We start from the raw sequence: 115,343 nt of genomic DNA, 5'->3' as shown, positions 1-115,343 counted from the left end.
GGGTCACCGGCTCGATGCCGAGCACGTACCGCGGCCGGGAGTCCCCCACGGCCACGCCGAGCCCCCGCCGCTGCCCGACGGTGAAGCCGTGCGTGCCGGCGTGCTGCCCCACCGTGGCGCCGGTGGCCGCGTCGACGACCGGGCCGGCCTGCTCCCCCAGCCGCCGGGCGAGGAAGCCGCGGGTGTCGCCGTCCGGGATGAAGCAGATGTCGTGCGAGTCGGCCTTGGTCGCGACGGCGAAACCGCGCTCGGCGGCGATCTCCCGGACCCGCTGCTTGGTCATCGACCCGAGCGGGAAGACCGCGCCGGCCAGCTGCTCGGCCGTGAGGACGGCGAGCACGTAGGACTGGTCCTTGCCGGCGTCGACCGACCGCCGCAGCTCACCGCCGGCCAGCCGCGCGTGGTGGCCGGTGACGACGGCGTCGAAGCCCAGCGCCCGCGCCCGGTCGAGCACCGCGGCGAACTTGATCTTCTCGTTGCAGCGCAGGCAGGGGTTGGGCGTGCGCCCGGCGGCGTACTCGGCGACGAAGTCCTCTACGACGTCCTCGGTGAACCGCTCGGCGAGGTCCCAGACGTAGAACGGGATGCCGAGCTCGTCGGCGACCCGCCGGGCGTCGTGCGCGTCCTCGACGCTGCAGCAGCCGCGGGCTCCGCTGCGCAGGGTCTGCCGGTCCGGCGAGAGCGCCAGGTGCACCCCGGTGACGTCGTGCCCGGCGTCCACGGCCAGGGCCGCCGCGACCGCCGAGTCCACGCCGCCGCTCATCGCGGCGAGCAGGCGCACTAGCGGTCCCCTCGCCCCAGGCCGGCCCGGCGCGCCCGCTCCACCACCGGCCCGATCACCTCGAGCACCGCGTCGACGTCGGCGTCGGCCGACGTGTGCCCGAAGGAGAAGCGCAGCGAGCTGCGGGCCCGGTCGGTGTCGGCGCCCACGGCCAGCAGCACGTGGCTGGGCCGCGCGACGCCGGCGCTGCAGGCCGACCCGGTGGAGCACTCCACCCCGCGGGCGTCGAGCAGCATGAGCAGCGCGTCGCCCTCCGCGCCCGGGAAGGACAGGTGGGCGTTGCCCGGCAGCCGGCCCGGGCCGCCCGCGACGGCGTCGTCCAGCGGGGCGCCGTTGAGCTGCACGTCGGGCACCTGCGCCATCACCCCGGCCACGAGCCGGTCGCGCAGCGCCGCCAGCCGCACGGCCCGCTCCGCGCGGGTGCCGACGGCGGTCGTCGTGGCCACCTGCAGCCCGACGATGGCGGCGACGTCGAGGGTCCCCGACCGCACGTCGCGCTCCTGCCCGCCCCCGTGCATCAGCGGGGTGCACTCGGCGTCGCGGCGCAGCAGCAGCACGCCGGCGCCCATCGGGCCGCCCAGCTTGTGCCCGGTCATGGTCAGCGCGTCGACGCCGCTGGCCCCGAAGTCGACCGGCACCTGCCCGACGGCCTGCACGGCGTCGGTGTGCAGCGGGACGCCGACGGCGTGCGCGACCTCGGCCAGCGCGGCCAGGTCGCTCACCGTGCCGATCTCGTTGTTGGCCCACATGACGCTGGCCACCGCGACGTCCTCGCCGTCGCCAAGCGCTGCGGCCAGCGCCTCCGGGGACACCCGGCCGGTGGACTCGACGGGCAGCCAGGTGACGTCGGCGCCGTCGTGCTTGGCCAGCCACTCGACGCTGTCGAGGACGGCGTGGTGCTCGGCGGGGCTGACCACGATCCGGCGGCGGCGGGAGTCGGCGTCGCGACGGGCCCAGAACAGCCCCTTGACCGCGAGGTTGTCGCTCTCGGTGCCGCCGCCGGTGAAGAGCACCTCCGACGGCCGGGCGCCCAGGGCCTCGGCCAGCCGCTCACGGGACTGCTCGGCGGCGCGCCGCGCGGCGCGGCCGCTGGCGTGCAGCGAGGAGGCGTTGCCCACGCGGCCCAGCTGCTCGGTCATCGCAGCGAGCACCTCGGGCAGCACCGGCGTGGTCGCCGCGTGGTCGAGGTAGGTCATGACGCAGCAAGAGTAGTCGCGGGCGAGCCGGCGGCCTCCCCGGCCGGGGCGGCCGCCCGCGGGGCCACGACCGCGCCGACGACGGCCAGCCCGGTGAGGGCCGCCGCGGCGACGCCCACCGCGCCCGGCAGCGGCAGCAGCGCCGCGGTGGCCGCGGCGACGAGCACCCCGACCAGCCCGACGCACAGGGCCGACCCGGTGACGTCGGCGATCTGGAACGCCGCCGAGTCCGCGCCCCGCCGGTGCTCCGGCGACTGCGCGAGCAGCAGCACGCCGACGCTGGGCATGCCCAGCCCCATGCCGAACCCGGCGACCGCCCAGGTCAGGTAGGCCGGCCACCCGCCGACCCCCGGGACGGCGACCAGCGCGCTGGCGCCGACGCCCACGGCCAGCAGCGCGAAGCCGGCGCGCAGCAGCCGGCCCCGGGACACCGCGGGGTGGCGGCCCTGCAGCTGCGACGCGGTCGCCCAGCCGACCGCACCGGCGGTCAGCGGCAGGCCGGCGGCGGTGGGGCTGAAGCCGTGCAGCTGGGTGAGGGCGAGCGGCAGCAGCACGTCCATCCCGAAGAACGCCCCGGCCAGCAGGCCGCGGGCGCCGACGACGGCCGGCAGCCCGGCCCGCGCGCGGACGACGCCGGCGGGCAGCAGCCGCCGCAGCCCGAGGGCGAGCGCGACCAGCCCTCCGACGGCCGGCGCCACGGCGGCCAGGTCCAGCCGCTGGCCGGCGACCTGGAGGGCGCCGATCCCGACCCCGGCCAGCGCCGCCCAGGCCGTGCGGGCCCGCCCGCCCGGGGCGCCCGACGCCGCCGGCGCGGCCACGTCCCCCGGCGCGGCTACGTCCCCCGGCGCGGTGAGGTCCCGCAGCGCCGGCAGCACCAGCAGCAGGCTCACCGCGACCAGCGGCAGCAGGCCGAGGAACACCCAGCGCCAGCTGGCGTGCGTGGTGACCAGCCCGGCGACCAGCGGACCGACCAGCGCCGGGAGCACCCAGGCCGCGGAGATGGCGCCGAACAGCCGGGGCCGCAGTGCGGCCTCGTAGGCCTGCCCCGCGACGACGTAGAGCGAGACCGCGATCAGCCCGCCGCCGAGACCCTGCACGACGCGGGCGGCCACCAGCAGCGCCATGGTCCCGGCCAGGCCAGCGGCGAGCAGCCCGGCGCCGAACACGGCGACGCCGGCGACCAGCGCCGTCCGGGGGCCGCGCCGGTCGCCGAGCTCGCCGCCCACCACCATCCCGACGACCGAGGCCACCAGGTAGGCGGTGAACGGCCAGCCGTACCAGGCCAGCCCGTCGAGCTCGGCGACCACCGTCGGCATCGCCGTCCCGACGGCCATGGCCTCGAACGCGACGAGGGTGACCAGCAGGAGCAGCCCGGCCGTCGGCAACCGGTGCCGACGGTCGAACAGCCCCGCTCCGCTCTCCGCCACGTCCACCTCTCCGCCAACCGTCACCCGCGGCCACGGCTTCCCGGACCCCGGACACACGTCGGGCGCCGCCCCCGGTGAGGGAGCGGCGCCCGATCGCGGCCTGCGACCGCTCAGCCGCGGCGCGCGGTGATCAGCTCGGTGGCCTGCGGGACGACGGTGTTGAGGTCGCCGACGACGCCGAAGTCGGCCAGCTCGAAGATCGGGGCCTCGGGGTCCTTGTTGACCGCGACGATCGTCTTCGAGGTCTGCATGCCGGCCCGGTGCTGGATCGCGCCGGAGATGCCGACGGCGATGTAGAGCTGTGGCGAGACGGTCTTGCCGGTCTGCCCGACCTGGAAGGTGTGCGGGTAGAAGCCGGAGTCCACCGCCGCGCGGGAGGCGCCGACGGCCGCGCCGAGGGAGTCGGCGAGCGCCTCGATGATGGAGAAGTTCTCCGCCGAGGCCACGCCGCGGCCGCCGGAGACGACGATCGAGGCCTCGGTCAGCTCCGGCCGTGAGGACTTCTGCTCGACCACGCGGTCGACCACCCGGGTGGCCTTCGCCGCGTCGGAGAGCTGCACGGTCACCTGCTCCTCGGCCGCGGCGGCCGGGGCGGGCTCGGGGGTGACCGAGTTGCCGCGGACGGTGTAGATCGGCGTCCCGGTGGTGACGCGCGAGTGCACGATCGTCGCGCCGGCGAAGGCGACCTGGGTCGCGGTGCCGTCGGCGGCGATCTCGGTGACGTCGGTGAGGAAGCCGCTGCCGGTCTTGACCGCGACCCGGGCGGCGACCTCCTTGCCCTCCTGCGAGGAGGGGACGACCACCGCGGCCGGGGACGTCGAGGTCACCAGCTGCGCGAGCACCTCGGCCTTGGGCGCGACGAGGAACTCGTCGACCTCCGGCGACTCGGCGACGTAGACCTTCGCCGCGCCGTACTCGGCCAGCTGCGCCTTCGCGGCGGAGGCGGAGCCGGGCGCGCCGACGACGACCGCGGAGGGCTCACCCAGTGCGCGGGCGGCGGTCAGCGCCTCCAGCGTGGTCTTGCGGACGCCGTCACCGGTGGGGTTGAGCTCGACGAGGACCAGGACCTCAGCCATGGGGATTGCCTCTCTCCTTCGAATCGGTCCGGGTCAGACGATCTTCTGGCCGGCGAGGAAGTCGACCAGCTGCTGCGCGCCGTCGCCCTCGTCGGTGACCTTCACCCCGGCGCCCTTCGGCGGCCGGCCGGCGAAGTCGAGCACCTGGCTGGTCGCGGTGGCCAGGCCGACGGTGCCGGGGTCGACCCCCAGGTCGGCCAGCGTCTTCTTCTCCACCGGCTTCTTCTTCGCGGCCATGATCCCCTTGAAGGAGGGGTAGCGCGGCTCGTTGATGGTGTCCCAGGTGGACACGATGGCCGGCAGCGGCGCCTCCAGCGCCCAGTAGCCGCCGTCGGTCTGCCGCTCGACCTTCGCCACCCCGCCGTCGACGGTGAGAGCGCGGGCGCCCGACAGCTGCGGGATGCCCAGCCGCTCGGACAGCAGCGCCGGCATCACCGACATCTGGCCGTCGGTCGACTCCGCGCCGCACAGCACGATGTCGTAGGACAGCTGGGACAGCGCCGCGGCCAGCACCGCCGACGTCTGCACCGCGCACGAGCCGTGGATGGCCTCGTCGGAGACGTGCACGGCCTTGTCCGCGCCCATCGACAGCGCCTTGCGGATCGCGTCGGCGGCCGAGTCCGGCCCGACGGTCAGGACCGTGACCTCACCGCCGTGGGCCTCCTTGAGCTGCAGGGCCTCCTCGAGGGCGTACTCGTCGATCTCGTTGACGACGTTGTCCGCGCTCCCCCGGGCGACGGTGTTGTCCGCCGCGTCCAGGGTGCGCTCGCTCCCGGAGTCGGGGACCTGCTTGACCAGAACGACGATGTCCATCGTCAGACGTACCTCCGCGCTGGGGTCGGCGTCGCGGGTCGGCGCCCGCCTGCTCGATAGTGGAGGTTACCGCCGGGTAACGGAGCGGCCCGGCCGGGTCCGGGTGACCCCGGTCACGTCGGTCAGGGGGCCTCGTGTGCGGGCTCCGCGGGCACGACCAGGACCGGCCGCTCCGCGGGGGTGACGGTCACCGCGGCGCCGGGCAGCAGGTCGGCGCTGTCGGCGCTGGCGACGTCCACGGCCACCTCGACGTCGCCGGGCAGCGCGACCGCCAGCCGGGTGACCGCACCCGAGAAGGTCCGGGTGACCACCCGGCCGACGCCGTCGGGGTCGGCGGTGACCGCGAGCGACTCGGGCCGCACGAGGGCGACCACCGGACCGGCCGGGGGCAGCGACCCGGCGACCGGACGACGGACGCCGAGCAGCGCCACCTCGCGCCCGGCCGGCTCCGCGGGCAGCCGGTTCATGGTGCCGACGAACTCGGCGACGAAGGCGGTCGCCGGGCGCTCGTAGAGCTCGTCGGGCGAGGCGACCTGCTCCAGCCGGCCCCGGCGCAGCACGCCGACCCGGTCGGCCACCGACAGCGCCTCGGCCTGGTCGTGCGTGACGAAGACGGTCGTGATCCCCAGCTCGAGCTGGATCCGGCGGATCTCCTCGCGCAGCTGCACGCGGACCTGGGCGTCCAGCGCCGACAGCGGCTCGTCGAGGAGCAGCACCTGGGGGGCGACGGCGAGCGCCCGGGCCAGCGCGACCCGCTGCTGCTGGCCCCCGGAGAGCTGGTGCGGGTAGTGGCCGCTGCGGTCGGCCAGCCCGACCAGCTCGAGCAGCTCCGCGGCGCGCCGGCGCTGCTCGGCCCTCCCCCGCCGGCGGACGCGCAGCCCGAACGCCACGTTGTCGGCCACGGTCAGGTTCGGGAACAGGCTGTAGGCCTGGAACACCATCCCCATGTCCCGCTTGCTCGCCGGCACGTCGGTGACGTCCCGCCCGTCGAGCAGCACCCGCCCGGCGTCGGGGCGCTCGAACCCGGCGATGGCCCGCAGCGCCGTCGTCTTGCCGCAGCCGGACGGCCCGAGCAGCGCCAGCAGCTCGCCCCCGGCGATGTCGAGGTCGAGCCCGTCGAGGGCCACGACCGAGCCGTAGCGGCGGGTCACGCCCGCCAGGCGCACGGCCACCCCGGGGCGCTCGCGCAGGTCGGCCGGGGCCGCGGCGACCCGGGCCGCCGGCAACCGAGTGGTGGTCATGCGGACTCCTTCCCCGTCCGCCGGCGGTCCAGCGCGGAGATCAGCAGCAGCAGCACCCAGGTGATCGCCAGCGACAGCACCGAGACGGCGACCGACAGCTGCGGCCGCGACCCGGAGATCTCCAGGATCCACGTGGGGAAGGTCCGGAAGCCGAGGATCTGGGCGATGGTGAACTCCCCCAGCACCAGGGCCAGGGTCAGGAACGACGCGTTGAGCACCGAGGTCCGCAGCACCGGCAGCACCACCGAGACCAGGACCCGGGGCCAGGAGGCGCCGAGGTTGCGCGCGGCCTCGGTCAGGGTGCGCAGGTCGGTGCCGCGCAGGCCGGCGTCCAGCGCCCGGTAGACGAACGGCAGCGCCAGGACGACGTAGACGAGGACGAGGATCCACGGCAGCGCGGGGCGCTGCAGGGCGAAGAACGCCTCGGCCAGCGGGGTGCCGAAGAAGTGGTCGGGCGCCCAGGCCAGCACGCTGCGCACCCCGACGACCAGCGCGATCGGCGGCAGCACCAGCGGCAGCAGGGTGAGCAGCTCCACCGTCGTCCGCAGTCTCGGCAGCCTCAGCTCGACGAGGACGACCGTCGGCACCATCAGCAGCAGCGACAGCAGCACGGTGAGGACGGCGATGGCCAGCGAGCGCCCGAAGGTCTCGCCGAACCCCTCCGCCGTCGGGATGCTCGTGTAGTTCTCCGCCGTCAGGCCGCCCGCGCCGCGGTCGCGGATCGTGAACCAGACCGACGCCGCGATCGGCACCAGGAAGTAGAGGGCGGCGAGCGCGAGCACGGCCCAGCGCCACGCCCCCGTCCCGCGCCGGCCGGCCCGGACCGGCGCGTCGGGCGCGACCCCGCCGGCCCCGGCGACGCCGGCCGTCGTCAGCGACGTCACGACAGCCACCGCTGGGTGCGCCGCTGCACCCAGGCGTAGAAGGCCATGACCAGGCCGATGAGCACGACCATGCCCAGGGCCAGGGCCTTGCCGAGGTTCTCCGAGCCGACGACGACGTTGCTCGACAGCGCGTCGGCGATCTGCAGGGTGACCAGCGGGATGCTGCTGCCCACGAGCGCGCGGGCGGTGGCGTAGGCGGCGAACGCCGAGGCGAACAGCAGCATCGTCGCCCCGATCACCGGCGGGGCGAGCACCGGGCCGCCGACGTAGCGCCAGTACTGCCAGCCGCTGGCGCCGAGGTTGTCGGCCGCCTCCCGCCACTGCGGGCGCAGCGCCTCCAGCGCCGGGGTGATCGTCAGGACCATGAGCGGCACCAGGAAGTACAGGTAGACCAGCGCCAGCCCGGCCATCGAGTACAGCGAGAAGCCCGACCAGCCGAGGGTGTCGGTGAGCAGCGCTGTGACCACGCCGGCGTTGCCGACGGTGGCGATGAAGGCGAAGGCCAGCGGGATGCCGCCGAAGTTGGCCAGCACGCCCGAGGCGGTGAGCACCAGCCGGCGCAGCAGCCGGCCCCGACGGGCGCGCAGCACCGCGACGGCCAGCGCCAGGCCGAGGACGGCGCCCAGGACGGCGGTGACCCCCGACAGCTCCAGGCTGCCGACGTAGGCCCGCCGGTAGGCGCCCTCGGTGATCGCGCCGAGGTTCGCCGCCGACCAGCTCTCCTCGAAGGTGACCGGGTCGGTCACCCGGAACGCCTCCACCGCGAGGACGCCGATCGGCAGCACGAGGAAGACCGCGACGTAGACGAAGAAGGGCACCGCGCCGAGCCAGGTCAGCAGCCGGGCCCGTCCGCCGCCCCGCACGCGCGCGCGGTCCGGGGCGGCGACCGCGGGGTCGCCGTCCCGGACCGGGGTGCTCGTCGTGGTGCTCAGCCGGAGATCTCCGCGTTCCACCGCTCGGCGACCACCTGCTGAGCAGCGGTCTCCTGCTCCCGGGTCGGGAAGTCCGCGGTGCCCTCGACCGGCGGCAGGGCCGCCAGCGCGTCGGCGTCGGCCGTGCCCGCCTCCTGCATGGTGGGCAGCCGCACCGGCCGGGCGCCGCCGTTCAGCCAGAGGTTCTGCCCCTGGTCGCTGTAGAGGAACTCCTGCCACAGCCGCGCGGCGGCCGGGTGCGGGGCGAACTTGCTGATCGCCTGGCTGTAGTAGCCGCCGAACAGACCGTCGCTGGGGACGGCGACCTGCCACTCGGCGCCCTGGTCGGCGAGGTCGTCGGTCAGCGCGGCGTTGTTGTAGTCCCAGTCGATGGACAGCGGGGTCTCGCCGCTGAGGATCGTCGCCGGGGTGATCTCCACCGGGTTGAAGTTCCCGGCGTCCTTCACCTGCCGGAAGAAGTCGATGCCCGGGCCGATGTCGTCGAGGCTGCCGCCGTTGGCCAGGGACGCCGCCCAGACCCCGGCGAAGGCCGCCGCCGCCTGGGTCGGGTTGCCGTTGAGCGCGACCTGGCCGGCGTACCGCGGATCGAGCAGCTCGGCGAAGCTGGTCGGGCACTGGTCGATGACCGAGGCGTTGCAGCCGATGGAGACGTAGCCGCCGTAGTCGTTGTACCAGTGGCCCTCGGGGTCCTTCTGGTCCTCGGGGATCTCGTCCCAGGTCTGCACCTGGTAGGGCGCGAGCAGGTCCTGCGCCTGGGCCTGGCGGGCGAAGGCGGTCCCCAGGTCGAGGACGTCGGGGGCGCGGTCCTGCCCCCGCTGGCTGGTCACCGCGTTGAGCTCATCCTGGCTCGAGCCGTCGGGCAGCGCGCTGTTGACGGTGATGCCGTACTCGTCCTCGAAGGCGGCGATCACCTCCCCGTAGTTGGCCCAGTCCGGCGGCAGCGCGATGACGTTGAGCTGGCCCTCGGCCTGGGCCGCCGCCACGAGGGCGTCGAGGTCCCCGAAGTCGGCCAGCGAGGTGGCGGCGGCCGCCTCGGTGCCGCCGCCCCCGCCGCCGGCGCCGTCGTCCCCACCCCCGCATCCGGCCAGTGCGAGGACCGCGGCGGCCGCGGCCGCCGCCGTCCGCACGGGCGAGGGTCTCCTCAGGGCGCTGCGCTGCACGTGTCTCCTCCAGGTCGGGACCGCGGCACCCCGGCGGGGCGCCGCGGACGGTCTGCCGGGATGGTTCCAGAGCCAGGGTGTCCGCGCGGGGTGGCCGACGCCGACGGCGGGGAACGGTCCGGGGAACGCCCGGGGCCGGTCAGCGACCGCTGAACGTCGCCTTGCCCGGCCCGTTCTCCAGGAACGAGCGCATCCCGGTCTTCTGGTCCTCGGTGTCGAACAGCCCGGCGAACAGCTCGGTCTCCAGGGCCAGCCCCTGCTCCAGCGGCCGGTCCAGGCCCTCCTCGATGGCCCGCTTGGCCGCCGCGAGGGCCAGCGGCGGGCCGGCGGCGAACTTGCGCGCCATCGCCACCGCGGTGTCGTAGACCTCCTCGTCGGGGACGACGGCGTCGGCCAGCCCCAGCTCCAGGGCCTCCTCCGCGCCGACGTGCCGGCCGGTGAACACCAGGTCCTTGGCCTTGGCCGGCCCGACCAGGCGGGCCAGCCGCTGCGTCCCGCCCGCGCCGGGGATGACGCCGAGCAGGATCTCCGGCTGGCCGACCTTCGCACCGGCCCCCATCACCCGGAAGTCAGCACACAGCGCCAGCTCGTACCCGCCGCCGAGGGCGTAGCCGGTGATGGCGGCGATGACCGGCTTGGGGATGTGCTGCACCGCGGTGAAGGAGTTGGTGAGCTCCCGGCCCCAGGCGGTCATGCCGGCCCCGTCCAGCCGCGCCATGGCCTTGATGTCGGCGCCGGCGGCGAAGACCCGCTCCCCGCCGTAGAGCACCACCGCCCGGACGTCGTCGCGCTCACCCGCCTCCATGGCCGCGGCGCGCACCTCCCGGTGCAACTGCTCGTCGATCGCGTTCATCTTCGGCCGGTCGAGGCGGATGGTGCCCACCCCCTCGGTCACCTGCAGGGTCACGAACTCCGGCGCTGCCATGGCGGTCCTCCGGCGGGCTGGGACGACGTCGTCGCCGAACCCTAGCCAGCGGGTCGGAGGGGCCGCCCGCTCAGCCCCCCGGTGCCGGCGCGAGGTGCTGCAGCCGCATGTTCTCCGGCACCGACACGTCGGGTGAGACCAGCCGCTCCGGTTCCCCCCGGACGGCGGCCAGGGCGTCGACCAGGTCCCCGCACCGCTGCGCGGACGGCACCCGGAACCCCCGGCCGGTGACCACCCAGATCCCCGCTCCCCCGGCGCGGTCGAGCACCTCCGCGGCGACGGTCGCCGACGGGGTCCCCCGCACCCGGTCGACGTAGTCGGTCCAGTCGACCCGGTCGGCCGGGCGCAGGTCCGGGTAGACGACCAGGTCCAGCCCCCGCTCCGGGGGCACCAGGCGGGCCACCGACGGGCCGAGCTGGTCGGGGCAGAAGACGACGACGTCGCCGGGCCGGGCGTCGGCCAGGGCGCGGGCCACCTGGCCGGCCTGGGTCCGGGGGTCGGTCAGGTGCGGCAGTGCCGTGGCCAGGCCGAGCGCGGCCACCAGGACCAGCCCACCCAGCCGGGCGCGGGCGGTCGGCAGGGCGGCCAGGCCGAGGGCGACCAGCGCCAGGAAGGGCACCACCGCCACGCTGGTGTACCGGGCGTGCACGGCGGTACCGGTGGCCCGGCTGACCAGACCGGCGATGACCAGCGTGCCGAGCGACAGGACCAGCAGCGCGGCGCGGGACGGCCGGGGGCGCAGCGACAGCACCACGGTGGGGCTCCCCGCGCGGCCGGTGCCGACGGCGAGCGCCCCGAGCGCGGCGAGCAGCACCATCGCCGTCCCCAGGACGTGGGCACGCACCTCGAAGCCCCCGCGCCAGGCCTCCAGCGCGATCGGGAGGGCGGACAGCCCCGGCGCCTGCGCCCACGGCGTGCCGGTGTGGGCCAGCTGGAACAGCAGGGTCGGCAGCCACGGGAGGTACAGCAGTCCGCCCAGGGCGAGGCCGGCCAGCACCCGCAGCGCGGGGCGCGGCCGCGCGCGCAGCGCGGCCAGGGCCAGCAGCCCGGTCGCGGCGACCAGGTGGAACGCCCAGACGTGGGTGAGCAGCAGGGCGCCGGTGACCAGCCCCAGCCCCACCACCGGCCACGGCCCGGGCCGGCGGACGACGGTGTGCGCGGCGAGCCCGCCCAGCACGGCGAGCAGCACCAGCAGCGCGTACATGCGGGTCTCCGCCGCGTAGCGGATGACGAACGGCGAGGTGGCCAGCAGCACCACCAGGGCGACCGCCACCCGCCGACCGGCCATCCGCCGCGCGGCGACCCACGCGAGCGGCAGCGTCAGCAGGCCGATGAGCGCCGACAGGCTGCGGACCGCGCCCGCACCCTGGCCGAACAGCGCGATCCAGCCGTGCAGCAGCAGGTAGTACAGCGGGGGCGAGCCGTCCTCCCGCAGCGCGGTGAACAGCTCCGGGAGCGGCAGGCGCGCGATCGCGACGCTCTGCGCCTCGTCGAGCCACAGGTCCGACGGGGCCACGAAACGGGCGCCGGCGCCGACCAGGACGGCGGCAGCCACCAGGGCGGCCAGCAGCGTCGGGAGCACCGGCGCCCGGGACCGCGCCCCCCGCCGGAGACGCACCCGCGGCGGCTCCGGGCGGACCTCGCCCCGGTCGCCCGGCGCGGCCTGCTGTGGCGCGGCGGGCGACGCCCCTGCGGAAGGCGGACTAGGCGGCACGCGGCCGGCGGCGGGGCAGGACGGGAGCCGCCCGGCCGGTCCCGGCCGACACGCTCCCCTGCCCGGCGGAGGACTGCGACGCCGCACCACCCTCGTGGTAGTCCTCCTCGACGTTGACCGCCCACACGTCGTGCGCGGCTCCGTCGACGATGTTCTCGACGGTCAGCATCGCCGTCACCATCGAGTGGTCCTGGTTGTTGTACTTGTGCATGCCGTTGCGCCCCACGGGGTGCACGTTGGGCACCGCCTCGGCCAGCCACGCCCGGATGACCTCGACCCGCTCGTCGTAGCCCGCGTCGTAGACCGGGTACGCCTTGGGCATCCGCACCACGAACCCGCGCTCCACCCGGTCGGCAGCCACCAGGCCGAGCTGGGCCAGTTCCCGCGTGCCCAGCGCGACCAGCGTCTCGTCGTCGCTGTCCCAGAGCTCGTCGCCCTCGTCGACGAAGTACTCCAGCCCGAGGCAGGTCCGCCCGTCCTTGACGAGGAACGGCGACCAGCTGCCGAAGTTCTGGATCCGCCCCACACGGACCTCCGGGGAGTGGATGTAGATCCAGTTGTCGGGGAAGCCGGCCTCCTGGGGCACGACGAGGGCGACGGTGAGGAAGTCGCGGTGCGACAGCCCCTCGGCGGCCTCCCGGACGTGCGGGGGCGCGGGCGGGTCCATCGCGAGGACCAGCTCGGGCAGCGGCATGGAGGAGATGAGGTGGTCGACCGGGATCCGCTCGTCGGGCTCCGCGGCGTGCGGACCGGGCGCCTCCGAGCGGGTGCTGACCGCCACCACGCCCCGCTCGTCCCGGTGGACGGTGGTGCAGCGGGCGCCGAGCTGCACCCGGCCGCCGGCCTCCCGCACCCGCTCCAGCGTCCGCTCCCACATGAGGCCCGGGCCGGTGCGGGGGTACTGGAAGCGGTCGATGAGCGTGGTGATCCTTGGCCCGGAGGTCGGCCGCAGCGCGTGCAGCACCGCCCGCCACAGGTCCAGGTCCTTGATCCGCTGCGCGGCCCAGTCGGCCTGGATCTCGGTGGCCGGGATCCCCCACACCTTCTCGGTGTAGGTCTTGAAGAAGATGCCGTAGAGCCGCCGCCCGAAGCGCGCCGAGACCCAGCCCTCGAAGTGGCTCTGGTCGCGCGGGGGCCGCAGCCGCGCCGCCACGTAGGAGGCCAGGCAGCGGACCGCCTCCACCGGGCCGAGGCCGCGCAGGGCGTTGAGCGGCCGCAGCGGGTAGTCGAACAGCCGCCCCGCGTAGTGGATCCGCGACAGCCGGGGGCGGGAGAGGAACTCGTCGTCGTCGAGCATCTCGTGCCACCACCGCTCGACGGCCGGCACCTTCGTGAAGAAGCGGTGCCCCCCGATGTCGAAGCGCCAGCCGTCCCGCTCCACGGTGCGGCTGATGCCCCCGACGACGGTGTCCGCCTCGAGCACGGTGACCGGGAGGCCCCGGCTCGTGAGCTCGTGCGCGGCCGTCAGGCCGGCCGGGCCTGCCCCCACGACGACGGTGTGTGGTCCGGTGTCCGCCTGTGGTCCGCGCACGCGTCCTCCGCCTCGTTCCCTGCCCCCCGCGGGGCCGCGCCCACCAGCTCTCCGGCAGCGACCGCCCCGCCCTACCCGGAACCGATGCGGAAAGAAACCAGCTCAGCCGGCGCCACCTGCACCCGTCCCGGACCCGTCGCCGCCGGCCCGCCACACCGTCACCAGCCCGGTCGGCGAGGAGGTCGCGACGGGCCGGTAGTGGGCGGCGAGCTCGGCCTCGACGTCCCAGGTCCGCTGCGATCCTCGGGCCTCGGCCGAGGCCCGGTCCAGCCCCAGCACCACGACGTAGTCCAGATCACCGCGGACGGCGGGGAGGTCGACGGCCGGCGGGAGGCGCTCCAGGCCGTGCAGCGAGGGGTCCAGCCGGCTGCGCAGCGAGGAGCCGGCCGGGAACTCGACCTGGAAGTACGCCTCGGCGGCCTCGTAGTGGCCCACGTCGACCGAGCCGCTGCGCACGGCCAGCCGGCTCGACTCGTGGCGCAGCGGGTCGGGGGTGCCCCGTTCGGGGGCCGCCGCCGAGCGGCTGTACTGCAGGACGACGAGGCTGGACCCGGGCTCGATGGTCCCGGCCACCGACAGCAGCTCCGCCACCTCGTCGGCCGCCACGGCCTGCGCCGGCACCCGCGCCAGCGCGCCGGCCGACGCCGACACCGCCAGCACGGCGGCGAGGACGGCGGCCAGCACCCGGGTGGGTGGCCGCGTCGCCGCCCAGAGGACGAGCAGCAGCGGCGGGAACCAGGCCAGCCGCCCGACGAGGAAGCCGAAGTCGGGGCCCAGCCGTTCCGGCGTCAGGCAGACGGCGAGGACCGCGCCGACCAGCAGCACCGCCAGGGCCGCGCGGTCGGCCTCGCGGCCGGTCTCGTCGGGCGCCCGACGGCGCAGCGCCAGCACCGCGAGCACGAGCAGCGCCACCATCGCGGCCAGGGCGGCGGCGCGGGCGAGGTCGGGGACGCCGTCGACCCCCCAGCCGGTCAGGAACGGCCGCTCCCCCACCAGCAGCGCCTCGAGCCGCTCCGTGGAGGGCTCCCCCTCCGGCGTGGCCGGCGGTCCGTCCCCCGTGGCGAGGTAGGCAGCGGTGAGCAGCACACCGGGCAGGACGGCGAGACCGGCCGGGGCCAGGTGCCGGCGGACGGCGGGCAGCACCGGCGTCCCACCGCGCACGTCCGCGCCGGCCCGGGCCACCGCCAGCAGGAGGACGCCGCCGACGCCCACGACCCACGGCAGCAGGTGCGCGCTCCAGGTCAGCACGGACAGGACCGCGAGGGCCGCCACCGCGCGCGGGGACCACCCGGACCGCCGGCGGAGGGCGACGCCCAGGACGAGCAGCGCGCCGATGACGCCGAGCGTGAAGTTGTAGAAGCCGTAGGCCAGCAGGTGGCTGCTGCCGAACAGCAGCGCCACCACCGCCAGCCAGCCGGCCCGCGGGGACACCCCGCGCACGGCGTAGGCCAGCGCCGCGACCAGGCCGGCGACGATCCCCGCCACGAGCAGCCGCTCGGCGGCGTCCGGCCCGACGACCTGCAGCAGGCCCGCCAGCAGCAGCGTGGCGGCCATGTTGGGCACGGGGGTGAGGTCGACCCGGTAGTGCTCCCGCAGCGCCGCGCCCACGGCACCGTCGTCCCCGCGGTGCACCAGCGCCCAGGCCCCCGCGACGTGCGCCGGGCCGTCCTGGCTCAGGACCGTCGGGAAGGCCACCAGCGGAGCCAGCTGCACCGCCAAGCCCGCCGCGAGCAGCACCGCGACGAGCACCCTGCGCCCGCTCCACGGCCCCCTCCAGGCCGCCACCCCGACCCTGCGGGGGGCGGGCAGGAGGGGGACCCTCATCAGGCGGCGCGGCGGGCGGTCCAGCGGCCGTCGGCCCGCTGGACCTGCAGCGCCAGCCCGAAGGTCTCCGACAGCGCCTCCCGGGTGAGCACCTGCTCGACCGGCCCGCGGGCCACCACCTGGCCGCCCCGCAGCAGCAGCGCGTGGGTGTAGCCCGGCGGGATCTCCTCGACGTGGTGGGTGACCAGCACCTGCGCCGGGGCGTAGAGGTAGCGGGCCAGGTCCGACAGGCGGCTGACCAGGTCCTCGCGGCCACCGAGGTCGAGGCCGGCGCCGGGCTCGTCGAGGAGCAGCAGCTCGGGGTCGGGCATGAGCGCACGGGCGATCTGCACCCGCTTGCGCTCCCCCTCGCTCAGCGTCCCGAACGGCCGGTGGGCCATCGGCGTGACGCCCCACTGCTGCATCAGCATCGCCGCGCGGGTCAGGTCGTGGACGTCGTAGCGCTCCCGCCAGCGGCCGACCACCGCGTACCCGGCGGAGAGCACCACGTCGCCGGTCCGCTCGGAGGGCTCGATGCGGTTGGCCAGCGCGGCGCTGGTCAGCCCGATCCGCGGCCGCAGCTCGAAGACGTCGACCGCACCGAGCGTCTCGCCCAGCAGCGTGACCGTGCCGCGCGTGGGGTGCATGTGCGCCGCGGCCAGCTGCAGGAGCGTCGTCTTGCCCGCGCCGTTGGGACCGAGCACCACCCAGCGCTCGTCCTCGTGCACCGTCCAGTCGACCCCGCGGAGCAGGTGGGTCTGCCCCCGGACGACGTCCACACCGCGAATCTCGACGACCGGCTCGCTCGACACACCTCCATCCAACCAACCCGCCCGACCCCGCCGACGTGCCACCCGACCGGCCCGCGTGCTGTCAGGATCGACCCCGTGCGCAGCAGCCCGGACGAACTCGAGGTCTGGCCCGGCTCCCCCAGCCCCCTGGGCGCCTCCTGGGACGGGACCGGCACCAACTTCGCGCTGTGGTCGGCCGGCGCGCAGGCGGTCGACCTGTGCCTGTTCGACGACGAGGGCGCCGAGCACCGCCACCGGCTGCAGGAGACCACCCACCAGGTGTGGCACGCGCGGCTGCCCGGGATCGGCCCGGGCCAGCGCTACGGCTACCGGGTGCACGGCGGCTACGACCCCGGCTCGGGGCTGCGCCACAACCCGGCCAAGCTGCTGCTGGACCCCTACGCCCGAGCCGTGGACGGCGACCTGACCCTGCACCCGGCGTTGTTCGGCTACACCGACGCCGCGTTCGACACCGCCCTGCCCGACCCCCACGACTCCGCTCCGCACGTGCCCCGCGGCGTGGTGGTGCACGACCCGTTCCCGTGGGACGGCGACCGGCGGCCGGGCACCCCGTGGGCGGACACGGTGATCTACGAGGTGCACGTCAAGGGCGCGACCATGAGCTGCCCCCAGGTGCCGCCCGCGCTGCGCGGCACGTACGCGGGCCTGGCCCACCCCGCGTTCACCGAGCACCTGCAGGCCCTCGGGGTCACCGCGGTCGAGCTGCTGCCGGTGCACCACTTCGTCAGCGAACCGCACCTGCTGCGCCGCGGCCTGACCAACTACTGGGGCTACAACACCCTCGGGTACTTCGCCCCGCACGCGGCCTACAGCTCCTCGGGCACCGCCGGCCAGCAGGTCACCGAGTTCAAGGCGATGGTCAAGACGCTGCACGCCGCGGGCATCGAGGTCATCCTCGACGTGGTCTACAACCACACCGCCGAGGGCGACCACACCGGTCCCACGCTGTCGTTCAAGGGCATCGACAACGGCGGCTACTACCGGCTCGACGGCGGCGACCCGTCCCGCTACACGGACTACACCGGCTGCGGCAACACCCTCGACGTCCGCCGTCCCCCGGTGCTGGCGCTGCTGATGGACTCGCTGCGGTACTGGGTCACCGAGATGCACGTCGACGGCTTCCGGTTCGACCTCGCCGCGGCGCTGGCCCGCTCGATGCACGACGTCGACCGGCTGTCGGCCTTCTTCGACGTCGTCCACCAGGACCCGGTGGTCAGCCAGGTGAAGCTGATCGCCGAGCCGTGGGACGTCGGCGAGGGCGGCTACCAGGTGGGCAACTTCCCGCCGCTGTGGACCGAGTGGAACGGCAAGTACCGCGACACGGTCCGGGACGTGTGGTCCGGGGCGCACGTCGGCGTCCGCGACCTCGCCTACCGGCTGACCGGCTCCTCGGACCTGTACCGCTCCGACGGGCGGCGACCCTTCGCCAGCATCAACTTCGTCACCGCGCACGACGGCTTCACCCTCGCCGACCTGGTCACCTACCAGCGCAAGCGCAACGAGGCCAACGGCGAGGACAACCGGGACGGCGAGAGCCACAACCGCAACTGGAACTGCGGCGTGGAGGGCCCCAGCGACGACCCGGAGGTCACCGCGCTGCGGGCCCGGCAGGTGCGCAACCACCTGACCACCCTGCTGCTGTCGACCGGCGTGCCGATGCTGACCGCCGGAGACGAGATCGGCCGGACGCAGGAGGGCAACAACAACGCCTACTGCCAGGACAACGAGGTCTCCTGGATCGACTGGAAGTCCGTCGACGAGGACCTGCTCGCGTTCGTCTCCCGGCTGGTGGAGCTGCGGCGGTCCTCCCCCGTGCTGCGCCAGGAGGCGTTCTTCGAGGGCCACGAGATCCCGGGCACCGGCGGCACCCGCGACCTCGCGTGGTTCCACCCCGCCGGGCACCAGCTGAGCACCGCGGACTGGTTCGACGTCGGGCTGCAGACGATCGGCATGTACCTCGACGGCCGCGGCATCCGGCACCGCGACCAGCGCGGCCGGCCGGTGCAGGACGACTCCTACCTGGTGCAACTGCACGCCGGCCCGGCCCCGGTGACCGTGCACCTGCCCGGCCCGCCGTGGGCCGACGGCTACGAGTTCGTCGTCTCGACGGAGTACCCGACCGGGGCGCCGCCGCGGCCGGCCGTGGTCGCCCCCGGACCGCTGGAGATGCCGCCGCGCACCGTGTGGCTGCTGCGGGTGCTGCGCCGCCCCTGACGCTGTCCGCTGTTGCGGGGCCCGCCGTTGTGGGCGTTTCTCGCGCAGTGCCGGTCCTGCAGGGCCCGCACTCCGCGAGCCAGGCCGGCAATGGGCGCCGAGCACGACCCGAGCCCCGGCTCCGCAGGGGATCCGAGGCTCGGGGACGGCACTCAGCCGGGGTGGACCGGTCGCGGGCCCGCAGGGTCCCCGACCGGACACGGGCAGGGGCTCCACGCCGGGCCGGGCACGGCACGTGGCCGCGGTGCGGTCCGGAGGACCGCCGTGTCCTAGTCGGGCTGCTGCTCGAAGGTGATGACCGTCCAGCCCAGGAGCAGGCGGTCGCCGTCGGACAGCGGGTGGGCGACGCCGGGCTCCAGCTGGGTCCACTCGGTGGCCTCGGGGCCGGCGACGTGGGTGCCGTTGAGCGAGCCGAGGTCGACCAGCGACACCTCGCGGCCGTTGCGCTGGATCGCGGCGTGCGCGGAGGAGAGCACGTTCTGCGTGTCGGCGATCGGCACCGGCCGGGCCGACCCGGCGGTCACCAGCTCGTGGTTGTCGGGCCGGCGGCCGAGGACGAGGTCCTCGTCGACGGTCACGACCAGGCCGTCGTCGAAGCGCAGGATCGGCGCCGCGGCGGGCTCGGGCTTCCAGAAGGCGGTCGCCTCGCCGCCCTCGTCGTCCTGCCGCGCGGGGGCGGCGGTGGCACCGAAGCCGGAGGACGCGGAGGAGCCGGAGGGCGCGCTGCTGCCGAACCCGGAGTCGGAGCCGGCGGAGAACATCGAGGGGCTCGACTGCGGGACGGCGGCCGTCGAGGGGTGGGCGACCGCGGCCAGCTGCAGCATCGCGCCGGAGCCGGGCACGGTGCCCTCGACGAGGTCGTAGGCCACGCCCGGCGGCATCGACGGGACCGGCTGGCCGGGGCCGACGTAGAGGGTGGAGCCGAGGTGGAAGCCGCTGGCCAGGGTGCAGCCGTCGACCGAGGAGCCCGACACGGGGACGCCGTCCACGGCCGGCTGGCCCTTGCCGGAGTACAGCGCCACACCCGTGCCGGTGCCGCCGACGGCGGTGTCGACCAGGACCAGGGCGAAGGACGCCGACCCGCCGCCCAGCGCGGCCACCTGGCTCGCCACCGCACCGAGCACCCGCTCGGCGCCGGGGCCGGAGACCCCCAGGCAGGCGTGCAGCGCGGCGACGAGGGCCGGTGCCCCCGGTGCGTCGACCCAGAGCAGACCGCCTCCCCGTCGGGCGACGACGGAGTCTCCGGGCAGGACTTCACAGCGGTCGGGCATGGCGCAAGCCTAATGACCTCAGGCACGCGCGGGCGGACCGGGAACGCCGCCACGCCGGACGGGCACGATGCCCCCGGGACAGGTGCGACCGGCGTGACGGCTGTGCCCGGAGTCGCCCCCGGACGCGGCCCCCTGCAGGGTCCGCGCTCAGGCGGTCGCGACCAGTCCGAGCTCGGCCGGGTCGGCCAGGTGACCGGAGGCGGGCAGCACCCGCACCGTGTAGCCGAAGGCGCCGGTGCGCTCCAGCGGCAGCGTGGCGGTGAACCAGTGCCGGGTGCCCTCGGTGGTCTCGTGCTTCATCGGCAGCGTCGTGACCTCGTGCAGCCCGTCGGAGTCGTCGACCCGGCCGTAGGCCGCCTGCACCTCCACGTCGGCGGGCGTGAGGCCGGGCAGCTCCACCTCCGCCCGCAGCGCCAGCGTCGACCCGATCTCCGGGGTGTCGCCGGCGCCGGTCGCCTCGACGTGGGCGACCCGCACCGCGCCCCAGTTCTCCTGCACGTGCGCCCGCCAGCTCGCCTGCTCGCGGGCCACGCCGTAGCCGGACTCGGCCATCCCGCGGGCGGAGCCGGCCGCCGGCACGTAGAGCTGCTGCACGTAGTCGCGCACCATGCGGGTCGCCAGCACCTTGGGCCCGGTCTCGCGGAGGGTGTGCCGCACCATCTCGACCCAGCGGGTGGGGACGCCGTCGCGGTCGGTCTCGTAGAAGCGCGGCAGCACCTGCGTGCTGAGCAGGTCGTAGATGGCCCGCGCCTCGATCTCGTCGCGCCGGTCGTGGTCGACGACGCCGTCGGCGGTGGGGATCGCCCAGCCGTTCTGCCCGTCGAACCACTCGTCCCACCAGCCGTCGCGGATGGAGAGGTTCAGGCCACCGTTGAGCGCGGCCTTCATGCCGGAGGTGCCGCAGGCCTCCAGCGGGCGCAGCGGGTTGTTCAGCCACACGTCGCAGCCCCAGTAGAGGTAGCGGGCCATGCCGATGTCGTAGCCGGGGAGGAAGGCGATCCGGTGCCGGATGGCCGGGTCGTCGGCGAACTTCACCATCTGCTGGATCAGCTGCTTGCCGCCGTCGTCGGCCGGGTGGCTCTTGCCGGCGATGACCAGCTGGATCGGCCGCTGCTCGTCGAGCAGCAGCGCCCTGAGCCGCTCCGGGTCGCGGAGCATGAGCGTGAGCCGCTTGTAGGAGGGCACCCGGCGGGCGAAGCCGATGGTGAGGACGTCGGGGTCGAAGGCGGTGTCGGTCCAGCCCACCTCCGACTCCGCGGCGCCGCGGGACAGCGCGGTCGCCCGCAGCCGGCGGCGCACCTCGTCGACCAGCCGGCCGCGCAGCAGCCGCCGGGTGCTCCACAGGTCGCCGGCCGGGATGCGGTCGACGCCGTCGAAGTGCACCGACCCCTCGACCTCGGCCGGGTCGCCCTGGGTGCTCGTCTGCGTGCCCAGTTCGACCAGCTCGCGCGCGGTCCAGGTCGGGGCGTGCACCCCGTTGGTGATCGAGCTGATCGGGACGTCGTCCTCGTCGAAGCCCGGCCACAGGTCGCGGAACATCGAGCGGCTGACGTGCCCGTGCAGCCGGCTGACGCCGTTGGCCCGCTGGCCCAGCCGCAGGCCCATGTGCGCCATGTTGAACTTGCTCGGGTCCTGCTCGGCGCCCAGTGGGATCAGCTGGTCCAGGGGGACGCCGAAGCCGGCGAAGTAGCGCTCGATCAGCGCCCGCGGGAAGCGGTCGATCCCGGCCGGCACGGGCGTGTGCGTGGTGAACACCGTGCCGGCGCGCACCGCCTGCAACGCCTCGGTGAACGACAGCCCGTGCGACTCGGTGAGCTCGCGGATGCGCTCGACACCCTGGAACCCGGCGTGGCCCTCGTTGGCGTGGAAGACCTCCGGCGCCGGGGTGCCGGTGAGCTGGCAGTAGGCGCGCAGCGCCCGCACCCCGCCGATGCCCAGCAGCATCTCCTGGCGCAGCCGGTGGTCCTCGTCGCCGCCGTAGAGGCGGTCGGTGACCACCCGCTCCGACGGCGCGTTCTCCTCGATGTCGCTGTCGAGCAGCAGCAGCGAGACGCGGCCGACCTGGGCCCGCCAGACGTGCGCGTGCAGCGTGCGCCCCTCGGGCAGCGGCACGGTGATGACCACCGCCGACCCGTCGGGCTGGCGCAGCAGCTTCACCGGCAGGCCGTGCGGGTCCAGCGACGGGTAGTGCTCCAGCTGCCAGCCGTCGGGCGACAGCGACTGCTCGAAGTACCCGGCCCGGTACAGCAGGCCGAGGCCGATGAGCGGGACCCCGAGGTCGGAGGCGGCCTTGAGGTGGTCGCCGGCGAGGATCCCCAGGCCACCGGAGTACTGCGGCAGCACCTCGGTGATGCCGAACTCCGCGGAGAAGTAGGCGATGGAGGCCGGGGCGCCGGCGCCCAGCGTCTGGTACCAGTGCGGCGCCGACAGGTAGTCCTCCAGGTCGTCGACGACGTCCTGGAGCCGGCGCAGGAACCGGCGGTCCCGGGCGAGCGTGGCCAGCCGCTCGGCGGAGACCTCGCCGAGGACCTTGACCGGGTCCCCCTTGCAGGTCTGCCACAGGTGCGGGTCGAGGGCCTCGAACAGGTCGCGGGTCTCGGGGTGCCAGGACCAGCGCAGGTTGGTCACCAGCTGGGAGAGCGGCATCAGCTCCTCGGGGAGCGAGGCCCGGACGGTGAACCGGCGGAGAGCGCGCACCGCCCGAGACTAACCAGGTCACGCCCTCGACACCGGGTGCCGCCGGGAGGCCACCCGGCGCAGGCGAGCCGGGCCCGAGGGCCGCTCCGCGGTCGACGTGCCCCCTCGCGCAGAGATCGATAGCGTGGCCGGGATGACTGGCCGCGCTGACCTCCGTCTCGGCATCACCGATGTCGCCCCCGTCGTGTCGTGCGGGTCCTTCTCGGCCCGCGCCGTGGTCGGTGAGCACCTGCCGATCACCGCCACCGTCTTCCGCGAGGGCCACGACGCCGTCGCGGCCAACGTCGTCTGGACGCCACCGGGCGCGGACGGCGACGCGCAGCCGCTGCAGCGGATGGTCCGGTTCGGGCCGGAGCCCGACCGCTGGATCACCACCGTCGTCCCCGACCGGGAGGGGCGGTGGTCGTTCCGGGTCGAGGCGTGGAGCGACCCGCTGGCCACCTGGCACCACGCGGTCGAGGTGAAGATCGCCGCCGGCCAGGGAGCCGAGGAGCTCGCCAACGACCTCGAGGAGGGCGCCCGGCTGCTGGAGCGGGTGACCGCCGAGGCCGACGGCGAGTGGAAGCAGCGGCTGACCGACGCCACGGCCGCGCTGCGGGACACCTCGCTCGACGTCCCCGCGCGGGTCGGCCCGGCGCTGGCCCAGGCCGTGCAGGAGTACCTGTACGAGCACCCCGTCCGGGAACTGGTCACCCAGGGGCCCCGGTACGAGGTGTGGGTGGACCGGCAGCGGGCGCTGTTCGGCTCCTGGTACGAGTTCTTCCCCCGCTCCACCGGCCCGGTCGTCGGGGACCGGCCCACCCACGGCACGTTCGCCACCGCCGCCGACCGGCTGCCGGCGGTCGCCGAGATGGGCTTCGACGTCGTCTACCTGCCGCCGATCCACCCGATCGGCACGGTCAACCGCAAGGGCCCGAACACCCCGCTGTTCCCCGGCGGCAACCCGAACGAGGTGGGTCCGGACGACGTCGGCTCCCCGTGGGCCATCGGCAGCGCCGAGGGCGGGCACGACGCCGTCCACCCGGCGCTGGGCACGATGGACGACTTCCGGGACTTCGTCCGGCGCACCGGCGAGCTGGGCATGGAGGTCGCCCTCGACCTGGCGCTGCAGGCGGCACCGGACCACCCCTGGGTGCGCAGCCACCCGGAGTGGTTCACCACCAAGCCCGACGGCACGATCGCCTACGCGGAGAACCCGCCGAAGAAGTACCAGGACATCTACCCGGTCAACTTCGACAACGACCCCGAGGGCATCTACGCCGAGGTGCTGCGGGTCGTGCGCGTCTGGATGGACGCCGGCGTGCGGGTCTTCCGGGTCGACAACCCGCACACCAAGCCGCTGAACTTCTGGCACTGGCTGATCTGGACGATCAAGGAGACCGACCCCGACGTCCTCTTCCTGGCCGAGGCGTTCACCCGGCCGGCGATGATGCACCAGCTGGCCCGGCTGGGGTTCACGCAGTCCTACACGTACTTCACCTGGCGCACCGAGCGCGGGGAGATCGAGGACTACGGCCGCGAGCTGGCCGCCAACTGCCACTACATGCGGCCGAACTTCTTCGTGAACACCCCGGACATCCTGCACGCGTCGCTGCAGTACGGCGGCCCGCCGATGTTCAAGATCCGCGCCGTGCTGGCTGCGATGATGAGCCCGACCTGGGGTGTCTACTCCGGGTACGAGCTGTTCGAGCACGTCGCCGTCCGCCCGGGCAGCGAGGAGTACCTCGACAGCGAGAAGTACGTGCTCCGGCCCCGGGACTACGCCGGCGCCGAGGCCTCCGGGCGCAGCCTCGCGCCCTACCTGCGCCGGCTCAACGAGATCCGCCGCGCCCACCCGGCCCTGCAGCAGCTGCGCACGCTGCGGTTCCACGCCGTCGACAACCCGAACCTGATCTGCTTCACCAAGACCGACCCCGGCTCGCAGGACGCCGTCCTGGTGGTCGTGGCGCTGGACAGCCACAACACCCAGATCGGGACGACGGCCCTGGACCTGCCGGTCCTCGGCCTGGACTGGCACGAGCGGTTCACCGTGACCGACGAGCTGACCGGCGCCACGTACGACTGGGGCCAATTCAACTACGTCGAGCTCGACCCGCACCGCGAGCCGGCGCACGTCTTCTCGATCACCCACCACCGGCACGTGCAGGTCCCGCCGCCGGTGTCCTGATGAGGCCCCGCCCCGGGCCCCGCCTGAGCCGGCGAAGGATGGGTAGGACGGGGTCCTCACCCACTCGCCGGCTCGCGGCGGGCCCCTGCCGGCGGGCCGCGACCCATCCACCCACGCACGAGATCGAGGGCGATCCCCCGCGATGACCGTTCCCGTCCCTGGCCTCCCCGACGAGCGCCCCGAGGCCACCACGTCGGCGCTGCCGGCACCCGGCACCGACCCCGAGTGGTACAAGCGCGCCGTCTTCTACGAGGTGCTCGTCCGCGGCTTCGCTGACAGCAACGCCGACGGCGTCGGCGACCTGCGCGGCATGATGGACAAGCTGGACTACCTGCAGTGGCTCGGCGTCGACTGCCTGTGGCTGCCCCCGTTCTTCGCCTCGCCGCTGCGCGACGGCGGGTACGACGTCAGCGACTACACCGCCGTCCTGCCCGAGTTCGGCGACATCGAGGACTTCAAGGAGTTCCTCGCCGCAGCCCACGCCCGCGGCATCCGCGTGATCATCGACTTCGTCATGAACCACACCTCGGACCAGCACCCCTGGTTCCAGGCCAGCCGCAGCGACCCCGACGGGCCCTACGGCGACTTCTACGTGTGGTCCGACGACGACACCGGTTACGCCGACGCGCGGATCATCTTCGTCGACACCGAGAGCTCCAACTGGACCTTCGACCCGGTCCGCAAGCAGTACTTCTGGCACCGGTTCTTCTCCCACCAGCCCGACCTCAACTTCGAGAACCCGCGGGTGCAGGAGGCGATCGTCGACGCCCTGCGGTTCTGGCTGGACCTGGGCATCGACGGCTTCCGGCTCGACGCCGTCCCCTACCTGTTCGAGGAGGAGGGCACCAACTGCGAGAACCTGCCGAGGACCCACGAGTTCCTCAAGCAGGTCCGCAAGGTGGTCGACGTCGACTACCCCGACCGGGTGCTGCTCTGCGAGGCCAACCAGTGGCCCGCCGACGTCGTCGAGTACTTCGGCGAGAACGGCGACGAGTGCCAGATGGCCTTCCACTTCCCGGTCATGCCGCGCCTGTTCATGGGGGTCCGGCGGGAGCAGCGCTTCCCGATCTCGGAGATCATGGCCCAGACGCCGGACATCCCGGAGAACTGCCAGTGGGGCATCTTCCTGCGCAACCACGACGAGCTGACCCTCGAGATGGTCACCGACGAGGAGCGCGACTACATGTGGGCGGAGTACGCCAAGGACCCCCGCATGAAGGCCAACATCGGCATCCGCCGCCGGCTGGCGCCGCTGCTGGACAACGACATGGACACCCTCGAGCTGTTCAACGCGCTGCTGCTGTCCCTGCCGGGCTCGCCGGTCCTCTACTACGGCGACGAGATCGCCATGGGCGACAACATCTGGCTCGGTGACCGCGACGGCGTCCGCACCCCGATGCAGTGGACGCCGGACCGCAACGGCGGCTTCTCCACCGCCGATCCGCAGCGGATGTACCTGCCGCTCAACCAGGACCCGGTGTACGGCTACCAGGTCACCAACGTCGAGTCCCAGCTGCGCAACACCAACTCGATGCTGCACTGGATCCGGCAGATGATCCGGGTCCGCAAGGAGCACCCGACCTTCGGCCTCGGCAGCTACGAGGAGGTCGGCTCGCGCAACCCGACGGTGCTGTCGTTCGTCCGCCGGTTCGGCGACGACATCGTGCTCTGCGTGAACAACCTGTCCCGCTTCCCGCAGCCGGTGGAGCTGGACCTGCGCCAGTTCGAGGGCTTCACCCCCGTGGAGCTCACCGGCCGGGTGGAGTTCCCGCAGATCGGCGTCCTGCCCTACATGCTCACCCTCGCCGGGCACGGCTTCTACTGGTTCGAGCTGGCCCGGCCGGTCGAGCCGGCGCCCGAGGAGGCGGAGGACTGGGAGAGCACCGCCTCGAGCACCGTGGCGGAGGACCTGCTGGCCGGCGGCGTGGTCACCGCCGCGGAGCAGATCCCCGGCGACAGCGACACCCGCACCGGCGACGACGTGCCCCCGAGCCCCGGAGGACCCCGATGAGCGCGCTGACCGACCTGCTCCGCGACTGGATGCCGCACCAGCGATGGTTCGGCGGCAAGGGCCGGGAGTGGGCCGAGGTCTCCGAGGAGGGGTTCCTCCTCGACCAGGCCGACCCGGTGCTGTCGGTGCACCGGGTGCGGGTCACCTACACCGACGGCGCTGTCGAGACCTACCTGGTCCCGCTGTCCTGGCGGCAGCACCCGGCCGAGGAGCTCAGCTCGGCGTTCGTCGGCGCGGTACCCGGCAAGGACCGGGAGAACTACGCCTACGACGCCATGCGCGACCGGGAGGCCACCACGCCGTGGCTGATCCACCTGGTCAACGCCTCGACCATCGGGCCGATGCACTTCCACCCGGCGGGGGTCGCCTACATCCCCGAGGGCCTGCCCGGCGACATCCTCTCCACCGAGCAGAGCAACACGTCGCTGGTCTACGGCCAGGAGGCGATCTTCAAGCTGTTCCGCCGGCTGGAGCCCGGGCTCAACCCGGACGTCGAGATCCACGACGCGCTGCGCAAGACGCAGAACCCGCACATCGCGCCACTGCTGGGGCACATCGAGATCGACGACCCCGACCCGTCGGCCGAGCCGGCCACGGTCGCGATGCTGCAGACCTTCGTGCCCAACGCCAGCGACGGGTGGCGGCTGGCCACCGCCAGCGTGCGCGACCTGTTCTCCGAGGGCGACCTGCACGCCGACGAGGTCGGCGGGGACTTCGCCGCCGACAGCGAGCGGCTCGGCGCGGCGACCGCCTCGGTGCACGCCGACCTGGCCAAGGTGCTGCCGACCGAGCCCGCCGATCCGGCCTGGTTCGCCACCGTCGCCGAGCAGATGACCGCGCGCCTGGAGGCGGCCATCGCCGTCGTCCCGCAGCTGGCCGAGCACGCCGAGGGGCTGCGCGCGGTGTACGCCGCCGTCGCGGGCGCCGTCGAGCCCGTCGTCCGGCAGCGGGTGCACGGCGACCTGCACCTGGGCCAGGTGCTGCGCACCGCCACCGGGTGGATCGTCCTCGACTTCGAGGGCGAGCCGGCCCGGCCGCTGGCGGCACGCCGCGAGCTCGACAGCCCGATGCGCGACGTCGCGGGGATGCTGCGCAGCTTCGACTACGCCGCACGTCACATGCTCGTCGAGCAACCCGGCGACCCCCAGCGCGCATACCGCGCGCAGGAGTGGGCAGAGCGCAACCGCAGCGCGTTCTGCGCCGGGTACTCGGCGGCGAGCGGCCTGGACCCCTGCGGCGACTCCCCTCTGCTGCGGGCCTTCGAGGCGGACAAGGCCGTCTACGAGTGCGTCTACGAGGCGCGCAACCGCCCGCACTGGCTGATGATCCCGCTGCAGTCGCTGTCCCGGCTCACCGCCGCGGGCTAGCGAGAGGACCCCTCTGCCCCCCACCGCTCGCAGGCTCGCGGCGGGACCCTGCAGAGGGGCCACGACCACCGACGCAACCGGCACCGAAGAGGACGGCGACGCGATGACATCCCCTGACGGGACGACCGAGGACCTGGCGACCGGCGCCACCGAGCCGACCATCGACTCCGGCGCGCGGCCCCCCGCCACCAAGGACGAGTTGCAGGCCGCCGTCGAGGAGAAGACCGCGCAGGCCGAGGCCGCCGAGGCCGGGCCCGTGGTGAACGCGCCGGCCCGCAAGCGGGCGGCGGCCAAGAAGGCGCCCGCGGCGAAGAAGGCCCCGGCCGCCAAGAAGACGGCGGCCAGGACCGCGGCGAAGAAGACCGCGGCGGCCGCGGTCGGCGACGCCGCCGCGACCGAGGACGGCGCGGCCGCCCCGGCGAAGAAGGCCACCAAGCGGGCGCCGCGCAAGAAGGCGGCGCAGGCCGACGTCGTGGCCGCGCAGGGCGGCACCGCGACACCGGTGGTGGCGCCCGCGCCGATCGCCGAGCCGGGCAGCCCCACCGGCGAGCCCGCTCCCCAGCCCGAACCGCCCAGCCCCTCCCCCGACGAGCCCAGCACGCCGCAGGTGCCGGACGACGGCGACACCGCGGTCGCGCAGGGCACGGGCGCGGCCGGCAGCGTCGTTCCCGGTCCGGTGCCCGACGGGACGGGCGCGCCGGCCTCCACGCCCGCCGGCGAGGTCACCAGCGACGAGGCCTCGCTGGCCGACGTGGTCGCCGAGGGCACCACGATCGGCGAGGGCGGCCAGCCGTCGGTGCAGCAGGTCAGCGAGGAGCAACTGCGGGCCATCGTGGACGGCTGGTCCTACGCCCCGCACAGCGTGCTGGGCGCCCACCCGTCCGGGAGCGGGTGGGTGGTCCGCACGTTGCGGCCCGACGCCGTGTCGGTCGAGGTCGTCGACGAGGACGGCGCCCGCTACGACGCCCACCAGATCCACCCCGGCGGCATCTTCGAGGCGACCCTGCCCGAGCAGCCCGGGGACTACCGGATCGACGTCACCTACTCCGACGGCGAGGGCGGCAGCAACACCTTCGTCGTCGACGACCCCTACCGCTGGCTGCCCACGGTCGGCGAGCTCGACCAGCACCTCATCCGCGAGGGCCGGCACGAGCGGCTGTGGGAGGTGCTCGGCGCGCACGTCCGCCGCTACGACACCCCCCGCGGGCAGGTGCAGGGCGTCTCGTTCGCGGTCTGGGCGCCCAACGCCCAGGGCGTGCGGGTCACCGGGGACTTCGACTACTGGGAGGCCCGCGCCTACCCGCTGCGGTCGCTGGGCTCCTCCGGGGTGTGGGAGATCTTCATCCCCGGCGTCGCGGTCGGCACCCGCTACCGCTACCACGTGCTCGGCCGGGACGGCGTCTGGCGGCACAAGTCCGACCCGCTGGCCTTCGCCACCGAGGTGCCGCCGCTGAACGCCTCGGTCGTCACCGAGTCCACGCACGAGTGGAACGACGAGGAGTGGCTCGCCGACCGGGCCCGGGCCAACTGGCACGAGCGGCCGATGAGCATCTACGAGGTGCACGCCGGCTCCTGGCGGCAGGGCCTGTCCTATCGGGAGCTCGCCGACGAGCTCGTCGACTACGTGGTCTCGGCCGGCTTCACCCACATCGAGCTCATGCCGGTCGCCGAGCACCCCTTCGGCGGCTCGTGGGGCTACCAGGTGACCTCCTACTACGCCCCCACGTCGCGGTACGGCAGCCCCGACGACTTCCGCTACTTCGTCGACCGGGCCCACCAGGCCGGCATCGGGGTCATCGTCGACTGGGTCCCGGCGCACTTCCCCAAGGACGACTGGGCGCTGGCGCGCTTCGACGGCACGCCGCTGTACGAGCACGGCGACCCGCGGCGCGGTGAGCAGCAGGACTGGGGCACCTACGTGTTCGACTTCGGCCGCTCCGAGGTGCGCAACTTCCTCGTCGCCAACGCCCTGTTCTGGTGCAAGGAGTTCCACGTCGACGGCCTGCGCGTGGACGCGGTGGCCTCGATGCTCTACCTGGACTACTCCCGCACCGAGTGGGTGCCCAACGTGCACGGTGGCCGGGAGAACCTGGAGGCGGTCGCGTTCCTGCAGGAGACCAACGCGACGGTCTACCGGGAGGTCCCCGGCGTGGTCACCATCGCCGAGGAGTCGACCGCCTGGCCCGGCGTCACCCGGCCCACCCACCTCGGCGGCCTGGGCTTCGGGTTCAAGTGGAACATGGGCTGGATGCACGACTCGCTGGCCTACATGACCAAGCAGCCGGTGCACCGCAGCTACCACCACGGCCAGCTGACGTTCTCGATGATCTACGCCTACTCCGAGAACTACGTGCTGCCGATCAGCCACGACGAGGTCGTGTACGGCAAGGGCTCGCTGCTGCGGAAGATGCCCGGCGACCGGTGGCAGCAGCTGGCGAACCTGCGTGCCTACCTGGCCTACATGTGGGCCCACCCGGGCAAGCAGCTGCTGTTCATGGGCTCGGAGTTCGCGCAGGACTCCGAGTGGGCCGAGAGCCGCTCGCTGGACTGGTGGCACCTCGACGACCCCGCCCACCGCGGCGTGCTGTCGCTGGTCACCGACCTCAACGCGCGGTACCGGGAGCTGCCGGCGCTGTGGTCCCAGGACGTCGACCCCGCCGGTTTCCAGTGGATCGACGCCAACGACTCGGCGAACAACGTGCTGTCCTTCCTGCGCTTCGGCAGCCCGGACGCCGGCAGCGGCACCGGCCAGGCCCTGGCCTGCGTGGTGAACTTCTCCGGCGTCCCGCACCACGGGTACCGGATCGGGCTGCCCCGCCCCGGGTACTGGCGCGAGGTGGTCAACACCGACGCCGAGGGCTACGGCGGCTCGGGCACCGGCAACATGGGCGGCGTCGAGGCGGTCGAGGACCCGTGGCACGGCCAGCCGTACTCGGCGACGGTGTCGGCCCCGCCGCTGGGCACCGTCTGGTTCCTGCACGAGGGCTGACGGGCGGTCCGCCGCAGCTCCCCGCGCCCCGCGAGCGCGGGGAGCTGCCGTGCGGCGCCGCCCGCGACCGCGGCGTCCGACCCGCTGCCTCCGCCGGCAGGAGCCCTGCGCTGGGGCCGCCGCGATGGGACGATGCCGGGACCATGCCTGTCCTCCGATCGCCCCGGGCGGCCCTGGCCCTGCTCGCCGTGGCTGCGCTCCTCGTCCTGTCCGGCTGCTCGGTGGTGGTGCTGGGCCGGCCGTCCGCGGCCCAGCCCCTGCCGGACGACGTCGACCCGGGCGAGGTGAGCGTCGTCGGCGCCACAGACGGGCCGATCGACCTGCTGGCGCGCAACGCCCTCGCCGACCTCGAGGACTTCTGGGCCGACCAGTTCCCCGACGTGTTCGGCACCCGGTTCGAGCCCCTGACCGGGGGCTACTTCAGCGTCGACCCCGACGACGTCGACCCGGCGGCGTACCCGCAGGGCGTCGGCTGCGGCGCGGACCCGCGCGAGGTCGAGGACAACGCCTTCTACTGCCAGGCGCCGAACACCCCCAACTCGGACTCGATCACCTACGACCGCTCCTTCCTGGGCGAGCTCGCCGACGGCTACGGGCGCTTCATCCCCGCCCTGGTGATGGCCCACGAGTTCGGGCACGCCGTCCAGGCGCGGGTGGGGTACCCCCGGGCGTCCATCGCGACCGAGACGCAGGCCGACTGCTTCGCCGGCGCCTGGACCGCGTGGGTGGCCGGGGGCGAGGCCGCGCACTCCCGGATCCGGGCGCCCGAGCTCGACGAGCTGCTGCGCGGCTACCTGCTGCTGCGCGACCCGGTCGGGACCGGCCAGGGTGAGGAGCAGGCGCACGGCTCATACTTCGACCGGGTGGCGGCCTTCCAGGAGGGGTTCGACGACGGGCCGACCGCCTGCCGCGACCGGTTCGGCCCCGACCGCGTGTTCACGCAGGGCGAGTTCACCAGCGACCAGGACTTCGCCTCGGGCGGCAACGCGCCCTACCCCACCATCGTCTCGATCCTGGAGAGCTCGCTGCCGGAGTTCTGGGAGCGTGCCGCCACCGAGGTGTTCGACGAGCAGTTCACCGCCCCCGAGCTGCAGGCCTTCGACGGCTCGGCGCCCTCCTGCGCCGCCGCCGACGTCGACCTCGTGTACTGCCCACCCGGGAACGCGGGCACCGACGGCGGGGTGGTCGGCTACGACGAGCAGGACCTCACCGGGCCGGCCTACGAGGAGCTGGGCGACTACGCCGTCCCCACGGCCGTGGCGATCCCCTACGGCCTGGCCGCCCGCGACCAGCTGGGGCTGCCGGCGGAGGGCGAGGAGGCGCTGCGGTCGGCGGTCTGCCTGGCCGGCTGGTACAGCGCGCAGGTCTACAACGGCGAGCTGACCGACGTCGTCATCTCCCCGGGCGACCTCGACGAGAGCGTGCAGTTCCTGCTCGAGTACGGCAACGACCCGCAGGTCCTGGGCGACCTCGACGTCTCCGGTTTCCAGCTGGTCGACCTGTTCCGGAACGGGTTCATCGAGGGCGCCCGGGCCTGCGACGTCGGGGTGTGAGGCCCGGGTCCCTCGGCCCCCGTGCAGCGTCCCGCGGTGGGGGCACGGGGGGTCCTGCTAGTACAGAGCGAGGGTGAGTTGCCGGCGGGCGTCGGCGACGCGGGGGTCCTGGTCGCCGACGATGCCGAAGAGCTCCACCAGGTGCTTGCGCGCCTGGTCCCGGTCCTCGCCGGCGGTCCGGCGGACGACGTCGAGCAGCCGGCCGAAGGCGCCCTCGACGTCGCCGGTGCCGAGCAGGAAGTCGGCGGCGCGGGTCTGCGCGGTGACGTCGTCGGGCGCGGCGTCGGCGGCGGCCAGCGCGTCGGGCCCGGCCTCGTCGGCGCGGCGGAACAGCTGCACCTGACGCAGCGCGAGGCCCGCGACCGGGTGGTCGGGCTCGGCGTCGACGATCGCCTGGTAGGCGGCTTCGGCGGCGGCCAGGTCGCCGCGCTCGAGGGCGGCCTCGGCGGCGTCCAGCCGCGGGTCGTCCGCCTCCGCGCCCTCCGGACCGGCGCCCGGGACGGCGCCGCCGGTGGTCGCGCGGACCAGCTCGGTGACGAACTCCCGGGCCTGCTCCTCGGGGATGGCGCCGGTGAACTCCGCCACCAGCTGGCCCTGCCAGACGGCCTTGACCGCGGGGATGCCCTGCACCCGCAGGCCCTGGGCCAGCGCGGGGTTGGCGTCCACGTCGACCTTGGCCAGCACCCACGACCCGCCCCCCTCGGCGGCCAGCCGCTCGAGCACCGGTGAGAGCTGCTTGCACGGCCCGCACCACTCGGCCCACAGGTCCAGCACGACCGGGACCTGGAAGGAGCGGTCGAGCACCTCGGCCTGGAACGTCGCCTCGGTGACGTCGACGACGGCCGCGCCGGGGGCTCCAGCCGGGGCGGCGGCGCTCGGCGGCGGAGCGGCCTGCGCGCGGGCCGCTGCCTCGGAGCGGGCCTTGACCGCGGCGAGGTCGACCGCGCCGGCGAGGGAGGCGGCCAACTGCGCCTGCTGCGCCTGCGCGCGGGGGTCGGGACGTCCGGGGCGGGAAGGCTGCATGACCTCGATCATCCCACCGACCTGCGCGGGGTGTCGGCCCCCGGCCTCAGGGGACGGCGGGTTCGACGTCCGCGACGTCGCCGGCGCCGAGCCGGACCCGCTTGAGGATGTCGAACAGCGTGTCGAGCTCGGCCTCGGGCAGGTCGCCGAGCCCGAAGTCGAGGGCGGTGAGCGCAGCCGTGGCCTCGTCCACGACGGCCCGGCCGCGGTCGGTGATGCCGGCCAGCACGCCGCGACCGTCGGCGGGGTTGGGACGGCGGTCGACGTAGCCGGCCGACACCAGCCGGTCGATCGCGTTCGTGACGCTGGTCGGGTGGACCATCAGCCGGCTGCCGATCACCTTGAGAGGGAGCTCTCCGGTGCGGCTGAAGGTGAGCAGCACCAGCACCTCGTAGCGCGCGAAGGTCAGCCCGTGCGGCCGCAGCGCCTCGTCGAAGCGGGCGAGCAGGATCTGCTGCACCCGGAACACCGACGTGGCGGCGCGCATCGTCGCGGCCGGGCCGAAGCGCTGCTCCCACGTCTCCCCGGCGCGCTCGATGGGATCGAAGGGCAACCCCAGCGGTCGGACCATGCCCGCGACGCTACCGGCCCGCCCACGGCAGCTCCCGAGTGGCGAGCAGTCGTCCCCACCCGCTGGGTGGAGCCACGACGACTCGCCACTGGGCGTCATCCGGCCAACGCGGCGGTGATCCGGGCGACCAACTGCCCGGGCCGGCGCAGGTCCTCCGCCGTCACGAAGACGACCCGCCAGCCTGCGGCGGTGAGCCGGTTGAGCCGGGCGGCAGCCGCGTCCGGTGGCCTCAGCGGCCACCGCCCGGATCGCCGACAGGTCGACCACGCGGGAGGCCACGAAGCGGTCCACGACGGCGACGGCGTCGTCGAGGTCCCCTCGACCGGCGAGCGCCACGGCCGTTGCTGCAGCGGTCGTGACCGGGGACGGCGTGGGGACCTGGGCCCCCCGGCAGCCTGCCTGCCTCGCCGCCGCCCGGCTGTCGTCGTCCACAGGGCCCGGCCGAGTGGCGAGCGGTCGTGGCTTCGCCTGTCAGGCGACCACGACCGCTCGCCAGTCGTCGGTCAGTGCCGCCGACCGGGTCAGACGGCGGGCGGGGCGGGGCGCAGCGGCGGCACGTGCCGCACGCCGAAGACCTCCTTGAGCGCCACCCGGGCGGCGTTGTCCCCGCACATGCCGTGCACCGCGGGACCGGGCGGGGTCGCCGCCGAGGCCAGGTAGGTCCCCGGGATCGGCGTCTTGTAGGTGTTCCACCGCGGCACCGGCCGGGCCAGCATCTGCGGCAGCGAGGCCTCGCCGTTGGAGATGTCCCCGCCGACGTGGTTGGGGTTCCACTCCTCCATCTGGACGGCGTCCTTCGTGGCCCGGTCGACGATCGTGTCGCGGAAGCCGGGGGCGAACCGCTCCACCTGCGCCTCGATCGCCTCGGTCATGTCGACGTCGGACCCGTGCGGCACGTGCACGTAGGCCCAGAACACGTGCCCGCCGTCGGGTGCGCGGGTCGGGTCCACCACGGTCGGCTGGACGGCGAGCACGTAGGGGTGCTCGCTGGGCCGGCCGGCCGCCGGCGCGGCCTCCCCCGCCATCGTCTCGGCGAGGGTGCCGGCGATGTGGATCGTCCCGGCCCGCCGCACGTCGGGGTTCGCCCACGGCACCGGCTCGGACAGGATCCAGTCGACCTTGAACACCCCCGGCCCGTGCTTGTACCGGGCCACCCACTTCCGGTAGCCGGGGTGCACCCGGTCGCCGGCCATCGCCACGAAGGCGCCGGGCGTGGTGTCCAGCAGCACGGCCGGGACGCCGGCGAACTCCCGCAGGTCGGTGACCAGGTGGCCGGTCACCACCTCGCCGCCCTGCTGCTCGAGCGCGGTGACCATCGCGTCGGCCAGGCTCTGCGACCCGCCCTCGATCAGCGGCCAGCCGACGTGGTGGGCCAGCATGCCGAGCACCATGCCCAGGCCCGCGGTCAGCGGCCGGGAGAGGTCCAGCATGCCGTGCGCGGCGGCGCCGGCGATGAGCGCCTGCCCCTCGTCGGTGTCGAAGTACCGGCGGGCCAGCCACCGGATGTTGGGCAGCGCGTTGAGCCCGAACTTGGTGATCGCCCCGACGCTGTGCGTGGGCAGCCGGCGCAGCTGGCTGGCGAGGAAGAAGTCGATGACGTCGTCGCCGTGGTCGACGAGCGGGCCCATCAGCCCCCGGTAGGACCGGCCGTCCTCGGTCCCCAGCCGCGCGGAGGTCTCCTCGAGCGAGCGGAACGACAGCGCGGCCCGACCGCCGTCGAGCGGGTGGGCGAAGCAGACCTCCGGGTGCAGCAGCCGCACACCGCGGCTGACCGGGTCGAACTCGCGGAAGAACGGGGACGCCGCGGCCATCGGCTGCACCGTCGAGCAGACGTCGTGGCGGTAGCCGGGCTTGATCAGCTCCTCGGTGCGCATGCCACCGCCGGGCCGCTGGGCCTGCTCCACGACCTGCACCCGCAGGCCGGCGGCGGCCAGCCGGAGGGCGGCGGCCAGCCCGTTCGGCCCTGCTCCGACGACGACGGCGTCCGGCTTCCCGTTCACCCCGCCATCGTGCCCGCGGCAGGTCAGAGCCGCGCGGTCAGCTCGTCCGCGGCCCGGTACGGATCGGTCTCCCCCGCAAGCACCCGCTCAGCCAGGACGCCGAGGGCCGCCGACCCGCGCACCGCCGCCATCCGCTCCCGCAGGCCGGTCAGCGCGACCGCCTCGATCTCCCGCGCCGCCCGCCCGACGCGACGCCGGTGGCCCTCGCCCGAGGTCGCCAGCCACGTCCGGTGCTCCTCGACGGCCGCCAGCAGCGAGTCGACGCCGTTGTCGGACTCCCGCACGGCCACGGTCCGGCAGATCGGCGGCCGCCACGCACCGGCGGCGTCCTCACGGCTCAGGGCCAGGACGGCCCGCAGGTCCCGCTCCGTCTGCTCGGCGCCGTCCCGGTCGGCCTTGTTGACGACGAACACGTCGGCGACCTCGAGGACCCCGGCCTTGGCCGCCTGGACCGCGTCCCCCGCGCCCGGGGCGAGGAGCACCAGGGTGGTGTCGGCCAGCGCGGCGACGTCGAGCTCCGACTGCCCGACCCCCACGGTCTCGACCAGCACGACGTCGCACCCGGCGGCGTCGAGCACCCGCAGCGCCTGCGGGGTGGCCCACGCCAGCCCGCCCAGGTGCCCACGGGTGGCCATGGACCGGATGTAGACGCCTGCGTCCTGCGCGTGCGACTGCATCCGGACCCGGTCGCCGAGCAGAGCGCCGCCGGAGAAGGGGGACGACGGGTCGACCGCGAGGACCCCGACCCGCTGGCCTGCCCGCCGGTGGGCGGCGACCAGCGCGGCCGTCGTCGTCGACTTGCCGACCCCGGGCGGCCCGGTCAGGCCGATCACCTGGGCCGAGCCGCCGTACGGCGCCAGGGCTGCGGCGACCTCGCGCACCAGCGGGCCGCCGTCCTCGACCAGCGAGATCAGCCGCGCCACCGACCGGGCGTCGCCGTCCCGCGCCCCGGCCACGAGCTCCGGCACGTCGACAGCACGCCGGCCCCGCCTCCCCTGGGGGGAGGCGGGGCCGGGCGGTGGGACGGGGGTCGTCTCGGGCGCGTCCGTCACGCCCGGGCGGGCACGCGCAGGATCAGCGCGTCGCCCTGGCCGCCGCCGCCGCACAGGGCGGCCGCGCCCACGCCGCCGCCGCGGCGGCCGAGCTCGAGGGCCAGGTGCAGGGTGATGCGGGCACCGCTCATGCCGATCGGGTGGCCGAGGGCGATCGCGCCGCCGTTGACGTTGACCTTCTCGGGGTCGATGCCCAGCTCGCGGGTCGAGGCGATGCCGACCGCGGCGAAGGCCTCGTTGATCTCGACCAGGTCGAGGTCGGCCGGGTCGATGCCCTCGCGGGCGCAGGCCTTGGCGATCGCCCGCGACGGCTGGCTCTGCAGCGTGGCGTCGGGGCCGGCGACGACGCCGTGCGCGCCGATCTCGGCCAACGGGGTCAGGCCCAGCTCGGCGGCCTTCTCCGCGGACATGACCACGACCGCGCAGGCGCCGTCGGAGATCTGCGAGGCCGACCCGGCGGTGATTGTGCCGTCCTTGGCGAAGGCCGGCTTGAGCCTGCCCAGGCTGTCGGCGGTGGTGTCGGGGCGGATGCCCTCGTCCTCGCGGAACTCGATCGGGTCGCCCTTGCGCTGCGGGATGAGCACCGGGGTGATCTCGTCGTCGAACAGGCCGTTCTTGGCCGCGGCGGTGGCCTTCTGGTGGCTGGCCGCGGCGAAGGCGTCCTGCTCCTCACGGGTCAGCCCGTAGCGGGCATTGGCCTGCTCGGTCAGCTCGCCCATGGCGACCTGGTCGAAGGTGTCGGAGAGGCCGTCGTGGGCCATCGAGTCGATCAGCGTGGTGTCGCCGTACTTGACGCCGGTGCGGGAGTTGGCCAGCAGGTGCGGGGCCTGGGTCATCGACTCCATGCCGCCGGCCACGACGACGTCGAACTCGCCGGCCCGGATCAGCTGGTCGGCCAGGGCGATCGCGTCGATGCCGGACAGGCACACCTTGTTCAGCGTGAACGACGGCACCGACATCGGGATGCCACCGGCCACCGCCGCGGGACGGGCCGGGTTCTGGCCCGCCCCGGCCTGCAGCACCTGCCCCATGATCACGTAGTCGACCTGGTCGCCGGAGATCCCGGCCCGCTCCAGGGCGGCCTTGATCGCGATCCCGCCGAGGTCGGCCCCGGAGAAGTCCTTGAGCGAGCCCAGCAGCCGGCCCATCGGGGTCCGCGCGCCGCTGACGATGACCGATCGGGTCATGGATGCCTCCAGTGCCGGGCCGCCTCCGCGGGCGGCCGGGGTTCGAGCTGGCCGCGGGGTGCCGCGGCCTCGGGCTGCCGCCCAGGATAGGCCCGCGCGCACCGCCGGAGAGCGTGCCGGGAGAGCATGTGACTCCCGTCACATGGAACTGTCGTCTCAGACGTCTGTCCGGGAGGATCCGTCAATGACCGCCGTCGACCGCACCGGCCTGCCCGCCGGGCTGTTCACCACCATCGACCACGTGGGGATCGCCGTCCCGGACCTCGACGAGGCGATCGCCTTCTACGCCCAGGCCTTCGGCGTGCAGTCGGTGCACGAGGAGGTCAACGAGGAGCAGGGCGTGCGCGAGGCGATGCTGGCCGTCGGGGGCGGCGACACCCGCATCCAGCTCCTGGCGCCGCTCACCCCCGAGTCGACGATCGCCAAGTTCATCGGCCGGTCCGGCCCCGGCCTGCAGCAGCTGGCCTTCCGGGTGGACGACGTCGAGGCCGTCAGCGCGACGCTGCGCGAGCGCGGCCTGCGACTGCTCTACGACACCCCCAAGCGCGGGACGGCCGACAGCCGGGTCAACTTCGTGCACCCCAAGGACGCCGGCGGGGTCCTCGTCGAGCTCGTCCAGCCCGCCGCGGGCGGTCACTGAACCCGTCCGGCCATTGGGCTGCCGCCGTGGCTACCGGGCAGTAACGTCTCGCGCCATCGCACCGTTTCCGAGCCGACGAAGACCCGGGAGACGCACGTGATCGAGATCAGGGACGCCATCCTCGCCGACCACCCCGAGGCCCTGGCCGGGCTGCCGGTGCCGGAGTCCTACCGGGCGGTGCTGGTCCGCAAGGACGAGCAGGACCTCTTCGCGGGCCTGCCCGCCCGGGAGAAGGACCCCCGCAAGTCCCTGCACGTCGAGGAGGTGCCGACCCCGGAGCTGGGCCCGGGTGAGGCGCTCGTGGCGGTGATGGCCTCGTCGGTGAACTACAACACCGTCTGGACGTCGATCTTCGAGCCGGTCTCCACCTTCGGGTTCCTCGAGCGCTACGGCCGGCTGCACGACCTGGCCAAGCGGCACGACCTGCCCTACCACGTGGTGGGCTCGGACCTGGCCGGCGTCGTCCTGCGGGTCGGGCCGGGCGTGCACAAGTGGTCCCCGGGCGACGAGGTGGTCGCCCACTGCCTGTCGGTGGAGCTGGAGGACCCGGCCGGCCACGACGACACGATGCTCGACCCGCAGCAGCGGATCTGGGGCTTCGAGACCAACTTCGGCGGCCTGGCCGAGCTCGCCCTGGTCAAGAGCAACCAGCTGATGCCCAAGCCGGCCCACCTGACCTGGGAGGAGGCCGCGGCCCCCGGCCTGGTCAACTCCACCGCCTACCGGCAGCTGGTCTCCTCCCACGGCGCGGGCATGAAGCAGGGCGACGTCGTCCTCATCTGGGGCGCCTCGGGCGGCCTGGGCTCCTACGCCACCCAGATGGCGCTCAACGGCGGCGCGATCCCGGTCTGCGTCGTCTCCAGCCCGGAGAAGGCCGCGATCGTGCACTCGATGGGCGCCGAGCTGGTCATCGACCGCTGCGCCGAGGGCTACCGGTTCTGGAAGGACGAGGACACCCAGGACCCGAAGGAGTGGCAGCGGTTCGGCAAGCGGATCCGCGAGCTGACCGGGGGCGACGACCCCGACATCGTCTTCGAGCACCCCGGCCGGGAGACCTTCGGCGCGTCGGTCTACGTCGCCAAGAAGGGCGGCACCGTCGTCACCTGCGCCTCCACCAGCGGCTACCTGCACCAGTACGACAACCGCTACCTGTGGATGAACCTCAAGCGGGTCATCGGCTCGCACTTCGCCAACTACCGCGAGGCCTGGGAGGCCAACCGGCTCATCGACCGGGGGCTGATCCACCCGACGCTGTCGAAGGTCTACCCGATGGAGGAGGTCGGCCAGGCCGCCTGCGACGTCCACCGCAACCTGCACCAGGGCAAGGTCGGCGTCCTCACCCTCGCCCCCGAGGAGGGCCTCGGCGTGCGGGACGCCGCCAAGCGGGAGCGGCACCTGACCGCGATCAACCGTTTCCGCGGCGTGTGAGGGAGGACCTCCCGCAGGGCCCCGCCCCGGGGACGTAGCGCGTTCCCAGGCAGGACTGGCACGCTTCAGGGAAGCGCTGCCCGACCGACCCCGGTCCCCCGACTCTGCGAGGATGAACGCATGGACGATCCCCGCCGCGACCTGCTGCCCATGCGTGAGGCCCAGCACTCGTTCGACGTGGTGCTGCGGGGCTACGACCGGCACCAGGTGGCCGAGACGATCGAGCGGCTCGAGGCCGACATCCGCGTGGCGCTCGCCGACCGCGACGCCGCGATGAACCGGTCCGCCGACCTCGCCGGCCAGCTCTCGGCCCTGCACGGGGAGATCGACGCGCTGCGGCGCAAGGCGGCCTCGGCGGGCCCGCCCACGTTCGAGAACATGAGCGAGCGCATCTCGCACATGCTGCGGCTGGCCGAGGAGGAGGCCGCCGACATCCGGCGGGCCGCCGAGCAGGACGCCCAGGCGGTGCGGGAGCAGACCGCCGCCGAGGAGCGGGCCATGCACGAGCGGCACGCCGCCGGCCAGGCCGAGGTCGAGCGGATGATCGCCGAGGCCCGGCACAACGCCGAGCAGATCGCCACCAAGGCCCAGATCCGCGCCGACGAGCTGGTCAGCAAGGCCCAGGAGAAGGTGGCCCGGCTCGACGCCGAGTCGCAGGCGCGGCGGACCAAGGTCGAGGAGGACTTCGAGATCGCCCAGCGAGCCCGCCGGCAGGAGGCCGCCCGGATCGACGAGGAGCGCGACCGCACCTCCGCCGAGGCCGCCCGCCAGCGCATCGCCGCGGCCGAGAAGCACGCCGCCCAGGTGGTCAGCGAGGCGGAGGCCGCCGCGGCGGCGATCCGCGCGGTGCGCGACGAACTCACCGGCCGGCTGGTCGAGGCCCGCCGGGTGCTGGAGAAGCTGCCCGACCTCGGCGACCGCAAGCCCGAGGCCCCCGCCGGCCAGCGGCCGCCGGTCCCCGCGCAGGACCGGCCGCAGCCCGGTCCCCGCCAGCCCGCGCCCCAGACCGGCGGGCCACAGACCGGCGCGCCCCAGACCGGTGCGTCACAGGCGCAGGCGCCGGCCGGTCCGCCCCAGCCGCAGGCACCGCGCAGCACCGCTCCCGAGCCGGTGGGCCCGCCGACCGCGCAGCAGCCCGCCGTCGGCCCGCTGACCGGACAGCAGCCCGCCGTCCGGCCCACCACCGCCCCGCAGCCGGCGGTCCGCCCGGGTGAGCCCCCGCACGCCGGCAGCGGGGAGGCGGCCGCGGCCCGCCAGCCGACCCGTCCCCCGGCCGCGCAGCCCCCGGCGCCCGGTCAGCAGGGCCCGGCCCAGCAGCCGGCCTCCGGGCAGTCCGGCTCCCCGTCGCCGCAGCAGACCCAGCTGATCCAGCCGGTGCCGTCCGGCAGCACCGCCGCGTCCGCCAGCACCGCCGCGGACACGCCGCGGACCGACCCGCCGACGCTGGTGCAGCCCGCCGTCAAGCCCGACGGCGCCGACACCGGCAGCCAGCCGGTCACCCCCAGCCGGCGCTGAGCGGCGCGGGGCCGGGTCCCCGGCGGCCCGCGCCGTCGAGGACCGGCCGGACGACCGCGGCTGCCCGCCTGCTGGTGGTCGTGCTCCTCGCCGTGCTCGCTGCCGGCCTCGCGCCGGGCGCCGCTCTCGCGGCGACGGAGGACACCGGCCTGCTGCGGGTGGCGCACCTGTCGCCGGACACGCCCGCGGTCGACCTCGCCGTCGACCCGCGGGGCCGGCCGGGTGCCGGGACCGCCGTGATCGACGTCGGCTACGGCGACCTCTCCGACCACCGGGAGCTGCCCGCGGGGACCTACGCGGTCAGCGTCCGCACCGCCGGCGGCGACCCGGCCGCCCCGCCGGTGCTGTCCACCACGGTGGAGCTGCCCGCCGGAGGCGCCCGCACGGTCGCCGCGGTGGGCGGCTTCGCCGACCTGCGGCTGACCGTCCTCGACGACGACCTGTCGGCCCCGCCGGCCGGTTCCGCCCGCGTCCGCGTGGTGGACGCCGCGCAGAGCGTGCCGTCGGTCGACGTCACCACCGCCGACGGCACCGCCCTGGCGACGGGCCTGGCGTTCGCCGCCGCGGGGGCTCCGGTCCCCGTGCCCGGCGGTGCCACGACCCTGCAGGTGGCCGCCGGCGGTGCGCCGGTCGCCGTCCCTGCCGACCTGGCGGCGGGCTCGGTGTACACGGTGCTGGTCCTCGACCGCCCGGAGAGTGGACTGGAGGTGCGGACGGTCCTCGACGCCGCCGGCGCCGCCGTCGTCCCCACCGGTGGCGTGGAGACCGGCGCGGGCGGGACGGCGGGCACCTCGCCCGGCCTGGCCGTGCTCGCCGTCGGGGCCCTCGTCGTGGCGGGCGTGCTGCTGTGGCCGCGGGCGCGGCGCCGGTGAGCGCGCTGTCCGCCGTCCGCCGGCTGCTGGCCGCCACCGCGCTCGTCGCCGGCGCGGTCGCGCTGCTCTCCCCCGCGGGACCTACCCCCGCTCCGCCCGCCCCGGTCGTCGCCGCAGCGGTCGCCGACCCCGCGGCCGAGCCGGTCCGCCTGCGCATCCCGGCGATCGGGGTGGACACCGCCCTGGTGCGTCTCGCGGTGGACGCCGACGGCGCCCTGGTGCCCCCGGCCGCGTTCGACCGGGCCGGCTGGTTCCCCGGCGCACCGGCCCCCGGGGACGTCGGCCCGGCGGTGATGGCCGGGCACGTGGACTCGCGCACCGGGCCGGCGGTCTTCTGGCGGCTGCGCGACCTGCGCCCCGGCGACGAGGTGGCCGTCGACCGCGCCGACGGGACGGCGGCGCGCTTCACCGTCACCGGGGTGACCCGCTCCCCCAAGGCCGACTTCCCGACCGAGGCGGTGTACGGGCCCACGCCGCGGGCGGAGCTGCGGCTGGTCACCTGCGGCGGCGACTTCGACCGCTCCCGCCGGAGCTACACCGACAACGTGGTCGTCACAGCCGTGCTGGCCGGCTAACGCCGCCGGCCGCGTGCCCGCCAGCAGGCGGTGTGCCAGTGCCGGCGCCAGTCGGCCGCCGACTCGGTGTCCCAGGGGTCGAGGTCGGAGTCGCGGGCGTAGGCCGGCCAGGTCACCAGGTGCGGCGTGCCGGGACGGATCTCCTGGTCGCAGCCCGGGCAGCGGTAGGTCTTGCCGGTCGCCGAGCCGGTCAGCGAGCGCACCACCCAGTCGCCGTCCGCCGCCTCCTCGACGGGGTCGGAACGGTGGACGGGGTCGCGGCCGGGAGACCGCGACCCGCCGCGTCCGCTCCTGCGGGGCACCGGTTCAGCGGGCGACGTGGTCGCGGAACCCGCGGCCGGTCTTGCGGCCCAGGTACCCGGCGGTGACCAGGTGCTCGAGCAGCGGCGCCGGTGCGAAGCCGGGCTCGCGGAACTCGACGTAGAGCTCCCGCTCGATGGCCAGGGCGACGTCGAGACCGACCACGTCGAGCAGCTCGAAGGGGCCCATCGGGTAGCCGCAGCCGACCTTCATCGCCGCGTCGATGTCGTCGGCCGTCGCGTAGTGCGCCTCCAGCATCTTCACCGCGTCGTTGAGGTACGGGAACAACAGCGCGTTGACGATGAACCCGGCGCGGTCGGTGCAGGACACCGGGTGCTTGCCGAGCGCGTGCGCGACGGCGTGGGCGGTCGCCGCGACGTCCGGCGCGGTCGCGATGGTCGAGACGACCTCCACCAGCTTCATGACCGGGGCCGGGTTGAAGAAGTGCAGGCCCACGACGTCGGCCGGGCGGCCGCTCGCCTGCGCGCACTCGATCACCGGCAGGCTCGACGTCGTCGTGGCCAGCACGGCACCGGGCTTGCAGATCTCGCCGAGGTTGGCGAACAGCGCCTGCTTGACGCCGAGGTGCTCGACGACGGCCTCGATGACCAGGTCGACGTCGGCGAGGTCGTCGAGCGATGTGCTCGCGGTGACCCGTCCCAGCGCCTCGTCGCGGGCGGTCTCCTCCAGCCGGCCGCGGACCACCTGCTTGTCCAGCGACCGGCCCAGCGCGGCCTGCACCCCCTCGGCCTTGTCCAGGGTGCGGGCGACGAAGACGACCTCGTAGCCGGCCTTGGCCACGACCTCCACGATGCCGGTCGCCATCGTGCCCGAGCCCACGACACCGACCCGGTGCACCGACCGGGCGCCCTCGGCGGCCCCGCCCTCGGCCGGGGTCAGCGCGTCGGGGACGACCTGGGCGGAGTCGCGGTCGGCGTAGGTGTAGAAGCCGCGGCCGGTCTTCCTGCCCAGCAGCCCCGCGGTCATCATCTGCTTGATGATCGGGCTCGGGGCGTGCAGCCGGTTGCGCGACTGCTTGTACATCGTGTCGAGGATCTCGTAGGCGGTGTCGATGCCGATGAGGTCCATCAGCGCCAGCGGGCCCATCGGCAGGCCGCAGCCCAGCCGCATGGCCGCGTCGATGTCCTCGCGGCTGGCGTAGCGGTTCTCGTACATCGAGACCGCGTGGTTGAGGTAGCCGAACAGCAGCGCGTTGGCGATGAACCCGGCCTTGTCGCCGATGGTGACGTCGACCTTGCCCAGTCGGGTGGCCAGCGCCTCGACGTCCTCGACCACCGACGGCTCGGTGACGACGGTGCGCACCACCTCGACCAGCTTCATGACCGGCGCCGGGTTGAAGAAGTGCATGCCGATGACCTTGCTCGGCCGGCCGGTGGCCACCGAGATCTCGGTGACCGACAGGCTCGAGGTGTTGGTCGCGAGGATGGTGTCCGGCGGGCAGATCTCGTCCAGCGCGGCGAAGATCTCGCGCTTGAGCTCCATCCGCTCGGGGACGGCCTCGACGACGAGCTCGGCCTGAGCGAGGTCCTCCAGCGAGGTGGTGAACCGGATCCGCTCGAGGATCGCGTCGCGCTCCGCCTCGTCGAGCTTGCCGCGCTGCACCGCGCGCCCGGTGGAGTGGGCCAGGTGCTCGCGCCCGCGGGCGACCGCCGCGTCGTCGACGTCCACCGCGGTCACCGACAGGCCCGCTCGGGCCAGCACCTCCGCGATGCCGGCGCCCATCGTGCCCAGCCCGACGACACCGATCTCGTTCAGTTCCCTGGCCACGCTGCCATCTCCCTCGAGAGCCGGCGCCCCGGGGGCACCGTCGTCCGGAATCGGGGCGAGTCTCCCACTCGGGCGCGGCCTCCGGGACGGCGGCCTACCGATGGGTAACCGCTAGAACAGGCGCTCGGAGGGGTCGTCGGTGCCCTTGAGGACGGCGTAGTCGACCGTCACGCAGTCGATGCCGCGGTCGCCGGCCAGCACCCGGGCCTGCGGCTTGATCTCCTGCGCGGCGAACACCCCGCGGACCGGTGCCAGCAGCGGGTCGCGGTTGAGCAGCTCCAGGTAGCGGGTCAGCTGCTCCACGCCGTCGATCTCCCCGCGCCGCTTGACCTCCACCGCGACGGTGCCTCCCGCGGCGTCGCGGCAGAGGAGGTCCACCGGGCCGATGGCGGTCGGGTACTCGCGGCGGACCAGCGACCAGCCCGCCCCGAAGGTCTCCACGTGCAGGGCCAGCAGCCGCTGCAGCTCGGCCTCCACGCCGTCCTTCTGCAGCCCCGGGTCGACGCCGAGCTCGTGCGACGAGTCGTGCTCGACCGACTCGATGGTGATGATCAGCTGCTCGCCGGCCTTGTTGGTGATCGTCCAGGTGCCCGACCCGTCGGTCAGGTCCTCCTTGAACGAGCAGGGCGGGGTCATCCAGTTGAGCGGCTTGTAGGCGCGGTCGTCGGCGTGCACGGAGACCGAGCCGTCCGCCTTGACCAGCAGCAGGCGGGGTGCCATCGGCAGGTGGGCGGTCAGCCGCCCGATGTAGTCGACCGAGCAGCGGGCGATGACCAGGCGCACGGGGTCCGACGGTACCGAACCGCTAACGACGGCCCCGGGACGGCGGGCAGCGACGCGCGCCGGGGGCATCCTGACGCCGTGACGAGAGCCCTGCGTCCCGCCGCCGCCCTGGTGCTGCTCCTGTTGCTGTCCGCGTGCGCCCAGCGCGCCGGCGGCGTGGGCGCGGCGCCGACGTCGCCGGCCGAGGGCCCGGGCCGGCTGGTGCTGCAGGTGGAGTACGTCGGCGGTTTCGTGACGCCGGAGATGCTGGCCGGCCGCCTGCCGCTGGTCACCGTCTACTCCGACGGCCGGGTCGTCGCCCAGGGACCGCAGATCGCCATCTATCCCTCCCCCGCCCTGCCGAACCTGCTCGTGTGGCAGTTGGACGCCGACGACGTGCAGACCGTCGTCGACCGGGCCGTCGCCGCCGGGGTGACCGGGACCGGCGACCTGGGCAGCCCGCCGGTCGCCGACGCCCCCGCGACCCGGTTCACCCTCGTCACCGAGGAGGGCACCTACGTGCGGGAGGTGCAGGCGCTGTTCGAGCTGCCCGACGACGGGGGCCTCACCCCCGAGCAGCGCACCACGCGCGGCGAGCTGATGGGGCTGGTCGACGTGCTCACCTCCCCGGAGGGTCCGTTGGGTGCCGCGGGGCCGGAGTCCTACCGACCGGACGCGATGGCCGCCGTGGTCCGGGCGTGGACGCCGGGCCCGGAGCCGGAGCTGGTGCAGCCGGAGGTGGCCTGGCCCGGGCCGGCGCTGCCCGGCGAGCCGCTGGAGGAGCGGCTGGGGCTCTCCTGCGTGGTCGCCCGCGGGGCCCAGGCCACCGCCGTCCTCGAGGCGGCCGCCGGGGCCAACGCGCTGACGCCGTGGACGGAGGAGGACGGCGGCCGGTGGGCGCTCACCCTGCGCCCGCTGCTGCCGCACGAGACCGGCTGCGCCGACCTGCACCAGCAGTAGGGACGACGACGGCCCGGCCCTCTCGCAGGGAGGGGACCGGGCCGCAGGCGTCCGTTTCCGCGAGGACCGCCGCGACGGTTCCGCGGGGCCCACCGCGTCGGTTTCCGCGGAAACCGACTCTCAGACGGTGGCGGGCTCGCGCAGGTCGGCGTCCACACCCGCCCGCTCGTCGACGCGGGGCAGCGGGTCCACCGTCGACGTCGACCGGTACCGCTCGACGTCGAGGATGCCCTCGCGCTTGGCGACGATCGTCGGGACCAGGGCCTGACCGGCGACGTTCACCGCGGTGCGGCCCATGTCCAGGATCGGGTCGATGGCCAGCAGCAGGCCGACGCCGGCCAGCGGCAGGCCCAGCGTGGAGAGGGTCAGGGTCAGCATGACCACCGCGCCGGTGACCCCGGCGGTGGCGGCCGAGCCGACGACCGACACCAGGGCGATGAGCAGGTAGTCGGTGATGGACAGGTCCACGCCGAAGAACTGGGCCACGAAGATCGCGGCCAGGGCCGGGTAGATCGCCGCGCAGCCGTCCATCTTCGTCGTCGCGCCCAGCGGGACGGCGAAGGAGGCGTAGGACCGCGGCACCCCGAGGTTCTGCTCGGCCACCCGCTCGGTCACCGGCAGCGTGCCGATCGAGGAGCGCGAGACGAAGGCCAGCTGGATCGCCGGCCAGGCACCGGCGAAGAAGCGCAGCGGCGAGAGGCCGTGCAGCCGCAGCAGCACCGGGTAGACGACGAACAGCACGAGCGCCAGGCCGGTGTAGACCGAGCCGGCGAAGACGCCCAGCGAGCCGAGGGACTCCCAGCCGTAGGTGGCCACGGCCTTGCCGATCAGGCCGACGGTGCCGATCGGGGCGAGCAGGATGACCCACCACAGCACCTTCTGCACGATCGCGAGGGCTGAGCGGGTCAGCGCGAGGAACGGCTCGGCGGGCTCGCCGACCTTGAGCGCGGCCACGCCGATCGCCACGGCCAGCACGATCAGCTGCAGCACGTTGAACGACAGCCCGACCGTCCCGTCGTCGTGCGGGGCGGCCTGCAGGCCGAGGATGTTGCCGGGCACGAGGCCGTTGAGGAAGTCCCACCACGAGCCGGTGGTGCCGGGGTCGGTCTGGGCGGCGGCGTCGACGGAGCTGTTGCGGCCGGGCTCGGTGAGCAGGCCCAGGCCGATGCCGATGGAGACGGCGATCAGCGCCGTGACGGCGAACCAGAGCAGGGTCTGGCCGGCCAGCCGGGCGGCGTTGGAGACCTGCTTGAGGTTGGCGATGCTGACGATCACCGCGGTGACGATCAGGGGCGGGACGAGGACCTTGAGCAGCGTCACGAAGGTGTCGCCGATGGTCTGGAGGGTGCTGGTCAGCCAGTTCGGGGTGCCGTCGGCGACGGGGCCGATGTCGCGGGCGACGAGGCCGAGGGCGATGCCGAGCACGAGGCCGAGGAGGACCTGCGCCGCGAAGGGGACGCGGCGGAGACGAGCGAGCACGGGAGGGTGCCTTCCGGGGAGTTCGGGGGGTGGGACGACGAGGCGCGGCGTGCGCACTCAGCCGTCGGCCGTCACCCGCCCGAAGTCGAGCGCGCGCCGCCGGGTCAGGCCCCACACGTTGCGCACGCAGACGTCAAGGCGTCCCGCCGTCGAGACCATCCCCGGTGTGGGCACTCTCACCCGCCCGCCGCCCTGCTGCCTCGGCCGGCCCCGTCCAGAGGCTCGCCGCGAGCCTGCGAGTGGTGAGGAGGACGGGGTCCTTCCTCAGTCGGGCCAGACCGGCCGGCGCTTCTCCAGGAAGGAGCTCATCCCCTCGACGGCGCCGGGCAGCTGGCTGGCCGAGGCCATGACCTCGACGGCGGTCGCGTAGGCGTCCCGCTCGGGGCGGTCGAGCTGGGCGTACATCGTCTGCTTGCCCCAGGCCTTGCTCGCCCGTGAGCCGCGGGTGGCGCGCGTCATCAGGTCGGCCACGGCCGCGTCGAGCTCGGCGTCCGGGACCACCCGGTTGACCAGGCCCCAGTCCAGCGCGGTGGCGGCGTCGATGACGTCCCCGGTGAGCGCCAGCTCCATCGCCCGCTTGCGGCCCACGTTGCGGGCGATCGCGACCATCGGCGTGTGGCAGAACCAGCCGCCCTTGCCGCCCGGGGCGGCGAAGCCGGCCGACTCCGCGGCGACGGCGAGGTCGCAGGAGGCGACCAGCTGGCAGCCGGCCGCGGTGGCCAGCGCGTGCACCCGCGCGAGCACCACCTGCGGCACAGCCTGGATGGTCTGCATCAGCTCGGTGCACAGCTGCAGCAGGCTGCGCACCTCGGTCACCGGCCGGCCCACGACGTCGGCGAAGTCGTGGCCGGCGCTGAACACCGGCCCCTCGGCGGCGAGCACGATGCCGGCCGCGTCGCTCTCCCCCACCTCGGTCACGGCGGCGAGCAGCTGGCCGAGGTGCTCCCGGGACAGGGCGTTGCGCCGGGCCGGCCGGCACATCGTGATGGTGACGACGTCCCCGTCGCGCACGACCCGGGGCGCACCCTCTGCAGTCATGGCCCGACGCTAGCCGACCTCGGCCTCCGGTACCCGGCTCGAGAGCCGCCCGCGGCCGCCCTCCTTGGCGCCGTACATCGCCAGGTCGGCCTGCTGCAGGACGACCTCGAACGGCGTGTCCGGCTCGGCCATGGCCAGCCCGATGCTCGCCGAGACCTGCACGCTGCGCCGTCCGACGACGACCTCGTCCACCAGCGCGGCGACCAGCCGCCGGCCGACCGTCTCGGCCGTCGCGCGGTCCAGGCCGGGCAGGACGGCGGCGAACTCGTCCCCGCCCAGGCGGCCCACGACCGCGTCCGGCACCTCCTCCAGGTGCGCCCGCAGGCGGTCGGCGAGCCGCACCAGGAGCTGGTCGCCCACGGCGTGACCGCCCCGGTCGTTGACCTCCTTGAAGCGGTCGACGTCGACGAACAGGACCGCACCGCCACGGGTGAGCGCCGCCCGGCCGGCGTCGAGGAGGTGGGCGCGGTTGGCCAGGCCGGTCAGCGGGTCCTGCCGCGCCACGCGGGTCAGCGCCCGGCGCCAGCCGTCGGCGTCGGTCGCCACCGTGGTCAGCCGGTCGACGGTCTCGGTCAGCGCCCGCTGCTGGTCGGCGTCGGCGTCCGGCGAGAGCTCGCGGACGGCGGCGGAGAGCAGGTCGAGGACGTCCTCCAGCGGTGCCCCGGTGGCCACCGCCTCCAGCACCCGGCCCTGCGCGGCGAGCAGGCGGGCGTCCCAGCGGTGCGCCGTGACCTGGCGGCGCAGCGAGAGGACGCTGCGCACGAGACGGACCTGGATCTCGAGGGTGTCCAGGTCGTCCCCGCCGAAGGTGCGGACGTCGTCGTCGAAGACGCCCAGCGAGCCGAGGACGAAGCCGTCCTCGTCGATGAGGGGGACCCCGAGGTAGGAGCGGATCGCGCCGGCGGCCACCGCGGGGTTGTCGGCGAAGACCGGGTGGGCGAGCGCGTCCGACACCTCCAGCGGTTCGCGCGCCGCCACCACGTAGGCGCAGAACGACAGCTCGTCGGGGACGTGGGAGAACGGTGCGCCGACGCCGATCTCGGCGGGGAAGCACTGCAGGTCGGGGCCGACCAGGTTGATCACCGCGATGGGCGCATCCAGGGCGCGGGCCATGTAGGCCACAACGGCGTCGAGGTCGGCGTCGCCGGCGTGCCCGCCGAGCCGGTAACTGGCCAGCGCGGCGAGCCGGTCGGGGTCGGCGACGGCGGGGCGAGGGCTCTGCACGCGCGGCACCGTAGCGGGTGTCGGTGACCAAGTGTGCCCGAAGCGGTACGGACGGTCTCGGAACTTCGGCGGGGACGGGTGGAGGGCATGATCACCGCATGGATCCCGTGCGGTTCGGACTGGTGGGGTACGGCTTCGGCGGCCGGTACTTCCACGCGCCCCTGCTGGCCGCCGCCGCTGAGTGCGACCTCCTCGGCGTGGTGACGACGTCCCCCGAGCGGCGGGCCCAGGTGGCCGCCGAACACCCCGGCCTGCGGACGTTCGCCTCGCTGGAGGAGCTGGCCGGGGCCGGCGCCGAGGCGGTCGCGATCTCGACACCGGCCGACACGCACACCCCGCTGACCGAGCAGGCGCTGGGGCTGGACCTCGCGGTGGTCTGCGACAAGCCGTTCGCGCTGGACGCCGCGGCCGCCCGGCGCGCGGTCGACCTCGCCGCGGCGAGACGGCTCCCGCTCGCGCCGTACCAGAACCGCCGCTGGGACTCCGACTTCCTCACCGTCCGGGAGCTGGTGGCCGAGGGGCGGCTGGGCACGGTGACCCGCTTCGAGTCGCGGTTCGAGCGGTTCGACCCCGAGCCCGGCCCGCCCGCGGCCGGCGGCGGCACGCTGCTGGACTTCGGCGCCCACCTGGTCGACCAGGCACTGGTGCTGCTCGGGCCGGTCACCTCCGTCTACGCCGAGTGGCGGCTGCGCGACACCGGCCTGGACGACGACGTCTTCGTCGCCCTGACCCACGCCGGCGGCGCCCGCTCCCACCTGTGGGGCAGCTGGAGCCAGGGCGCGCCCGGCGACCGGTTCCGGGTCGCCGGCACCGAGGGGGCCTACGTCGTCGGCGGCCCGATGGACGGCCAGGAGGCACTCCTCCTGGCCGGGGAGACCCCCGCGACCCTCGGCGAGCGCTGGGGCGCCGAGCCGGAGGAGCGGTGGGGGCGGCTGCGCCGGGGGGACGACGGCGAGCAGGTGCCGACCCACCGCGGGCGCTGGGACACCTTCTACCCGACCTTCGCCGCCGCCGTCCGCGGCCGGGGGCCGGTGCCGGTCGACCCCCAGGACGCCGTCGCCACCGCCACCGTGCTCGACGCCGCCCGGCGCAGCGCGACCGAGGGCGGCGTCGTCCGCCTGGGCTGAGGCGACGTGCCCCCGCAGCAGGCTCCGCCGCCGGACGACGTCCGGCCGGTGCTGCTGCGGCAGGTCTGGCGGGACGTGGCGTTCCTGCACTGGCCGCTCGACCCCGCCGTGGCCGCGCCGCTGCTGCCGCCGGGCACCCGGCCCGACGTCCTGGACGGGACGACCCACGTCGGCGTGGTCGCGCTGCGGATCGCGCGGACCGCGGTCGCGGCCGGCCCGGCGCTGCCGTGGGCCGGCTCGTTCGACGAGGTCAACGTGCGGCTCTACTCGGTCGACGAGCACGGCCGCCGCGGCGTGGTCTTCCTGCGCATGGACGCCGCGCGGCTGCTCGCCGTGCTGGGGGCCCGGGCCCTGCCCGGGCTGCCCTACGTCTGGTCACGGACCCGCGTGCGGCGCGACGGCGACCGGTACGCGGTCGCCGTGGGCCGACGGCTGCGGATCGGCCTGCGCATCGGCGCCCCGGTCGAGCCCGACCCGCTGGCGGCCTCGCTGACCGCCCGCTGGGGCCTGCACACCCGGATGGCGGGCCGCACGGTGCACCTGCCGGTCAGGCACCGGCCGTGGCCGCTGCGGTCGGCCGAGCTCACGGGGGTCACCGGCGACCCGCTGGCCGCCGCAGGGCTGCCCGGGATGGCCGGTGCCCCGGTCAGCGTGCTCTTCTCCCCCGGCGTGGACGACGTCCGCTTCGGCCCGCCGTCCCGCTGAGCGGAGTGGGAGGGACGCGTCCTCCGCGCCGTGGCACTCCGCTCAGGCGTTCGCGGGGGCCCGCTGGTCGAGGCCGTGCGCCTCGCGGACGACGTCGACGACCTCGCCCATGATCTCGGTGAGGCCGACGTCCTTGGGCGTGAAGACCCGGGCGACGCCCTGCTCGCGCAGCCGGCGGGCGTCGCTGTCCGGGATGATCCCGCCGACCACCACCGGGACGTCGTCGAGCCCGGCCTCGCGCAGGCCGCGCAGCACCGCCGGCACCACCTGCAGGTGGGAGCCCGACAGCACCGACAGGCCGACGACGTCGACGTCCTCCTCGACGGCGGCCGCGACGATCTGTGCGGGGGTCAGCCGGATGCCCTGGTAGACGACCTCGAAGCCGGCGTCCCGGGCCCGGACGGCGATCTGCTCGGCGCCGTTGGAGTGCCCGTCCAGGCCCGGCTTGCCGACGAGGAACCGCAGCCGGCCGCCGAGCTCCTCCCCGGTGGCGCGGACCCGCTCCCGGACGCCGGCCAGCGTCGCGTCCGCCGCTCCGCCGGGGGCCGCCGCGACACCGGTGGGCGCCCGGTACTCGCCGAACACCTCGCGCAGCACCCCCGCCCACTCCCCCGTCGTCACGCCGGCGCGGGCACACTCGAGGGTCGCGGGCACGAGGTTCTCGTCGGTCCCGGCCGCCGCGCGCAGCCGCTCCAGCGCCCGGCGCACCGGCTCCGGGTCCCGCTCGGCGCGCCACCGCTGCACCGACGCGCAGGCCGCCGCCTCCACCGCCGGGTCGACCACCTGGATGGCGGCGTCGAGGTCGGCCAGCAGCGGGTTGGGCTCGGTGGACTCGAACCGGTTGACGCCGACGACGACGTCCTCGCCGCTCTCGATCCGCCGCCGCCGCTCGGCCAGCGACGCGACCAGCTGCCCCTTCATGTAACCGGACTCGACCGCGGCCACCGCCCCGCCCATCTCCGCCACCCGGGCCATCTCCGCCCGGGCGCCCGTCATCAGCTCGGCGACCTTCGCCTCGACCACCACCGACCCGGTGAACAGGTCGTCGTACTCGAGCAGGTCGGTCTCGTGGGCGAGCACCTGCTGCAGCCGCAGCGACCACTGCTGGTCCCACGGGCGGGGCAGGCCGAGCGCCTCGTTCCACGCCGGCAGCTGGACCGCCCGGGCGCGCGCGTCCCGCGACAGCGTGACCGCGAGCATCTCCAGCACGATCCGCGGCACGTTGTTCTCCGGCTGCGCCTCGGTCAGGCCCAGCGAGTTGACCTGCACGCCGTAGCGGAAGCGGCGGTGCCGCGGGTCCTCGACGCCGTAGCGCTCCCGGGTCAGCTCGTCCCAGAGCTCGGTGAACGCCCGCATCTTGCACATCTCCTCGACGAAGCGGACGCCCGCGTTGACGAAGAAGGAGATGCGCGCGACGACCTCGCCGAAGCGCTCCGGCGGCACCTGGCCGGAGTCGCGCACCGAGTCCAGGACGGCGATCGCGGTCGACAGCGCGTAGGCGATCTCCTGCACCGGCGTCGCGCCAGCCTCCTGCAGGTGGTAGCTGCAGATGTTGGTCGGGTTCCACGTCGGCATCGCCGTCACGGTGTAGGCGACGACGTCGGTGACCAGCCGCATCGAGGGCCCGGGCGGGAAGACGTAGGTCCCCCGCGACAGGTACTCCTTGATGATGTCGTTCTGCGTCGTGCCGGCCAGCGCCGAGACGTCGATCCCCTGCTCCTCCGCGACGGCCTGGTAGAGCGCCAGCAGCCACATCGCCGTGGCGTTGATCGTCATCGACGTGTTCATCCCGTCGAGCGGGATGCCGTCGAAGAGCGCCCGCATGTCGCCGAGGTGCGTGATCGGGACGCCGACCTTGCCGACCTCCCCCACCGACAGCTCGTCGTCGGGGTCGTAGCCGGTCTGCGTGGGCAGGTCGAACGCGACCGACAGCCCGGTCTGCCCCTTGGCCAGGTTCCGCCGGTACAGGGCGTTGGACTCGGCCGGCGAGGAGTGCCCCGCGTAGGTCCGCATGACCCAGGGGCGGTCCCGGTCCTCCGGCGTTGAAGGGAAGGGCATGCCAGCGGAGTGTAAGGGCCGCTACTCGTCAGTAGCAGGCCCGCGGCCGGACTTCCCGGTGGCACACTCGCAGGGCACGCGGAGGGGGTCGCCATGCCGATCGGGGCGGGGAGCAACCTGCACTACCTGGTCGGGCCGACCATCGCCTTCGCCGTCCTGGCGCTGCTCGCGCTGTTCCTGCGCTGGGCCTTCGGGTCCGACGAGCGCCGCCGTCCGCCGGCCGACGACGGGCTCCTGACGCGGGTCGCCACGCTGTCCCGCCACGAGTCGGCCCTCGCGCTGCGGGCGGTCCTGTCCGACGCGGGCATCCGCTCCACGATCCGCACCCCCGCACCGCACCGCGTCGAGGTCCTCGTCTTCCCCGAGGACGCCGACCGGGCGCGAGCGCTGGCCACCTCGTTCCCCGGTCCTTGAGCACGAGGGCACGAGAGTCCCTTCTCAGTCGGGGCGGGTGACCCGCTCGATCCCCGCCCCGAGGCCGCGCAGGTGCTGGACGAAGTCGGGGTAGCCGCGGTCGACGTGGTGCACGTCCTGCACCTCGGTGACGCCGTCGGAGACCAGCCCGGCGAGCACCAGCCCGGCGCCGGCGCGGATGTCGGTGGCCAGCACCGGCGCGCTGGACAGCCGCTCCCGCCCCCGGACCACGGCGTGGTGCCCGTCGATGCGCACCGACGCGCCCAGGCGCACCAGCTCGTTGACGAACATGAACCGGCCCTCGAACACGTTCTCGGTGATCAGCGCGGTCCCGGTGGAGACCGCCGCCAGCGCGACCGCCATCGGCTGCAGGTCGGTCGGGAAGCCCGGGTAGGGCAGCGTGACGACGTCCACCCCGCGCGGCCGCTCGGCCATGGCCACGCGCAGGCCCTCGGGCAGCACCTCGATCTGGGCGCCCGCGTCGGTGAGCTTGTCCAGGGCCACGGTGAGGTGCTCGGCCACCCCCCGCTCGATGACGACGTCCCCGCGGGTCATCACCGCGCCGATCGCCCACGTGCCCGCGACGATCCGGTCGGGCACGGTCGTGTACGTGACCGGCTTGAGGTCGGTGACCCCCTCGACGGTGATCGTCGAGGTGCCGGCTCCGTCGATGGTGGCGCCCATCGCGGTGAGCATCGCGCACAGGTCGGCGATCTCGGGCTCGCGTGCCGCGTTGTCGATGACCGTCGTGCCGTCGGCGAGCACCGCGGCCATGACCAGGTTCTCCGTCGCCCCCACCGACGGGAAGTCCAGCCAGATGGAGGTGCCGGTCAGCCGCGGGGCCGTGGCGACGAGGAAGCCGTGCTCGCTCTCGATCGTCGCGCCGAGCCGCTCGAGCCCGGAGATGTGCATGTCCAGGCCGCGCGACCCGATCGCGTCACCGCCGGGCAGCGCCACCCGCGCCGACCCGCACCGCGCCACCAGCGGGCCCAGCACGCTGATCGAGGCGCGCATCTTGCGCACCAGGTCGTAGTCGGTCTCCGTGCCCGGCGCGTCCGGGACGTCGACCACCACCCGGCCGCCCCCGCCGTGCTCGTGGCGCTCGTAGCTCACGTCGCAGCCGAGGCGGCGCAGCACCTCGCTCATGATCGCCACGTCGAGGATGTCGGGGACCTCCTCGATGGTGGTCCGGCCCGCCGCCAGCAGCGCGGCGGCCATCAGCTTCAGGGCGCTGTTCTTGGCGCCGGTGACCCGCACCCGTCCGGTCAGGGCCGTGCCGCCGGTGACCTCGAAGCACTCCACCGCACCACCCTACGGCGACGCCACGCGGCCGCTCCCCGACCTCCTAGGCTCGGGGTATGACCGTCCGGCTGACCCGCATCTACACGAAGACCGGTGACGCCGGGCAGACCCACCTCGGCGACATGAGCCGGGTGGCCAAGACCGACCCCCGGCTGGCCGCCTACGCCGACGTGGACGAGGCCAACAGCGTGCTCGGCGTCGCGCTGGCGCTCGGCTCTCCCGAGCCGGAGATCGCCGCCCTGCTGCGCAGCGTGCAGAACGACCTGTTCGACGTCGGCGCCGACCTGTCCACGCCGATCACCCCGGACCCGCAGTTCCCGCCGCTGCGCGTCACCGCCGCCTACACCGAGCGGCTCGAGGCGGCGTGCGACACCCACAACGCGGCGCTGGCCAAGCTGACCAGCTTCATCCTCCCCGGCGGCACCCCGCTGGCCGCGCTGCTGCACCAGGCGCGGGTCGTCGTCCGGCGGGCCGAGCGCAGCGTGTGGACCCTGCTGGCCGCCGACGGCGACCGCACGAACGTCGAGACCGCGCGCTACCTGAACCGGCTCTCGGATCTGCTGTTCATCCTCGCCCGGGTGGCCAACCCCGGTGGTGACGTGCTGTGGGAGCCCGGCGCGCACAGCGGCGCGCACGCCCAGCGGACCGCGGCCCGGCAGGAGCCGACCGAGGGCTGAGCGCGGCTACCGCACCGGCGGCGCGGACTCCACCCAGGACAGGAAGCCGGTCACCGTCGCCGGGTCCATGGCCAGCTCGCGGGGCCCCGCGGCGGTGGCGCAGGACAGGACGACGACGTCCGGGGGCAGCGCGACGTCCTCGGGCGTGGCCCGGCGCCGTCCCTCGACCTGGAACTCCGCGCGGCACAGCCGTTGCTGCGGGCGCGGCGAGAGCGACAGCGCGCGGTACCAGAGCAGCGCGTCGCCGCCGTACCAGGCCACCCCGACCGACCAGCGGGTGGAGCCGGCCGGACGCAGCCACATGGTGACCGCCCCGAGGCCGGAGAGCAGGAAGCGCCGCCGCAGCAGGAAGGCGACGACGAGCCCGACGACGAGCGCGACAGCCAGGACGACGAGTGCGGTGGTCATCCTGACTGCCGGCGCATCGGGGAACGGTCCAGGTGGGGCTCAGGCGTCCTGTCCGGCGGCCCGCAGCCGGGACTGGGCACGGCGGGAGGCAGCCACCGCCTCCGGGTCGTCACCGGCGTCCTGGGCGCGGCGCAGCGCCTCCCGGGCCCGCTCGACGTCGATCTCCGAGGAGATCTCCGCGGTCTCGGCCAGGATCGACACGCCGCGGTCGGTGACCGACAGGAAGCCACCGTGGGCGGCGACGACGAGGTCCTCGCCCTGGGAGGTGCGGATCGTCACGACGCCGCCCTCGGCGAGCTGGCCCAGCAGCGGCGCGTGCCCGGGCAGGACGCCGAGCTCACCCTCCGTGGTGCGGGCGATGACCATGTTGGCCTCGCCGGACCAGATCAGCCGCTCGACGGCCACCAACTCGACCTGCAGGGTCGCCACGACACTCCTCGGGGTCCACCGACGGGCGGTGCGGGTGTCGCCGGCCCGGGGAGGACACGGCGACGGGTCAGGGTCACTCTAACGGCCGGGTGTCGCGGCACCGGCGGGCGATCCCGCGCCGAGCCCCGTCCCGGGTCCGGTGCGTGGGAGTCGGGTTCAGGCGGCCCGGCGGTACAGCAGCGTCCAGCGGCCGACCCGCACCCACGGGTGGCGCACGGTCGACGCCGGTGCCCAGCGCTCCGTGGCGTACTGCTGGTGGCCGGCGTACGGGAGGCCGGCCGACGGCGGCCAACTCCAGTCGGCGCCGTCCCACCTGGTCCCCGTCGTCGCGTCCACGGTCTTCTCCCGTACGCCGCCCGGCCGTTCCGGACGTCCCGTCCTGGATGATCGGCACGCAGCATCCCGCGCTTGAACGGCTCCCCGCCAGGTCTTTCGTCACGTGATGGGCGAAACCCGGACGACGGGACGCAGAACGCCCGATGGCCGGGCCCCCGAGGGGACCCGGCCATCGGGCGCAACGCACTGGAACGGCCCGTCCCGGTTCCCACCCTGAGCGTGCGAAGGGTGGGGAGGACGGGGTCCTTCTCCTGCTACTTCTTCAGCTTGTCGGCGTTGCGCTCGAGGTCCTCGAGGCCACCGCACATGAAGAACGCCTGCTCGGGCACGTGGTCGTACTCGCCGTCGGTGATGGCCTTGAACGCTTGCAGCGTCTCCGCCAGCGGGACGAACGAGCCGGGCTGGCCGGTGAACGCCTCGGCGACGAACATGTTCTGCGAGAGGAACCGCTCGACGCGACGGGCCCGGTTGACCGTGACCTTGTCCTCCTCGGAGAGCTCGTCGATGCCGAGGATGGCGATGATGTCCTGCAGCTCCTGGTAGCGCTGCAGCACCTGCTTCACCGTCTGGGCGATCGCGTAGTGGTCCTGGCCCACGTACTGCGGGTCGAGGATCCGGCTGGTGGAGTCCAGCGGGTCCACGGCCGGGTAGATGCCCTTCTCCGAGATCGGCCGGGAGAGCACCGTCGTCGCGTCGAGGTGGGCGAAGGTGGTGTGCGGCGCCGGGTCGGTGATGTCGTCGGCGGGCACGTAGATCGCCTGCATCGAGGTGATCGAGTGACCACGGGTCGAGGTGATCCGCTCCTGCAGCTCACCCATCTCGTCGGCGAGGGTCGGCTGGTAACCCACGGCGGAGGGCATGCGGCCCAGCAGCGTGGACACCTCGGAGCCGGCCTGGGTGAACCGGAAGATGTTGTCGATGAAGAGCAGCACGTCCTGGTTCTGCTCGTCGCGGAAGTACTCCGCCATCGTCAGCGCGGAGAGCGCGACCCGCAGCCGGGTGCCCGGCGGCTCGTCCATCTGGCCGAAGACCAGGGCGGTCGAGTCGATGACGCCTGACTCGGTCATCTCCGTGATGAGGTCATTGCCCTCACGGGTGCGCTCGCCGACGCCGGCGAACACCGACACGCCACCGAACTCCTGGGCGACCCGGCGGATCATCTCCTGGATGAGCACGGTCTTGCCCACGCCGGCACCGCCGAACAGGCCGATCTTCCCGCCGGCCACGTAGGGGGTCAGCAGGTCGATGACCTTGATGCCGGTCTCCAGCATCTCGGTGCGGCCCTCGAGCTGGTCGAACCGCGGCGCGTGCCGGTGGATCGTCCACCGCGGGGCCTCGGTGCCGTAGCCGGGCTCGTCGAGGCACTCGCCCAGGGCGTTCCACACGTGGCCGGTGGTCACGTCGCCGACGGGCACGGAGATCGCCGAGCCGGTGTCGACGACCTCGGCGCCCCGGATGAGGCCGTCGGTCGGCTGCATGGAGATGGTGCGGACCACGTTGTCGCCCAGGTGCTGGGCGACCTCGAGGGTCAGCGTCTTGCCCAGGTCGGCGAGGGTGACCTCCACCTTCAGGGCGTTGAACAGGTCGGGCATCGCGTCGCGCGGGAACTCGACGTCGACGACCGGCCCGGTGACCCGGACGACGCGGCCGGTCGTCTGGGTGGTCGGACGGTCCTCGGTGACGGTCATCTGTACTGCTCTCCTGCCCTCGGGCTCGGGTGTGGTTCCGCGTCTTCTGTGTCCCCGCCGCGCGGGGAGGGGTCAGTCGTCGGCGTTGGCCGACACCAGCGCGTCGGCGCCGCCGACGATCTCGCTGATCTCCTGGGTGATCTCCGCCTGGCGGGCCTGGTTGGCCTGCCGGGCGAGGTTCTTCGCCAGCTCCTCGGCGTTGTCCGACGCCGACTTCATCGCCCGCCGCCGGGACGCCGACTCGGAGGCCGCGGCCTCGAGCATCGCCGCGTAGATGCGGGCGTTGACGTACTTCGGCAGGAGCGCGTCGAGCAGGACGTCGGCCGAGGGCTCGAACTCGTAGGAGGTCGGCACCCCGTTGTCGCCGGCCCGGCCGGCCTCGCGGTCCTCCCGCTCGTAGTCGAACTCCTCGACCTCCTCGACCTCCAGCGGGGCCATCCGCTTGGCGACCGGGACCTGCGAGAGCAGCGAGCGGAACTCGGTGTAGACGATGTGCAGCTCGTCCACGCCGAGGATCCCGTCGGCCCCCGCACCGGTCTCGTCGTCGTCCTCGCCAGCGGTGAAGGCGTCGATGAGCGCCTCACCGACCCGCTGCGCGTCGACGAAGTTCGGCTGCTCGGAGAAGCCGGTGAAGGTGTCGGCCATCTCGCGGTTGCGGAAGGAGTAGTAGGTCTCCCCCTTCCGGCCGACCACGTACAGGACCGGGTCCTTGCCCTCCTGCCGCAGCAGCGAGAGCAGCTCCTCGGTGCGGCGCAGCACGTTGACGTTGTACGAGCCGGCGAACCCGCGGTCGGAGGTGATCACGAGGACCGCCGCGCGACGCGGGTTCTGCCGCTCGGTGAGCAGCGGGTGGTCCAGCGACGCCGAGGACGCCAGCGCCGAGAGCACCCGGGTGATCTCCCGGGCGTAGGGCTTGGAGGCCTCCACCCGGGCCTGGGCGCGCACGATGCGGGCGCCGGCGATCAGCTCCTGTGCCGAGAAGATCTTCTTCGTCGACTGCGTGGAGCGGATCCGGCGCCGCAGCGCACGGAGGTTGCCGGCCACGGTCAGGCGCTCCGCTTGACCTGGACGCGCTCCTGGCCACGCTCGGACGCGTCCATGGCCTCGGCCTCGGGCTCGTTGAGCAGGGTGCCGCCCTCGGAGGTCTGGAACTGGCCGTAGAACTCCTCGACCGCGCCCTCGAGGCTGCGGACGGCGTCGTCGCCGAGGGCCCGGGACTGCCGGATCTCGTCGTAGATGCCGTTGTTGCCCCGGCCGATGTAGTCGAGGAACTCCCGCTCGAAGCGGCGGACCTCCGGCACCGGCACGCGGTCGAGCTTGCCGGTGGTGCCCAGCCAGATGGAGACGACCTCGCGCTCCACCGGGTATGGCTCGTACTGACCCTGCTTGAGCAGCTCCACCAGGCGCTGGCCACGCTCGAGGGTCGCCCGGCTGGAGGCGTCCAGGTCCGAGGAGAACGAGGCGAACGCCTCGAGCTCGCGGTACTGGGCCAGGTCCAGGCGCAGTCGGCCGGCGACGGACTTCATCGCCTTGATCTGCGCCGAGCCGCCGACGCGCGACACCGAGATGCCGACGTTGATGGCCGGGCGGACACCGGAGTTGAACAGACCCGTCTCGAGGAAGATCTGCCCGTCGGTGATCGAGATGACGTTGGTCGGGATGTACGCCGACACGTCGTTGCCCTTGGTCTCGATCAGCGGCAGGCCGGTCATCGAGCCCGCGCCCATCTCGTCGGACAGCTTCGCGCAGCGCTCGAGCAGCCGGGAGTGGAGGTAGAAGACGTCGCCGGGGTATGCCTCGCGGCCCGGCGGACGCCGCAGCAGCAGGGAGACCGCGCGGTAGGCCTCGGCCTGCTTGGACAGGTCGTCGAACACGATCAGGACGTGCTTGCCCTCGTACATCCAGTGCTGACCGATGGCCGAGCCGGTGTAGGGGGCGATGTACTTGAAGCCCGCGGCCTCCGACGCCGGGGCGGCGACGATGGTCGTGTACTCCATCGCGCCCGCGTCCTCGAGGGCGGAGCGGATGGAGGCGATCGTCGAGCCCTTCTGGCCCACCGCCACGTAGATGCAGCGGACCTGCTGGGTCGGGTCGCCGGTCGCCCAGTTCTGCTTCTGGTTGATGATGGCGTCGATCGCGATCGCGGTCTTGCCGGTCTGCCGGTCACCGATGATCAGCTGGCGCTGGCCGCGGCCGATCGGGGTCATCGCGTCGATGGCCTTGATGCCGGTCTGCAGCGGCTCGTGCACCGACTTGCGCTGGACGACGGTCGGGGCCTGCAGCTCCAGGGCCCGGCGGCCGGTGGTGGCGATCGGGCCGGCACCGTCGATCGGGTTGCCCAGCGGGTCGACGACGCGGCCGAGGTAGCCGTCGCCGACCGGGACGGAGAGGACCTCGCCGGTGCGGCGGACCTGCTGGCCCTCCTCGATGCCGGAGAAGTCACCCAGGATGACGACGCCGACCTCGCGCACGTCCAGGTTCAGGGCCAGGCCGCGGACGCCGCTCTCGAACTCGAGCAGCTCGTTGGTCATGACCGAGGGCAGCCCCTCGACCCGCGCGATGCCGTCACCGGCCTCGGTGACGATCCCGACCTCCTCCCGCGACACGTCCGGGGCGAACTCGGTGACGTAGTTCTGGATGGCACTGCGGATCTCGTCTGCGGAGATCGTCAGCTCGGCCATGGGGCTCTCGTCCTCTTCCCTGCTGGGGTGGTGTCTGACTGCTGGACTGGGGCTCGGGTGCTCAGGCGGCCGGCGTCAGCCGACCAGCCGCCGCCCGGCGGCCTCGAGACGGTGGGCGATGCTGCCGTCGATGACCTCGTCACCGACGCGGATGACCAGGCCGCCGAGGACGTCGGGGTCCACGGTGACCTGCAGCCCGATCGCCCGGCCGTAGAGACGGCTGAGCACGTCGGTCAGCCGGCGTTCCTGGGCCGGGGTCAGCGGCAGGGCCGTGGTCACCCGCGCGACCGAGCGGCCCCGCCGACGGGAGGCCGCCTCGGAGAGCCGCTCGACGACGTTCTCGGCAGCACCGACGTACCGGCCGGTCAGCTGGTTCCGGAGCAGCAGCGCGGTGACGGGGCTGACCCGGCCGGAGACCAGCCGGTCCAGCAGGGCCGTCTTGCCGGACGCCGGGGCGGCGCGGTCGCTGAGGATCCGGGAGAGCTCCGGGTCCCCGGCGACGATCCGGCCGAACCGGAACAGCTCGTCCTCGACCCCGTCGAGCTCACCGCGGGCAGCGGCGGCGTCGAGGGCGGCCTCGGTGCCCAGCGTCTCGGTCGCCTCCACCAGGTCCAGCGGCCGCGACCAGCGCAGGCCGGCCACGGTCTCGACCAGGTCGACGGCGGCCTCCGACACCCGGCCGGTCAGGACCCGACGGGCCAGGCCGGCCCGGTCGGCCGGCTTGGCCGACGGGTCCGACAGCGCCCGGCGCAGCGCGATCTGGCCGTCGAGCAGGCGGGCGACCGCGAACAGCTCGTCCGCCAGGCTCAGCAGGGCGGTGCCGGCCGCGCCGCGGGAGCGCTCCTCGAGGCGCTCCCGCGCCTGCGCGAGCGCTGCGCGGCTGGAGGCGTCCATCAGCGGTTGCCCTCCGGGGTGTACACCGAGGCGCCGCTGCGGCCGTTCGGGGAACCGGCGGCCATGCCGTCGAGCTGGTCGAGGAACCGGTCGACGGTGCCGCTGCGGCGGGCCTGGTCCTCGAGCGACTCGCCGACCACCCGGCCGGCGAGGTCGACCGCCAGGGCGCCGATGTGGCCCCGCAGCTCGTTGACCACCTGCTGGCGGGAGGCGGCCAGCTGCTCCTCGCCGCGGGCGAGGATCCGGGCCGACTCCTGCTGGGCCTGCGCGCGCAGCTCCTCGAGGATCTGCTGCCCCTCGGCCCGGGCCTGGTCGCGGATCTGCGCCGCCTCGGTCCGGGCCTCGGCGAGCTGGGCGCGGTACTGGTCCAGCGCCGCCTTCGCCTCCGCCTGCATCGCCTCGGCCCGCTCGATGCCGCCCTCGATGGCCTCACGGCGGGCCCGGAAGACCTGCTCGAAGCGCGGCGCGACGAACTTCGCGAACACGAAGAAGACGATCGCGAAGGCGATCAGCCCGATGACGATCTCGCCCACAGGCGGGAGCAGCGGGTTGTGCGCCTCCGCAGCCTGGATGCTCATGAGTGTGTCCCTACGTCAGATGGGTCCGACCTGGAGGGAACGGGTCAGCCGGCGTTGCCGGGCCCGAAGATGAAGGGGACGACCAGGCCGATCAGCGCGAGCGCCTCGGAGAGGGCGGCGCCGAGGAAGGCGTAGGTACGGGTCAGGCCGGCGGACTCGGGCTGCCGGGCGGTGGCCTGGATGTAGGCGGCCCAGACGATGCCGACGCCGATACCCGGGCCGATGGCGGCGAGACCGTAGCCGACCGAGCCGATGCTGCCGACGAGCTCTGCGAGAACGTCCATTGCGGGGTGGTTCCTCCTGTGTCGGTCGCCCGGGTCTCCGGGCGGCTGGCTTGGGGGTGGAGCGGTCAGTGAGCGGGCTCGACGGCGCCGTTGAGGTAGGTCGCCGTGAGCACGGTGAAGACGTAGGCCTGCAGCACGATCACCAGCAGCTCGAAGAAGGTCATGATGATGGCCATGACGAACGAGGCGGCCCCGAAGATCGGGTAGATGCCGCCCGCGGTGAACAGGTAGACCGCCCCGAGCGAGAAGACGACGAGCAGCATGTGGCCGGCGAACATGTTCGCGAAGAGCCGCACGGCCAGGGTGAACGGCCGGATGATGAACACCTGGAGCAGCTCGATCGGCGTGACCAGGATCAGCGCGCCGATCGGCACGCCGGGCGGGATCGCGGCGTCCTTGAGGTACCGGCCCAGGCCCTGCTCGCGGATGCCGATCCAGTTGTAGAGCACCCAGACGATCACCGCGAGGACCAGCGGGAACCCGAACTTCGACATCGGCGAGATCTGTGCGAACGGGATGATGCTCATCGCGTTGTTCGCGAGGATGAAGAAGAACAGCGCCCCGAGGAACGGCGCGAACGGCAGGCCCTTCGGGCCGATGACGTCGCGGGCCATGCCGTCGCGGATGAGCGAGTAGCCGCTCTCACCGAGCCACTGCAGCTTGCCGGGCACGATCGAGGGCTTGCGCACGGATGCGACCAGCAGCGCGAGCATCGCCAGGGTGGCGATCCACAGGAGGATCGTGATGCGGGTGATCTCGAAGTCGATCCCCAGGAGGGAGAACGAGGCCAGCGGCTCCGGGTAGAACTCCGCGATGGTCGGAGCCTGGAATCCGCCTTCCCCACCACCTTCGGCGGCGGCGAGCACGTCGACGAGCGCGAGGGCGCTGGAGGTCACCGTTGTCCCTTCTGCGTCCTGGTCGGGCTGCGTCGCCCGCCCCGGGTGGAGCCGGTGCGCCGGGCCTCCTCAGCCGGGGGCACGGCGCCGTACTTGACGACCACCAGGTAGATGGCCACCGTGAGGCCGAGGAGGACGCCGATCAGGGCGACGAAGCGCGTGCCCCACCAGCGGTCGAGCAGCAACCCGGCCCCGCCCCACACGATGATCCCGGAGAGCATCGTCCCGGTGATCCCCCAGCCGATGTCGGCCCCGCTGGGCTGACGGTCGGTGGGCGTTGCAGGTCGGGGTCGAGAACCCCCGCGAGAGGAGCTGTCCTCGGCCATCGCTGCGGACACTATCAGCCGCGTGTCGCGGGCCTCTCCGGCGGACTGGGAGTTCCCCCGGTCGGGGGCGGCGCGGGGGGCTGGACGTAGTAGATCCGACGGGTCCAGACCCACCGCTGCTGGACGACGCTCCACAGCAGCGCACCGGCGATCACCGTCCACGCCAGGGTGCGCCGGTCGACCCAGCCGTCGGCCGGCAGGGACTCCAGGACCACGGCCAGGACCAGCACCTTCACGAAGAAGGAACCCAGCGCCGCCGGGAGGGTGAACGCGTCGCCGTGGCGGCCGGCCCAGGCGATGACGAGGCCCGACGCGGCGAAGAACGCCGTCACCACGGCCGCTCCGACCAGCACCGCGAAGGCGTCGTCCGCACCGCCGAGGAGCGCCGCGAGCGGGGCGGCGACGGCGGTGAGCGCGGCGGTGACCAGACCCCCCACCCGGAGGAAGGAGAGGTCCCAGGGGATCTCGCGCTGGGGTGTGGACTGCGTCATCGGACTCCCTGCCCGGCCCCGGCCGCCCGCGGGGACGGCTCGGCGCCCTCGTCCGGGAACCGGCCGGGCTCGCTGGTGGTGGCGCGGAGGGCCCGCGCGGTGGGGTGGGCGGCGCGGCTGCGCTCGCGCTGCGCGGCGAGCTCGGCGGCCCGCGCCTCGCGTGCGGCCCGGCGGGCCCGCGGGCTGAGGACGACGACGACGCCGACGACCAGCAGGACGCCGATGGCGACCAGCAGCTCGGCCGTGCCGCCGGTGATCGACAGCGTCACCGCGCCGAAGGACAGCAGCGCCGCCCAGAAGTACATGACGAGCACCGCGCGCCGGTGCGAGTGGCCGATCGCGAGCAGCCGGTGGTGCAGGTGCATCTTGTCCGGCGAGAACGGCGACTGCCCGCGCCGGGTGCGCCGGATCACGGCCATCACCAGGTCGATGAACGGGATCGAGAGCACCGCGATCGGCACCAGCAGGGGCAGGGCGAGCGGCAGCAGGCTCGCCGCGGAGTCGAACGACTGCGGGTCCACCCGGCCGGTCGCGGAGACCGCCGCCGCCGAGAGCATCAGCCCGACCAGCATCGAGCCCGAGTCGCCCATGAAGATCCGCGCGGGGCTGAAGTTGTGCGGCAGGAACCCCAGGCAGGCGCCGGCGAGCACGGCGGTGATCAGCGCCGGGGCGCTGGCGACCTCGTCGTAGCCGACCAGGCCGAGGTTGTAGCTGTAGGCGAAGAAGGCCAGCGCGGCGACCGCCGAGACGCCCGCCGCCAGGCCGTCGAGGCCGTCGATGAAGTTCAGCGCGTTGACCGTGAGGACGGTCAGCAGGATGGTCAGCGGGACGCCGATGTCGGGGCCGAGGGAGAGCGTCCCGATGTCGGCGACCGGGAGGAAGACGAACACCAGCTGGACGCCGAGCAGCACCATCACGCCGGCCGCGGCGATCTGACCGGTGAGCTTGGTCAGCGCGTCGAGGCCGAACTTGTCGTCGAGGACGCCGAGGGCGCAGATGAGCCCGCCGGCCACCAGGACGGCTGCGGTCTGCGAGTCCTCGAAGGTCCGCTGCAGCGCCGGCAGGCGGGTGGCGACCAGGATCGCCGCGGCCACGCCGAGGTACATCGCCACTCCCCCGCCGCGGGGGGTGGGGATCACGTGCACGTCCCGCTCGCGCGGCGCGGCCATCATCCGCAGCCGGACCGCCGCCACCCGCACCACCGGGGTGGCCAGGAAGGTGACCAGCCCGGCGGTGAGCAGGACGACGACGTACTCGCGCATCGGTCAGAGGGTCCCGGGCGCACGGCCCGCCGCCCGGCCGCGGGCCCAGGAGGGGGTGCTCATGGCGGCAGGTCTCCCGGCGGGATCGGCGACGGACGGTCGTCCCACGGTATCCCTCCGGACGGCCGTCCAGCCGGACGGCCGTGCTGCCCGGCCCCGTCCTCAGTCGGTGAGCTCGGGCACGACCTCGCGGAGCCGGTCGACGGGGATCGCGCCGATGCGCAGCACCCGGGGCGTCGGGCCGGTGCAGTCGACGATGGTGCTGGCCGCCGAGGAGTCTCGCGGCCCGCCGTCGAGGACCACCGCCGCGTGCAGGCCCAGCTGCGCGACGGCCTGCTCGGCGCTGGTGGCGGCCGGCCGGCCCGAGCGGTTGGCGCTGGAGACCGCCAGCGGCCCGGTGCGGCGCAGCAGGTCACGGGTGATGTCGTCGGCGGGCAGCCGGACGGCGACGGTGCCCTCGGCGTCCCCCAGGTCCCAGGCCAGCGAGGACGCGTGCTCGACCACGAGGGTCAGCCCGCCGGGCCAGAACGCCTCGGCCAGCCGCGTGGCGACGTCCGGCACGCGGTTGGTGAGGCCGGCCAGCGTGGACGCCTCCCCGATGAGCACGGGCACGGGCATCGTCCGGCCGCGGTTCTTCGCCGCGAGCAGCCGGGTGACCGCCGCCGGCGTGAACGCGTCGGCCGCCACGCCGTAGACCGTGTCGGTGGGCAGCAGCACCAGCTCGCCGGCGCCGATCGCCGTCACCGCGGCGTCCAGCCCGGCCGCGCGGGCCTCGGGGTCGGTGCAGTCGTAGAGGTCGGCCACGGGACCGGAGTCTGTCATCCCGCCGCGCGGCGGGCGGTGGTGAACCGGGGACGACCGGCCAGGTCGGGATGGTCGGTGACGTCGGTGAAGCCGCCGTTCGCCCGGACGACGGCCGGCAGCGCGGTCCCCTGCTCGTCGGCGTGCTCGATGCCGATCCACCCGCCGGGTCGCAGCAGCCGGGCGGCGGTCACCAGCAGGCCGCGGACGACGTCCAGCCCGTCGGGTCCGCCCCACAGGGCCAGCGGCGGGTCGTGGTCGGCGACCTCGCGGGGCACGCGGGCGCCGTCGGGCACGTAGGGCGGGTTGGAGACGACGAGGTCCACCGCGCCGTCGAGCGCGGTCAGCGGACCGGGGTCGGTCATGTCGCCGGGGAGCACCTCGACCGGGGTGTCCCCCGCGGCGGCCCGGACGGCGGCGTTGTGGCGGGTCCACTCGATGGCGCCGGCGTCCCGCTCGACGGCGGTGACGCGGGCGCCGGGGTGCTCGTGCGCGATCGACAGCGCGATGGCGCCCGACCCGCTGCCCAGGTCGACGACGACGGGCTCGGGGGTCCCGGCCACGCGGTCCAGGGCCCACTCGACGAGCTGCTCGGTCTCCGGCCGGGGCACGAACACCCCCGGGCCGACGGCGAGCTCCAGGTGCCGGAACGGGGCGCGCCCGGTGAGGTGCTGCAGGGGCACGCGGGAGGCCCGCTGGTCGAGCAGGCCGGCGAAGCGCCCGGTCGCGTCGGCGGGGACGTCGCCGAGGGTCAGCAGGCCGGTGCGGGTCACGCCCAGCACGTGCGCCAGCAGCAGCTCGGCGTCCACCCGCGGTGACTCGACTCCGGCGTCGGCGAGCCGGCGGACGGCGTCGGCCAGGAGCGTGCGGGGGTTCAGGAGCCGGCCGCCAGGAGCTCGGCGGTGTGCGCGCGGGTCAGCGCGTCGATGACCGGGTCGAGTTCCCCGTCGAGCACCTGGTCGAGGTTGTGCGCCTTGAAGCCGACCCGGTGGTCGCTGATCCGGTTCTCCGGGAAGTTGTAGGTGCGCACCCGCTCGCTGCGGTCGACGGTGCGGACCTGGCTGCGCCGCTGGTCGCTGGCCGCGGCGGCGGCCTCCTCGCGGGCGGCGGCGAGCAGCCGCGAGCGCAGGATCCGCAGCGCGGACTCCCGGTTCTGCAGCTGGCTCTTCTCGTTCTGGCAGCTGACCACGATGCCGGTGGGCAGGTGGGTGATCCGGACGGCGGAGTCGGTGGTGTTCACGCTCTGCCCGCCGGGACCGCTGGACCGGAACACGTCGATGCGCAGGTCGTTCGGGTCGACGGTGACGTCGACCTCCTCGGCCTCGGGCAGCACGAGGACGCCGGCGGCGGAGGTGTGGATGCGGCCCTGGCTCTCGGTGACCGGCACCCGCTGGACCCGGTGCACGCCGCCCTCGAACTTCAGCCGCGACCAGATGCCCTCGTCCGTGCGGGACTTGATGGCGACCGAGACGTCCTTGTAGCCGCCTAGATCGGCCTCGACGGCGTCGATCACCTCGGCCGACCAGCCCCGCCGCTCGGCGTAGCGCAGGTACATGCGCAGCAGGTCGCCGGCGAAGAGTGCCGACTCCGCGCCCCCCTCCCCCGCCTTGATCTCGAGGATGACGTCCTTGTCGTCGTCGGGGTCCTTGGGCAGCAGCAGCTCGCGCAGCCGGTCCTCCAGCTCCGGGATCCGCTGCTCCATCGCCTCGGCCTCGGCGCGGAAGGACGGGTCCTCGGCGGCGAGCTCCCGGGCGGCGGCGAGGTCGTCACGGACCGCGTCCAGGGCGCGCTTGGTCTCGACCAGCGGGGCCAGCTGGGCGTAGCGCCGGCCGAGCCGGCGGGCGCGGGCGGCGTCGGCGTGGACGGCCGGGTCGGCGAGCTCGGCCTCCAGGGCCGCGTGCTCGGCCAGCAGCCCGGTCAGGCGATCGGGCGCGGTCTCGGTGGGGCTGCTCAACGGGGGAACTCCGGGAGAGGGCGGTTTCCGCGAAAACCGACGGTGGTGGGCGGGGCGGACACGACGACGGCGCCCGCCCCACGGGAGTGGGACGGGCGCCGTCGGGGGGACTACTTGCCGGCGGTGGCGTTGCGCTTGCCGAACCGCTTCTCGAAGCGGGCGACGCGACCGCCGGTGTCCAGGATCCGCTGCTTGCCCGTGTAGAACGGGTGGCAGGCGGAGCAGGTCTCGACGGTCAGCTGGCCACCGGGGGCCGTGCTGCGGGTGGTGAAGGTGTTCCCGCAGCCACAGGTCACCGTGGTGGTGTGGTAGTCGGGGTGGATTCCGGGCTTCATCTCGCCTCTTCCGGGGTCTGTGCCGTACTGGTCTGTCGAACGCCGGCGGCCGGCCGGGCATTCCGGCCGCGCAGCGGGGCTCAGTCGCTCAGTATCCCTGATGACCGAGCCCCGCCGGCGGCGGCCCTGGTGACGTGCTGGAACGGCCCCGCTGCAGGGTCCCGCCGCGAGCGTGCGAGCGGTGGGGGCAGCGGGGTCCTTCCTCAGTCGCGCTCGGGGCCGAGGGTCGTCTTCTGGATCTGCATGAGGAACTCGATGTTGTTCCGCGTCTTCTTGAGCTTGTCCAGCAGCAGCTCGAGAGCCTGCTGGGGCTCCAGCGCGGCGAGCACCCGGCGCAGCTTGATGACGATGGCCAGCTCGTCGGGCGACATGAGGATCTCCTCCTTGCGCGTGCCCGACGCGTTGACGTCGACGGCCGGGAAGACCCGCTTGTCCGCCAGCCGGCGGTCGAGCTTGATCTCCGCGTTCCCGGTGCCCTTGAACTCCTCGAAGATGACCGTGTCCATCGTGGAGCCGGTCTCCACCAGCGCCGAGGCGATGATGGTCAGCGAGCCGCCGTTCTCGATGTTGCGGGCGGCGCCGAGGAATCGCTTGGGCGGGTAGAGCGCCGTGGAGTCGACACCACCGGAGAGGATGCGCCCGCTGGCGGGGGCCGCCAGGTTGTAGGCGCGGCCCAGGCGGGTGATCGAGTCCAGCAGGACGACGACGTCGTGGCCCATCTCGACCAGGCGCTTGGCCCGCTCGATGGACAGCTCCGCGACCGTGGTGTGGTCCGACGGCGGCCGGTCGAAGGTCGAGGCGATGACTTCGCCCTTCACCGAGCGCTGCATGTCGGTGACCTCCTCGGGCCGCTCGTCGACGAGGACGACCATGAGGTGGCACTCGGGGTTGTTGGCGGTGATCGCGTTGGCGATCGCCTGCAGCACCATCGTCTTGCCGGCCTTGGGCGGGCTGACGATCAGCGCGCGCTGCCCCTTGCCGATCGGCATGACCAGGTCGATGACCCGGGTGGTCAGCTGGTGCGGCTCGGTCTCGAGCCGCAGCCGCTGCTGCGGGTAGAGCGGGGTCAGCTTGGTGAACTCCGGACGCTGCCGCGCCTGCTCGGGGTCGAGGCCGTTGACGGTGTCGAGCCGGACCAGCGCGTTGTACTTGTCCTTGCGCTCGCCCTCGCGCGGCTGCCGGACGGCGCCGGTGATGGCGTCACCGCGGCGCAGGCCGTAGCGGCGCACCTGCGACAGGGACACGTACACGTCGTTGGGCCCGGTCAGGTAGCCCGACGTCCGGACGAACGCGTAGTTGTCCAGGACGTCGAGGATGCCGGCCACCGGCAGCAGGACGTCGTCCTCGCTGATGGTGGGCTCGTTCGGCTCGAACCGGTCGCGGCCGTTGCCGCGGCGGTTGCGGTCCCGGTAACGGCGCCCGCGGCGGCCGCGGCCGCCCTCGAAGTCGTCGTCGTCCTCGTCGTTGCGGTTGTCGGTGCGGTTGTCGTCGCCCCGGCCGCGGTTGTCGTTGCGGTTGTCCGGCCGGCCGCTCCGGTCGCCGCGCTCGGGACCGCGGTTGCCGTCCCGGTCGCCGCGGGTGCGGTCACCGTCGCGGTCGGTGCGGGCGCGGTCGCCGTCCCGGTCGGTGCGGGCGCGGTCGCCGTCCCGGTCGCTGCGGGTGCGGTCGCCGTCGCGGGTGCCCCGCTCGGCGCGGTCGCCGTCGCGGTTGCCGTCCCGGTCGGTGCGCTCCGTGCGGTCGGTGCGCTCGGTGCGCTCCGTGCGGTCGCGGTTGCGGCCGCCGCGCTCGCGGCTGCGCTGCGGGCGGTCGCCGTCGGCCCGGTCACCGTCGGTGCGGTCGCCGTCGGTGCGGTCGCCGTCGGTCTTCTCGCGGGCCGGGGCGGGGGCCGCGGCCGTGTCGGCGGCAGGCGCCTCGGTGCGCGGCTCGGGGGTGCTGGGGGTCGCCTCGACGGCCGGGGCGGCGGTCTCGCCCGCAGGCGCGCCGGCCGGGCGGCTCGCCGCACGGCGACGCCGGGGCGCGGCCTCGGCGGGGGCGTCGGCCGCGGGGGTCAGGGGGCCGCTGTTCGCGCCGCCGGTGACCGGGGCCTCGAGCGGCGCAGCCGTGGTGGCGGGGCCGGAGTCGGCGCCGCGGGCCTCGCTGCGCGGCGCGGGCGCGCTGGCCGGGGCGGAGGTCTCCGAGCCGCCGCCCGTCTGGCGGGCGGAGATGGCGGCGACCAGGTCGCCCTTGCGCATCCGGCCGGTGCCGGAGATGCCGAGCTCGGCCGCCAGCCGCTGCAACTCGGGCAGCAGCATGCCGGACAGCCCGCTGCCGCGGCGACGGGTCCGTCCCGTCGTCCCAGAAGCGGCAGGTGCCTCGTCGTCTCCCGCGCTCGGCGGGGTGACGAGGTCGGTGGTCTCGCTCACGTACAGGTCCTTCCCTGCGGAGACCTGCGCCTAGCAGCGCAGGGGGTGACCCGGTTCCTCCCGCCGCTGTCCGCAACCTGGGCAGCGAGAAGAACGGGATCCAGTGGGTGCGAGGCGGTATCTGCGGCGACGGAATGAGATCGTCTGCATCGCCCCGCGCGAGGCTCGCCCTACTGGGCGGCTACGTCGGTGAGCCTAAACCGCGCTCACGGACACGACAACACCGTCCGACACGGGTGTGTTCCTCGTTACCGAGAAGATACCTGAGGCTGACCTGCGAGCACGCACGCACCGGTCCGGTCGACGTCGAGGGCCAGCCCCGTCCACCCCGACGGGGTGAGATTCCCCACCCCGGCGGCGTCGGCCGGGCCGTGCGCGAGCACGAGGACGGTCGGTCCGGCCCCGGAGACGACGGCGGCGTGGCCGGCCGCCCGCAGCCGGTCCACCAGGTCGATCGACGCGGGCATCGCCGCGGCCCGCTGTCGCTGGTGCAGCCGGTCCTCGGTCGCCTCGCGCAGCAGCGCAGGCGCGGTCGTCAGCGCGTGCACCAGCAACGCGGCCCGGCCGGCGGTGAACGCCGCGTCGGCGTGCGGGACGACGTCGGGCAGCAGCCCGCGCGCGACGTGCGTCGACAGGGTCGCGTCCGGCACGAACAGCACCGGGACGACGTCCGGGTGCACCTCGAGCCGCTCGGCGCGCGCCCCGGTCGACGTCATCCACGACAGCGTCGCCCCGCCCAGCAGGCAGGCGGCCACGTTGTCGGGGTGCCCCTCCAGCTCGGTGGTCAGCCGCAGTACGGCGGCGTCGTCGACCGCGTCGACCTCCGGGCACAGCGCCCACGCGCCCAGCACGCCGGCCACGACCGCCGCCGCCGACGAGCCCATCCCCCGCCCCTGCGGGATGCCGTTCCCGGCGCTGACCCGCAGCCCCGACGGCGTCCAGCCCAGCTCGGCGCAGGCCGCGCGGAAGGCGCGGACGACCAGGTGCGACTCGTCGGTGGGCAGCTCACCGGCCCCGACACCGGAGACCTCGACGGTCAGCCCGGCCGGCTCGACGGCGAACTCGAGCACGTCGTGGCGGGCCAGCGCGAGACCGGCGCAGTCGAACGCGGGGCCGAGGTTGGCGCTGGTCGCCGGCACGCGCACCCGCACGGCCGGAGCGGCGTCCGGGGTCACAGGCCCAGCTGCGCGGCGGCGACGGCGGCGTCGACCGGCACGGTCACCGGGGCCGGTGCGCCGGAGATGGCCCACTCCGGGTCCTTGAGGCCGTTGCCGGTGACCGTGCAGACGACGCGCTGCCCCGGCTCGAGCCCGCCCGCCTGCGCCACCTTGAGCAGGCCGGCCACCGAGGCGGCCGACGCCGGCTCGACGAAGACCGCCTCGCTGCGGGCCAGCAGCCGGTAGGCGGCGAGGATCTCCCGGTCGGTGACCGCGTCGATGCGCCCACCCGACTCGTCGCGGGCGGCCAGCGCCTTGGTCCAGGACGCCGGGTTTCCGATGCGGATGGCCGTGGCGATCGTCTGCGGGTGCTCGACGACCTGCCCGCTGACGATCGGCGCCGCACCGGCGGCCTGGAAGCCCCACATCCGCGGCGTCCGTGACGCCGTCCCGTCGGCGGCGTACTCCCGGTAGCCCTGCCAGTAGGCGGTGATGTTGCCGGCGTTGCCCACCGGCAGGCAGTGGACGTCGGGGGCGTCGCCGAGGACGTCGACGATCTCGAACGAGGCGGTCTTCTGCCCCTCGATGCGGTACTGGTTGACGCTGTTGACCAGGCTGACCGGGTAGTCGATCGCCAGCTTGCTGGCCAGCGCGAGGCAGTCGTCGAAGTTGCCGTCGACCTGCAGCAGCTTGGCGCCGTGCACCAGCGCCTGCGCCAGCTTGCCCAGCGCGATCTTGCCCTGCGGCACCAGGACGGCGCAGACGAGGCCGGCCCGGGCGGCGTAGGCCGCGGCGCTGGCGCTGGTGTTGCCGGTGGAGGCGCAGATGACCGCCTGCGAGCCCTCCTCGACGGCCTTGGTGATGGCCATCGTCATCCCGCGGTCCTTGAACGACCCGGTCGGGTTGGCGCCCTCGACCTTGAGGTAGACCTCGCAGCCGGTGCGGCGGGAGAGCTCCTGCGCCGGAACCAGCGGGGTCGCCCCCTCCTGCAGGGTCACCACCGGGGTGCTGTCGCTGACCGGCAGCCGCGACCGGTAGGCCTCGATGAGCCCCGGCCACAGCGGCGAGACGGTGCCCCGCACGGGCAGCTGCGTCGTCATGACAGTCCTTCCACACGCAGGATGCTGGTCACGGCCCGGACGGCGGGCATCTCCCGCAGCGCCGTGACCGTCGCCGACAGCGCGGCGTCGGGGGCGCTGTGGGTGACGATGACCAGCGTCGCGGCGTCCCCGCGTCCGTCCTGCCGCACGGTGGCGATGCTGACCCCGTGCCGGGCGAACTCCTGCGCGACCGTCGCGAGCACGCCGGGCTTGTCGGCCACGTCGAGGCTGACGTGGTACCGGGTGGGCGTCTCGGCGATCGGCCGGGCGGGCAGGCCCGCGTACGTGGTCGTGCCGGGGCCGGCGACACCGGCGACCCGGTTGCGCGCCACGGCCACCAGGTCGCCGAGGACGGCGCTGGCGGTGGCGTCACCGCCGGCGCCCTGGCCGTAGAACATCAGCTGCCCGGCGGCCTCGGCCTCGACGAAGACGGCGTTGAAGGCGCCGCCGACGGCGGCGAGCGGGTGCGTCGTCGGGATCATCGCGGGGTGCACGCGGACGGCGACGGAGTCCCCGCCCTCCCCCGGCACCCGCTCGCAGATCGCGAGCAGCTTCACCGTGCAGCCGATCTCGGCGGCGCGGGCGACGTCGGTCGAGGTGACCGTGGAGATCCCCTCGCGGTGGACGTCGGCGGCGGTGACCTCGGTGTGGAAGGCCAGCGAGGCGAGGATGGCCGCCTTGGCCGCGGCGTCGAAGCCGTCGACGTCGGCGGTCGGGTCGGCCTCGGCGTAGCCGAGCTCGGTGGCCTCGGCCAGCGCCTCGGTGAACCCGTGCCCGGTCTCGGCCATCCGGGACAGGATGTAGTTGGTCGTCCCGTTGACGATGCCGACCACGCGGCGCAGCTGGTCCCCGGCCAGGGACTCGCGCAGCGGGCGCAGCAGCGGGATCGCGCCGGCCACGGCGGCCTCGTAGTAGAGGTCGACCCCGGCCTTGGCGGCGGCCGCGTGCAGCTCGACGCCGTCGTCGGCGAGCAGGGCCTTGTTGGCGCTGACCACCGACTTGCCGGCCTCGAAGGCGGCCAGCAGCAGCGAGCGCACCGGCTCGATGCCGCCGATCACCTCGACGACGAGGTCGACGTCCGGCCGGGTGACGAGCCCGTGCGCGTCAGTGGTGAGCAGGTGCACCGGGACGTCGGGGTGCCGGTCGGGACGGCGGACGGCGACCCCGGCCACCTCCACCGGCCGGCCGATGCGGGCGGCGAGGTCGTCGGCCTGCTCGCCGAGCAGCCGCAGCACGGCGCTGCCGACGGTGCCGCAGCCGAGCAGGGCCACCTTCAGGGGCGTGGTGGTCACGACTGCGCCTCCGCGCCGACTCGCGGACCGGTCGACCGGACCCCTGCCGGGTGCTCGGGCGCGGGCTGGTCGATCGCCGGTGAGGGGGCGGGGACGTCGGCGAGGACGGCGTCGAGGGCGAACACGTCCGACAGTGTCTGACGCCGGACCACCTCCGTGGCGACGCCGTCCCGCACGGCGACCACCGGGGGCTTGAGCAGGTAGTTGTAGTTGCTCGCCATCGACCAGCAGTAGGCACCGGTCGCCGCCACCGCCAGCAGGTCGCCGGGCTGCACGTCCGAGGGCAGCCACAGGTCGCGGACCAGGATGTCGCCGCTCTCGCAGTGCTTGCCGACGACGCGGCACAGCGCCGGCGGGGCGTCGGAGACGCGGTTGGCCAGCACGCAGGTGTAGGCGGCGTCGTAGAGGGCGGTGCGGATGTTGTCGCTCATCCCGCCGTCGACGGAGACGTAGTTGCGCACCAGCGGCGCGCCCGGTGTGCCGCTGGCCCCGAGCCGGACCGGCTTGATGGTGCCGATCTCGTAGAGGGTGACCGTGCCGGGACCGGCGATGGCCCGGCCGGGCTCGACGGCCAGCCGCGGCACGGGCAGCCCGGCCATCGCGCACTCGGCCTCGACCACCGCGCGCAGCCGCCGGGCGACGTCGGCGGGGCTGACCGGGTCGTCGTCGGAGAGGTAGGCGATGCCGAAGCCGCCCCCGAGGTTGAGCTCCTCGAGCACCTGCCCGGTCGCCTGGTGCACCTGCCCCATGAGCCCGACCACGCGGTGCGCGGCGGCCTCGAAGCCGGCGGTGTCGAAGATCTGCGAGCCGATGTGGCTGTGCAGCCCGGTCAGCCGCAGCGCCGGCTCGCGGATCACCCGCACCGCGGCGGTCAGCGCGTCGCCGGTGGCCAGCGAGAAGCCGAACTTCTGGTCCTCGTGGGCGGTGGCGATGAACTCGTGGGTGTGCGCCTCGATGCCGACGGTGGCGCGGATGAGCACCGGCACCGGCGCGCCGCCGGCGGCGACCCGCGCCGCGGCCAGCGGGACCAGCCGCTCGATCTCGTCGAAGGAGTCCAGGACGACGTGGCCGATGCCGGCGTCGACGGCCAGCTGCAGCTCGACCAGCGACTTGTTGTTGCCGTGCAGCGCGATCCGCTCGGCCGGGAAGCCGGCGGCCAGCGCCAGGGCCAGCTCGTTGCCCGAGCAGGCGTCCAGGTGCAGGCCGTCCTCGGCGATCCAGCGGGCCACCTGGCCGCACAGGAACGCCTTCGAGGCGTAGTGGACGTCGGCGCCGTCGAAGGCGTCGGCGAAGTCGGCGGCGCGGCCGCGGAAGTCGGCCTCGTCGAGGACGAACAGCGGCGTCCCGTGCGCGCGGGCGAGCTCGGTCACCGGCCGGCCGCCCAGGTGCAGCTCGCCGTCGACCCGGGTCGCCGAGCGCGGCCACACCTGCGGGTCGAGGCCACCGAGGTCGGCCGGGGGCGGCCCGGCCGCGGGAGGCGGGGCGATGTTGCCGTGGAGGGGACCGGCCGGGTGCGCTCTCACATCCGCTCCGGTGCGCTCACGCCCAGCACGCCGAGGCCGTTGCGCAGGACGACGGCGGTCGCGGCGCACAGCCAGAGCCGGGCGGTGGTCAACGGCGTCGGCTCCTCGTCGCCGCGCGGCAGCACCCGGCAGGTGTCGTAGAACCGGTGGTAGGTGCCGGCCAGCTCCTCGAGGTAGCGGGCCACCCGGTGCGGCGCGCGCAGCTCGGCGGCCGACGTCAGCACCCGCGGGAACTCCCCGATCGCCCGGAGCAGGTCGTTCTCCCGCTCGTGGGTCAGCTGCGCGGCGTCGACGGCGCCCGCCTCGCCGAGCCCCAGGCCGAGGTCGGTGGCGTTGCGCAGCACCGAGGAGATGCGGGCGTGCGCGTACTGGACGTAGAAGACCGGGTTGTCGTTGGTCTGCCGGCTCCACAGGTCGACGTCGATGTCGATCTGCTGGTCGACCGAGGCGCGGGCCAGCGCGTAGCGGGCGGCGTCCACGCCGATCGCGTCGACCAGGTCGGAGAGCAGCACGATCGTGCCCGCGCGCTTGCTCATGCGCACCGGCTCGCCGCCCCGCAGCAGGTTGACCAGCTGCCCGATGAGGATCTCGAGGTGGCTGTCGGGGTCGTCCCCGGCCGCGGCGACGAGCGCCTTGTACCGGCCGACGTAGCCGGAGTGGTCGGCACCCAGCATGATCACGACGCGGTCGAAGCCGCGGGCCCGCTTGTCCAGGTAGTAGGCGCAGTCGGAGGCGAAGTAGGTCGTCTCGCCGTCGGCCTTGACCAGCACGCGGTCCTTGTCGTCGCCGAAATCCGTCGTCCGCAGCCACACGGCGCCGTCGGCCTCGTAGACGTGCCCCTGCTCCCGCAGCCGGACCAGCGCCTTGTCCACCGCCCCGGCGTCGTAGAGCGACTTCTCGCTGAACCAGACGTCGAAGTCGACGCCGAAGTCCTGCATCGACCGGCGGATCTCGTCGAGCATCAGCGCCACGCCGCGGTCGCGGAAGACGCGCGACTGCTCGTCGTCGTCCCGACCGAGGACGTCGGGCTCCAGGGCGACGACCTGCGAGGCGATGTCGGCGATGTAGGTGCCGCCGTAGCCGTCCTCGGGGACCGGCCGGCCGTTGGCGGCCGCCTGCAGGCTGCGGGCGAACCGGTCGATCTGCGCGCCGGCGTCGTTGATGTAGTACTCGCGGGTCACGTCGGCGCCGCTGGCCTCCAGCAGCCGGCCGATCGCGTCGCCGACCGCGGCCCACCGGCTGCCGCCGATGTGCACCGGCCCGGTCGGGTTGGCCGAGACGAACTCCAGGTTCAGCCGCTGCCCGGCGAGGGTGCCGGTCCGCCCGAAGGTCTCCCCCGCGGTGACCGCCTGGACCGCGATCCGCCCGAGCGCCCCCTGGGCGAGGGTGATGTTGAGGAAGCCGGGGCCGGCGACGTCGACGGCGGCGATGCCCGGGTGCGCGCGCAGTTCCTCGGCCAGCACCTCGGCGACCGCCCGCGGCGGCTTCCCGGCGGGCTTGGCCAGGCGCAGCGCGACGTTGGTGGCGTAGTCGCCGTGCTCGGGGTTCTTGGGACGCTCGACGAGCACGTCGTCGGGGACCGCCACGGGCAGCACGCCGCGCTCGACGGCGGCGGCCACGGCGGTCCGGACGACGTCGCGCAACTGCTCCGGTGTCACCGCACGAGCGTACTGACCGCCGATCGCGCGCTCTGCGGCCCTCCGGGCGCGCACGTGCCCGGGGCTGACAGGTCGCAGACCTACAGTGGAGTCCTCAGGGGGCGGGCGCCGGGCTCGTCCCCGGGCCCGGCGCGCCCGCCCGGCCCCCAGCACCCCCGACGAGCACGAGGAGCAGGCCGTGGCCAAGGACCGTAAGCCCCAGGACGGCCGCGCGCGCGGCGGGTCCGGCACGCCGGGCTCCGGTTCGGGCAGCCGGCCGGCCGCGAAGGGCGGGCGCACCCGCCCGCCGGTCACCAACGTCGTCAGCCCGCAGCGGCCCTGGGGCCTGATCGCGGCCGCGGTCGCCGTGGTGGTGTTCGCCGCCGCGGTCATCACCTACGCGGTGGTGCAGGTCAACGAGGCCGACGCCGCCCGGGTGGACTCCGTCGACGAGATCTCCGGGGTCTCGACGTTCGACTACGCCGCCGGCCAGGAGCACGTGACCACGCCCGTGCAGTACGAGCAGTCCCCGCCGGTGGGCGGGCCGCACGACGGCGAGTGGGCCGACTGCACCGGCACGGTCTACGACGTCGACATCCGGCACGAGAACGCCGTCCACAGCATGGAGCACGGCGCGGTGTGGATCACCTACGACCCGGACCGGGTCTCCGGCGCCGACCTCGACACGCTGGCCGCCGTCGCGAGTGAGTCCGGCCGGATGCTCTCCCCCTACGCCGGCCTGGACTCGCCCATCAGCCTGCAGTCCTGGAACCACCAGCTGAAGGTCGACTCGGTCGACGACCCGCGGATCGAGCAGTTCGCCGACTTCATGACCTTCAACCCCGACTTCTACCCCGAGGTCGGCGCCAGCTGCGAGAACCCGCAGTTCGTCAGCGACCCGCTGACCGTCGACGACAGCAGCCGCGGCACCAGCGCCATGACCACCGACGCCCCGACCACTCCCACGGCCGCGGCGGAGACCGGCACGCCGTGACCGGCGGCGACGCGCCGCAGGCGACGGGCCGCGGGCTGCGGACGGCACTGCTCGCGGTCATCGCCGTCGGGCTGCTGCTGCTCGGCGGCGGAGCGGCGGTCGCGCTAGGCGTCGGCCGGGACGACGCCCCTGCCACCCCGACCGCCGACTCGGTGGACGCCGGGTTCTCCCGCGACATGGCCGTCCACCACCTGCAGGGCGTGGAGATGGCCAACGTCGCCCTGGAGGTGAGCACCGACCCGGAGGTCCACCAGCTGGCGTTCGACATCTCGGCCACCCAGACCAACCAGGTCGGCCGGATGCAGGGCTGGCTGTCGCTGTGGGGGCTGCCGCCGTCGGGCGGCGACCCGATGTCGTGGATGGGCGCCGACAGCGGCCACGGCGCGCACGAGACGGCACCCGGCGTCCTGATGCCCGGGATGGCCACCGAGCAGGAGCTCACCGAGCTGCGCGGGCTCACCGGCACGGCGTTCGACGTCCGCTTCCTGCAGCTGATGATCCGCCACCACCAGGGTGGCCGGGAGATGGCCGAGTACGCCGCCCAGCACGCCGCCGTGCCCGCGGTGGCGACCCTCGCCCGCACGATCGCCGAGACCCAGACCGCCGAGACGTCGACGATGACCGGGATGCTCACCGCCCGCGGTGGCGTCCCGCTGCCGGCTCCCTGACGCACCGCCGTCCGGTGCGCCGGGCGGGGCTGGTAGGTTTCTCCCTGCCCCACCGCAGAGCCCCCGTAGCTCAGGGGATAGAGCACCGCCCTCCGGAGGCGGGTGCGCAGGTTCGAATCCTGCCGGGGGCACCCCACGACAGGCCCCGTGGCCGCCGCGACAGCGGTGGTCACGGGGCCTGTCGCGTTCCGCGGCACCGGCGTAGCGTCCGGGCCGCTGTGGACTGGATCACGTTCGAGGTGCTCGACGGTCCGACCGGCGCGGCCGACTGGGCCCGCTCCTGGCACGACCGGCTCGTCGAGGCCGGGGTGACCGGCGGCGCCCTCTTCTGGGACGAGCACGAGCACCGGTGGGGCGTCGTGCTCGAGTTCGTGTTCGCCGACGAGCGGCGGCGGGACGCGTTCCGCTCGGCGCCGGTCGTCCGCGCCGCGCTCGACGCCGCACCGGACCCGGTCAGCGGCGTGCTCGTCTACCCGCACCGGGGCGGCGGCAGCGGCGCCCGCCAGCCCCGCCGGCCGCGGCCGGTGGCCCTCGGCGGCGCGGCCGCGCTCCCCCCTCCCCCGGACGACCGCGTCCTCGACTGCACCGGCGAGGCCGGCCCGACGGTGGTGTGAGCCGGACGGTCGCGGGCCCAGCGAAGCGGTCGACCGAGGTCAGAGCCGGTGGCCACGGACGGCGGACACCACGACCTCGGGGACCGGGACCGTCGTCTCCCCCGGGCCGGCCCGGTCCGGGAAGTCGAAGACGCCGAGCATCAGCTGCACCGGGTAGTCGGGCGCTTGGCCGACCCGCCGCACGACCTCGCCGTCGACGCTGAACACCAGCGACCCCGGCGTCCAGTCGACGGCGTAGGTGTGGAACCCCGCGACGTCGAGGGGCAGTCGCTCGGCGGCGAAGTCCTCGACCAGGCGCGGGTCGCGGAACCGGTGCAGGCCCATCCCCACCGCCGCCGTCCCGTCGCGGACGGTGTCGCCGAAGACCTCGGCCACGCAGATCTCGCCGGAGCGCTCGGGGCGGTCCTCGATGCCGGACAGCCAGAAGGCGAACATCGACCGCCCGCCGACCGTCGCCCGCATCGTGACCTCGACGTGCCCGTAGCAGGGCGTGTAGCCCCGGAAGTCCGGCTGTTCCTCGCGCACCACCAGGTCCTCGGCGAACGGTTGCTGGCCGACGGTGCTGCCCGCCGGCCCGGCCAGGCTCCCGGTCTGGAGGCAGGACACCCGCAGCGGCTCCTCGTGCAGGTCCGGGCACCACAGCGGCTGGTCGGCGGGGATGGTCAGGTGCAGCTCACCGTCGCGCACCTCGTACGTCGCGGCCGACGCGGCCCGGGAGCTCCAGTGCGGCAGGTAGTAGGGGAACCAGACGTCGGTGTCGAGCGCCTCGCCGGGGAAGCGCTCGTCGAGCTCCTCGCGCACGTCGGGCAGCGTAGGGACGGCCGCCCACGCCGTCAGCTGGTCAGCAGCCCGCCCTCGACCGGCAGCGTCGTCCCGGTGACGTAGCCGCCCGCGTCGCTGACCAGGAACACCAGCGCCGCGGCCAGCTCGTCGGGGTCGCCCTTGCGGCCGGCCAGCACCCGGGCCATCTGCCCCTCGATGTAGCCCTCGGGGTACTGGTCGGTCATCTCCGACTCGAAGAACCCCGGCGCGAGCGCGTTGACCCGGATCCCCTTGCGGCCGGTCCACTGCTGGGCGAGGTCGCGGGTGAGACCGATCAGCCCGGCCTTGCTGGCCGCGTAGGCCGCCTGCGGCAGGCCGGCCGTGGTCAGGCCGAGGATGCTCGAGATGTTGACGATCGAACTGCCCGGCTGCATCACCCGCCCGGCGGCCTGGGCCATCCAGTAGCAGCCGTTGAGGTTGACGTCGATGACCTGCCGGAACTGCTCGGGCGTCTCACGGGTGGCCGGGACGGCGGTGCCGACGCCGGCGTTGTTGACCAGCACGTCGACCTTGCCGAACTCGGCCATGGTGGCGTCGACCAGCGCCTGGCAGTCCTCGGGCCGGGAGACGTCGGTGCGCACGGTGATCGCCCGGCGGCCGGCCGACTCCACCGCCGCCCGGGTGTCGCCGAGGCGGTCCTCCCGCCGGGCGCCGAGCGCGACGTCGCAGCCGGCCTCGGCCAGGGCCCGGGCGAAGACGGCGCCCAGCCCGGACGACGCCCCGGTCACGATCGCCACCCGGCCGTCGAGCCGGAACATGTCGAGGATGGTCCTGCCAGCCACTGCGGCGCTCCCGTCGTCGGTGTCGGTCCCGGGGCGAGCCTGTCGTGCGGCGCGCGCGGCCGCCACCGCGACCGCAAGCGAGGGGTGGACCACGACGGGGCCGGGTAGGGGTCCGGCCCAGTCCCGAGAGCAGGGAGGCACCGTGGCCAACCTCGCGCAGCACCTGGTGGACACGGCGGCCCGGCACGGCGACCGCCCGGCCCTCCGCATGGACGACGCCGTCCTGACCTACGACGGGTTCCGGCGGGCCGCCGCGAGGGTGGCCGCGGGCCTGCGGGCGCGCGGGGTGACCCCGGGCGACCGGGTCGGCATGGTGCTGCCCAACGTGCTGAGCTTCCCGGTCGTGTTCTACGGCGGGCTCATGGCCGGGGCGGCCGTCGTCCCGATGAACCCGCTGCTCAAGGCGCGGGAGGTCGAGTACTACCTGCGCGACTCCGGTGCGCGACTGGTCGTCGCGCTGGACTCCGTCGCCGCAGCGGCCACCGAGGCCGCCGGCGTCGTCGGCATCGAGGCGGTTCCCGTCGGCCCGGCCGACGTCGGCGACGCCCTCACCGGTCCGGACGACGACGGCGCGGTCGTCGACCGGGACGACGCCGACACCGCGGTGATCCTCTACACCTCGGGCACCACCGGACCGCCCAAGGGCGCCGAGCTCACCCACGCCAACCTGCGCGGCAACGCCCGCACCACGCAGGAGACGCTGCTGGAGGGGACGCCGGACGACGTGGTCATGGGCTGCCTGCCGCTGTTCCACGTCTTCGGGTTGACCTGCGCCCTCGACGCCGCCGTCCTGGCCGGGGCGTGCCTGACCCTGCTCCCGCGGTTCGACGGCGCCAAGGCGCTGGAGATCGTCCAGCGGGACCGGGTGACGGTGTTCGAGGGCGTGCCGACGATGTTCGCCGCGATGCTCCACCAGCCCGACCGCGACCGGTACGACGTCTCCAGCCTGCGGCTGTGCGTCTCCGGCGGCTCGGCCATGCCGGTCGAGGTGATGCGCGGCTTCGAGGAGGCCTTCGGCTGCATCGTGCTGGAGGGCTACGGGCTGTCGGAGACCTCGCCGGTCGCCTCGTTCAACCACCCGCACGCCGAGCGCAAGCCCGGCACCATCGGCACGCCCATCCGCGGCGTGGAGATGCGCCTGGTCGACGACGAGGGCCGCGACGTCCGCGCAGACGAGGTCGGCGAGATCGCCATCCGCGGCGAGAACGTCATGAAGGGCTACTGGCGCAAGCCCGAGGAGACGGCGAAGGCGATCCCCGACGGGTGGTTCCGCACCGGCGACCTCGCCCGCCGGGACGCCGACGGCTACTACGCCATCGTCGACCGCAAGAAGGAGATGATCATCCGCGGCGGCTACAACGTGTACCCGCGGGAGATCGAGGAGGCGCTCTACGAGCACCCGGCGGTCGCCGAGGCCGCCTGCGTCGGCGTCCCGCACCCCGACCTGGGCGAGGAGGTCGCCGCCGCCGTCGCGCTCAAGCCCGGTGCGCAGGCCGACCCCGCCGAGCTGCAGGCCTGGGTGAAGGAGCGGGTGGCCGCCTACAAGTACCCGCGGCACGTCTGGCTGGTCGACGCCCTGCCCAAGGGGCCGACCGGCAAGATCCTGCGCCGCGCCGTCGAGGTCCCCGCGGAGGTCGCGAAGTGACGCAGCAGTTGGACACCAGCCACCTGGGCGAGGCCCTGGGCACCGACTTCTTCTCGGTGCGCGAGCAGTTCACCGAGGAGCAGTGGGAGAAGTTCATCGCCGTCCGCCGGTTCGTGGACCGGGAGGTGGTGCCGGTCGCCGGTGAGTACTGGGAGAAGGCCGAGGTGCCGTGGCCGCTGATCCGCCGGCTGCCCGAGCTCGGCATCGTCGGCGGCAGCATCACCGGGCACGGCGCGGCCGGGATGAGCCCGATGGCGGCCGGGCTGGTGCAGATGGAGCTGCACCGCGGCGACGGCAGCCTGGGCACGTTCGTCGGCGTGCACGCCGGGCTGGCGATGCAGTCGATCGACATGTGCGGCTCGGAGGAGCAGAAGGCCCGCTGGCTGCCGAAGATGGCCACGCTGGACAAGCTGGGGGCGTTCGCGCTCACCGAGCCGCACCACGGCTCGGACTCCGTCTCGCTGGAGACCACCGCCCGCCGCGAGGGCGACACCTGGGTGATCGACGGCGCCAAGCGGTGGATCGGCAACGGCTCGCTGGCCGACCTGGTGATCGTGTGGGCGCGCGACACCGAGGACGGCAAGGTCAAGGGCTTCGTCGTCGAGACCCCGGCCGAGGGGTACGAGGCGACGGTCATCACCGGGAAGGTGTCCCTGCGCTCGGTCTGGCAGGCCCAGATCGAGCTGCGCGGTGTCCGCGTGCCCGAGGAGAACCGGCTCCAGGCGGCGCACAGCTTCGCCGACACCGGCCGGGTCCTGGCCACCACCCGCGGCGCCTGCGCCTGGATGGCGCTGGGCCACGCGACCGCCGGCTACGACGCCGCGCTGACCTACGCCAAGGAGCGCCGGCAGTTCGGCAAGCCGCTGGTCAGCTTCCAGATCGTGCAGGAGCGGCTGGTGCGGATGCTGGCCGACCTCACCGGGATGCAGCTGTACTGCATGCAGATCGGCCGGCTGGCCGAGGCCGGGCGGCTGTCGCCCACCGTCGCCGGGCTGGCCAAGATGCACAACACCCGCACGGCGCGCGCCATCCTCGCCGAGGCCCGCGACCTGCTCGGCGGCAACGGGATCCTGCTGCAGAACCACGTCATCCGGCACATGGCCGACATCGAGGCCATCCACACCTTCGAGGGCACCGAGACGGTGCAGACGCTCATCGTCGGCCGGGACATCACCGGGGTCGGCGCCTTCACCTGAGCCGCCGACGTCCGGGAGGGAGACCGCATGGCCGACACCCGCCCGCCGCTGTGGCGGCAGGCCTTCGACGCCGCCGAGCGCCGGGTCACCCCGCGCGCCGAGGAGTTCGTCCGCACGGAGACCTTCGCGATCGGCGCCGCGCTGGTGCGGCGCGCCACGACCCTGGCCCGCGACTCCGCCCGCGGGGTCACCACCCGGGCCTGGCACCTGCTGAACCTGCCCGCCGGCACCGACGTCAGCCGGCTGCGCGCCCAGGTCGGCGCGCTGGACCGGGAGGTCCGCCGGCTGACCCTGCAGCTGGAAGCCGCGCGGCGCCGTCCCGCCGAGGAGGACCATGCCGACCGTCCCCAGCCCGCAGACCCTCCTCGAGCGCGTCCGTCGCGACGTCGAGCGCAACGCCCTCCGCGCCCGTAACGGCCTCAAGCTGGTCGCCGGCGTCGACCGTCCCGGGGTGGGCCAGACCCCCAAGGACGTCGTCTGGCAGCGTGGCCGGACCCAGCTGTGGCACTACCGCAACGACCCCGACACCCACGGCGGGGTGCGGCACTCCCCGCCGCTGCTGATCGTCTTCAGCCTGGTCAGCCGCAGCTACATCCTCGACCTGACGCCGGGCAACAGCTTCGTCGAGCAACTGCTGGCCGCCGGGTTCGACGTGTACCTGCTCGACTGGGGCGAGCCCGACGCGCGGGACGCGGCCAACACCCTCGAGGACTACGTCGACGACTACGTCCCGGCCGGGGTGCAGCGGGTGCTGGAGGTCTCCGGCGCCGACGAGGTCAACCTGTTCGGCTACTGCTTCGGCGGCGACCTGGCCCTGCTGTACGCCGCCCACCACCCCGACGCACCGCTGCGCAGCCTGAGCGTGCTGGCCACCCCGGTCGACTTCCGCCACATGGGCCCGCTGGCCGACCTGTTCCGGGTCGGCGGGCTCGACGTGCGCGACGTCCTCGACGCCGACGGCAACGTGCCACCGCAGGTGGTGCTGCAGGGCTTCCGGGCGCTGACCCCCACCGCGGAGGTCACCCGGTACGTCACCCTCTGGGAGCGGCTCTGGAACGACGAGTACGTGGCCGCCTACCAGGCGATGACCAGCTGGTCGGACGACCACGTGCCCTTCCCCGGGGCCGCCGCGGAGGAGACGGTGCGCATGCTGGTGCGCGACAACGGGATGGTCACCGACCGGCTCACCGTCGGAGGCGACCGCGTGCACCTGTCCGACATCCGGGTGCCGTTCCTGACCGTGCGCGCCGACCGGGACCACATCGTCCCGCCCGAGGCGACCGCGCCGCTGGTCGACCTGGTCGGGTCCCCGGACAAGCACGAGCTGCGGCTGCCGGCCGGGCACATGGGCCTGGTGGTCGGCCGGACGGCGGCCCGGACGACGGTGCCGACGATCATCGACTTCCTCCGCCGGCGCAGCGAGCCGGTCGCCCCGACCGCCGAGGAGGCCTGACGTGGCCGCCGTCACCGAGCTCACCGACGCGCACTGCGACGCGCTGCTGGGCTTCTTCACCGCCCTGCCCGAGGGCGACCGCACCTTCATCCGCGAGGACGTCACCGACCCCGACGTGGTGCGCGGCTGGGCGGCCGGCGGCACCCCCGGCGTGCGCCGCTGGGTGGTCCTGGACGACGGCGGGCAGGTCGCCGGCTACGTGGCGGTGCTCCGCCTGCCCGGCTGGTCCGACCACGTCGGCGAGGTGCGGCTGGTCGTCGCGCCCGGCGCGCGCGGCGGCGGGCTGGGCCGCACGCTGGCCCGCCACGCGCTCGTCGCGGCGGTCGAGGACGGGCTGACCAAGCTCGTCGTCGAGGTGGTCGCCGAGCAGGGCGCGGCCCTGGCGCTGTTCACCGACCTCGGGTTCAGCGGCGAGGCGTTGCTGGTCGACCACATCCGCGACCGCGAGGGCCGGCTGCGCGACCTGATGGTGCTCGCCCACCACGTCCGGGACACCTGGTCGGGCATGAGCGCCGTCGGGCTGCCCGAGGCGCTCGGCGAGGACCTGTCCTGAGCCGGCAGGGAGCCGGGCCGCGCAGCCGCGCGTGGGTGCCGGTCGCGGCGACGCTGTTCGCCATCGGCTGGGGCGCCAACCAGTTCGTCAGCCTGCTCGTCGCCTACCGGGAGCGCAGCGGGCTGTCGGTCGCGACCGTCGACGCGCTGGTCGGCGTCTACGCCCTCGGCCTGATCCCGGCGCTGCTGGTGCTGGGCCCCGTGTCCGACCGGCACGGGCGGGTGCCGGTGCTGCGCGGCGCGCTGCTCGTCTCGCTCGTCGCGACGACGGTGCTGCTGATGGAGGGCCTGGCCGCGCTCTACGCCGGCCGCTTCCTCGCCGGCCTGGCCAGCGGCGCGGCGTTCGCCGCCGGCAGCGCGTGGGTCGAGGAGCTGTCGACCGCGCCGTGGGACCCGGCAGCTCCGGACGGAGCGGGAGCCCGCCGGGCGGCGATGGCGCTCACCGCGGGCTTCGGCCTCGGCCCGGTCGTCGCCGGGCTGATCGCCCAGTGGGCGCCCGCACCGCTGGTCACCGCCTACCTGCCGCACCTGGCCGTCGCCCTCGCCGTGCTCGTCCCGCTGTGGCGGGCTCCGGAGACGGTGGCCGACGCCGGCCCGGAGTCGGGCTCCCTGTGGTCGCGGATGCGCGTGCCCTCGGCCGCCGACCCGCGCTTCCGCCGGCACGTGGCCCCGGTGGCCCCGTGGGTCTTCGGCGTGGCGACGATCTCGATCGCCGTCCTGCCCGGGCTGGTGCGCGACACCACCGCGGGGTGGACGGTCGCCTTCAACGCCGTCGTCGCGGGCGTCACCCTGGGCACGGGCGTCGCGGTCCAGCCGAGGGCGCGCCGGCTGGCGGCCGCCGATCCGCGGCGCGCCGCGGCGGTCGGGATGGCCGCGGTGGTGGCCGGGCTGCTGGTCGCGGCCGCCGCCGCCGCGACCACGCACCCGGTGCTGGTGGTCCTGGCCGCGGTCATCCTGGGCTGCGGGTACGGGCTCTGCCTGGTCGCCGGCCTGCTCGAGACCCAGCGCGTCGCACCGCCGCGGGAGCTTGCCGGGCTCACCGCCGTCTATTACGCGCTGACCTACCTGGGCTTCGCCGCGCCCGTCGTGCTGGCCGCGCTGGCCGCCCTGGTCCCCTACCCGGCGCTGCTCGCGGGGCTGGCCGTCCTCGCCGCCCTGACCCTGCTCCTCACCCGTCGCGCCGCCGCGCGACCGTCCCCCGACCGCCCACCGGTCGCTCCCTGAGCGTCACCGGTCGGTCACCTGCGCCCGCGACCCTCGCAGGCACGCGGGCCCGCCCCGGGCCCCGAGCGCTCCGGAGGTCCCGGTGCCCCGACCCGCCGTGCCGGCCCACGACCCCTCCCGCCTGCTGCGCGCGGGCGCCCTGCTCGCCGCGGAACGTCTCCGCCCGGGCACCGCCCGGCGCCGGGCGGTGTGCGGCGCGGCCCGCCTGCTCACCGGCCTGGGCGTGCGCGTCGCCGTCCGCGCCCCGTCGACGGCGTGGCCCCGCGCCGGCCGGGACCGCGGCCTGCTCCTGGTGGCCAACTCCGTCTCCCCGCTCGACCCGCTGGTGCTGCTGACCGCCCTGCCCGGCGTCGTCGTCGCCACCTCGGGGCCCGACCGGTTCGCCGGCGTGGCCTGCCCCACCGTCCCGGCCACCGTCGAGGCGGTGCGCGCCGCGCTGGCCGACGGCGCGAAGGTCGTCGTCCGCCCCGAGCTCCCGGCGGGCGGGCCCGCGACGCTGGGCCGCTTCTCCCCCGAGCTGTTCGCCGCCGCCGTCGGCACCGGCGCGGCGGTGTGCCCCGTCGTCCTCCGCTACACCGGGGACGGCGGCGCGCCGCCCCCCGCACCGGGCGGCCGGTCCCTGCGCGCGGCGCTGCGCTGGATCGGCAGCACCCGGGACGTCGTCGTCGAGGTGCGGCCACTGCCGGCCCTGACCTGGGACGGCGCCACGGCCGAGGAGCTGGCGACGCTCGCCGAGTACGCCGTCGCCGCGCAGCTCGAGACCAGCCCATAGGGGGTGGGGACGCGCTGAGGCCCGCTCAGCCGGCGATCGCCGCCTCCAGTGCGGCCCGTTCCTCCGCCTCGAGGCTGGCGAAGGGGTGGTCCACGACGTACAGCCAGCCGCCGTCGGGCTGCCGCTGGGCGCGGCGTCGTCCGCGGGAGTGCGGTCGTGACCCGGCGTGTGCGCCCTACGCGTCGGTGACCCGCCCGCCGTCGACGGTGAGCCGCCGGGTGGTCGCCACCGCGGCCAGCATCCGGCGGTCGTGCGTGACCAGCAGCAGCGTGCCGCGGTAGCCGGCCAGGGCCTGCTCGAGCTGCTCGATCGCCGGCAGGTCGAGGTGGTTGGTCGGCTCGTCGAGCACCAGCACGTTGACCCCGCGCGCCTGCAGCAGCGCCAGCCCGGCGCGGGTGCGCTCGCCGGGCGAGAGCGTGTCGGCCGGGCGCAGCACGTGCTCGGCGGTCAGCCCGTACTTGGCCAGCAGGGTGCGCACCTCGGCCGCCGGCCAGTCGGGGACCTCCGCCGAGAATGCCGCCAGGAGCGTCTCCGAACCGAGGAACGCCTCCCGGGCCTGGTCGATCTCGCCGATCCGCACCGACGGGCCGATGGTGGACCGGCCGCCGTCCAGCGGCGCCCGCCCGAGCAGGGCGTCGAGCAGGGTGGACTTGCCCGCCCCGTTGGGCCCGGTGATCGCCACCCGATCACCCCAGTCGACCTGCAGGTCCACCGGGCCCAGGGTGAACCCGCCGCGGCGCACGACCGCGCCGGAGAGGGTGGCCACCACGGCGCCGGCGCGGGGCGCCGCGGCGATCTCCATCCGCAGCTCCCACTCCTTGCGCGGCTCCTCGACCACCTCCAGCCGTTCGATCCGCCGCTCGGTCTGGCGGGCCTTGGCCGCCTGCTTCTCCGAGGTCTGCCGGGCGAAGTTCTTGACGTGCTTGTCGGGGTCCTTGGACTTCTTCACCGCGTCCCGGACGCCCTTGGCCATCCAGTTGCGCTGGGTGCGGGCCCGCGCCTCGAGGCCGGCCCGGGTCTCGGCGTACTCCTCGTACTCCTCGCGGGCGTGCCGGCGGGCGACCTCGCGCTCCACCAGGTAGGCCTCGTAGCCGCCGTCGTGCACCCGCACCAGCTGCTGGGCGAGGTCGAGCTCCACCACCCGGGTCACGGTCCGGGCGAGGAACTCGCGGTCGTGGCTGACCAGCACGATGCCGCCGCGGGCGTCGGTCACGAACCGCTCCAGCTGCGCCAGCCCGGCCAGGTCGAGGTCGTTGGTCGGCTCGTCGAGCAGCAGGAGGTCGTAGCGGGACAGCAGCAGCGCGGCCAGCCCCACCCGCGCGGCCTGGCCGCCGGACAGGCCGGTCGTCGCCGCGTCCAGGCCGACCCCGGGCGCGACGTCGGCGACCATCTGTTCGGCGCGCTCGTCGAGGTCGGCGCCGCCGAGGGCCAGCCAGCGCTCCAGCGCCTCCCCGTAGGCGTCGTCGGCGCCGTCGACCCCGGCGGTGAGCGCCTCGGTCGCAGCGTCCAGGGCGGCCTGCGCGGCGGCCACCCCCGTGCGGCGGGCCAGCGCCTGGCGCACCGTCTCCCCCGGCCGGCGGTCGTGCTCCTGCGGCAGGTACCCCAGGGTGGCCGTCGGCGGGCTCACCGTCACGGTGCCGGACTCGGCGGGCAGGTCGCCGGCGAGGGTGCGCAGCAGCGTCGACTTCCCCGCGCCGTTCACCCCGACCAGGCCCACGACGTCCCCGGGAGCGACGACCAGGTCGAGGTCGGAGAACAGGACGCGGGCGCCGTGACCGGCGGCCAGCCCGCGGGCGACGAGGGTGGCACTCACCGCCTCATCCTCCCTGGGCCGTGCCGTCGTCCTCCCCCAGGACCTCGTCGGCCATCTCGTCGAGCATGCCCTCCAGGGCCAGGTCGGTCTCGCCCGGCGGACGGCGGCGGACCAGCCACGGCTGGAGCTGCTCGTAGCCGCGCACCGACACCCGCCGCAGCGGCCGCACCCGGTAGCGCGGCAGCCCCCGCAGGTGCCGGGCCAGCTCCCGGTCGACCAGCAGCGTCTCCGGCCGGGCGATGGTGGTCAGCCGGCTGGCCAGGTTCACCACCGGCGAGTAGACGTCGCCGAGGTGGGTGAGCACGGTGCCGTAGGCGGCGCCCACCCGCAGCGGCGGCCGGTCCTCGGCGTGCCAGGCCTCGGGCAGCTCCAGGCCGATCTCCACGGCGTCGATCGCGGAGCCGGCGGTGTAGAGGACGCCGTCCCCCACCGTCTTCACGACCCGGCCGTGGTGGCGGGCGATGACCTCGGCGGCGATGGCCTCGAAGTCCTCCACCATCGCGCCCAGCTCGCGACCGTTCATGCCCTGGCTGCGGGTCGTGTAGCCGACCAGGTCGGCGAAGCCGACCGCCAGGTCCCGCCGGTCCCCGCCGCCGGCGCTGGCCAGCAGCCGCTCGGCGTTGGCAGCGAGGTGCCGCCGCCAGACGTAGTCCTGCACCGCGCGCAGCAGTGGCAGCAGGCGGCGGGTGCCCTCCACCGCCTGCTCCGGGTCGATCGGCGCGGCTGCGTCCGCCTCGCCGCGGCCGAGGACGCCGGCGAGCAGGTCGGTCTGCCAGTCGGCCAGGCGGGACAGCGACTGCGCCATGGCCCGGACGATCGACGCCTCCGACTCCTCGTCGACGAAGCCGGTGTCGATCAGTGCCGACAGCAGCCCGAGCGCGTGGACGTCGGCGTCGGTGAAGACCAGCTCGTCGTCCTCGGCGTCCGGGAAGCCCAGGGCCCGCCACAGCCGCCGGGTCCGCTCCGAGGACATGCCGGCCACGCGGCCGACGTCCAGCCGCGTGTAGCGCCGCGGGCCCCCGAGGAGCAGGCGTTCCAGTGCCTCGCGGGCGTCGGGCGCGCCGGGGTCGTCCCCCGGGACGGTGTCGGGCAGCGCTCAGCCCGTCGTGTGCACGACCAGCACGTCGACCGGCGAACGGCGGGTCACGTCGGAGGGGACCGAGCCGAGCAGCCGGCCCTTGAGGCTGTTGAGCCCGCGGTTGCCTACGACGAGCAGGTCGGCCTGCTCGCGGCTGACGACGTCGAGCAGCGTCTCGACCGGGGAGCCGACGACGGCGATCGGGTAGATGTCGGTCGCCCCGGCCTCCCGCGCCCGCTCGGCGGCGGTGCGCACGGTCTCCTCCGCCGGCCCCGAGCCGATCACCTGGTACGCGTCGTCACCGAAGACGTCGCGCGCCTCCTGCAGCTCGCGGTCGTCGACCCGCGGGGGCACGTAGGCACAGACGATGACCAGCCGGGCGCCGCACGCACCCGACAGCGCCGCGGCGCGCCGCACCGCCCTGAGGGAGGACTCCGACCCGTCGGTCCCGACGACGACCGTGCGATACGCGCTCACGGGCGGGGAACCTACCGGCACCGGCGCGGGATCGCCGTGTGCAGGGTCACTGCGCGGTGGCCGGGAACTGCGCGAACACGCCGGGCGAGGCCCGCGGTCGGCGCCGCGCGTGCGCTTGGATGGACCCGCCGTCCGGCCGATCACGAGGAGACCGCCATCCACCCCGGCAGCACCGCCCACCGCGACCCCGTTCGGGTCGAGGTCCGCGGCCTCACCAAGACCTTCGGCGCCGTCCGCGCCGTGGACGACCTGACCTTCACCGTCGAACCCGGTTCCGTGACCGGCTTCCTGGGCCCCAACGGCGCCGGCAAGACCACCACGATGCGGATGGTGCTGGGGCTGGAGCGCCCCGACGCCGGCACCGCGACCTTCGACGGCGTCCCCTACACCGCCCTGTCCTCGCCGGTCCGCACCGTCGGCGCCGTCCTCGAGACGGCGTTCCACCCGGCGCGGTCGGGCCGCAACCACCTGCGCGTGTACTGCCGCGCCGCAGGCCTGCCGATCTCGCGCGCCGACGAGACGCTCGCCCAGGTCGGCCTGGCCGACGCCGGCAACCGGCGGGCCGGCGGCTACTCGCTGGGCATGCGCCAGCGGCTGGCCCTGGCCACGGCGCTGCTCGGCGACCCGGCGGTGCTGGTCCTCGACGAGCCGGCCAACGGGCTGGACCCCGAGGGCATCCAGTGGCTGCGCGGCTTCATCCGCCACCTCGCCCACGACGAGGGCCGCACGGTGCTCGTCTCCAGCCACCTGCTGTCGGAGATGGAGCACACCGCCGACCGGGTGGTCATCGTCGGCGCCGGCCGGCTGGTCCGGGAGGGGTCGATCGCCGAGCTCCGCTCCGGGGCGCAGGGCGCCGGCACCGTCGTCGTCCGCAGCCCGGAGGCCGGCCGGCTGGCCGGGGTCCTCGACGACGCCGGGTTCACGGTGACCCCGGACGGGGACGGCCTGGTGACCGTCACCGGCACGACCCCCGCCGCCATCGGTGCGCGGGCCTTCGCCGCCGGCATCGAGCTGCACGAGCTGCGCGCGGAGACCAGCGGCCTGGAGGACCTTTACTTCCGGCTCACCGCCGGCCAGGAGCAGTACGCCGCGTCCACGACCGACCCGACGCCGCAGGGAGCTGCTCGATGACCGCCCTCGTCCGCGCCGAGTGGACCAAGCTGTTCACCACGCGTGTCTGGCTCGGGCTGCTGCTCGGGTCCTGCGTGATGGTCGCCGGGTTCGCGGTGCTGTTCACCTCCTTCGCCGGCGGCGCCGAGAGCGGGCTGCCCCCGGTCGGCAGCGAGCAGTACGAGCAGTTGGTCCTCGCCGTCACCGCGAACGTCACGGTGCTGTTCCTGATCCTGGGCATCATCGGGATGACGCAGGAGTACCGGCACCGCACCGCCACCCCGACGTTCCTCACCACGCCCCGCCGCGGCCGGGTGGTGGTCGCCAAGCTGTTCGGCTACGCCATGGTGGCGGTGCCCTTCGCCCTCGTCGTCATGGCGGTCAACTACCTGGTGGTGGCCGTGCACGCCGGGGCCCGCGGGGCGGCGCCGTCGCTGGCCGGCGACAACCTGCGGATCCTGGCCAGCAGCGGCCTGGCCCTGGTCATCTACGCGGTCATCGGCGTCGGCCTGGGCGCGCTGCTGCGCAACCAGGTGGGGGCCATCGTCGGCGGGCTGGTCTACCTGTTCGTCGTCGAGCCGATCATCCGGTCGATCCCGGCCACGGCGCCGGCCTACAAGTGGCTGCCGGGCGGCGCGCTCGAGGCGATGACGGCGACCTTCCAGGGGCCGGACCTCCTCGCCCCCTGGCAGGGCGGCCTGCTGCTGCTCGGCTACGGTCTGGTCGCTGCCCTGCTGGGCACGCTGCTCGCCGTCCGCCGCGACGTCGTCTGAAAGGACCTCCTGCCCCCGCCGCTCACACGCTCGCGGCGGGACCCTGCAGGAGGCCGCCCGTCCTCCTGACCGGAACTGGGGATCCCCCGATGACCACCCGCATGACCGCACAGCGGCTGGCCCGGCTGATCGCCGACGGCGACGTCGAGGCCGTCCGCGCCGCCGTCGGCGACGCCCCGCGCCTGCTGTCCGCCACCGTCGAGCACGCCGGCCAGGGCGGCTGGACCCCGCTGCACCTCGCCGTGGCCACGGGCCGCACCGAGATCGTGCGGCTCCTGGCCGCGGCGGGAGCCGACCTGTCGGCCCGCACCGAGCACGACTGGACGCCGCTGCACGTGGCCCTCGAGTTCGCCCCCGCCCTGGTGGCGGTGCTCCGCGAGCTCGGCGCCCCGGTGGACGCGCCCAGTGCCGCCTACCTCGACGACGTCGCTCAGCTCACCGCTGAGCTCGAGGCCGGTGCGCCGCTGGCCGACCCGGTCACCGGCGTGGACCTGCTCACGTGGGCCGCGACGGGCGGCGCGGCCACCACCGCGCGGACGCTGATCGACCGCGGCGCCGACGCCGACGGCGGCGCGCTGCACGCCGCCGCCGGCCGTGGCCACCTGGAACTGGTCCGGCTGCTGCTCGCCGCCGGCGCCGACGTCAACCGGCGCGACCCCGACTCCGGCCGGTCCGCGCTGCACGTCGCGATCGCCTCGGCGACCGACGGCGACGCGCCCGAGGTGGTGCGCGTCCTGCTCGACGCCGGCGCCGACGTCAACGCCACCACCAACGACGGCGCCAGCGCCCTGGACATCAGCCGGGTGGCCGCCGCCCGCACGCGGCGGGCCGCCGCAGGTCAGGCCAGCGCCCACGACGCGCTCGCCGACCTCCTCGTCGCCCACGGCGCGACGGACTGAGCACGGACCCGTCCTCCCCACCGCCCGCGGGCTCGCGGGGCCGTGACCTGGACGGGGCCGGTTCACTTCCGGTCCGCCCGCAGGTGCGGGCGTAGACTGCCCTCCCGGTCCTAAGACGTCCACCGACGACGAAGAAGGCACTCGCCCCCGTGTCAAGCGTGAGCTCATCCCGGCCGTCCTCCACCCCCTCCTCCTCAGCGGTGGCAGGATTCGGCACCAACGAGTGGCTGGTCGAGGAGATGTACCAGCAGTACCTCGCCGACCCGTCCAGCGTGGACCAGGCGTGGCACGAGTTCTTCGCCGACTACCGGCCCGGTAGCCCGGTCGCGGCCAGCGACGACCGCCAGCAGCCGGCCGCCGCCCCCGACGGGGGCCCGGCCGCGCAGCCGTCGGCCACGTCCTACGCCAGCCCGTCGCCGGCGCAGGAGGTCGCCGCCGAGCCGGCGGCCCCCGCGGCCGCGCCGCAGCAGCCGGCCGGCGACTCGCCGTCGCGCGCCACCCCCGTCGAGCCGAAGACCGAGGCCACCGTCGTGAACCGCGCCGCGGACAGCACCGCTGCCCAGAAGCCGGCGGCGCCCGCCGCGAAGCCGGCTGCCAAGCCCGCGGCGAAGGCCACCCCCGCGGCCGGCGGCGACGGCCCGAAGCAGACCCCGTTGCGCGGTGCCGCGGCCAGCATCGTCAAGAACATGAACGCGTCGCTGACCGTCCCGACGGCGACCAGCGTGCGCGCGGTGCCGGCCAAGCTGCTGGCCGACAACCGCATCGTCATCAACAACCACCTCGCGCGGGCGCGCGGCGGGAAGGTCTCCTTCACGCACCTGATCGGCTACGCGCTGGTCCGGGCGCTGGACGACTTCCCGGGCATGAACGCCGCCTTCGCCGAGGTCGACGGCAAGCCGACGCTGGTCCAGCCCGAGCACGTCAACTTCGGCCTGGCCATCGACCTGCCCAAGCCCGACGGCACCCGCTCGCTCGTCGTCGCCTCGATCAAGGGCGCCGAGGAGATGGACTTCGCCGGGTTCTGGGCCGCCTACGAGGACATCATCCGCCGCGCCCGCGCCGGCAAGCTGACCCTCGAGGACTACTCGGGCACCACCATCAGCCTGACCAACCCCGGCACCATCGGTACGAACCACTCGGTGCCGCGGCTGACCGCGGGCCAGGGCGCGATCATCGGCGTCGGCGCCATGGAGTACCCCGCCGAGTTCCAGGGGATGAGCCCGGAGGCGCTGACCGAGCTCGGCATCTCCAAGATCATCACGCTGACCTCGACGTACGACCACCGGATCATCCAGGGCGCCGAGTCCGGCGACTTCCTCCGCCGGCTGCACCAGCTGCTGCTCGGCCAGGACGGCTTCTACGACGACGTCTTCCGGTCGCTGCGCATCCCCTACGCCCCCGTGCGCTGGATGCCCGACGTGCGGGTCAGCCACGAGGGCGAGATCGACAAGGAAGCCCGGGTCATCGAGGTCATCGAGGCCTACCGGCGCAACGGCCACCTGATGGCCGACACCGACCCGCTCGAGTACCGGGTCCGCAGCCACCCCGACCTGGACATCCTCGAGCACGGCCTTACGCTGTGGGACCTCGACCGCCAGTTCCCGGTCGGCGGGTTCGCCGGCGAGCGTCTGATGGCGCTGCGCGACATCCTCGGCGTGCTGCGCAACTCCTACTGCCGCACCGTCGGTGTGGAGTACATGCACATCACCGACCCCGAGGAGCGCGAGTGGCTCCAGAAGCGGATCGAGGTCAAGGCCGAGCAGCCCGACCGCGAGAAGCAGAAGCACATCCTCGGCCGGCTCAACGCCGCCGAGGCCTTCGAGACCTTCCTGCAGACCAAGTACGTCGGCCAGAAGCGGTTCAGCCTCGAGGGCGGCGAGTCGGTCATCCCGATCCTCGACGAGGTCCTCATCGCCGGCACCGACCACGGCCTCGACGAGGTCGCGATCGGCATGGCCCACCGCGGCCGGCTCAACGTGCTCGCCAACGTGCTCGGCAAGAGCTACAGCAAGATCTTCGGCGAGTTCGAGGGCAACATCGACCCCGGCACCGTGCAGGGCTCCGGTGACGTCAAGTACCACCTGGGCGCCGAGGGCACCTTCGAGAACCCGTTCGCGAGCGGCGCCGAGATCGCCGTCTCGCTGGCCAGCAACCCCTCGCACCTGGAGACGGTCAACCCCGTCCTGGAGGGCATCACCCGGGCCAAGCAGGACATGATCAACAAGGGTGAGGGCGGGTTCACCGTCATGCCCGTGCTGATCCACGGGGACTCCGCGTTCGCCGGCCAGGGCGTCGTCGCCGAGACGCTGAACCTCTCCCAGCTGCGCGGTTACCGCACCGGCGGCACGGTGCACGTCGTCATCAACAACCAGGTCGGCTTCACGACCAGCCCGGCCGCGGCCCGTTCGAGCCTCTACTCGACCGACGTCGCGCGGATGGTCAACGCGCCGATCTTCCACGTGAACGGCGACGACCCCGAGGCGTGCGTGCGGGTGGCCCGCCTGGCGGTCGACTACCGGCAGGCGTTCAAGAAGGACGTCGTCATCGACATGGTGTGCTACCGCCGCCGCGGGCACAACGAGGGCGACGACCCGTCGATGACCCAGCCGCTGATGTACGACATCATCGACCGCAAGCGCTCGGTCCGGAAGCTGTACACCGAGGCGCTGATCGGCCGCGGCGACATCACGCTGGCCGAGGCCGAGGAGGCACTCAAGGACTACCGCGGCCAGCTGGAGCGGGCCTTCGCCGAGACCCACGACGCGCAGGAGACCCCGAAGGCGCAGCCGGTCATGGACCAGCCCGCGCAGGAGACGCCGGTCGCCACGGCGATCACCACCGAGGTGCTCAAGGCCATCGGCGACGCGCACGTGTCGCTGCCGGCGGACTTCACCGTCCACCCGAAGCTCAAGCGGATGCTCGAGCGCCGCGCGGCGATGGTGAGCGAGGGCGGCATCGACTGGGCGATGGGCGAGCTGCTGGCCTTCGGGTCGCTGCTGATGCAGGGCGTCCCGGTCCGCCTCGCCGGGCAGGACTCCCGCCGCGGCACCTTCGTGCAGCGCCACTCGGTGCTCATCGACCGGGAGACCGCCGCCGAGTACACGCCGCTGGCGCACCTGACCGAGGACCAGGCGAAGTTCTTCGTCTACGACTCGCTGCTCAGCGAGTACGCGGCGCTGGGCTTCGAGTACGGGTACTCGGTGGCCAACCCCAAGGCCCTGGTGCTGTGGGAGGCCCAGTTCGGCGACTTCGTCGACGGTGCGCAGATGGTCATCGACGAGTTCATCAGCTCGGGCGAGGCCAAGTGGGGCCAGCGCTCCGGTGTCTCGCTGCTGCTGCCGCACGGCCTCGAGGGCCAGGGCCCCGACCACTCCAGCGGCCGCATCGAGCGGTTCCTGCAGCTGTGCGCCGAGAACAACATGACCGTCGCCAACTGCTCGACGCCGGCGAACTACTTCCACCTGCTCCGCCGACAGGCGCTGTCGGACGTGCACCGGCCGCTGGTCGTGTTCACGCCCAAGTCGCTGCTGCGGGCCAAGGCCGCCGTCAGCCCGGTCGCGGACTTCACCGAGGAGAACTTCCGCCCGGTGCTGCCCGACCCGGGGGTGGGTGGCGAGCCGCTCGACGACGGCGCCGTCCGCCGGGTGCTGCTGTGCAGCGGCAAGGTCGCCTACGACCTGCTGGCGCAGCGCGAGACCGACGGCCGCGCCGACACCGCCGTCCTGCGGGTGGAGCAGCTGTACCCGCTGCCGGCCGAGCAGATCCGCGCGGCCGTGGACCGGTACCCGAACGCCACCGACCTGGTGTGGGTGCAGGAGGAGCCGGCCAACATGGGCGCCTGGCAGTTCATGGCGATCAACCTGCCCGAGCACCTCGGCGGGCGTCCGCTGCGCCGGGTCAGCCGCCGCGCCTCGGCCAGCCCGGCCGTCGGCTCGGCCAAGGTGCACGAGGCCGAGCAGAAGCAGCTGGTCGCGCAGGCGTTCGCCGACTGAGCCGCGCGCACTCCGACGCCCGGCTCCCGGATCACCCGGGAGCCGGGCGTCGTGGTTCCCTGGGGCGTGTACTTCACCGACAGGGGTCTCGAGGAGCTGGCCGAGCGGCGGGGCGACGAGCAGGTCACCCTCGCCTGGCTGGCCGACCAGATGCAGGCGTTCGTCGACGCGTTCCCGGACTTCGAGGTGCCGGTCGAGCGGCTGGCCACCTGGCTGGCCCGCGGGGGCACCGACGACGACGACTGAAGAGCCACGCCCACCGTGGTGTCGGCGCGAGGAGTGGGGGCCGGAGGCCTCCGCGACGAGGGCCGGGACGGGCTCAGCGCGACCGGGGACGGCACCTGGCCGCGGTGGGAGTCCGGAGGACGACAGACGGCATTGCCTAGCCTCGGGGCATGGGCACCGTCCTCGCCGTCCTCCACGTCGTGACCGCCGTCTTCCTCATCGGACCGATGGCCCTGCTGCCGCACACCGGCCTGCGGGCCGTGCGGACGGGCAACACCGCGGCGGTCGAGCTGCTCACCCGGTCGACCCGGGTGTTCAGCTGGGCGTCGCTGGCGGTCGCGGTGTTCGGCTTCGGTGTCTCCGGGATCTACGGCATCCCGCTGTCGCGGACGTGGCTGTGGCTCTCGATCGTGCTCTACCTGCTGGCGCTGGTGGTCAACCTCGTCCTCGTCGTCCCGTCGCTCGGCCGGGCCGCGTCCTCCCTGCGCCGCGGTGACTCCTCCGCCAAGGCGCTCTACGGGCGGATCGCGGCCGGGGGCGGCGTCGTCACCCTGCTGCTGGTCGCCGTCGCGGTGCTGATGGTCTGGAAGCCCTGAAGGAGGACCCCGCTGCCCCCACGCCCCGCGAGCTCAGGCGGAGGGCCCCTGCAGCAGGGCCACGGAGCGCCTCCCCGACCGGAGCGTGGTTCGCGGGCACGCTGGGTGGGTGCTCGGTCACTCCCACGCGCTCTCGGGGCTCGCCGCGGGCGCCGCGACGCTGCCCTGGGCCCCGGTGGAGGGTCCCGTCGCCCAGGTCGCGTGGATCGCCGCGGCCGGCGGCTTCGCCATGCTGCCCGACCTCGACCACAGCGGGTCGACGGTCTCGGACATGTGGGGCCCGGTCACCGACGTCCCCTCCGGGGCGATCGGGCGGCTCGCGCAGGGCCACCGCTGGGGCACCCACGACGCCGTCCTGGCCCCCGCCGCATTCGGGGCGCTCGCGCTGGCCGCGGCGAACGCGTTCTGGTCGAGCCTGCTGCTCATGGCCCTGGCCATCGGGCTGGCGCTGCGGGCCCTGCACTTCGTGATCCCCGGACGGGCGGAGAACACCGTCGTCGGCAACCTCGTGCTGTCCTGGGCCGGCGCCTGGCTGCTGCTGGCGCACATGCCCCAGCCCGCCTGGCTGCCTTGGGCGGTGGCCCTGGGCGTGCTCACCCACATCGCGGGCGACGCCATCACCACGCAGGGTGTGCCGGTGCCGGTCCTCTGGCTGCTCAAGCGCTGCCGGCTGAAGCTCACCCCGCTGCGCACCGGCACCGTGCTGGAGAAGGCCGTGCTGGCGCCCGCCTTCGTGCTCGTGACCCTGTGGTTCGTCTACGAGAACACCGGGGTCCGGCAGGCGCTCGAGCCCTGGCTGCACGACCTGAACGGCCTGGGCTGAACGGAGGAGGTCCGTGCGCGTGACCCGCACGAACCTCCTCCGGTCGACTCAGCGGGTGACGCCCTGCCCCCGCGCGCAGGCGGACACCGCGGCGGCGACGGCCTCGGCCACCCGGCGGTCCAGCGGGCTGGGGACGACGTAGTCCGGGCGGACGTCGTCGCCCACGACGTCGGCGATCGCGGTCGCCGCGGCCAGCTTCATCTCCTCGGTGATGCTGGTCGCGCCGGCGTCGATCGCCCCGCGGAAGACCCCGGGGAAGGCCAGCACGTTGTTGATCTGGTTGGGCTCGCCGCTGCGGCCGGTGGCCACCACCGCCGCGTACCGGGCCGCCATGTCCGGGTCCACCTCGGGGATGGGGTTGGCCAGTGAGAACACGATGCAGTCCGGCGCCATCGAGGCGATCACCGACTCGGGCACCGACCCGCCGGACAGGCCCAGGTAGACGTCGGCACCCTCGAGCGCGCCGGCCATCGTGCCCGCGTAGCCCGCCCGGTTGGTGTTCTCGACGACCCACCGCTTGATCGGCGTGAGGTCCTCGCGGCCGGCGTGCAGGACCCCCCGGGAGTCGGCCACGGCGATGTCCCCGATGCCCGCCTCGAGCAGGATCTTCGTGCAGGCCACCCCCGCGGCACCGGCGCCGGAGACGACCACCCGCAGGTCGCCGATCTCCCGGCCGACCACTCGCGCCGCGTTGCGCAGCGCGGCCAGCACGACGATCGCCGTCCCGTGCTGGTCGTCGTGCATGACCGGGATGTCCAGCCGCTCGCGCAGCCGCTCCTCGATCTCGAAGCACCGCGGGGCGCTGATGTCCTCGAGGTTGATCCCGCCGAAGGACGGCGCGATCGCCGCCACCGTCTCCACGATCGCGTCGACGTCGGTGGTGGAGAGGACGACCGGCACCGACGACAGCCCGGCGAACTCGCTGAACAGGCAGGCCTTGCCCTCCATGACCGGCAGCGCCGCCGCCGGTCCGATGTCGCCCAGGCCGAGGACGGCGGTCCCGTCGGAGACCACCGCGACCACGCGCGGCGCCCAGGTGAACCGCCGCGCGAGCTCCGGCTCGGCGGCGATCGCGCTGGAGACCCGGGCGACCCCCGGGGTGTAGGTGAGGGCCAGGTCGGCCACGGAGTCGATGGACCGGGTCGGGCGGACCACGAGCTTGCCGCCCTCGTGGACGGGGAAGGCCGGGTCCTCGGCGAAGCGGTCGACGGTCCGGTCGTGCAGTTGCTGCTCGCCCATGGACCCGGGAGCGTAATCCAGTCGTGACCTGCTCCGCCCGGCGCGTGGTCGGCCCCGTCGGGGTGAGGGCCGGGGTGTCCTCGGCGGGCGGGCCGCGGGGCGCGGGATACCGTCCCGGCGTGCAGATCCGCGAGCTCGCCGTCCGGGACGCCTACGCCCTCGACCTGGTCCCCCACGGCGACGCCCGCGGCCGGTTCACCGAGTGGTACCGCGCGGACGTGCTCTCCGGCGCCCTGGGCTTCGGCCTCACCCTCGCCCAGGCCAACCACAGCGTGTCCGCCCGCGGGGTGCTGCGCGGGGTGCACTTCGCGCTGGTGCCGCCCGGGCAGGCCAAGTACGTGTACTGCCCGGCCGGGCGGGTGCTCGACGTCGTCGTCGACGTCCGGGTCGGCTCGCCGACGTTCGGCGTGCACGACGCCGTCGTCCTCGACAGCGAGGCGCCGCGCGCGGTGTACCTGGCCGAGGGCCTCGGTCACGCCTTCGTCGCGCTGGCCGACGGCAGCTCGGTGACCTACCTGGTCTCCAGCGGCTACGACCCGGCGCGGGAGTTCGGCATCGACCCGCTGGACCCGGACCTGGCGCTCCCGTGGCCGGAGGACGTCGAGTTCGAGCTGTCGGCCAAGGACCGGCAGGCGCCGACCCTGGAGCAGGCGCGCGCGCAGGGGCTGCTGCCGACGATGGAGCAGTGCGCGGCGCGGTACGCGCAGCTACGCGTCGGCAGCTGAGCCCGGACGCGACGCCAGCCGGCCCGGTCGCGGCCACAGCCGGCCCACCACCCGGCCGACGACGACGGCGGCCCCGAAGGCCCGGCTGTCGTCGGTGACGAGCGGGTTGTCGCCCTCCACCCAGTGACCGCCGGGCACCCCGCGGCGCACCCGCTTGACGACCAGCAGCTCCGGCCGGGCGGGGAACCGGGCCAGGACGACGTCCCCGGGGGCGACGGCGCCGTCGGCGTCGACCCGGCGCACCAGCAACCGGTCGCCGTGGCGCACCGTCGGCGACATGGACGGCCCGGCCACCCTGGCCACCACCCACGGCGTGACCAGCGGCGGAACAACCGGGGGGAGCTCCTCCGCTGGTCTGTGGTCGCCGTTCACCGGGAGTAGGGTCGCAGACGAACGAACCCACCGAGACCCGGAGGTCAGTCCATGCGATTCCGCATGTTCTCCGCCGTGGAGGCCACCGCGCACTGCGACCTCCCCTGCGGCGTGTACGACCCGGCCCAGGCCCGCATCGAGGCGGAGTCGGTCAAGGCCATCCAGGAGAAGTACCAGGCCAACGACGACCCGGCCTTCCGCACCCGGGCGATCCTGATCAAGGAGCAGCGCTCCGACCTGGTCAAGCACCACCTGTGGGTGCTGTGGACCGACTACTTCAAGCCCCCGCACTTCGAGAAGTACCCGCAGCTGCACGAGCTGTTCAACAAGGCCACCAAGCAGGCCGGTGCGGCCGGCGGCAAGGGCAGCATGGACCCGGCCGAGGGTCAGAAGCTGCTCGACTACATCGCCGAGATCGACAAGATCTTCTGGGAGACGAAGGCCGCGGCCTGACCGCTCTCCCGAGCAGCGGCGCCGATCGACGGGGAGACCCGCCGGCCGGCGCCGCTGCCGTCTCCGGCCCCACCCACCGCCGCGGCGCCGTCCGCGCTCCAGCCGAACCCGCCGGGAGGTCCAGCATCGACATCGGGGCGCTTCTCCAGCGGGTCGAGGACGCGGCACCGATCGAGGCCGTCGCCGCCACCCTGGCCGACCAGGTCGGGGCCCGGGCGGTCAGCCTGCTGATCGCCGACTTCAGCGGCAAGGCCGTCGTCCGCCTCACCTCCACGGCACCGGTCGAGGGCGCGCGCACCCAGCACTCCGAGCAGGCCGAGACGGTGCCGCTCGAGGGCACCGTCTTCGAGCAGGTCCTGCGTGCGCAGCAGGTCGACGTGCGGCGCGAGGGCGACCTGTACCGGGTGCTCGTCCCCGTGACCGACCGCGGGGACGCGATCGGCCTGATCGAGATGCTGCTCCCCCGGTCCCCCACGTCGCAGGAGGTCGAGCAGGTGCGAAGCGCGGCGCACGCGCTGGCCTACGTCGTCATCGCCGCCCGCCGGTACACGGATGTGTTCGAGTGGGGCCAGCGCACCACGCCGTTCTCCCTCGCGGTCGAGATCCAGCGCCGACTGCTGCCAAGCTCCTACACCTGCGAGGCCGCGCAGTCCACGCTCGCGGACACCGCCGACCTGCACCCGTGGGAGGTCGTGCACGCCCTCGGCGCCGCGGTCCTCGGCGCCACCGGCGGCGATCTCGAGGACGACGCGACGATGCTGTGCCTGGACTGGTACGGCGGCCCGCCGCGGCCCCGGGACAGCGAGCACGGCGCCGATCCCGCCCGCGTCTCCCCGCCCACCACCGCCCGGTGACGCCGGGTGCGTCCCGGTACCGTTTGACCACGATGCGCATCGACCCGGCCGGGTGGCCGTTCATCACCGGACCCCTGGCTCCCGCGGCCCTGACCACCGTCGTCGGGCGGGTGTCCGGACGGCGCGGCCTCCGGCTCGCCGCCTGGCCGTTCGTGGCCCTGTCGGCCTACATGGCCCTGTTCTTCCGCGACCCCGACCGCCGGTGCGACGCCGAGCCGCCGGCGCCCGACGACGTCCTCTCCCCCGCCGACGGCGTGGTGATGGTCGCCGGGGAGCCGCAGGAGGGCGTCGCGCCCGAGGGCGACTGGCAGCAGGTCAGCGTGTTCCTCTCCGTGGTCGACGTGCACGTCAACCGCTCGCCGTACCGGGGCGAGGTCGTGGAGAGCTCCTACCGCAAGGGCAGCTTCCTGGCCGCGTACCGCAAGGAGTCGGCGCACCGCAACGAGCGCAGCGAGATCTGGCTGCGCGACGGCGACCGCACCGTGGTCTTCCGCCAGATCGTCGGCGTCCTCGCCCGGCGGATCGTCACCCGCACCGGCGTCGGGCGGCACCTGGCCACCGGTGAGCGGATGGGGCTGATGAAGTTCGGCTCGCGGATGGACGTGTTCGTCCCCCGCGAGTGCACGATCGCCGTCCGCACGGGGCAGCGCGTGCGGGGCGGCGAGACCGTCATCGCCCGCTGGCCCGCGGCCGGCTGAGGAGGCGGCCATGCCCAGCTCCGCGTCCGGCGCGCGCCCGCCGCAGACCCGGCGCACGGCCACCGTCGAGTTCGTCCGCGGATCGGTGCGGGGCAGCCGGCGGCGGGCCCTGGCCACCCTGCCCAGCCTGTTCACCCTCGCCAACATGATGTGCGGCTTCGCCGCGATCCTGGTCTCCATCCGGGGGCAGTACACGCTCGCCGCCGTCCTGGTGGGGCTGTCGGTGGTCTTCGACATCACCGACGGCGCGGTCGCCCGGCTGGTGGGCGCGGTGACCCCGTTCGGCCTGCAGTTCGACTCGCTGGCCGACCTGGTCTCCTTCGGGCTGGCCCCGGCGCTGCTGGCGTTCACCCTCTTCTCGGAGGGCCGGGACGAGTGGGACCCGCTGGGCTGGATCGCCTGCTTCCTCTGGGTGGCCTGCGCCGCGATCCGGCTGGCGCGGTTCAACACCACGATCGACCCGACGGCCGACAAGCGGTACTTCACCGGCATGCCCAGCCCCGGTGCGGCCGGCGTCGTGCTGGCCTCGGTGTTCGCGTTCGGCGACCAGATGCAGGGCCGCGACCGGCTGTGGGTGCTGCTCATCGTCGCCGTCCCGGCGCTGCTGATGGTCAGCACCATCCGGTTCCGCTCGTTCCGGTCGCTGGTGAGCCCCAAGAGCGGGCGCCCCTACGGGCTGATCGTCGCGGCGCTGGCCGTCGTCGTCGGGTTCGCCCTCGTCCCGGTGATCACCGGGTGCGTGCTCGCCTACGGTTACCTGCTGGCGCCGGTGCTCGTGCCGGCCCTGTCCCCCCTCACCCGGCTGGTGCCGACCCGCGTCAAGGAGCTCCTCACATGAGCGTCCGTCCGATCCGCCCCGACGACGTCCCCGCCGTGGTCGGGCTGGTCCGGGAGCTGGCCGAGTACGAGAAGGCCGCCCACGAGGTGCAGCTGACCGAGGAGCAGCTGACCGCCGCGCTGTTCGGCGACTCCCCCGCGCTGTTCGGGCACGTCGCGGACGTCGACGGCGAGGTCGTCGGGACGGCGCTGTGGTTCCTCAACTTCTCCACCTGGCGCGGCACCCACGGCATCTACCTCGAGGACCTCTACGTGCAGCCCGCGCACCGCGGCAGCGGCCTGGGCCGCGAGTTGCTGCGCACGCTCGCCGAGCTGTGCGTGCAGCGCGGCTACGGCCGGCTGGAGTGGTCGGTGCTGGACTGGAACACCCCCTCGATCGACTTCTACGAGGCCGCCGGCGCGGTGCCGATGGACGAGTGGACGGTCTTCCGGCTCACCGACGACGCCCTGTCCGCGTTCGCCGCCGACCGCCGCGTGCGCGCGTGAGCACCGAGCGCAAGCCGCCGGAGTGCTGGCTCACCGACATGGACGGCGTCCTGGTGCACGAGGGCCAGGCGCTGCCCGGTGCCGCGGACTTCCTGTCGCGGCTGGTGGAGCTGGAGCGCCGCTTCCTGGTGCTCACCAACAACTCGATCTTCACGCCGCGGGACCTCGCCGCCCGGCTGTCCCGCTCGGGCCTGCAGGTGCCCGAGGAGTCGATCTGGACCTCGGCCCTGGCCACGGCGGACTTCCTGTCCAGCCAGCTGCCCGGCGGCTCGGCGTACGTCATCGGCGAGGCGGGGCTGACCACCGCGCTCTACGAGGCCGGCTACACGCTCACCGACACCGACCCGGACTACGTCGTCCTCGGTGAGACGCGCACCTACTCGTTCGAGGCGATCACCCGGGCGATCCGGCTGGTCGGCAACGGCGCCCGGTTCATCGCGACCAACCCCGACGTCACCGGCCCCTCCCCCGAGGGCCCGCTCCCGGCCACGGGATCGGTCGCGGCGATGATCACCAAGGCGACCGGCGCCGAGCCGTACTTCGTCGGCAAGCCCAACCCGATGATGTTCCGCAGCGCGATGAACCGGATCTCCGCGCACTCGGAGTCGACGGTGATGATCGGCGACCGCATGGACACCGACGTCGTCGCCGGCATCGAGGCCGGGCTGGACACGGTCCTGGTGCTCACCGGGTCGACCAGCGCGGCCGACATCGCGCGTTTCCCGTTCCGCCCGAGCCGGGTGCTCGACTCGATCGCCGACGTCGTCGAGCTCGTGTGAGGGCCCCTCAGCGCTGCTGGGAGAACGCCAGCCGGGCCTCGGGGGTCATCAGCAGGTACAGCACCGCCGCGGCCAGCACCAGCGTCGGGACGCCGACCAGCGGGCCGTTCCACTCGAACGTCGAGTAGACGCCGAACAGCGCCAGGAAAAGCTGCACCGCGACGACCGGGCCGCGCGCCCACGCGGCCACCCGCCACAGGCCGACGGCGGCGGCGCCGAGCAGGGCGGCGAACAGCCCGACGAAGACGACCTCGGCCACCGCCCGCGGCACGCTGTCCGGGGTCGAGGTGAAGGTCAGGAAGAGCAGCCACACGGCGAGGGCGGCCAACGCGGCCGCCTCCAGGCCGACCAGCAGCGCGGCGCGGCGCACCGCCGGCGGCGCCTCGGACGGGGGCCGGGCCGGGCGCGCCGGGGACGGCTCGGCGGCACTCCCCAGCAGCCGTTCGGACAGCCGGCGCTCCCGCGGCGGCCGGGCTCCTGGCTGCTCGGTCACGGCCGCGAGGGTACGCGCCGGGCGCCCCGGCGCCCGGTTCCGCCCGCACCTGCCGGGCTGCGGCCGCTGCCCTGGCTAGCCTGGACGTCATGCGCGCGCTCGTGGTGGCCAACCCCGCGGCGACGACGACCTCCCGCAGGGTCCGCGACGAGGTGCTGGCCACCCTGGCCGGTGAGCTCAAGGTGGACGTCGCCGAGACCGCCCACCGCGGGCACGGCAGCGACCTGGCGCGGGCCGCCGGTGCCGACGGCGTGGACGTCGTCGTCGCGCTCGGCGGTGACGGCACCGTCAACGAGGTGGTCAACGGGCTGCTGCACGCCGGTCCGGGTCCCGCGGTGCCGCTGCTGGCGGTGGTACCCGGCGGGTCCACGAACGTCTTCTCGCGGGCGCTGGGGCGCTCCCGGGACCCGCTGGCAGCGGCCGCGGAGATCCTGGACTCGCTGCGGGCCGGGCGCACCCGGCGCGTCTCCCTGGGCACCGCGAGCGCCCGTGGCACCACGACGGCGACGGTCGCGCTACCCGACCCGGAGGTCGCCCAGCGGGCCGCGGACGCCGCTGCCGCCGCCGCTCCGGAGTGGACCGACCCGCGGTGGTTCGTGTTCAGCGCCGGTCTCGGGTTCGACGCCGACGTCATCGGCCGCGTGGAGGCGCACCGGGCCCGGGGACGGCGCTCGAGCGGGGCCCTCTACGTGTGCGAGGCGACCGCGGCGTTCGTGTTCGGGCGGGAGCGCCGGGACCCGCCGATGACGCTGGAGCAGCCCGGGGAACCGCCGATGGACGGGTTGTTCCTCTGCCTGGTCTCCAACGTGGCGCCGTGGACCTACCTGGGGGCGCGGCCGGTCAACCCGAGCCCGGAGGCGTCGTTCGACACCGGCCTGGACGTGTTCGCCATGGGCCGCACGGGCGTGTTCCGGATGCTCCACCACGTGCGGCAGGTGTTCGCCCGCCGTCCCGACGCGCGGGGGCGGGGCGTGCACCGCGTCCACGACCTGCCGTGCGTCACCCTCACGGCGCGGCGTCCGCAGGGCTGGCAGCTCGACGGCGACCACCTGGGGACGGCGACGGGACTGCGGGTGCGCAGTGTCCCCGCCGCCCTGCGCGTCGTCGTCTGACGGCGCCGGGAGCACCGCAGCGAGCGCCGGCGAGCGAGGAGCGGACCGGCGGCGGAAGAGGACCCGTGGGCACGGTCGTCTGACGCCGCCGGGAGCACCGCAGCAAGCGCTAGCGACCGAGGAGCGGACCGGCGGCGGAAGAGGACCCGTGGGCACCGTCGTCTGACGCCGCCGGGAGCACCGCAGCGAGCGCCGGCGAGCGAGGAGCGGACCGGCGGCAGAGGGGCTGTCGGAGAGCGCCTGAGCGGCCGTCGACGGGCCCGCTGTCAAGGCCCCCGAGACCGGGCCCACAGGGGATCTCCACCACACCCCGAAGAGAACTGCCCGTTCTCGGAACAGGGCTCTCACCTGCGGCTTTGCGCACGTCGGCCGGTCGATGTCAATGCCCAACGCCGCGGGAGCGTTCAGTCGAGTGGCGCACCTAGCATGCCCGTGGTGAGCTTGCTCACGAGGGGTCGACCGAAGCCTCCGATTCGCTTGACAGGCCTCTTCTCCGTGAAAACATCGCGTGAGGAAAGCAACCTGTCGGTAACAAATGCACTAAGTCGCTGTGCCATGGCGCTGGTCAACCCGGTGTCGGCCTGCGGAACCGTCCGCGGCCGGCGACTGATGCACCACACCGTAGACGACATCGAGGAGAACACCGCCATGGACTGGCGCCACCGCGCGCTCTGCCGCGACGAGGACCCGGAGCTGTTCTTCCCCATCGGGACGAGCGGTCCGGCTCTCGTGCAGATCGAGCAGGCCAAGGGTGTGTGCCGGCGCTGCCCGGTCGTGGAGTCCTGCCTGGACTGGGCCCTGCGCTCGGGTCAGGACTCCGGCGTCTGGGGTGGGCTCTCCGAGGACGAGCGGCGCGCGCTCAAGCGGCGCCAGGCTCGTACTCGGGTGCGCACCGCCTGAACCCACCGCGATCCGGCTCCGGGCCTGCCGCCCGGCACCGCCACACGGAACCGTCACGAGGCCGGTCCGGGGACGTCCCCGGCCGGCCTCGCGGCTGTTGCACGGTCGTCCTCCGGACGACACCGCGGCCAGGTCCCGTCCCCGGCTCCCCCTGAGCCCCACCCGGTCCTCCTCGCGGAGGCCTCCGGCCCCCACTCGTCGAACCGACACCGCGTCCACGTGCCGTGCCAGGCCGGCGTTGAGCCCGACCCGGCCCTCCTCGCGGAGGCCTCCCGCCCCCACTCCTCGGACCGTCCCCGGCAGGCGCTCACCGCCGGAGGCGGCCCGCGCCGGGCAGGGTGAGCACCACCTCGGTCCCCGGCCGGCCGGTGGACGGACTGCCCATGGTCAGCCCTCCGCCCAGCTCGCTGGTGACCAGCGTCCGCACGATCTGCAGGCCCAGGCCCTCGCTGGCGGCCACGTCGAAACCCTCGGGCAGCCCCTGCCCGTCGTCCCGCACCCGGACGACCAGGTCGTCGCCCTCGCGCTCGGCCACCAGCTCGATGCTGCCCGGGACGCCGTCCGGGAAGGCGTGCTCGGCGGCGTTGTGCAGCAGCTCGGTGACCGCCAGGACCAGCGGGGTCGCCGCGACCGCGGGCAGCTCGCCGAACTGCCCCACTCGCCGGGTCCGCGCGGCCGGGCCCACCGAGGTCAGGTCCCCCAGCATCGGCAGCACCTGGTCGAGCACGTCGTCGACGTCCACGACGTCCTCCCGGCTGCCGGCCAGCGTCTCGTGGACCACCGCGATCGACGCCACGCGGCGCACCGACTCCTCCAGCGCCTCCCGCGCCGCCGGCTCGGTCATCCGCCGGGCCTGCAGCCGCAGCAGCGCCGCCACCGTCTGCAGGTTGTTCTTCACCCGGTGGTGGATCTCGCGGATCGTGGCGTCCTTGGTCAGGAGCGCCCGGTCGCGCCGGCGGACGTCGGTCACGTCGCGCACCAGCACCAGCGCGCCCTCCTCGGCGCCCGGCGCCTGCAACGGCAGCGCGCGCACGAGCAGCGTCGCCGTGACGCCCTCGACGTCCATGGGGTCGGGGAACCGGCCCAGGACCGCCGCGCGGATCCCGGCGGCGACCGCCTCTCCGGCCACGCGGTCGGCCGCGGAGTCCCGGGTCAGCCGCGCCAGGTCGGCGCCGACGACGTCCCCGGTCACCCCCATCCGGCGGTAGGCCGACAGGGCGTTGGGGCTGGCGTAGACGGCGCGCCCGGCCCCGTCCAGGCGGACCAGGCCGTCCCCCACGCGCGGGCTGAGCTCGGCGTCGAGGATCTTCTGCGGCGGGAAGGTGCCGGCCGACACCATGAGGCAGAGGTCGGCGGCGATGTCGAGGTAGGTCAGCTCCAGGGTGGACGGCGCCCGGGTCACGGCGAGGTTGGTGTCCCGGGCGAGGACGGCGACGACGACGCCGTCGTGCCGCACCGGGATCACCTCGCGCCGGCGTGGGGTGGCCCCCGACCAGTCCGGCTCACCCTCGGTCACCGGGCGCCCCTCGCGGTGGGCCACCTCGAACGGCTCCGCGGCCGGACCCTCCACCTCCGAGCCGACCAGGTCCTCGGGCAGGCTGGTCGGCGCGGTCAGCGGCCGCACCTGGGCCACGCACCACCACGCGCCCGACGACAGCGGCACCCACAGCGTGAGGTCGGCGAAGGACAGGTCGGACAACAGCTGCCAGTCGGCGACCAGCCGGCGGGCGTGGTCGACCTGGGCGGGGGCGGACGCCGAGCCGCGGGTGAGTCGTTCGGAGAGGCTGCTCATGGTGTCCCCGAGGGTAAGGAAGGACCCACCTAGGCTCCCCGGCGTGGCCTCCCCCGCCGGCGCGTCGTCCCAGCCCCTCGAGCCGCCGGTGTCCGTCGGGCCCGCGCGCCCCGACGAGTTCGCCGCCATCGCCGAGCTGACCGTGCGCGGGTACGTCGACGGCGGCCTGGCCCCGCCCGAGTACCTGCCCGCGCTGGCCGACGTCGAGGGCCGGGCCTCGCGCGCGGAGCTGCTCGTCGCGCGGCACCGGGACGGGCGGGTGCTGGGCAGCGTGGCGCTGGTGCTCGAGGGCGACTTCGGCGAGGTGATCGAGTCCGACGAGGAGGCCGCGTTCCGCATGCTCGTCGTCGACCCGGCGGAGCGGGGTCTGGGCATCGGCGAGCGGCTGGTGGCCGGCTGCCTGGACCGGGCGCGCGCGGCCGGCAAGCGGCGGATGGTGCTCTCCACGGACCCGCGGATGACCGCCGCCCACCGGCTCTACGAACGGCTGGGCTTCACCCGGCTCGCGGCGCGGGACTGGTCCCCCGTCCCGGGCGTGGACCTGCGGGTCTACGCGCGCGACCTGTAGCGCCTCAGTCGTCGACGGTCGCGATGAGGTCGCCCTCCTGGAGCACCTCGCCCTCGACGACGTGCAGCTCGCGGACCGTGCCGGCGCGCTCGGTGAGGACGGGGATCTCCATCTTCATCGACTCGAGGATCACCAGGGTGTCGCCGGCCGCGACCTGGCTGCCGGGCTGCACCAGCACCTTCCAGACGCTCGACACCATCTCGGCGTGGATCTCCTCGACCGCCACCTGCACCTCCCGGGCTGACCTGCGGCCCATCCAAGCACGCGGGGCACAGGGGCCCGGCCGTCAGCCTGCGGGGCTGGGGTGGCCGGCGGCCAGCCGGTCGAGCACCGGGCAGATCTCGGGGCCGTCGTGCGGGACACCGGTCTCCGGCAGCCCGGTGAGCACCTCGCTGGCCGCCCGCGCGGCCGTCGCGGTGTCGACGGCACCGGCGCTGACCGTGGCCAGCAGCGCGTCGTACCAGCCGTCGAGCCGGTCGCCGGGCTCGTAGCCGCTGACGGCCACCACCTCGACGTCGGCTGCGTCCCCCCGGCGGAAGGCGGTCTGCGGCAGCCGGCCGGTGACCCGACCGGCGGTGCCCGGCGGCAGGGTCGACCGCAGCTGGACGGCGACCGCCTTCCGCGGCGTCCGCCCCGGGCCCGGGTCCGCCGCGGCCCGGCCCCCGGCGGCGCTGCGCAGCGCGAGCTCGACGGCGTCCACGCCGTGCGCGCGCTCCAGCACGGCCATGTCCAGGGAGAACCCGGCGGCCACCTCGGCGAGCTCGCCGTCGGGCGCGATGCCGACGGTCGCCAGGCCGCGCCAGCCCACCTCGGCCAACCGCTTGGCGGCCGGGGGCAGCTCGACCGGCTCGTCCGGCGTCCACGAGACGCGCGCGATGCCGGCGGCCCGGTCGCGGCAGACCGGCGTGGTGGCGTGCAGGCCCGAGTCGGTGACCCAGGCGAGGAACCCCCGCTCGCTGGCCGGCTCGACGCCGTCCCCGCCGAGGCGCTCCAGGACCGCCGCTGACGGCCCCACCCAGGTCAGCCCGGCGGCCACGACAGCCCCGGCGAGCCGCGCGTTGCCGGCCAGCGCCGGCGGCACCGGCAGGACGGCGGCCACGCCGCTGCGGCGGGCGGCCTCGACGATCCGGTCGACCGCGAGGTAGGACTCCGCAGCCGGCGCCGGGCCGAGCAGGATCGCGTCGTCGGCCAGCCGGACGTGGCGCGCGGAGCGGTCGGCCTCGGAGTGGACGGCGACCGTCTTGACGTCCAACCGCGTGCAGGCGGCCATCACCGCGCACGCCACAGGGCCCCGCCCCGCGACGAGGACGCTCTCGATCCCGACCTGTGCCACCGTGCCGACCCTCTCCCGCTGGTGCGCGTGCCGTGCCCAGCCTCACCCGCCACGGGCCTTCCCCGCCAGAGGGAGGGTGGCGGGCGAGGTCGTGAGAGGCTGGAGGGGTCAGCTTGACGGGTACGCCGGTCCCGCACGCTCGCGGTCCCCGGCGCCCGGAGGGATCCAGGGGCCCGCGACCGGGCCCGCAGCAGCAGCGAGGAGAGGAGGGCAGCGATGTCCAAGCGTGGACGCAAGCGGCGCTCCCGCAAGGGGAACAAGGCCAACCACGGCAAGCGGCCCAACGCGTGACGACAGCCCCGGGAGCATCGCACGAGCGCCAGCGAGTGAGGAGCGGACCGGGGCGCGGAGTCACGCCGATGGACGGGGCCGAACGCAGCAGCGGGCCCCCCCCCCCCCCCCGGGGGGGGGGGGGGGGGTTTACTGCGGGGGGGGGTCGCGGGCGCGCCCGCCTGCTTA

General features: G+C 74.5%; 107 protein-coding genes and 1 tRNA gene (1 of these 108 running past the window's edge). 45 read left to right on the top strand and 63 right to left on the bottom strand.

The annotated features are described in order from the left end of the window. From mnmA to ACI789_RS08680, 14 genes are all read right to left on the bottom strand, one after another. Positions 1-781 carry the 5' portion of a tRNA 2-thiouridine(34) synthase MnmA gene (gene mnmA, locus ACI789_RS08745; protein ID WP_457008078.1) on the bottom strand. It extends 308 nt beyond the left edge of the window, so 781 of the gene's 1,089 nt are visible here — the first part of the coding sequence; it begins with the start codon at positions 779-781; its stop codon lies beyond the left edge, outside the window. Next, positions 781-1,977: a cysteine desulfurase family protein gene (locus tag ACI789_RS08740; RefSeq protein ID WP_457008076.1), complete on the bottom strand. Its 1,197-nt coding sequence runs from the start codon at positions 1,975-1,977 to the stop codon at positions 781-783. Before ACI789_RS08740 ends, mnmA begins: the two co-directional genes overlap by 1 nt. Further along, positions 1,974-3,404: an MFS transporter gene (locus ACI789_RS08735; RefSeq protein ID WP_457008074.1), complete on the bottom strand. Its 1,431-nt coding sequence runs from the start codon at positions 3,402-3,404 to the stop codon at positions 1,974-1,976. Before ACI789_RS08735 ends, ACI789_RS08740 begins: the two co-directional genes overlap by 4 nt. Before the next feature lie 110 nt (positions 3,405-3,514). Beyond that, on the bottom strand, positions 3,515-4,480 hold the full coding sequence (locus tag ACI789_RS08730; RefSeq protein WP_457008072.1) for an electron transfer flavoprotein subunit alpha/FixB family protein: 966 nt from the start codon (positions 4,478-4,480) through the stop codon (positions 3,515-3,517). A 33-nt stretch (positions 4,481-4,513) separates the two neighbouring features. Next, the gene (locus ACI789_RS08725) at positions 4,514-5,293 is read right to left on the bottom strand and encodes an electron transfer flavoprotein subunit beta/FixA family protein (RefSeq protein WP_457008070.1); all 780 of its coding nucleotides are present in this window, start codon (positions 5,291-5,293) and stop codon (positions 4,514-4,516) included. 122 nt (positions 5,294-5,415) lie between these two features. Beyond that, positions 5,416-6,534 (bottom strand): ABC transporter ATP-binding protein, encoded by a 1,119-nt coding sequence (locus ACI789_RS08720; protein ID WP_457008068.1) that lies wholly within the window; start codon positions 6,532-6,534, stop codon positions 5,416-5,418. Beyond that, a complete protein-coding gene (locus ACI789_RS08715) occupies positions 6,531-7,418 on the bottom strand; it encodes an ABC transporter permease subunit (protein WP_457008066.1) in 888 nt (295 codons plus the stop codon). Before ACI789_RS08715 ends, ACI789_RS08720 begins: the two co-directional genes overlap by 4 nt. Next, entirely contained in the window at positions 7,415-8,371 is a 957-nt protein-coding gene (locus ACI789_RS08710) for an ABC transporter permease (protein WP_457008064.1), read from the bottom strand. Before ACI789_RS08710 ends, ACI789_RS08715 begins: the two co-directional genes overlap by 4 nt. Then, positions 8,347-9,477 carry an extracellular solute-binding protein gene (locus ACI789_RS08705; protein ID WP_457008062.1) on the bottom strand — a complete coding sequence of 377 codons (1,131 nt, stop codon included), beginning with the start codon at positions 9,475-9,477 and terminating at the stop codon, positions 8,347-8,349. Before ACI789_RS08705 ends, ACI789_RS08710 begins: the two co-directional genes overlap by 25 nt. 172 nt (positions 9,478-9,649) lie before the next feature. Then, entirely contained in the window at positions 9,650-10,435 is a 786-nt protein-coding gene (locus ACI789_RS08700) for an enoyl-CoA hydratase/isomerase family protein (protein ID WP_457008060.1), read from the bottom strand. A gap of 70 nt (positions 10,436-10,505) precedes the next feature. After that, complete coding sequence (locus tag ACI789_RS08695; protein ID WP_457008058.1) at positions 10,506-12,017, bottom strand: glycosyltransferase family 39 protein; 1,512 nt, start codon at positions 12,015-12,017, stop codon at positions 10,506-10,508. 121 nt (positions 12,018-12,138) lie between these two features. Continuing rightward, positions 12,139-13,680, bottom strand: coding sequence for an NAD(P)/FAD-dependent oxidoreductase (locus ACI789_RS08690; protein WP_457008056.1), 1,542 nt, complete (start codon positions 13,678-13,680; stop codon positions 12,139-12,141). A 102-nt stretch (positions 13,681-13,782) separates the two neighbouring features. Continuing rightward, positions 13,783-15,429 (bottom strand): hypothetical protein, encoded by a 1,647-nt coding sequence (locus ACI789_RS08685; protein WP_457008054.1) that lies wholly within the window; start codon positions 15,427-15,429, stop codon positions 13,783-13,785. Positions 15,430-15,503: 74 nt separating this feature from the next. Then, positions 15,504-16,295 carry an ABC transporter ATP-binding protein gene (locus ACI789_RS08680; protein ID WP_456918553.1) on the bottom strand — a complete coding sequence of 264 codons (792 nt, stop codon included), beginning with the start codon at positions 16,293-16,295 and terminating at the stop codon, positions 15,504-15,506. 75 nt (positions 16,296-16,370) lie between these two features. Between ACI789_RS08680 and glgX the strand changes: the two genes are divergently transcribed. Beyond that, positions 16,371-18,509 (top strand): glycogen debranching protein GlgX, encoded by a 2,139-nt coding sequence (gene glgX / locus ACI789_RS08675; RefSeq protein WP_457008051.1) that lies wholly within the window; start codon positions 16,371-16,373, stop codon positions 18,507-18,509. A 269-nt stretch (positions 18,510-18,778) separates the two neighbouring features. Here the strand turns inward: glgX and ACI789_RS08670 are convergent, their stop codons facing one another. Beyond that, positions 18,779-19,780, bottom strand: a complete 1,002-nt coding sequence (locus ACI789_RS08670) for an FHA domain-containing protein (RefSeq protein WP_457008049.1) — start codon at positions 19,778-19,780, stop codon at positions 18,779-18,781. Positions 19,781-19,927: 147 nt separating this feature from the next. After that, the gene (gene glgP / locus ACI789_RS08665) at positions 19,928-22,477 is read right to left on the bottom strand and encodes an alpha-glucan family phosphorylase (protein ID WP_457008047.1); all 2,550 of its coding nucleotides are present in this window, start codon (positions 22,475-22,477) and stop codon (positions 19,928-19,930) included. A gap of 133 nt (positions 22,478-22,610) precedes the next feature. Between glgP and ACI789_RS08660 the strand changes: the two genes are divergently transcribed. The 5 genes from ACI789_RS08660 (at position 22,611) to ACI789_RS08640 (ending at position 32,564) form a co-directional block, all read left to right on the top strand. Continuing rightward, entirely contained in the window at positions 22,611-24,644 is a 2,034-nt protein-coding gene (locus ACI789_RS08660; RefSeq protein WP_457008045.1) for an alpha-1,4-glucan--maltose-1-phosphate maltosyltransferase, read from the top strand. Between the two features lie 142 nt (positions 24,645-24,786). Beyond that, complete coding sequence (gene treS, locus ACI789_RS08655; RefSeq protein ID WP_456918548.1) at positions 24,787-26,655, top strand: maltose alpha-D-glucosyltransferase; 1,869 nt, start codon at positions 24,787-24,789, stop codon at positions 26,653-26,655. After that, complete coding sequence (locus ACI789_RS08650) at positions 26,652-28,022, top strand: maltokinase N-terminal cap-like domain-containing protein (protein ID WP_457008043.1); 1,371 nt, start codon at positions 26,652-26,654, stop codon at positions 28,020-28,022. Before treS ends, ACI789_RS08650 begins: the two co-directional genes overlap by 4 nt. Before the next feature lie 103 nt (positions 28,023-28,125). After that, complete coding sequence (gene glgB, locus ACI789_RS08645) at positions 28,126-31,011, top strand: 1,4-alpha-glucan branching protein GlgB (protein WP_457008041.1); 2,886 nt, start codon at positions 28,126-28,128, stop codon at positions 31,009-31,011. Between the two features lie 143 nt (positions 31,012-31,154). Further along, positions 31,155-32,564: a neutral zinc metallopeptidase gene (locus tag ACI789_RS08640; RefSeq protein WP_457008039.1), complete on the top strand. Its 1,410-nt coding sequence runs from the start codon at positions 31,155-31,157 to the stop codon at positions 32,562-32,564. 57 nt (positions 32,565-32,621) lie between these two features. Here ACI789_RS08640 and ACI789_RS08635 read toward each other — a convergent pair whose 3' ends face one another. The 5 genes from ACI789_RS08635 to ACI789_RS08615 form a co-directional block, all read right to left on the bottom strand. Further along, on the bottom strand, positions 32,622-33,587 hold the full coding sequence (locus ACI789_RS08635; RefSeq protein ID WP_457008037.1) for a tetratricopeptide repeat protein: 966 nt from the start codon (positions 33,585-33,587) through the stop codon (positions 32,622-32,624). Between the two features lie 46 nt (positions 33,588-33,633). After that, positions 33,634-34,158, bottom strand: coding sequence for a MarR family winged helix-turn-helix transcriptional regulator (locus tag ACI789_RS08630; RefSeq protein ID WP_457008035.1), 525 nt, complete (start codon positions 34,156-34,158; stop codon positions 33,634-33,636). 521 nt (positions 34,159-34,679) lie between these two features. Continuing rightward, on the bottom strand, positions 34,680-36,158 hold the full coding sequence (locus tag ACI789_RS08625; RefSeq protein ID WP_457008033.1) for a phytoene desaturase family protein: 1,479 nt from the start codon (positions 36,156-36,158) through the stop codon (positions 34,680-34,682). Positions 36,159-36,181: 23 nt separating this feature from the next. Then, on the bottom strand, positions 36,182-37,126 hold the full coding sequence (gene meaB, locus ACI789_RS08620; protein ID WP_457008031.1) for a methylmalonyl Co-A mutase-associated GTPase MeaB: 945 nt from the start codon (positions 37,124-37,126) through the stop codon (positions 36,182-36,184). A gap of 80 nt (positions 37,127-37,206) precedes the next feature. Continuing rightward, entirely contained in the window at positions 37,207-38,397 is a 1,191-nt protein-coding gene (locus ACI789_RS08615) for an acetyl-CoA C-acetyltransferase (protein ID WP_457008029.1), read from the bottom strand. 184 nt (positions 38,398-38,581) lie between these two features. On the opposite strand from ACI789_RS08615, the gene mce reads away from it, so the two are divergent. The 5 genes from mce (at position 38,582) to ACI789_RS08590 (ending at position 43,427) form a co-directional block, all read left to right on the top strand. After that, positions 38,582-39,037: a methylmalonyl-CoA epimerase gene (gene mce / locus ACI789_RS08610; protein WP_457008027.1), complete on the top strand. Its 456-nt coding sequence runs from the start codon at positions 38,582-38,584 to the stop codon at positions 39,035-39,037. A gap of 96 nt (positions 39,038-39,133) precedes the next feature. Further along, positions 39,134-40,465 carry a crotonyl-CoA carboxylase/reductase gene (gene ccrA, locus ACI789_RS08605; RefSeq protein WP_457008025.1) on the top strand — a complete coding sequence of 444 codons (1,332 nt, stop codon included), beginning with the start codon at positions 39,134-39,136 and terminating at the stop codon, positions 40,463-40,465. A gap of 120 nt (positions 40,466-40,585) precedes the next feature. Beyond that, complete coding sequence (locus ACI789_RS08600; protein ID WP_457008023.1) at positions 40,586-41,980, top strand: hypothetical protein; 1,395 nt, start codon at positions 40,586-40,588, stop codon at positions 41,978-41,980. 80 nt (positions 41,981-42,060) lie between these two features. Further along, entirely contained in the window at positions 42,061-42,852 is a 792-nt protein-coding gene (locus tag ACI789_RS08595) for a DUF4397 domain-containing protein (RefSeq protein ID WP_457008021.1), read from the top strand. After that, entirely contained in the window at positions 42,849-43,427 is a 579-nt protein-coding gene (locus ACI789_RS08590; protein WP_457008019.1) for a class F sortase, read from the top strand. Before ACI789_RS08595 ends, ACI789_RS08590 begins: the two co-directional genes overlap by 4 nt. Here ACI789_RS08590 and ACI789_RS08585 read toward each other — a convergent pair. From ACI789_RS08585 to nucS, 3 genes are all read right to left on the bottom strand, one after another. Then, positions 43,424-43,729, bottom strand: coding sequence for a hypothetical protein (locus ACI789_RS08585; protein ID WP_457008017.1), 306 nt, complete (start codon positions 43,727-43,729; stop codon positions 43,424-43,426). The two genes, ACI789_RS08590 and ACI789_RS08585, sit on opposite strands and share 4 nt — an antisense overlap. 4 nt (positions 43,730-43,733) lie before the next feature. Continuing rightward, positions 43,734-45,515: a 3-hydroxyacyl-CoA dehydrogenase family protein gene (locus tag ACI789_RS08580; RefSeq protein ID WP_457008015.1), complete on the bottom strand. Its 1,782-nt coding sequence runs from the start codon at positions 45,513-45,515 to the stop codon at positions 43,734-43,736. A 111-nt stretch (positions 45,516-45,626) separates the two neighbouring features. Further along, positions 45,627-46,298 (bottom strand): endonuclease NucS, encoded by a 672-nt coding sequence (gene nucS / locus ACI789_RS08575; protein WP_457008013.1) that lies wholly within the window; start codon positions 46,296-46,298, stop codon positions 45,627-45,629. 78 nt (positions 46,299-46,376) lie between these two features. Here nucS and ACI789_RS08570 point away from each other — a divergent pair, with 78 nt between their 5' ends. Beyond that, entirely contained in the window at positions 46,377-47,237 is an 861-nt protein-coding gene (locus tag ACI789_RS08570; protein ID WP_457008011.1) for a hypothetical protein, read from the top strand. Positions 47,238-47,357: 120 nt separating this feature from the next. On the opposite strand, the gene ACI789_RS08565 is transcribed toward ACI789_RS08570, so the two are convergent. From ACI789_RS08565 to ACI789_RS08555, 3 genes are all read right to left on the bottom strand, one after another. Beyond that, positions 47,358-48,716, bottom strand: a complete 1,359-nt coding sequence (locus ACI789_RS08565) for a dicarboxylate/amino acid:cation symporter (protein WP_457008009.1) — start codon at positions 48,714-48,716, stop codon at positions 47,358-47,360. A 264-nt stretch (positions 48,717-48,980) separates the two neighbouring features. After that, a complete protein-coding gene (locus ACI789_RS08560) occupies positions 48,981-49,754 on the bottom strand; it encodes an enoyl-CoA hydratase-related protein (protein WP_457008007.1) in 774 nt (257 codons plus the stop codon). 9 nt (positions 49,755-49,763) lie between these two features. Then, positions 49,764-50,978 carry a diguanylate cyclase domain-containing protein gene (locus ACI789_RS08555; RefSeq protein ID WP_457008005.1) on the bottom strand — a complete coding sequence of 405 codons (1,215 nt, stop codon included), beginning with the start codon at positions 50,976-50,978 and terminating at the stop codon, positions 49,764-49,766. Between the two features lie 98 nt (positions 50,979-51,076). On the opposite strand from ACI789_RS08555, the gene ACI789_RS08550 reads away from it, so the two are divergent. Beyond that, positions 51,077-52,105 carry a Gfo/Idh/MocA family protein gene (locus tag ACI789_RS08550; RefSeq protein ID WP_457008003.1) on the top strand — a complete coding sequence of 343 codons (1,029 nt, stop codon included), beginning with the start codon at positions 51,077-51,079 and terminating at the stop codon, positions 52,103-52,105. Positions 52,106-52,111: 6 nt separating this feature from the next. Then, complete coding sequence (locus tag ACI789_RS08545) at positions 52,112-52,810, top strand: YqjF family protein (RefSeq protein ID WP_457008001.1); 699 nt, start codon at positions 52,112-52,114, stop codon at positions 52,808-52,810. 42 nt (positions 52,811-52,852) lie between these two features. Here ACI789_RS08545 and ACI789_RS08540 read toward each other — a convergent pair whose 3' ends face one another. Next, complete coding sequence (locus ACI789_RS08540; protein ID WP_457007999.1) at positions 52,853-54,868, bottom strand: protein meaA; 2,016 nt, start codon at positions 54,866-54,868, stop codon at positions 52,853-52,855. A gap of 93 nt (positions 54,869-54,961) precedes the next feature. Between ACI789_RS08540 and ACI789_RS08535 the strand changes: the two genes are divergently transcribed. Then, positions 54,962-55,282: a hypothetical protein gene (locus tag ACI789_RS08535; RefSeq protein WP_457007997.1), complete on the top strand. Its 321-nt coding sequence runs from the start codon at positions 54,962-54,964 to the stop codon at positions 55,280-55,282. A 24-nt stretch (positions 55,283-55,306) separates the two neighbouring features. Here ACI789_RS08535 and murA read toward each other — a convergent pair whose 3' ends face one another. Next, complete coding sequence (murA, locus tag ACI789_RS08530) at positions 55,307-56,584, bottom strand: UDP-N-acetylglucosamine 1-carboxyvinyltransferase (RefSeq protein ID WP_457007995.1); 1,278 nt, start codon at positions 56,582-56,584, stop codon at positions 55,307-55,309. Positions 56,585-56,640: 56 nt separating this feature from the next. Between murA and ACI789_RS08525 the strand changes: the two genes are divergently transcribed. Beyond that, entirely contained in the window at positions 56,641-57,261 is a 621-nt protein-coding gene (locus ACI789_RS08525) for a cob(I)yrinic acid a,c-diamide adenosyltransferase (protein ID WP_457007993.1), read from the top strand. A 6-nt stretch (positions 57,262-57,267) separates the two neighbouring features. Here ACI789_RS08525 and ACI789_RS08520 read toward each other — a convergent pair whose 3' ends face one another. The 23 genes from ACI789_RS08520 to argS form a co-directional block, all read right to left on the bottom strand. Next, positions 57,268-57,669, bottom strand: a complete 402-nt coding sequence (locus ACI789_RS08520; RefSeq protein WP_456918520.1) for a DUF2550 domain-containing protein — start codon at positions 57,667-57,669, stop codon at positions 57,268-57,270. Positions 57,670-57,708: 39 nt separating this feature from the next. After that, the gene (locus ACI789_RS08515; protein WP_457007991.1) at positions 57,709-58,098 is read right to left on the bottom strand and encodes a F0F1 ATP synthase subunit epsilon; all 390 of its coding nucleotides are present in this window, start codon (positions 58,096-58,098) and stop codon (positions 57,709-57,711) included. 156 nt (positions 58,099-58,254) lie between these two features. After that, positions 58,255-58,434, bottom strand: a complete 180-nt coding sequence (locus tag ACI789_RS08510; protein ID WP_456918518.1) for a hypothetical protein — start codon at positions 58,432-58,434, stop codon at positions 58,255-58,257. 254 nt (positions 58,435-58,688) lie between these two features. Beyond that, entirely contained in the window at positions 58,689-60,122 is a 1,434-nt protein-coding gene (atpD, locus tag ACI789_RS08505; RefSeq protein WP_457007988.1) for a F0F1 ATP synthase subunit beta, read from the bottom strand. A gap of 72 nt (positions 60,123-60,194) precedes the next feature. Beyond that, positions 60,195-61,166 carry a F0F1 ATP synthase subunit gamma gene (locus ACI789_RS08500; protein ID WP_457007986.1) on the bottom strand — a complete coding sequence of 324 codons (972 nt, stop codon included), beginning with the start codon at positions 61,164-61,166 and terminating at the stop codon, positions 60,195-60,197. Positions 61,167-61,168: 2 nt separating this feature from the next. Continuing rightward, positions 61,169-62,803 (bottom strand): F0F1 ATP synthase subunit alpha, encoded by a 1,635-nt coding sequence (gene atpA / locus ACI789_RS08495; protein WP_457007984.1) that lies wholly within the window; start codon positions 62,801-62,803, stop codon positions 61,169-61,171. A gap of 75 nt (positions 62,804-62,878) precedes the next feature. Beyond that, positions 62,879-63,697, bottom strand: a complete 819-nt coding sequence (locus ACI789_RS08490) for a F0F1 ATP synthase subunit delta (RefSeq protein WP_457007982.1) — start codon at positions 63,695-63,697, stop codon at positions 62,879-62,881. Beyond that, positions 63,697-64,275: a F0F1 ATP synthase subunit B gene (locus tag ACI789_RS08485; protein WP_457007980.1), complete on the bottom strand. Its 579-nt coding sequence runs from the start codon at positions 64,273-64,275 to the stop codon at positions 63,697-63,699. The genes ACI789_RS08490 and ACI789_RS08485 overlap by 1 nt, the downstream gene beginning before the upstream one ends. Positions 64,276-64,319: 44 nt before the next feature. Next, positions 64,320-64,559: an ATP synthase F0 subunit C gene (atpE, locus tag ACI789_RS08480; protein WP_091445776.1), complete on the bottom strand. Its 240-nt coding sequence runs from the start codon at positions 64,557-64,559 to the stop codon at positions 64,320-64,322. Between the two features lie 65 nt (positions 64,560-64,624). Next, positions 64,625-65,455 carry a F0F1 ATP synthase subunit A gene (gene atpB, locus ACI789_RS08475; protein WP_457007979.1) on the bottom strand — a complete coding sequence of 277 codons (831 nt, stop codon included), beginning with the start codon at positions 65,453-65,455 and terminating at the stop codon, positions 64,625-64,627. Beyond that, a complete protein-coding gene (locus ACI789_RS08470) occupies positions 65,452-65,676 on the bottom strand; it encodes a hypothetical protein (protein ID WP_456918511.1) in 225 nt (74 codons plus the stop codon). Before ACI789_RS08470 ends, atpB begins: the two co-directional genes overlap by 4 nt. Positions 65,677-65,795: 119 nt before the next feature. Continuing rightward, on the bottom strand, positions 65,796-66,272 hold the full coding sequence (locus ACI789_RS08465; protein WP_457007978.1) for a hypothetical protein: 477 nt from the start codon (positions 66,270-66,272) through the stop codon (positions 65,796-65,798). Continuing rightward, complete coding sequence (locus ACI789_RS08460; RefSeq protein ID WP_456918509.1) at positions 66,269-67,534, bottom strand: glycosyltransferase family 4 protein; 1,266 nt, start codon at positions 67,532-67,534, stop codon at positions 66,269-66,271. The genes ACI789_RS08465 and ACI789_RS08460 overlap by 4 nt, the downstream gene beginning before the upstream one ends. A gap of 162 nt (positions 67,535-67,696) precedes the next feature. Continuing rightward, entirely contained in the window at positions 67,697-68,338 is a 642-nt protein-coding gene (locus ACI789_RS08455) for an L-threonylcarbamoyladenylate synthase (protein WP_457007976.1), read from the bottom strand. A gap of 14 nt (positions 68,339-68,352) precedes the next feature. Further along, entirely contained in the window at positions 68,353-69,195 is an 843-nt protein-coding gene (gene prmC, locus ACI789_RS08450; protein ID WP_457008211.1) for a peptide chain release factor N(5)-glutamine methyltransferase, read from the bottom strand. A 14-nt stretch (positions 69,196-69,209) separates the two neighbouring features. Beyond that, positions 69,210-70,289, bottom strand: coding sequence for a peptide chain release factor 1 (gene prfA / locus ACI789_RS08445; RefSeq protein WP_457007974.1), 1,080 nt, complete (start codon positions 70,287-70,289; stop codon positions 69,210-69,212). Between the two features lie 110 nt (positions 70,290-70,399). Continuing rightward, positions 70,400-70,624: a 50S ribosomal protein L31 gene (gene rpmE / locus ACI789_RS08440; RefSeq protein WP_456910714.1), complete on the bottom strand. Its 225-nt coding sequence runs from the start codon at positions 70,622-70,624 to the stop codon at positions 70,400-70,402. A 203-nt stretch (positions 70,625-70,827) separates the two neighbouring features. Further along, on the bottom strand, positions 70,828-73,026 hold the full coding sequence (rho, locus tag ACI789_RS08435; protein ID WP_457007972.1) for a transcription termination factor Rho: 2,199 nt from the start codon (positions 73,024-73,026) through the stop codon (positions 70,828-70,830). Between the two features lie 248 nt (positions 73,027-73,274). Beyond that, positions 73,275-74,177 (bottom strand): homoserine kinase, encoded by a 903-nt coding sequence (gene thrB / locus ACI789_RS08430; protein WP_457007970.1) that lies wholly within the window; start codon positions 74,175-74,177, stop codon positions 73,275-73,277. A gap of 20 nt (positions 74,178-74,197) precedes the next feature. Then, entirely contained in the window at positions 74,198-75,283 is a 1,086-nt protein-coding gene (gene thrC / locus ACI789_RS08425) for a threonine synthase (RefSeq protein WP_457007968.1), read from the bottom strand. Beyond that, positions 75,280-76,575, bottom strand: coding sequence for a homoserine dehydrogenase (locus ACI789_RS08420; RefSeq protein ID WP_457007966.1), 1,296 nt, complete (start codon positions 76,573-76,575; stop codon positions 75,280-75,282). Before ACI789_RS08420 ends, thrC begins: the two co-directional genes overlap by 4 nt. Then, the gene (gene lysA, locus ACI789_RS08415; protein WP_457007964.1) at positions 76,572-78,098 is read right to left on the bottom strand and encodes a diaminopimelate decarboxylase; all 1,527 of its coding nucleotides are present in this window, start codon (positions 78,096-78,098) and stop codon (positions 76,572-76,574) included. Before lysA ends, ACI789_RS08420 begins: the two co-directional genes overlap by 4 nt. Continuing rightward, positions 78,095-79,756, bottom strand: coding sequence for an arginine--tRNA ligase (gene argS / locus ACI789_RS08410; protein WP_457007962.1), 1,662 nt, complete (start codon positions 79,754-79,756; stop codon positions 78,095-78,097). Before argS ends, lysA begins: the two co-directional genes overlap by 4 nt. 178 nt (positions 79,757-79,934) lie before the next feature. Between argS and ACI789_RS08405 the strand changes: the two genes are divergently transcribed. From ACI789_RS08405 to ACI789_RS08390, 4 genes are all read left to right on the top strand, one after another. Then, positions 79,935-80,729 carry a DUF3105 domain-containing protein gene (locus ACI789_RS08405; protein ID WP_457007960.1) on the top strand — a complete coding sequence of 265 codons (795 nt, stop codon included), beginning with the start codon at positions 79,935-79,937 and terminating at the stop codon, positions 80,727-80,729. Beyond that, positions 80,726-81,397, top strand: coding sequence for a DUF305 domain-containing protein (locus ACI789_RS08400; protein ID WP_457007958.1), 672 nt, complete (start codon positions 80,726-80,728; stop codon positions 81,395-81,397). Before ACI789_RS08405 ends, ACI789_RS08400 begins: the two co-directional genes overlap by 4 nt. 59 nt (positions 81,398-81,456) lie before the next feature. Further along, positions 81,457-81,528: transfer RNA gene (locus ACI789_RS08395), tRNA-Arg, on the top strand. An 87-nt stretch (positions 81,529-81,615) separates the two neighbouring features. Further along, entirely contained in the window at positions 81,616-82,011 is a 396-nt protein-coding gene (locus ACI789_RS08390; protein ID WP_457007956.1) for a hypothetical protein, read from the top strand. Between the two features lie 39 nt (positions 82,012-82,050). On the opposite strand, the gene ACI789_RS08385 is transcribed toward ACI789_RS08390, so the two are convergent. Both ACI789_RS08385 and ACI789_RS08380 read right to left on the bottom strand, forming a co-directional pair. Next, a complete protein-coding gene (locus tag ACI789_RS08385; protein ID WP_457007954.1) occupies positions 82,051-82,812 on the bottom strand; it encodes a glycoside hydrolase family 16 protein in 762 nt (253 codons plus the stop codon). Positions 82,813-82,844: 32 nt separating this feature from the next. Beyond that, complete coding sequence (locus ACI789_RS08380; protein ID WP_456918497.1) at positions 82,845-83,615, bottom strand: SDR family NAD(P)-dependent oxidoreductase; 771 nt, start codon at positions 83,613-83,615, stop codon at positions 82,845-82,847. A 142-nt stretch (positions 83,616-83,757) separates the two neighbouring features. On the opposite strand from ACI789_RS08380, the gene ACI789_RS08375 reads away from it, so the two are divergent. The 7 genes from ACI789_RS08375 to ACI789_RS08345 all read left to right on the top strand — a co-directional run bounded on the left by ACI789_RS08375 (position 83,758) and on the right by ACI789_RS08345 (position 90,457). Next, positions 83,758-85,260: a long-chain-fatty-acid--CoA ligase gene (locus ACI789_RS08375; protein WP_457007951.1), complete on the top strand. Its 1,503-nt coding sequence runs from the start codon at positions 83,758-83,760 to the stop codon at positions 85,258-85,260. Next, positions 85,257-86,456: an acyl-CoA dehydrogenase family protein gene (locus tag ACI789_RS08370; RefSeq protein ID WP_457007949.1), complete on the top strand. Its 1,200-nt coding sequence runs from the start codon at positions 85,257-85,259 to the stop codon at positions 86,454-86,456. Before ACI789_RS08375 ends, ACI789_RS08370 begins: the two co-directional genes overlap by 4 nt. Positions 86,457-86,483: 27 nt before the next feature. After that, positions 86,484-86,870 (top strand): hypothetical protein, encoded by a 387-nt coding sequence (locus ACI789_RS08365; RefSeq protein WP_457007947.1) that lies wholly within the window; start codon positions 86,484-86,486, stop codon positions 86,868-86,870. Further along, on the top strand, positions 86,791-87,909 hold the full coding sequence (locus tag ACI789_RS08360; protein WP_457007945.1) for an alpha/beta fold hydrolase: 1,119 nt from the start codon (positions 86,791-86,793) through the stop codon (positions 87,907-87,909). The genes ACI789_RS08365 and ACI789_RS08360 overlap by 80 nt, the downstream gene beginning before the upstream one ends. A gap of 1 nt (position 87,910) precedes the next feature. Further along, on the top strand, positions 87,911-88,462 hold the full coding sequence (locus ACI789_RS08355; RefSeq protein ID WP_457007943.1) for an N-acetyltransferase family protein: 552 nt from the start codon (positions 87,911-87,913) through the stop codon (positions 88,460-88,462). A 35-nt stretch (positions 88,463-88,497) separates the two neighbouring features. Next, positions 88,498-89,685, top strand: a complete 1,188-nt coding sequence (locus ACI789_RS08350) for an MFS transporter (RefSeq protein ID WP_457007941.1) — start codon at positions 88,498-88,500, stop codon at positions 89,683-89,685. 82 nt (positions 89,686-89,767) lie between these two features. Further along, a complete protein-coding gene (locus ACI789_RS08345) occupies positions 89,768-90,457 on the top strand; it encodes a hypothetical protein (RefSeq protein WP_457007939.1) in 690 nt (229 codons plus the stop codon). 175 nt (positions 90,458-90,632) lie between these two features. On the opposite strand, the gene ACI789_RS08340 is transcribed toward ACI789_RS08345, so the two are convergent. The 3 genes from ACI789_RS08340 to ACI789_RS08330 all read right to left on the bottom strand — a co-directional run bounded on the left by ACI789_RS08340 (position 90,633) and on the right by ACI789_RS08330 (position 93,825). Further along, on the bottom strand, positions 90,633-92,270 hold the full coding sequence (locus ACI789_RS08340; RefSeq protein WP_457007937.1) for an ABC-F family ATP-binding cassette domain-containing protein: 1,638 nt from the start codon (positions 92,268-92,270) through the stop codon (positions 90,633-90,635). 4 nt (positions 92,271-92,274) lie between these two features. Beyond that, on the bottom strand, positions 92,275-93,243 hold the full coding sequence (locus ACI789_RS08335) for an adenylate/guanylate cyclase domain-containing protein (RefSeq protein ID WP_457007935.1): 969 nt from the start codon (positions 93,241-93,243) through the stop codon (positions 92,275-92,277). Between the two features lie 123 nt (positions 93,244-93,366). Further along, on the bottom strand, positions 93,367-93,825 hold the full coding sequence (locus ACI789_RS08330; RefSeq protein WP_457007933.1) for a universal stress protein: 459 nt from the start codon (positions 93,823-93,825) through the stop codon (positions 93,367-93,369). 240 nt (positions 93,826-94,065) lie between these two features. Between ACI789_RS08330 and ACI789_RS08325 the strand changes: the two genes are divergently transcribed. From ACI789_RS08325 to ACI789_RS08295, 7 genes are all read left to right on the top strand, one after another. Next, positions 94,066-94,956 carry an ABC transporter ATP-binding protein gene (locus ACI789_RS08325; protein WP_457007931.1) on the top strand — a complete coding sequence of 297 codons (891 nt, stop codon included), beginning with the start codon at positions 94,066-94,068 and terminating at the stop codon, positions 94,954-94,956. Then, a complete protein-coding gene (locus ACI789_RS08320) occupies positions 94,953-95,708 on the top strand; it encodes an ABC transporter permease (protein WP_457007929.1) in 756 nt (251 codons plus the stop codon). Before ACI789_RS08325 ends, ACI789_RS08320 begins: the two co-directional genes overlap by 4 nt. A gap of 89 nt (positions 95,709-95,797) precedes the next feature. After that, positions 95,798-96,607, top strand: a complete 810-nt coding sequence (locus ACI789_RS08315) for an ankyrin repeat domain-containing protein (protein WP_457007927.1) — start codon at positions 95,798-95,800, stop codon at positions 96,605-96,607. 200 nt (positions 96,608-96,807) lie between these two features. After that, on the top strand, positions 96,808-100,599 hold the full coding sequence (locus ACI789_RS08310; RefSeq protein ID WP_457007925.1) for a multifunctional oxoglutarate decarboxylase/oxoglutarate dehydrogenase thiamine pyrophosphate-binding subunit/dihydrolipoyllysine-residue succinyltransferase subunit: 3,792 nt from the start codon (positions 96,808-96,810) through the stop codon (positions 100,597-100,599). Positions 100,600-100,650: 51 nt separating this feature from the next. Further along, entirely contained in the window at positions 100,651-100,845 is a 195-nt protein-coding gene (locus ACI789_RS08305) for a DUF6104 family protein (protein ID WP_457007923.1), read from the top strand. A gap of 149 nt (positions 100,846-100,994) precedes the next feature. Continuing rightward, positions 100,995-101,420: a DUF2269 family protein gene (locus ACI789_RS08300; protein ID WP_457007921.1), complete on the top strand. Its 426-nt coding sequence runs from the start codon at positions 100,995-100,997 to the stop codon at positions 101,418-101,420. A 109-nt stretch (positions 101,421-101,529) separates the two neighbouring features. After that, positions 101,530-102,243: a metal-dependent hydrolase gene (locus ACI789_RS08295; RefSeq protein WP_457007919.1), complete on the top strand. Its 714-nt coding sequence runs from the start codon at positions 101,530-101,532 to the stop codon at positions 102,241-102,243. A gap of 48 nt (positions 102,244-102,291) precedes the next feature. On the opposite strand, the gene ACI789_RS08290 is transcribed toward ACI789_RS08295, so the two are convergent. Beyond that, positions 102,292-103,482 (bottom strand): NAD(P)-dependent malic enzyme, encoded by a 1,191-nt coding sequence (locus ACI789_RS08290; protein ID WP_457007917.1) that lies wholly within the window; start codon positions 103,480-103,482, stop codon positions 102,292-102,294. 119 nt (positions 103,483-103,601) lie between these two features. On the opposite strand from ACI789_RS08290, the gene ACI789_RS08285 reads away from it, so the two are divergent. Beyond that, complete coding sequence (locus tag ACI789_RS08285) at positions 103,602-104,207, top strand: dTDP-4-dehydrorhamnose 3,5-epimerase family protein (RefSeq protein WP_457007915.1); 606 nt, start codon at positions 103,602-103,604, stop codon at positions 104,205-104,207. Here the strand turns inward: ACI789_RS08285 and ACI789_RS08280 are convergent. Next, the gene (locus tag ACI789_RS08280) at positions 104,190-104,501 is read right to left on the bottom strand and encodes a S26 family signal peptidase (protein WP_457007913.1); all 312 of its coding nucleotides are present in this window, start codon (positions 104,499-104,501) and stop codon (positions 104,190-104,192) included. The genes ACI789_RS08285 and ACI789_RS08280 overlap by 18 nt on opposite strands. Before the next feature lie 129 nt (positions 104,502-104,630). Between ACI789_RS08280 and sodN the strand changes: the two genes are divergently transcribed. The 6 genes from sodN (at position 104,631) to ACI789_RS08250 (ending at position 108,686) form a co-directional block, all read left to right on the top strand. Continuing rightward, on the top strand, positions 104,631-105,032 hold the full coding sequence (sodN, locus tag ACI789_RS08275) for a superoxide dismutase, Ni (RefSeq protein ID WP_456918475.1): 402 nt from the start codon (positions 104,631-104,633) through the stop codon (positions 105,030-105,032). A 323-nt stretch (positions 105,033-105,355) separates the two neighbouring features. Next, complete coding sequence (locus tag ACI789_RS08270) at positions 105,356-105,886, top strand: hypothetical protein (protein ID WP_457007911.1); 531 nt, start codon at positions 105,356-105,358, stop codon at positions 105,884-105,886. A 32-nt stretch (positions 105,887-105,918) separates the two neighbouring features. Further along, the gene (locus ACI789_RS08265) at positions 105,919-106,584 is read left to right on the top strand and encodes a phosphatidylserine decarboxylase (protein WP_457007909.1); all 666 of its coding nucleotides are present in this window, start codon (positions 105,919-105,921) and stop codon (positions 106,582-106,584) included. Positions 106,585-106,594: 10 nt separating this feature from the next. After that, positions 106,595-107,422, top strand: coding sequence for a CDP-diacylglycerol--serine O-phosphatidyltransferase (gene pssA / locus ACI789_RS08260; RefSeq protein WP_456918473.1), 828 nt, complete (start codon positions 106,595-106,597; stop codon positions 107,420-107,422). Then, positions 107,419-107,907, top strand: a complete 489-nt coding sequence (locus ACI789_RS08255; protein ID WP_457007907.1) for an N-acetyltransferase family protein — start codon at positions 107,419-107,421, stop codon at positions 107,905-107,907. Before pssA ends, ACI789_RS08255 begins: the two co-directional genes overlap by 4 nt. Further along, on the top strand, positions 107,904-108,686 hold the full coding sequence (locus ACI789_RS08250; RefSeq protein ID WP_457007905.1) for an HAD-IIA family hydrolase: 783 nt from the start codon (positions 107,904-107,906) through the stop codon (positions 108,684-108,686). Before ACI789_RS08255 ends, ACI789_RS08250 begins: the two co-directional genes overlap by 4 nt. A 7-nt stretch (positions 108,687-108,693) precedes the next feature. On the opposite strand, the gene ACI789_RS08245 is transcribed toward ACI789_RS08250, so the two are convergent. After that, positions 108,694-109,179, bottom strand: coding sequence for a hypothetical protein (locus ACI789_RS08245; RefSeq protein ID WP_457007903.1), 486 nt, complete (start codon positions 109,177-109,179; stop codon positions 108,694-108,696). A gap of 89 nt (positions 109,180-109,268) precedes the next feature. Here ACI789_RS08245 and ACI789_RS08240 point away from each other — a divergent pair, with 89 nt between their 5' ends. Further along, positions 109,269-110,291: a diacylglycerol/lipid kinase family protein gene (locus tag ACI789_RS08240; RefSeq protein ID WP_457007901.1), complete on the top strand. Its 1,023-nt coding sequence runs from the start codon at positions 109,269-109,271 to the stop codon at positions 110,289-110,291. A gap of 609 nt (positions 110,292-110,900) precedes the next feature. Continuing rightward, complete coding sequence (locus ACI789_RS08235) at positions 110,901-111,191, top strand: WhiB family transcriptional regulator (protein WP_456910788.1); 291 nt, start codon at positions 110,901-110,903, stop codon at positions 111,189-111,191. A gap of 307 nt (positions 111,192-111,498) precedes the next feature. On the opposite strand, the gene ACI789_RS08230 is transcribed toward ACI789_RS08235, so the two are convergent. Further along, entirely contained in the window at positions 111,499-112,983 is a 1,485-nt protein-coding gene (locus ACI789_RS08230; RefSeq protein WP_456918467.1) for a sensor histidine kinase, read from the bottom strand. 43 nt (positions 112,984-113,026) lie between these two features. On the opposite strand from ACI789_RS08230, the gene ACI789_RS08225 reads away from it, so the two are divergent. Further along, on the top strand, positions 113,027-113,551 hold the full coding sequence (locus ACI789_RS08225) for a GNAT family N-acetyltransferase (RefSeq protein WP_457007898.1): 525 nt from the start codon (positions 113,027-113,029) through the stop codon (positions 113,549-113,551). A 4-nt stretch (positions 113,552-113,555) separates the two neighbouring features. Here the strand turns inward: ACI789_RS08225 and ACI789_RS08220 are convergent, their stop codons facing one another. Together ACI789_RS08220 and ACI789_RS08215 are read right to left on the bottom strand one after the other, a co-directional pair. Next, positions 113,556-113,807, bottom strand: a complete 252-nt coding sequence (locus ACI789_RS08220; protein WP_457007896.1) for a biotin/lipoyl-binding carrier protein — start codon at positions 113,805-113,807, stop codon at positions 113,556-113,558. A gap of 30 nt (positions 113,808-113,837) precedes the next feature. Next, positions 113,838-114,884, bottom strand: coding sequence for a biotin carboxylase N-terminal domain-containing protein (locus ACI789_RS08215; RefSeq protein ID WP_457007894.1), 1,047 nt, complete (start codon positions 114,882-114,884; stop codon positions 113,838-113,840). Positions 114,885-115,100: 216 nt separating this feature from the next. On the opposite strand from ACI789_RS08215, the gene ACI789_RS08210 reads away from it, so the two are divergent. After that, positions 115,101-115,175, top strand: coding sequence for a 50S ribosomal protein bL37 (locus tag ACI789_RS08210; protein ID WP_014377707.1), 75 nt, complete (start codon positions 115,101-115,103; stop codon positions 115,173-115,175). The last annotated feature ends 168 nt before the right edge of the window (positions 115,176-115,343 follow it).

The sequence above is a fragment of the Geodermatophilus sp. SYSU D00965 genome (assembly GCF_054050075.1).
The sequence above is the reverse complement of the archived record's forward strand: the minus strand, read 5'-3'. Positions and strand labels throughout refer to the sequence as shown.

Excerpts from the sequence above, each read along its gene's own strand:
- ACI789_RS08740 (WP_457008076.1), bottom strand. The coding sequence starts at position 1,977 with ATGACCTACCTCGACCACGCGGCGACCACGCCGGTGCTGCCCGAGGTG.
- ACI789_RS08730 (WP_457008072.1), bottom strand. The coding sequence starts at position 4,480 with ATGGCTGAGGTCCTGGTCCTCGTCGAGCTCAACCCCACCGGTGACGGC.
- ACI789_RS08725 (WP_457008070.1), bottom strand. The coding sequence starts at position 5,293 with ATGGACATCGTCGTTCTGGTCAAGCAGGTCCCCGACTCCGGGAGCGAG.
- ACI789_RS08720 (WP_457008068.1), bottom strand. The coding sequence starts at position 6,534 with ATGACCACCACTCGGTTGCCGGCGGCCCGGGTCGCCGCGGCCCCGGCC.
- ACI789_RS08700 (WP_457008060.1), bottom strand. The coding sequence starts at position 10,435 with ATGGCAGCGCCGGAGTTCGTGACCCTGCAGGTGACCGAGGGGGTGGGC.
- ACI789_RS08670 (WP_457008049.1), bottom strand. The coding sequence starts at position 19,780 with ATGCCCGACCGCTGTGAAGTCCTGCCCGGAGACTCCGTCGTCGCCCGA.
- ACI789_RS08660 (WP_457008045.1), top strand. The coding sequence starts at position 22,611 with ATGACTGGCCGCGCTGACCTCCGTCTCGGCATCACCGATGTCGCCCCC.
- treS (WP_456918548.1), top strand. The coding sequence starts at position 24,787 with ATGACCGTTCCCGTCCCTGGCCTCCCCGACGAGCGCCCCGAGGCCACC.
- ACI789_RS08650 (WP_457008043.1), top strand. The coding sequence starts at position 26,652 with ATGAGCGCGCTGACCGACCTGCTCCGCGACTGGATGCCGCACCAGCGA.
- glgB (WP_457008041.1), top strand. The coding sequence starts at position 28,126 with ATGACATCCCCTGACGGGACGACCGAGGACCTGGCGACCGGCGCCACC.
- ACI789_RS08640 (WP_457008039.1), top strand. The coding sequence starts at position 31,155 with ATGCCTGTCCTCCGATCGCCCCGGGCGGCCCTGGCCCTGCTCGCCGTG.
- ACI789_RS08635 (WP_457008037.1), bottom strand. The coding sequence starts at position 33,587 with ATGCAGCCTTCCCGCCCCGGACGTCCCGACCCCCGCGCGCAGGCGCAG.
- ACI789_RS08630 (WP_457008035.1), bottom strand. The coding sequence starts at position 34,158 with ATGGTCCGACCGCTGGGGTTGCCCTTCGATCCCATCGAGCGCGCCGGG.
- ACI789_RS08615 (WP_457008029.1), bottom strand. The coding sequence starts at position 38,397 with ATGACCCGATCGGTCATCGTCAGCGGCGCGCGGACCCCGATGGGCCGG.
- mce (WP_457008027.1), top strand. The coding sequence starts at position 38,582 with ATGACCGCCGTCGACCGCACCGGCCTGCCCGCCGGGCTGTTCACCACC.
- ACI789_RS08600 (WP_457008023.1), top strand. The coding sequence starts at position 40,586 with ATGGACGATCCCCGCCGCGACCTGCTGCCCATGCGTGAGGCCCAGCAC.
- ACI789_RS08560 (WP_457008007.1), bottom strand. The coding sequence starts at position 49,754 with ATGACTGCAGAGGGTGCGCCCCGGGTCGTGCGCGACGGGGACGTCGTC.
- ACI789_RS08550 (WP_457008003.1), top strand. The coding sequence starts at position 51,077 with ATGGATCCCGTGCGGTTCGGACTGGTGGGGTACGGCTTCGGCGGCCGG.
- ACI789_RS08540 (WP_457007999.1), bottom strand. The coding sequence starts at position 54,868 with ATGCCCTTCCCTTCAACGCCGGAGGACCGGGACCGCCCCTGGGTCATG.
- ACI789_RS08535 (WP_457007997.1), top strand. The coding sequence starts at position 54,962 with ATGCCGATCGGGGCGGGGAGCAACCTGCACTACCTGGTCGGGCCGACC.
- ACI789_RS08525 (WP_457007993.1), top strand. The coding sequence starts at position 56,641 with ATGACCGTCCGGCTGACCCGCATCTACACGAAGACCGGTGACGCCGGG.
- ACI789_RS08520 (WP_456918520.1), bottom strand. The coding sequence starts at position 57,669 with ATGACCACCGCACTCGTCGTCCTGGCTGTCGCGCTCGTCGTCGGGCTC.
- atpD (WP_457007988.1), bottom strand. The coding sequence starts at position 60,122 with ATGACCGTCACCGAGGACCGTCCGACCACCCAGACGACCGGCCGCGTC.
- atpA (WP_457007984.1), bottom strand. The coding sequence starts at position 62,803 with ATGGCCGAGCTGACGATCTCCGCAGACGAGATCCGCAGTGCCATCCAG.
- ACI789_RS08490 (WP_457007982.1), bottom strand. The coding sequence starts at position 63,697 with ATGGACGCCTCCAGCCGCGCAGCGCTCGCGCAGGCGCGGGAGCGCCTC.
- ACI789_RS08485 (WP_457007980.1), bottom strand. The coding sequence starts at position 64,275 with ATGAGCATCCAGGCTGCGGAGGCGCACAACCCGCTGCTCCCGCCTGTG.
- atpE (WP_091445776.1), bottom strand. The coding sequence starts at position 64,559 with ATGGACGTTCTCGCAGAGCTCGTCGGCAGCATCGGCTCGGTCGGCTAC.
- ACI789_RS08470 (WP_456918511.1), bottom strand. The coding sequence starts at position 65,676 with ATGCTCTCCGGGATCATCGTGTGGGGCGGGGCCGGGTTGCTGCTCGAC.
- ACI789_RS08465 (WP_457007978.1), bottom strand. The coding sequence starts at position 66,272 with ATGACGCAGTCCACACCCCAGCGCGAGATCCCCTGGGACCTCTCCTTC.
- ACI789_RS08460 (WP_456918509.1), bottom strand. The coding sequence starts at position 67,534 with ATGCGCGAGTACGTCGTCGTCCTGCTCACCGCCGGGCTGGTCACCTTC.
- rpmE (WP_456910714.1), bottom strand. The coding sequence starts at position 70,624 with ATGAAGCCCGGAATCCACCCCGACTACCACACCACCACGGTGACCTGT.
- thrC (WP_457007968.1), bottom strand. The coding sequence starts at position 75,283 with ATGACGACGCAGCTGCCCGTGCGGGGCACCGTCTCGCCGCTGTGGCCG.
- ACI789_RS08365 (WP_457007947.1), top strand. The coding sequence starts at position 86,484 with ATGGCCGACACCCGCCCGCCGCTGTGGCGGCAGGCCTTCGACGCCGCC.
- ACI789_RS08360 (WP_457007945.1), top strand. The coding sequence starts at position 86,791 with ATGCCGACCGTCCCCAGCCCGCAGACCCTCCTCGAGCGCGTCCGTCGC.
- ACI789_RS08335 (WP_457007935.1), bottom strand. The coding sequence starts at position 93,243 with ATGTCCTCGGAGCGGACCCGGCGGCTGTGGCGGGCCCTGGGCTTCCCG.
- ACI789_RS08320 (WP_457007929.1), top strand. The coding sequence starts at position 94,953 with ATGACCGCCCTCGTCCGCGCCGAGTGGACCAAGCTGTTCACCACGCGT.
- ACI789_RS08315 (WP_457007927.1), top strand. The coding sequence starts at position 95,798 with ATGACCACCCGCATGACCGCACAGCGGCTGGCCCGGCTGATCGCCGAC.
- ACI789_RS08300 (WP_457007921.1), top strand. The coding sequence starts at position 100,995 with ATGGGCACCGTCCTCGCCGTCCTCCACGTCGTGACCGCCGTCTTCCTC.
- ACI789_RS08290 (WP_457007917.1), bottom strand. The coding sequence starts at position 103,482 with ATGGGCGAGCAGCAACTGCACGACCGGACCGTCGACCGCTTCGCCGAG.
- sodN (WP_456918475.1), top strand. The coding sequence starts at position 104,631 with ATGCGATTCCGCATGTTCTCCGCCGTGGAGGCCACCGCGCACTGCGAC.
- ACI789_RS08265 (WP_457007909.1), top strand. The coding sequence starts at position 105,919 with ATGCGCATCGACCCGGCCGGGTGGCCGTTCATCACCGGACCCCTGGCT.
- pssA (WP_456918473.1), top strand. The coding sequence starts at position 106,595 with ATGCCCAGCTCCGCGTCCGGCGCGCGCCCGCCGCAGACCCGGCGCACG.
- ACI789_RS08255 (WP_457007907.1), top strand. The coding sequence starts at position 107,419 with ATGAGCGTCCGTCCGATCCGCCCCGACGACGTCCCCGCCGTGGTCGGG.
- ACI789_RS08240 (WP_457007901.1), top strand. The coding sequence starts at position 109,269 with ATGCGCGCGCTCGTGGTGGCCAACCCCGCGGCGACGACGACCTCCCGC.
- ACI789_RS08235 (WP_456910788.1), top strand. The coding sequence starts at position 110,901 with ATGCACCACACCGTAGACGACATCGAGGAGAACACCGCCATGGACTGG.
- ACI789_RS08230 (WP_456918467.1), bottom strand. The coding sequence starts at position 112,983 with ATGAGCAGCCTCTCCGAACGACTCACCCGCGGCTCGGCGTCCGCCCCC.
- ACI789_RS08220 (WP_457007896.1), bottom strand. The coding sequence starts at position 113,807 with ATGGGCCGCAGGTCAGCCCGGGAGGTGCAGGTGGCGGTCGAGGAGATC.